A 112,115-nucleotide genomic window follows, 5' to 3' on the forward strand; every position below is an offset into this window, starting at 1 on the left:
GGACGACGAACGGCACGACGAACGAGTACCGGAGGGATGTGCGAGAGGCGGACCGATGACGTGTCCGCCGGTCGCGGTTGCCTGGCATCTGATTCCTCGTACGACAGCGAAAATCCGATGGCGGTCAGGGGTGGCGCGTGGTGCCCGACATCCCCCCTGTGCGCCGACTTGACACGCCGTCGGCAAATGTCAGCGGCCGTGGGGAACCGTATCAGGCCCCATGCCTGACCGTCAGCATCCGCTTGACCGCAACCAATCGCTCATGGGCGCGAGTTGACGAAGATCACAAAAGGGCGAGCAGCTTGGGGGTGTACAAGGCGCTCGCCGTGCCGATACCGGCCACCGTGTCGAAGTAGATGGACGTCAGTTCCGGGTCCTGTCGCACGGCCCGCAACAGGGACAAGCGTTGCTCGTGGGGCTCCAGTCGGGCAACCCCCAGGGTCGCCTCGTACCCCGGAGTGAGAGCGGCGTCACGTTCCTCGGCGTACGCGCCGAGCGCCGCGTCGAGGGCCGCCGGGTCGCCGCCGAGACGGGGACCGGCGTGCTTCGCCAGGGATTCCGCTTGTTGAAACGCGTCAGTGATGCCGCGGGCGGTGATCGAGTCCTTGTGGTGGCCGGCGTCCCCGACCAGCGCCCAACCGGGCCCGGCCGCCTGCCGGAAGAAGTTCCGCTGGTCGCCCGTTCCGCGCAGTCGCTCCAGCGGCTCCCGGCCCGCGATCCGTTCGTACAGGGTGGGCGCGGTGGTGCGGACCTGCTCCAGGAACGACGAGCAGGCGTCGGAGCGGATCTCGTCGAAGCGGGCCTGCGGGAAGTAGGCGAGGACGAGGGTCGCGTCGTCGTTGGTGGCGACGGCCGCCACCCAGGCCCCGGTGCTCTCGTACAGCTCCAACGACGCCGGGACGTCCGTGTAGTAGGCGTAGTACGCGCAGGTCAGCCGCTCGTCCTCGACGGTGAACGGGGCCTTCGCGAGGTCGGCGACGGTGGAGCGCATGCCGTCGGCGCCGACGACCAGGTGGGCGCGTTCGCTGAAGGGCCGTCCGTCGTGTCTGCCCTCCACACCGACGACCCGGCCGGAGGCGTCGTGCAGCAGGCCGGTGATCACGCACTTCTCCCGGTACTCGACTCCGGCCGCGACCGCCGCCTCCACGAGGACCGGGTCGAGGACCCGGCGCCGTGGCGCGTACGCGGCGCGCTGTCCCTCCACACCGCGGGCGCAGCCCTCCAGCCGTACGTCCGCCACCTCGTAGCTCACCCGGTCGAGCGGTGGGCAGCCGGTGGCGCGGACGGCGTCGAGGAGGTCCCAGCGGGCGAGGGCGGCGACCCCTGGCTGGTGGATGAGGTGGGTGGACAGGGTGTCCGAGCCGAAGGCCCCCTTGTCGAGCAGGAGGACGCGGTGGCCGGCGCGGGCCAGCAGCATGGCGGTCGGGGCTCCGGCACAGCGCGCCCCTACCACGATGGCGTCGAACATGTGGGCCTCACTACATAGGTGAATGTCGGAAGGGGAGTGGACGGGCCGGCGGTGGGGGTGGGGCGCCGACGAGGGGTGCGGGGGCCGGCACGCCGGGTGCGGCCGGTCCCTCCGGGAACGCGAAACCCCCGAGAGACGCGTGCGGACGCCCCCAGGCCGCGTGTGGACGCCCCGGGGGAGGGGGCGGTGCGCGGTGGGTGGGGGGACCGGGCGACTTCGGGGGTCATGGGTGACGGATCGGAGAGTCGGGTGGGGTCGGGGCCGGGGGACGAGCCGGCCCCAGGGGTGGGTGGACGGTCCGTGCGGTCGGGGACGGGAGACGGGAGGGAGGGCGGGAAGGGGAGCGTCCTTTTCATCGCTCCCCAAGGGAGTGGCGCGGTCGCTTCCAGTTCGGGTGAGGGTTCCGGGGAGGGCGGGGAGATGTCGGAGGGGTCGGGGAAGGGTCAGCGGGGGCGGGTGAGTTCGGTGAGGAGGGCTCGGCGGTCGATCTTGCCGTTGGGGTTGAGCGGCAGTTCGTCGAGGACGGTGATCCGGCGCGGCAGCATATAAGGAGGGAGCCGGGAGCCGAGTCCGGCGAACAGCCGGTCGGGGGCGCAGCCGGTGCCGCTGACGGCGGCCTCCAGCTCCGGTTCGCCGTCGGCGGCCGGCACCGCGAGCACGACGGCCTCGCGCACTCCGTCCTGCTCCCGCAGCAGCGCCTCGATCTCACCGAGTTCGATGCGATGGCCGCGGATCTTCACCTGGTGGTCGGTGCGCCCGAGGTGGATCAGCTGCCCGTCCCGCAGGGTGACCCGGTCGCCGGTGCGGTACCAGTCGGCCTCGGTGACCTGGCCGGTGCCGGTGCCGGTGCCGGTGCCGGTGCCGGTGCTCGTGCCCGTGACCGTGCTTGCGCCGGTGCCGTCGTCGGCGGGGACGAAACGGCCCGCGTCGTTCGCCGGGTCGAGGTAGCCGGGGAAGCGCTGCGGGCCGCGTATGCACAGCTCCCCGGTGTCGGCGGGCTCGCCGTCCTCGTCCAGGAGCAGGAAGTCCAGGGTGGGGAAGCAACGGCCGATCGGCGCCGTGCCGTTCGGGGTCTCGGGCCAGTCGGCGAGGTTCGCGGGGAAGCGGTAGCCGGTGCAGGAGATGGTCAGCTCCGTCGGCCCGTACAGCACGTCCAGCTCGCTGTTCGGGGCGGCCTCCCGCCACTCGCGGGCCGCGGCCAGGGACAGCGGCTCTCCTCCGAAGACCGTCCACCGCAGGGTGGGCATGCTGCCCGGCTTCAGGGTGCCGAGGCGGGAGGCGAAGGTGATGAGCGAGGGCACCGAGAACCAGTGCGTCAGCCGCAGGGCGTTGACGGTCTTCACCGGTGACAGCAGCTGACTGCGGGCCGGCACCACCAGGGTCGCCCCGCCCGCCCAGGCCACGAACAGATCGTGCACCGAGGCGTCGAAGGTCAGCTCGAACGTCTGTGACATCCGGCTGCCGGGTCCGACACCGTAACGGGACGCAACGTGACTGAGGTTGGCGGAGATGTTCCGGTGGGTGATCGGCACGCCCTTCGGCGCCCCGGTCGAACCGGAGGTGAAGATGATGTACGCCAGATCGTCCGGGCCCACGCGGGGCCACTCCCCGTCCGGGCGGGGCTCCGCGGCGATCTCCGCCAGCCCCGGCTCGTCCAGGACGAGCCGCGGCACCCCGGGATCCGCGCCCTCGGTGTCCGTGAGGACCAGGTCCAGCTCCGCCGCCCGGACGATCCCGGCGGTGCGGCCCGCCGGGTGCTCCGGGTTGAGGGTGACGACGGTGGCCCCCGCCCGCAGTATCGCGAGATACCCGGCGTACGCGGCGACCGACCGGCTCGCCAGCAGTCCGATCCGCCGGGGCCGCTCACCCTCCGCCGCCGTGAGCAGCCGGGCGGCGATCCCCTCGGCGAGCCGCCGCAGTTCGGCGTAGGTCAGCCGCCGGTCCTCGACCTCCAGCGCGACCTCGTCCGCGAACTCCTCGGCGGAGCGGGCGAACCAGCCGTACAGGGTCCGCGGGCCGGTGCTCTGCCCGGGCGCAACCGGGCCGCCGGGTCTGTTCGGGTCGGGCGTGCCGACCCCGGGACGGGCGCTCATCGGGCCGCGGCCTCCAACTCGCGGGTCCACTCGCGCAGTTCGCCGACCGTGCGCAGGCGGCCGAACTCCTCCGGGTCGACCTCCTGGCCGGACCGCCTGGTCAGCTCCACCACGATGCGGAGCCGGGCGAGCGAGTCGATGCCGATCTCGGTGAGGGTGGAGCCGTCGTCGAAGCCGGTGCGGGCGTGCTCCCGCAGGAGCCAGGACGACAGATCGCTCTCCAGGTCCCCGCCGCCGCGGGCGCTCTCATCGGGCCAGTACCGCTTGGTCTGCCACGGGTAGTGGGGGAGGGGGACGAAGCGGGCGCCCTTCCTGAACTCCTTGAACTCCGTCTCCCAGTCCACCTCCTCGCCCGCGCGGTAGCGGTCGGCGACCTCGCGGGTGGCGTGCGCGGTGTGTGCGCCCGGCGCCCCGGTGAGCGCGGCCACGAGCTCCGCGTGCGTGGCGCCGGACACCGCCATCCGGTGCTCGTGGTGGCGGCGGCGCAGCGCGGCGCTGAAGCAGATGTCCCGCACCGGGTACCCGGCGCCCGCTCCTCCGGTGTCGAGGTACTCCGCGTACGACCGGGCCAGCGCGTCCAGTGCGGCGGGCGTCCTGGCGGAGAGCGGGAGCACATAGGTGGTGATCGACAGCACCGCCTTGAGCCTCTCCTTGAAGGTCTCCTTGGCGGGCTCGGCCTGGCGCAGGACGACATGGGCGTTGAGCGCGGAGGAACCCTGACCGGATATGCCCATGACAGCCGGACGCCCGTGGTCGCCCAGGGGACGCGTCGCGCGGGGTATCTCCAGCGGCAGTTGGTCCCAGGCGACCGCGGGGTTGGGGGTCTCCACATGGAGGCTGGCCGGGATCTCGCCGTGCTCCAGGCAGAGCACCGCCTTGATCAGCCCGGCCAGTCCGCCCGCCGCCTCCGCGTGACCGATGTTCGACTTCACCGAGCCGACGAGCAGAGGCCGCTCCGCCGGGCGCCCCTCGCCCAGCACCGTGCCGAGCGCGGTCAGCTCCAGCGGGTCGAACACGGGGGAGCCGGAGCCGTGCGCCTCGACGTAGTCGACGTCGGCGGGATCGATCCCGGCGTCCTCGTACGCCCAGCGCAGCACGTCGAGCTGGCCGGTGAGGGAGGGGTTGAGCACCGAGTCGCTGGTGCCGCCGTCGTTGCCGACGGCGCTGCCCTGGATGACGGCGCGGATCCGGTCCCCGTCGGCGACCGCGTCGGCGAGGGGCTTCAGTACGACGACGGCCACGGCGTCGCTGGGGGCGTGCCCGTCGGCGCTCGCGTCACCGAACCTGCTGCGCCCGTCGGCGGACATGCCCCCGGCCGCGGTCATCACCTGACCCTCGTCGGGGCGGAGTTTGAGGTTCACACCGGCGACCACGGCGAGCGGGATCTCCTTGGCGCGCAGGCTCTGCACGGCGCTGTGCACGGCGGTGAGCGAGGACGAGCACGCCGTGTCCACGACCATGCTGGGGCCGCGGAAATCGAAGAAGTGGGAGAGCCGGGCCGGCAGCAGCGAGCGGAAGTTGTGCAGCTGGGCGGCGGTCGCCCCGTCGGGGCCGAGCCGCAGGGCGCGCTCCAGGTAGTCGGCGCGGGTATTGCCCACGAAGACGCCGGTACGGCTGCCCGCCAGGGCGTCCGGCCGCTGGCCCGCGTCCTCCAGCGCCTCCCAGGTGGTCATCAGCAACAGGCGCTGCTGCGGGTCGAGTTCCACCGCCTCGGTGGCGGACAGTCCGAAGAACTCGGCGTCGAACTCCGCCGCCTCCACATATCCGGCCCGCCTGCTGGCCAGCTTGCCGGGGCCCGGCCGGGGATCGTGCAGGGCGTCCACGTCGTAACGTTCCGGTGGGGTCTCGCTGGTGGCGTCCACGCCGTCGCGCAGCAGCTTCCACAGTTCGTCGGTCCCGGCGGCCCCCGGGAGTCGGCAGGCCATGCCGATCACTGCCACGGACCGTGCGTCCACGTCCGACTTCTTCAACGGACCTCTCCTTCGCAGTTGCGTCGATGTGCCTGTGTGATGGCGCGCTCGACCTCCACGTGGCCCCGGGGGCGCCGAGTCCGGCGGATGGTGAGCATGTTTCAGGTTCACGAGTCTGAAGTGGCCACCCGGACGTCCTCGTACCGGGTCCCCCGTGGATCAGCGGGGCAGGCGCCCTCACTCAGGCCTGTCGACGACAGGCCCCGGAACCTGTCGTCGACAGGTCCCTAACCGGAACGGTGGCCGACCGTCCCGGATGCTGTACTGCGGCGCTGTGCGCTCAGTGGATCTTGGCGCGAAAACGCCTTGGGTGGAAGGGTGTTCCAGCCCACATGTGAGACCGGGGGTCCGCAGCCCGAACCGCACTTGCCCCACCGCTCGACACCCTCTCGTTCAGCCGGAAGCGCACGCACGACCGTCGAAAACCGGACCATCGCACGATTGTCGTACGCAAAATCGTTTCCGCTTGATTGTCGTTCAAGGTTTGGCGGGAAGTGATCGCCGAAGGTTGAAACTCGGAGAAATTTGGGCAGGTTCCCGGGTTGGCCGGCAGGGCGGGGCCCGTGAGGCAGGGGGTCCGTCAGGGCCGTCCGTGGCACTGTCCATCAGGTCAGCCTAGAGGGACCGCCGTTGTCTGTGAGGCAACCGGGACATAAATTAACGGCCGTGGTGAACCGTGGAGTCCTGGATTCTGCTTTCATCTGCGGTATGGATCCCCTGACCTCCGACCAGGCACTCCGTGCGGGTGAACAGCGCAGGCTACGGCTGCAGGTGCTCGGCCTCAACAGCGTGGAAGCGGAAGCCACCTTCGACCGGGTGGCCCGGCTCGCCGCGAGCTTCACCCGCTCACCCCTGGCCATGGTGAACTTCATCAACGACGAGCGGCAGATGTTCCGCGGCATGTACGTCCCGACCTCGTCCCCCGGCGAGAAGGTCGGCCCGGACAGCCCGGCCATCCCCTTCGACCTGAGCGAACTGTCCCGTGAGGCGCCCGGCGACTACGGCTTCTGCCCCCATGTGGTCGCCCAGGGGTCCCAGCTCGCCCTGGACGACGTCTTCGACTACCCCAGGTTCAAGGGCAACCCCCTCGTCAACGACCTGGGCGTCCGCTCGTACCTGGGCACCCCCCTGCGCGACAACACCGGCATGGTCCTCGGCACGCTCTGTGTCGCCGACTTCGAGCCCCGCCAGTGGGACCGCCGGATACGAGAGGCCATGCAGGAGCTCTCCGAGACCCTGCTCGCCGACTTCAAGCTGCGCGACAGCCTGCTCGCCCAGCAGCAGGAGCTGTTCGCGGTGTTCGACGGCGCCCCCTTCCCCATCATGCTCACCGAGGGGCCCAACCACCTGCTGCGCTACGCCAACGGCAAGCAGGGCCAGGCCTTCGGCATGGTCCCGCAGTTCAGTCCGGGCCGGCTCGCCCTGCCGCACCTGGACGCCGTCGGCGTCTTCAACGCCATGGACGACGCCTTCCACAGCGGCCGCGCGGCCACCCTCTCCCGCGCGCACCTCGGCACGTACGACTACCCGCAGCCCCAGGAGTTCGACTTCCTGTGCACCCCCGTGCGCACCTCGCCCGGCGCGCCCATCAGCGGTGTGCTGACGGTCGCCATGAACGTGACCGGGCAGGCCTTCGCCGGCCCCGAGCAGCAGGCCTTCGCCGCCAATGTGCAGGAGCGCTTCGAGCAGCTCGGCGCGGGCGCGTTCCCGGGGCAGCGGCCGTAGACCACCGGCCGGGCTCAGCTCGGTGGCCGGACACCCGTCGACGGACCGGGCGCGTGGTGAGACGTACATCACATGACCCGGTCCGGTCAGCGGCGAAAAAATCCGGCAGCTGTATGGGCCACATACGGGCAATCTCGGCCAAGTTCCACAACCCCGGAATCCGACCACCTGACGGGAGACGTCCGACATCCCGCGCATTCCGTGTTCGTGCCGTGTGGCTTGTGAGTGACCTGTCACCGCACGGTCCGAGGACCTTCAGAAGGCCGCTCGCCGGGCCGCCCCACCGCCGCACGGTCAGCGCGGGCTCTGCCGCATCTCCCTCGGGCTCACCCCGTAACGCCGCCGGAAGGCCGTGCTGAGGGCGCTCGCGGAGGAGAAACCGGCGGAATAGGCCAGGTCCGTGATCGACTGGTGCTCGCACTCCGCGCACAGCAACCGGTCCCGCACCAGCCGCAGCCGCTCCTCGCGGATCAGCTCACGGGGCGTGGTGCCCGCCTGCTGCAACGCGAGCTGTATCTGCCGCAGCGACCAGCCGAGGGCACGCGCCACCGTCGTCCCCGTGAGCCCCGGGTCGGCCACGTGGTCGCGCACATAGCGGCGGACCATCGCCTCCACCTCGCCCAACTGCCCCGGCACATCGGGGCGGTCGTCCCCGGCGGCCAGCATGCACACCAGCTCCACAACCCGGTCGGAGACGGCGTCGAACTCGGGGTCGGTCAGCTGCTCCCGCTCCTCGTGCAGGGCGGTCAGCATCCCGCCCACGATCCGCCCGAGCCCTCGGGTCAGGTCCAGCCCGGCCGACACCGGCGCCCGGCACCCCAGCCGGCCGTTCACCTCACGGGCGGGAACGGTGAGGATGAACGCGTCGACGGCGTCGCTCTGCAGACACTGGAAAGGCGACGCGAAGGAGACCAGCGCCCCGGTGCCCGGCGTCAGCCGCGCCTCCTCGCCGTCCTGCCGCAGCACGATCTCCCCGCCCAGCGGCAGCAGCAGCCGGTAGTCCTCGTCCGGGTCCTGGCGCACCTGGTGCGGGGTCCGGCTGTACTCGATCCGGTCCGAGCGGTACTTGACCAGTTGGTAGGTGTCCGTGCGCTGCCGGACCGTCCGCCCGCGGAAGTTCTCCGCGCGGGCGTAGCGGAAGCCCATCCGGGACTGGTACTCGCCGATGTGCTCGGTCCAGAAGTCGGCCCGCTCCCGCGGCTGAAGCTCCTCGGTGTTCAGCGCGTCGACGGCATAGCTTCCCCCGGGCAACGCCACTCCTCCCGTTCATCGATCCCGACGGCTTCCTTGCGGTCTCATACGATTCCTGACCGTGAAAGCTTCAACTGGTGCATGATCAAAGATGATTCGGAGTCCGATCCGGCCGTGGGGGCACCCTAGCGCGGCAAGCGATTGCCGTGCCGTGCGGTCGGTCGATCATGCGGAAGGGAAGGTCACAGGCCCCTTCACACCCCTTGCGCCACTCATGCGCCCTGTGACAACTTCCCTGCGCGCCACGGGAAGACACGCCGGGGCCGCATCACTAACGTCGGGCGCTCCGTCAACCCACGTTCACCGTCCGGGACCTGAGGATGTTCCGGGACTTGAGGACGTAAGGACTCGTGGACTTTCATGACCGATCAGATACCGCAGGCGGTGACCTGGGGCCTGGCCGCGGCCCTGCTCGCCACCGCCGTGCTGCTGCTGCGCCAGCACGGGATCACCGCGCGGCAGCGCAGACGGAACGCCGACCTGGTCCGCGAGGTCCGGGCGCGTGAGGAGGAGCTGCGCCATCTGGTCTCGGTCCGGCTGCCCGCGCTCGCCGACCACCCCGGCCAGGACGTCCCCGGCATCGGACCGCGCGACTCCCGGATCGCCGCCACCGAGTACGGCAAACATCTGGAGCGGGTCCTCGCCCTCTTCTCCGTCGCCGTCGACCACGCCCGCTCCCGCGCCGACCGCTCCGCCAAGGCCGCCCTCCAGGCGTCGATGCGCTCCCTCCAGGCCCTTGCCAACGAACAGCAGATCTCCATCGCCGAGATGCAGGACCGGCACGACGACCCCGACGTCCTGCGCGACCTGCTGGAGATCGACCACACCAACGCCCAGTTCGGCCGCCGTGCCCAGGCCATCGCCGTCCTGTGCGGATCCTGGCCGGGCCGCCAGCGCGCCACCGCCCCGCTGATCGACGTCGTCCGCGGCGCCACCTCCCGCATCCGCGACTACCGGCGGATCCGGGTCAACGGTCAGGTCGACATCGCGGTCGAGAGCCGCGCCGTGGAACCCGTCGTCCTCGCCCTCGCCGAACTGCTCGACAACGCCGCCCGCCACTCGCAGCCCGACACCACCGTCGAGGTCACCGTGCAGACCGTGCACAACGGCGCCTGCGTCATCGTCGACGACGCCGGCGTCGGCATGGACGCCCAGGCCGTCGAGAGCGCCGGCCGGCTGCTCGACGGAGCCCGGGCCGTGGACGTCACCCGCCTCGGCGACCCGCCCCGGTTCGGCTTCGCCGTCATCGGGGTGCTCGCCCGGCGCTACGGGTTCAGCGTCTCCGTGGACACCCGCTCCCCCTACGGCGGCGTCCGCGCCGTGGCACTCCTGCCCGCCGCGCTGCTCACCCACCTGGAACCCGCCGCGCCCGAGGCCCCGGCCCGCCCGGCGCCCGCCCCCGAGGACACCCCCCGCCCGGCGGTCACCGAGGGCACCACCGAGGGCGGCCTCCCCAAACGCCGCCGCCGTACCCCACGACGGCAGGTGGCCCCCGTGCCGGAGCCCTTCGACACCGAGGAGCCGCCCGGCCGGTCACCCGAGGAGAACGCCCGCATCATGGGGGCCTTCGCCCGCGGCACCCGCTTCGGCCGGGCCGCCGGGCGCATCCTCGACGACGACATCATCGCCCCCGAGCCCTCCACCCCCCACGACAACGAAGGGACCCCCCGCGCATGAGCGAGCCCGTGACCAACGAGCTGGGCTGGATGCTCGACGACGTGCTGAAGGTGCCCGAGGCACGGAACGCGATCCTGCTCTCCGCCGACGGCATGCTCCGCGCCCACTCCGCCGGCATCGACCGCGACGACGCCGAACGCCTCGCCGCGGGCCTCTCCGGTCTCCAGTCGATCAGCCGCAGCACCGCCGAGTTCTGCGGCCCGTCCACCAGCCCCTGGCGGCAGACCCTGATCGAGTTCGGGCACGGCTACGTCTTCCTCGTCGCGGCCGGCGAGGGCGCCTACCTCGCCGTCTCCACCGGCGTCGAGGTGGACATGGAGGCCGTCACCTACCGCATGCACAAACTCGTCGACCGGCTCGGCAAGGAGCTGTCCACCCCGGCCAGGCCCGCCACGGGCAGCCGGACATGACGCCCCGCCCCCGGCCCGGCGGGCGCCTGGTGCGGTCGTACGTCGTCACCGACGGCCGTGCCCGCCCCACCCGCAACACCCTGGATCTGATCACCCTGCTGACCGCCGCCGACGACCCGCCGCCGACCGGGCTGACCCCGGAGAAGCGCCGGATGATGGAGCTGTGCCGGCACGGCGCGCTCTCCCTGGGCGAGGTCGCCGGGCACCTCGGGCTTCCCGTCAGCGTCACCAAGGTGCTGGTCGCCGACCTCATGGACAGCGGCCACATCGCCACCCGCACGCCGTCCCCCGGGTTCCACAACCCCTTCGAGCAGGGGGAACGCCCCTCGGCCGTCCGGCGGTTCGACGTCGGCATCCTCCAGGAGGTCCTCGATGGGCTTCGCGCCCGCCTCTGACGACGTGTATCTGCGGCCGACCGTGCGGCGCGCGCTCAAGGTGCTCGTCGTCGGACACTTCGCGGTCGGCAAGACCACGTTCGTCGGCACGCTCTCCGAGATACGGCCGCTGCGCACCGAGGAGGTCCTGACGCAGGCCGGCGCCCTCGTCGACGACCTCGCCGGGACCCGCGACAAGACCACCACCACGGTCGCGCTGGACTTCGGCCGCCTCACCCTCAACCCGTCCCTGGTCCTCTACCTGTTCGGCACTCCGGGCCAGCAGCGCTTCACCCGGCTCTGGGAGGACATGACCCGCGGCGCCCTCGGCGCGCTGGTCCTCGCCGACACCCGCCGGCTGTCCCACTCCTTCGACGTGATGGGCACCCTGGAGGACCTGGGCCTGCCGTACGCCGTCGCCGTCAACGACTTCGACGGCGCCCCCGTGCACGACCTGGCCGAGGTGCGCGAGGCCCTCGACCTGCTGCCCGAGACCCCGCTCGTCCGCTGCGACGCCCGCGATCCGGACTCCTCCACCCGGGCGCTGATCGCGCTCGTCGCGTACCTGCTGAGCCGCGACGCCGAACTGGAGCACGCGTGACCCCCGAGAAGCCGTCCGGCCCGCCCCCGGGCTGCCCGGCCCACGAACCCCTCTACGGGCCCGACTTCGCCGCCGACCCGGCCGCCGCCTACCGGCGGCTGCGCGCACACGGCCCCACCGCACCCGTCGAACTCGCCCCCGGAGTCCGGGCGACCCTCGTCACCTCGTACGACGCCGCCCTGCACGTGCTGCGCAGCACCGAGACCTTCTCCAAGGACCCGCGCCGCTGGAACGACCTCGCCGACGGCACCGTCCCCAGGGACAGCCCCGTCGTCCCGATGATGATGTACCGGCCCAACGCCCTGTTCACCGACGGTGAGGAGCACCGGCGGCTGCGGGGTGCCATCACCGACAGCCTGGCCCGCGTGGAGCCGCACGCCCTGCGCGGTTACGTCGAGAGCAGCGCCGACACCCTCATCGACCGGTTCGCGCCCAGCGGCAAGGCCGATCTGCTCGGCGAGTACGCGCAGGTCGTCCCCCTGCTCGTCTTCAACCACCTCTTCGGCTGTCCCGCCGACCACGGGCTGAGGCTGGTCGAGGGCATGTCCGGGATCTTCGACGGGGTGGACGCCGAGCGGGCCGACGAACTGCTCACCACCACCCTGTTCGACCTGGTCCACCTCAAGCGGCGCACACCCGGCCCCGATGTCACCTCCTGGCTGCTGGCGCACCCGGCGGCGCTCACCGACGAGGAGATGGTGCACAGCCTCGTCGTGCTCATGGGCGGCGGAACCGAGCCGCAGCAGAACCTGATCGCGGGCGCCCTGCGGCTGCTGCTCTCCGACGACCATTTCGCGGGCGAACTGTCCGGCGGCAGCCTGCCCGTCGAGGACGCGCTCGACGAAGTGCTGTGGACGGACCCCCCGATGGCCAACTACGCGGTGCACTACCCGGTCCGGGACGTCGTGTACGAGGGCGCGGTGCTGCGGGCCGGGGACCCCGTGGTGGTCTCGCTCGCCGCCGCGAACACGGACCCCGCGCTGACGGGTGACCGGCGGGCCGGCAACCGGGCCCACCTGGCGTGGAGCGCCGGCCCGCACAACTGTCCCGCGCAGAGCGAGGCCCGGCTGATCGCCTCGGTCGCGGTGGAGAAGCTCCTCGACCGCTTGCCGGACCTCGAACTCGCGGTGCGCCCGGATCAGTTGGCGTGGCGCCCGGGTCCGTTCCACCGGGCGCTCACGGCCCTGCCGGTCACGTTCCCGCCGGCCCCTTTGGCGACGCGGGCAGCCCCCGCGCGCACCGTCCCGCCGGTGCCGCCCGCCCCGCCCGGCCCACCCGGCCCGCCTACGGCGGGTGGGACCGGGTGGGCGCGGTTGTTGTCCTGGTGGCGGGGGGAATAGGCGGCGCCTCACAGCTCGGGGATGCGGGGTGCGTTGGCGGCTGCGGGTCCGTTGTGGTTCCTCGCGCAGTTCCCCGCGCCCCTGGAGGGACGGGCCTGCGGCCCGCCCTCCAGCTGAAAGGCACGGGCGCAGCCCGGTCGCTTTTCAGGGGCGCGGGGAACTGCGCGGCCAGCCCCCACTCACCCGCAGTCGCCCACGCACCCCCACCCGCCCCCACGAACCGCGTCCGGCCCTCACCCCGCCCGTACAGGCAACCGCCGATGCCCGTTGGAGATGAACGACTCCACGTACCCCAATGCGTCCTCCTCCGCCCCCAACCGCAGCGCGGGGAACCTCTCGAACAGCGCCGGCAGCGCGATGCGCGCCTCCATCCGCCCCAGCGGAGCGCCCACGCAGAAGTGCACCCCGTGCCCGAACGCGAGGTGCTCCTTGTCGACGCGGGTGACGTCGAAGACGCCCGCGTCCTTCCCGTGCCGTTCGGGGTCGCGTCCGGCGGCGGCGTACGCCGCGAGGATCGCCTCGCCCTTGCCGATCACGACCCCCTCCGGCCCGCCGAACGCGGCGAGGTCCAGGTCCTCCACCGCGTACCGCAGCGGCAGGCTCGCCACCGGCGCCTCGTACCGCAGGGTCTCCTCCACCACGTCGTCCCAGGTCGCCCGGCCCGCACGGACATGCGCGAGCTGCTCGGGGTGGGTGAGCAGGGAGTGCACGGCCTGGTCGAGGAGGTTCACCGTGGTCTCATGGCCGGCGCTGATCATCAGCACCAGCGTGTCCAGCAGTTCCTGCTCGCTGAGCCGCGCGTCGTCCTCGTCGCGGGCCGCGATCAGCCCGGTCGTCAGGTCGTCGCCGGGCGTGGCACGCTTCGCGGCGACGAGTTCGCCGAGGACGCCGTAGAGCCGCTCGTAGGCCGCGGTCATCTCACCGGGGTCGGCGGCCGTGTCGAAGAGGCGGTCCACCAGCTCCCGCAGCTCCGGCGCCCGTTCCTCGGGCAGCCCGAACAGTTCGCTGATCACCCGGATCGGCAGGGGGTAGCAGAACTCCTCCCGCAGGTCGACGCTCCCGCCACCGCGCAGGCCGTCCTCGACGTGGTCGAGGAGTTCCTCGGTGATCTTCTCGATGCGGGGCCGCATCGCGGCCGTCCGGCGCGCGGTGAACGCCTTGGCGACCAGGGTCCGCAGCCGTTTGTGGTCGCCGCCGTACGCGGTGAACATGTTCTGCACGGCGACCCAGGTGAACAGCGGCCACTCCGGGGTGATCTCACCGGCCGCGAACCGCGGCCAGTGGCGTCGCGCGTCCTTCGACACGCGGGGATCGGTGAGCAGCCGCTTGAGCAGCTCGGGGCTGCTGACCGCCCACGCCTCGACGGCGGGCGGCCCCGGGAGCACCACACGGGTCGCCGGACCGTGCGCGCGGATCCGGTCGGCCTCGCCGTGGATGTCACGGCCGGACGAGTCGATCACTAACGGACTGGGGTTGCCCATCGGGCCCTCCTGCGGTCGGGAACACTGCCACGGCGCACCGTGGAAACCCGGTCACGCTACGGCTCCGCGGCGTCGCGGGGCGAGTTCACGGGTGGCGCGCTGCGCACGCGGGCAACTTCCCTGCGCGTTCCCGCAAGTCGGGTGCGGGAGCGGCTCCTAGGATCGGGCCACCCCTCCCCATGAAGAGCCGGTGAGTGCCATGACTGTCAGCTGGGCCCCGCGCTGGATGTGCTCGTACAGCCCCGAGGTGCGTACGGTGCCCGCCGGGCGCTGGTGGAACGCGGTCCGGGTGCCGGTCGCCCTCGGCGTACCGGCGCTGACGGCCCTCGGGGACGCCACGGGAGCCGTCATCGAGGACGTCTTCGGCGGGATCATGTACTGGCTGGTGCCGCCCGGCGACGGGGCCGACTGGCGGCTGGCGGGCGTCCAGGTCCTCGGAGCGGGCTGCCATGTGGCCATCCCGCCCCTGCGCCGCGCCTCGGGCCCCGGCCTCTACTGGCGGGTGCCGCTCTGCCACGACCGCTACTGGACCGACACGGCCCGTCTGAGTGCGGCCCTGACCTCGGCAGCGAAGTTCCCCGCGCCCCTGTAGGGGGCGCGGGGTCGTCGTACCGCGCGTGTTACGCCTCGGCGGGCTGCTCCCGCTGGTGCGGCTTCGCGGCCCGGTCGCGGGCGCGGTTCTTGCGGGTGCGCCGGGGTTCCTGGTCCGGCAGCCACCCGAAGGCGAGCGTGCTGCCGACGGCGCCCATCAGCAGGCCGACGACGAACCCGCCGATGTTGGACGTGAGCCAGGTGCCCAGGGAGAGCAGGATCCCGAGGATGGAGTAGAACAGGCGCTGGGACGGGTTGAAAACGATCAGCAGCCCGCACACGATCATCAGCGAGGGCAGCAGATAACCCGCCAGACCCTGCATTCCGATCTTCAGGATGACGGGGAGCGGTGCCTTCATGGTCACCAGGATCTCCGCGCCGCCCAGGAACAGCAGCAGCCCGCCCGCGAAGGGCCGGCGTCCTCTCCACTCCCGGAACTCGTTCACTTCGGGCAGCCCTCGCTCTGGAATCGCATGTGCAGGTCGGGCAGCTTGAAGACGGCCGCGGTGGCGGCGTAGTTGTGCTGGTACAGGTCGGTGATGGTGACCGAGTCGGCCTGCTGGCCGTAGACACCGGGAGGACCCTGTTGTCCGACCTTGTCGAACGTGCTGGAGTCGCGGCCGATCTCGATGTTGTTGAACGAGGCGTCGCCGCTGATGTCGTCGGAGTCGATCGCCAGGTTCTTCACGCTCACCGGCGTGGACTTGTCGCCCGCGGTGAGGACGAGCTGGATGCCGCCGAGGTCGACGCTCTGGCACAGGTTGGTCAGCTTGCCGCTCTTGACGACCGAGGTCACGACGAGCACCTGGCCGCCGGTGTCGCCCTCGTTGGGGCTGTTCTCGATCATGTGGTCCAGCGCGCCGAACTGGGCGAAGCCCTCACCTTCGAGCTTGTCGGCGGTGACGACGAACGGCATGCCGGAGATGGCGAACTGGACACCCAGGGCGCCCTGCGCGGTGAGGATCATCAGACCGGCGGCGACCGCGGTGGCCGGCACCGCCATCACGGCGGCGCGCTTGAGGCGGACCCGCCCGCGTCTGCCGGATGCTTCGGACCCCTCGGGTCTTTCGTGGGTGGACGCCGTGGCGTCCGAGGACGAGGCCATGTGTGCTCCCTGGACCTTTAAGTCAATGCAGATGGGGCTTCGACGGCACGTTGTCCTGGCGCGGACAGCGGTTGCGGCGCACGCCTGAGCACACCTCCCGAGGGTGCAAGGGCTTACTTGCTACGCCGCAGTAGCCAATCCGGAAGTTACCGGTGGTTACATTCAAGGGTCAAGGTGCTTGTGGCAAAAGGATGTTGGTTGTGCCGCACCTGTGAAAGGTGAACATCTCTCACCTTTGGTTTTGTCCTTCCCCGATCCTCCGCACCCCATGTCGGGTGGCGTCTTCTGGCATCCAACTTCCTTACGACGCCTTGACGTTGACTCTCGCTCAGGTCTACAACTCTCCCGGGTTTCCCCCAACGGATCCGTGGCGCCGGATCCGACGCGCAGCGCCCGTCACCGTCCCGAGCCCCCGTCGCCGACGGGGTGCGGGTGACACATGGAAAGCGCTGCGCGGCCCGACGCGGTATCACCCCTCGCCGGTGCCGGGCACGGTCGCCTTCCCCCTCCACTGGGCCGTGCCCGATTCCCGGACCCGTCGCTGTCGATCCGTCACGTACGGAGAAGGCGTGTCACGGATCGGCAGCGACCGAACGGCGCCGAGCGGCATCGCCGCGTTCCCCCGCGCGAACGGTGTCACCCGCGCCCACCCACCCGCAGTTCTCATCTTCCTGAGAAGAGGCACTCCCCATGCGTACGCGATCCCTCCTCGCCCTCGTCGGAAGCACCGCCGCCCTGATGGTCGCGGCCGTCAGCCCCGCCTCCGCCGCCGACACCGTGCTGACCACCGGCGGTCTCGCCGGTGACGCCGTCGCGGTCGGCGACGTCCTCAACGCCACCCTCGCCTCCGGCACGGCCGCCACGTTCCGCTCCAGCGCCACCGGCACGAGCGGCATCTCCTGTTCCCAGTCGGCCTTCAACGCCACCGTCACCGACAACCCGGCGGCGCCCGGCACGGCCACCGAGTCCGTCACCGCGCACACCTTCGGCGGCTGCACCAGCAACGTCTTCGGTGTGACCGGCGTCAACGGCATCACGGTCAACAACCTGCCCTACACGACGACCGTGACCTCGGACGGTGTCGTCACCGTCAGCCCGCAGGACGGCTCGGTCATCCAGACCACCGTCGTCCTGCGCACCCTGCTGGGCACCATCAACTGCGTGTACCAGGCGCCCAGCATCAGCGGCACGGCCAGCAACGACGACAACAGCATCAACTTCACCGCCCAGCCGTTCACCCGGACCTCGGGCTCCTCGCTGTGCTTCAGCACCGGCTACTTCACCGCGAAGTACTCGCCCGTCACCGACGGCGACCAGGGCGGTGCCACGGTCTTCGTCAACTGACGCCGGCCCGCGCGGCACCGTCAGCGGCGCCTGCGTCCGCGGAGGAAGAGGGCGGCGCCCGCGGCGAGCACCATCGCCGCGGCGCCCCCCGCCACCAGCGGAACGGAGGTGCCGCTGTCGTCGGTCGTGGAGGCCACGGGGCTGCCGGGGACCTCCGCCCCGCCACCGGCCGCGGCCTCCCCGGACGCCGAGGACGGCTCGCGGGAGGGGGTGGGCGTCGCTGTCGGTGTCGGGGAGGGCTTCTCCGCCTTCGGCTTCCTGCTCGGAGCGGACTCCCCGGAGGCGTCCGGCGTCCGCTCCGCCCGCTTCCCCCCGGCGTCCGGGCCGGCCTTCGCGGCCGCCGGGAACACCACGTCCGAGCAGGAGTAGTACGTGTCCACCGTGCTCGTGTTCTGCCAGATCGTGTACAGCACATGGTGGCCGGAGCGGTCGGTCGGCAGCTTCGCCGAGAAGCGGTACGAGCCGTCCCGCAGCGGCGGGTCGGTGACCGAGGCGAACGGCCGCTCGGGCAGGTCGGCCCAGGTGAGCGGCTTCTTCGGGTCGTATCCCGGCTTCGTCAGGAACAGCTTGAACGTCCCGGTGTGCGGAATCGTCGACCGGTACGTCAGATTCAGCGTGCCACCGGGGGCGAGGCGCGTCGAGGGCCAGTCGGCGCGCGCCAGGTCCAGCCCCCGGTAGGCCGCGAGCCCGCCGCTGCACAGCTTTCCGTCGGGGACGACCTGCCGGTCCCGGCCGTTCACCCCGGCGATCCGCAGGTTGTCCCACGCGGTGAAGGGCGCCCCGTTCGCGGCGATCGCCGCCCGGCACGCTGCCGAGTTCTCCCGTCCGCCGCCCTCGGGCGAGCAGGCCGACACCCGGCTCACCGGATCGGTCGGCGCGCCGTGCGCGGACGCGGGGGCGACGGCCGCCGCCGTCACCAGCAGGGGGGCCGCCACGAGCAGCACGGCGCCACGGAGACCGGCGGCGCGCAGGGCGGGGGAGCCGGCGGTGCGGAGGCCGACGACACGCGGGCCGGTGCCGAGGCGGCCGTCGGTGCGCCGGCCGGCGGTGCGGTGGGCGGACAAGCGGTACATCCGGAACGTCCGATCCATGGGGTGCGGGGCGAGTGGTCCACCGAGTCGTACGGGACCCGGGGAGACCGCGTTCAACGGAACCCGGCCCGGCGGGAGTGAGCGGCGTTCAACGGAACCCGGCCCGGCGGGAGTGAGCGGCGTCCGACGGAACCCGGCCCGGCGGGAGTGAGCGGCGTCCGACGGAACCCGGCCCGGCCGTGGCGACCCGCGTTCCACGGGACCCCACCCTGTTCGACCGGTCGGATCCAGCCATCCGCAGGGCCCCCTAAATCGCCTCGGCAAACCCGGCGAAGCGGCATATCCAGCCCGACTGCCCTACGGGATAGGGGAGTTCCTCAGGGGGGTCGAGGGTTTTCCCCGTATCCCCATGACCAGCGCTTTGCCTACTGTGCTGCCACAGCTGAACCACAGGTAACCCCTGGTGAACAGCTTGCGCCTGGCCGGCCTCCGCGCCACACCCCCTTTCTGGACCCCCCGCCGCTTCGACGAAGAAGCGACACACTGCCGCTCCTCCCCTGACATGAGCAGGCCACGAAAGGCGAAGCCCTTGCGTACCTCCACCTCACGCACCACCGGACGGAAGCTCATATCCGTCGCCGCGGTCTCCGTCGCCCTGGTGGCCGGAATGACCACCTCGGTCGCCGTCGCCCAGGCCCCCTCCGCCAAGGCCGACCCCGCCCCGGCCCTCGCCGGTGCCACCGAGGCCGCCCCCGGCACCGTCGCCGAGCGCCTGATCGTCGGCTACAAGTCCGGTGCGGCCGAGGCCACCTCGAACAAGGCCGCCTCCGCCGACGCCGAGGCCAAGGGCAAGGAAGCCGGCGAGAACCTCGACTTCCAGCGCCGCCTCGGCACGGGCGCCGCCCTCGTCGACCTGGGTGAGGACCTCACCCGGACGGACGTCGCCGACGTCATCGCCGAGTACCGGTCCGACCCGCAGGTCGCCTATGTCGTCCCCGACCGCCTGAACAAGCCCAAGGCGGACCCGAACGACACCGAGTACAGCAAGCAGTGGGACCTCTTCGAGTCCACGGCGGGCATGCGCGTGCCGGGCGCCTGGGACGTCACCACCGGCACCGGTGTGACCGTCGCCGTCATCGACACCGGCTACGTCGCCCACTCCGACCTCGCCGCGAACATCGTCGGCGGCTATGACTTCATCGCCGACACCGCGGTCTCCGTCGACGGCGACGGCCGCGACAGCAACCCGGCCGACCCGGGCGACTGGTACAACGCCAACGAGTGCGGTTCCGGCATTCCCGCCAGCACCTCCTCGTGGCACGGCACGCACGTCGCGGGCACCATCGCCGCCGCCACCAACAACGGCAAGGGCATCGCCGGCATCGCGTACGGCGCGAAGATCTCCCCGATCCGCGTCCTCGGCAAGTGCGGTGGCTACGACTCGGACATCATCGACGCCATCACCTGGGCCTCCGGCGGCACCGTCTCCGGCGTCCCGGCCAACACCAACGTCGCCAAGGTCATCAACATGAGCCTCGGTGGCGACGGCGCCTGCACCACGGCGACCCAGAGTGCCATCACCGCCGCCGTGAACCGCGGTACGACCGTCGTCGTGGCCGCCGGCAACGAGAACGACAACGTGGCGAACCACTCGCCCGGCAACTGCAACAACGTCATCTCGGTCGCGGCGACCAACCGCTCGGGCGCCAAGGCCTCGTACTCCAACTACGGCTCCCTCGTGGACATCTCGGCGCCCGGCGGCCAGACCAGCACCGGCACCGCCAACGGCATCCTGTCCACGCTGAACGCGGGCACGAAGACGCCCACCTCGGAGTCGTACGCCTACTACCAGGGCACCAGCATGGCCACCCCGCACATCGCGGGCCTCGCCGCGCTGCTGAAGTCGGCGAACTCCTCGCTGACCCCGGCCCAGGTCGAGTCCGCGATCAAGGCCAACGCCCGCGCTCTGCCCGGCTCCTGCTCCGGCGGCTGCGGCGCGGGTCTGGCCGACGCGGCCAAGACGGTGCAGGCGGTGTCCGGCGGCTCCGGCGGGGGCTCCACGGGGGGCACCACCTTCACCAACACCACCGCCGTCTCCATTCCGGACAACGGCTCGGCGATCGAGTCCTCGATCTCCGTCACCGGGCGCAGCGGCAACGCGCCCGCCACCCTCCAGGTCGGTGTGGACATCACCCACACCTACCGCGGTGACCTGGTCCTCGACCTGGTGGCCCCGGACGGTTCGACCTACCGTCTGAAGGCCTCCAGCTCCTCGGACTCCGCCGACAACGTGAACACCACCTACACGGTGAACGCGTCCAACGAGGTCGCCAACGGCACCTGGAAGCTGCGTGTCCAGGACGTCGCGTCCGCGGACACCGGCCGGCTGAACAGCTGGAAGCTGACCTTCTGACGTCAGCCCCACTGACCGCCACCCCCCACTGCCGGCGGCCGAGCGATGCGAGCGGGCATCGGTCGGCCGCCGGCCCTTTTCCGGCGTGCCGTCAGCGGGCCGTTAGCGTAGGCGCATGTCGACGAAGAAGACCGAGAAGTCCGACGGGACCCAACCGGAGCAGGCCGAGGGGATCCCGTCGCAGAGGTCCGACGGGACCTGGTCGGAGAGGACCGGGGAGAGCCCGGCGCCGGTCGCGGCGGTGTGCCCCGGCTGCGGCGGGTCCGGCCCTTCGGCGCGCACGGTCGCCGAGACCTGCGCCGACCCGGAGTCCCGGGCCTCGGGACTGACCGACCGGCTGGCGCGTTCCCCGGGGGTACCGTCCCGCTTCGACACCGTCCTGCACTTCATCGAGGGCATGATCCTCGTCGCCATGGGCGCCTATCTCGCCCGCAGCGGCCTCCAGAACGACAAGCCCGTCCACACGATCGCCGGTTCCCTGCTCGCCGTCGCGTTGTTCGTCGGCACCCTCGCCGTGGTCCGGGGCGAACTGCGCGAGCGGAAGGCCGTCATGCGGGGCGAGTCCCGCGCCGAACTCCTCTGGCGGCCCGCCCACCACTGCTCCGCCTGCGGCGCCGTGTTCTACCCGTCGGGCACCCCGTGGCAGGGCGCCCTGACCCCCGAGCAGTTCCAGAAGTACGTGTGGACCGAGGCCGGCTACGGCCGGCAGCTCGACAAGAAGGTCAAGGACGTCGCCCTGCCGCCCGCGGCGCCCACCGGCCCCGGAGGGACCCCCGACCGTGTCTGACGCCCCCCTGATCCACGGCACCGACCCGGCCTCCTTCGCGCACGCCGTCCTCGCCGAACGCCATCCCGCCCTCATCCGCAAGGTCCTCGACGCCACCCCCTACGGCCCCGAGCAGCGCCACGCCCTCACGACCCTGCTGCACGACGCCACCGAGGGCCTCCTCGCACCCCCGGACGACGACCCCTGGTGGGACACCTGGGACGTACGTCGCCACGCCGGCCGGTCCTGGTTCGACCTGCCCTTCCTCGTCGCCGAGAGCTGCTTCTACCGCCGACTCCTGCACGCCGTCGGCTTCTTCGGCCCCGGCCCCTGGCAGGGCGTCGACCCGTTCCGCCCCTTCAAGCTCGCCGAGCTCGACACCCCCGAGGCGACGGCCGAACTCACCGCCGCCGACGCCCTCGCCGAACGGCCCCCGCGCGAGCGGCTGCCCGCCCTGCTGCACGGCTCGCTCTGGGGCAACCGGGCCGACCTCGGCTTCCGCATCCAGACCGCCGGGTCCACGGCGGACTCCCGGCTGCTCGTGGACGACGGCGAGGAACTGCTGTCCCTGCTGTCCAGCGGCGGAACGCTCTGCCTGGTCGCCGACAACGCGGGCCGCGAACTGATCCCCGACCTCCTCCTCGTCGACGACCTCCTCACCCGGGGCCGCGTCGAGCGCGCCCTGCTGCATCTCAAGCCGTACCCGTACTTCGTCTCGGACGCCACCACCGCCGACGCCCTCGACGCCGTACGCCACCTCGTCGCCGCCAAGAACGCCGCCGGGCGACGGCTGTGGTCCGCCCTCGCCGACGGCCGTCTCGTGCTGCGGGCCCACCCCTTCTCCTGCGCCCCGCTGCCGTACGCGGACATGCCGGACGACCTGCGCGAGGAGTTCGCCTCCGCCGACCTCACCCTCCTCAAGGGCGACCTCAACTACCGGCGCCTGGTGGGCGACCGGCTCTGGCCGCCGACCACGTCCTTCGCCTCGGTCACCGCGTACTTCCCCGGTCCGGTGGCCGCCCTGCGCACCCTCAAGTCCGATGTGATCGTGGGCCTGGACGCCTCCACCGAGGCCGCGCTGGTGGCCGCGGAGGGGCAGCGGTGGCGCACCGGCGGGGCACACGCGGTGATCCAGGTGAACGCCGGTACGAACTGAGAAGTCCGGGCGCCGGCGACGAAAGCGCCCGGATTCACGCGATGGTGTGATCATGTTCCGCCGCCCGGATGCCGGTCGGGGGCCACGGGTAGGGCCCGGCCATGACGCAGCCGTTCCAACTCCCGCACTTCTATCTGCCGTACCCCGCGCGGCTGAACCCCCACCTCGACGAGGCCCGTGCCCACACCAGCGCGTGGGCGCGGGAGATGGGCATGCTGGAGGGCTCCGGCGTGTGGGAACAGGCGGACCTCGACGCGCACGACTACGGGTTGCTGTGCGCGTACACGCACCCCGACTGCGACGGCCCGGCACTCTCGCTCATCACCGACTGGTACGTGTGGGTGTTCTTCTTCGACGACCACTTCCTGGAACTCTTCAAGCGCTCCCAGGACCGCCCCGGCGGCAAGGCCCACCTCGACCGGCTCCCGCTGTTCATGCCGCTGGACCTGGCCACCCCCGTCCCCGAGCCGCGGAACCCGGTGGAGGCCGGGCTCGCCGACCTCTGGGCGCGCACGGTGCCGGCGATGTCGATGGACTGGCGCCGCCGCTTCGCCGTGGCGACCGAGCATCTGCTCAACGAGTCGCTGTGGGAGCTGTCCAACATCAACGAGGGGCGGATCGCCAACCCCGTCGAGTACATCGAGATGCGCCGGAAGGTCGGCGGCGCCCCCTGGTCCGCCGGTCTCGTCGAGTACGCGACCGCGGAGGTCCCCGCGGCGGTCGCCGAGTCGCGGCCCCTGCGGGTCCTGATGGAGACGTTCTCGGACGCCGTCCACCTGCGCAACGACCTGTTCTCCTACCAGCGGGAGGTCGAGGACGAGGGGGAGAACAGCAACGGCGTGCTCGTCCTGGAGACGTTCTTCGGCTGCGACACACAACAGGCCGCCGAGACCGTCAACGACATCCTCACCTCACGGCTGCACCAGTTCGAGGACACCGCGCTCACCGAGGTCCCCGCGCTGGCCCTGGAGAAGGGGCTCACCCCGCCCGAGGTCGCCGCCGTCGCCGCGTACACCAAGGGCCTCCAGGACTGGCAGGCCGGCGGCCACGAGTGGCACATGCGGTCCAGCCGCTACATGAACGACGGGGCGACCTCCTCGCGCGGCCCGCTCGACCTCGGCGGCGCGCTCCTCTCCGGCCCGTCCCTGGTCACCGGGGCGGGGTTCGGCACGTCCGCCGCCGACGTGGGCGCGCTGGTCGCCTCCGCCGCCGCCGAACGGCTGCGCACCCGCGCGCATCTGCCGTACCAGAAGGTCGGACCGTCCCTGATCCCCGACTTCCACATGCCCTTCCAGGTGGAGCTGTGCCCGCACCTGGACGCCGCCCGCCCGCGTCTCACCGCCTGGTCGCACGCGATGGGCATCCTCGGCGAGGGCGTCTGGGACGAGGAGCGGCTCGCCGCCGCCGACCTGCCCCTGTGCGCGGCCGGCCTCGACCCGGACGCCACCCCCGAGGAACTGGACCTCAGCTCGCAGTGGCTGGCCTGGGGCACCTACGGGGACGACTACTACCCCCTGGTCTTCGGCCACCGCCGTGACGTGGCCGCCGCGCGCCTCACGACCGCTCGGCTCTCCGACTGCATGCCCGTCGAGGGGGAGGCGGTCCCCGTCCCGGTGAACGGGATGGAACGGGGCCTGATCGACCTGTGGGCGCGGACCACCGCGGAGATGACCCCCGACGAGCGGCGCACCCTGAAGGCGTCCGTCGACAAGATGACCGAGAGCTGGGTGTGGGAGGTGTTCAACCAGCTCCAGAACCGGGTCCCCGACCCGGTCGACTACCTGGAGATGCGGCGCGCCACCTTCGGCTCCGACCTCACCCTGAGCCTGTGCCGGATGGGCCACGGCCCGCAGATCCCGCCCGAGGTCTACCGCAGCGGCCCCGTCCGCTCCCTGGAGAACGCGGCCATCGACTACGCGTGCCTCATCAACGACGTGTTCTCGTACCAGAAGGAGATCGAGTACGAGGGCGAGGTCCACAACGCGATCCTCGTCGTGCAGAACTTCTTCGGCTGCGACTACCCGGCCGCGCTGGGCGTGGTCCACGACCTGATGACCCAGCGCATGCGGCAGTTCGAGCATGTCGTCGCCCATGAACTCCCCGTCGTGTACGACGACTTCGAGCTGTCGCGTCCGGCGCGCGACATCATGGACGGCTATGTGGACGACCTGCGGAACTGGCTCGCCGGCATCCTGAACTGGCACCGGCAGGTCGACCGCTACAAGCCCGCCTTCCTGGCCCGCCGCGCCCACGGCTTCGTCCCCGGCCGGGCGCCGGCCCTGCCGTTCACCCCCGCCCGGGTCGGCTGACCCCCGCACGGCTCACACCGGCAGGTGTGCCGCCCGGGCCGCGTGGTCGACCGCGGCCCGGGCCAGCCCGCGCACGAACGGGTGCGGGCGGCTGCCGTCGCCCGAGAGTTCGGGCTGGAAGAGGGTGGCCAGGAAGAAGGGGTGACCCGGCAGTTCGACGATCCTGACCTGGCCGTCCTCGTCGTGCCCGGAGAAGCGCAGCCCGTGCGCCCGCAGGGTGTCGAGGTGAGCGGAGGGGCCGTACCGGCAGGAGTACCGCTCGACGGTCCGCTCGGCGCCCAGCACCGACTGCGCGAGCGAACCGGGTTCGACGCGTACGGCTGCCTCATGTCCGGCCAGGGAGCAGGCGAGCGGCTCGATCAGGAAGTCCTCGGCGTCCGGGTCGTTCTCGGCGTGCGCGACCCCGGTGAGTCCGCACACCGTGCGCGCGTACTCCAGCAGCGCGTGCTGGAAGCCGCCGCAGGTGCCGAGGAACGGGATGCCCTCCTCACGGGCCGTACGGATCGCGGACAGCACCCCCGCCTCGCTGCGGTAGGGGCTGCCGGGCACCACCCACACCGCGTCGAAGCCGCGCACGGCCGCCGAGTCCGCCGCGGCGTCCTCGGAGTGGATCCAGTACGCGTCCACGACGAGCCGGTCCCGCTCCGCGAGGGAGTCGAGGATCCGCGGGATCCGGATGTGGGACACCACGTCGGGGGAGCGGTCGCCGACCAGGGCGAGCCGGGCGGAACGGGAAGCGGAGGGGGCGGCCTGCGCCGGGCTGTTCGTCATGTCCGTCATCCTCGGCGCGGGCCCGTGTTCACGTCCAACGATGATTTCCACACCCTCGATAAGCAAAGCTGATGCTGCTCGGCCGCATCACGGGCGCGTCGCGGGATCATGGCGGCCATGGATCCGCATCTGCTCCGCACCTACGTCACCGTGGCGCGCCTCGCCTCGTTCTCCGAGGCCGCGCGGGAGCTGGGCTACACCCAGTCCGCGGTGTCCCAGCACATCGCCGCGCTGGAACAGGACCTCGGCGCCCCCCTGCTGACCCGGCGTCCGGTCCGGCCCACGGCCGCCGGGGAGCGGCTCCTCGAACACGCCGGGCCGCTGCTGCTGCGGCTCGACGCGGCCCGCGCCGACGTGGTCCGGATGGCGTCCGCGCCCGAGCACGGGCTGACCCTCGCCGTGACCCCGACCGCCCTCGGCCCCCGGACCGTCGCCGCGCTGCCCGCCGCCGGCGTGACCCTGCGGGCACTCGCCCGCGCCGACATCCCGGCGGCGGTCGCCACCGGCGCCGCCGACCTCGGCCTGGTCGACGGGCTCGCCGCGCCCAGCGACCCGCTGCGGCTGCCCGACGTGGCGCCGCTGACCACGTGCGGCGTCGCCGAGGAACCCGTCTGCGTCCTCCTCCCGGCGGCCCACCCCCTCGCCCGGCGCCCCGGACTGCGCCTCGCCGACCTCGTCGACGCCCGCTGGCTGGACGCGCCCGGCGCGGGCCTGCCCCTGGACCGCCTCCACACCGCGGGCGGCGCGGGAGGCGTCCGCACCGCCCTGCGCTACGAGGGCACCGACCTGCGGACGCTCACGACCCTCGCCGCCGCCGGGCACGGCCTGACGGTCCTGCCCCGTAGCTTCACGACCGACGTACCGGGCGCGGTCGCCGTCCCCCTCGTCGCGCCCCGCCTGGTGCACCGCACGGAACTGATCCACGGCGGAGCCCTGCGCGGCCCGGCGGCGGCCCTGGCCCACGAATTGACGGAGCAGCACAGGGAGTGAGGGCGGGGCGAGCGGGCGGGGCGAGGGATGATCCGAGGGCGGCGTGGGCGGCGTGGGCGGCGTGGGCGGCGTGGGCGGTGAGGGCGGCGTGGGCGGCGTGGGCGGTGAGGGGTGGTGACCGGGGTGAGGGGTGGTGCCTATGGGGGGCGCGGTGACCGGCGTGAACGGCGCTGATGGGGGTGAACGGCGCTGATGGGGTGTCAGTCTCACTCTTTCGTGGCTCGTCGCGCCGTCGTGCGCCGGGTAGATGTCCGCCCGACCCGAACCGCGGACCGGAGGCGCGCACCATGGAGCAGACCGCGTTGAGCCCCAAGGCCAGGCCCGGCGAGGGGCCCGGCGGCGAGGTACCCGATCAGCTGCCCGACCGGGCGCCCGACGAGGACCGGCCGTCCGGCCCGGCCCGGCGACCGCACGCCGCGCCCCGCCGCGCGCGGCAGCGGGTGGTCACCCTGGTGTTCGTCCTGGTCACCTGTGTGGTCCTGGTCCTGTCGGGCGTCGGACTCGGCGCGCTGGCCCTCACGGCGACCGGTGTGGGCACCCTCGCGGAGGCCCGGCGGGCCCCGGCCGCCGCCCCGCGCCCCGACAGTGGCTGGGTGCTGCCGACCACCCCGGTACCGGCGTTGGCCGCGGCCCCCGGCCCGGGCCCGGCGCCGGCCCTCGGCGGTTCGGCCATGGGCGGTCCGGCCCGCGCCCCCGCGACCCTCGGTATCGAGGCCGTCGACGCCACCGGGGGCGCAGGCGCGCTCGTCGTCGGCGTGCACGTGCCCGGCCCCGGCTACGGCGCGGGCCTGGTCCGAGGTGATGTCGTCCTCGCCGTCGGGGACACCCGCACGGGGTCGGCGGCCGACCTCGCGCGGGCGATCGCCGCCGCGCGCCCCGGCACCCCGGCGAAACTCCTGGTACGCCACGCCAACGGCACCCGCCGCTACCTGGTCGCCGTACCGGGGGTGGCCATCTGAGCCCCGCCGACCGCTCCTCGGCCCCGTACCGGAAGATGGTCACACCGGCCCCGACGGACGGCGACGCGCCTCCTGCGGCCCTACGCCCCTACGGCCCCTACGGTCCTACGACGCCACCCGGAAGTGGCTCGTCAGGCGGCCCTCGTCGTCCAGCACATGGAACGCCAGTCCGGGCGGCGCCTCCCGGTCCGCGGCCTGGTCGCCCTCCCAGGGCAGCCGGAGTGTCCACGTCACCCCCGGCCCGACGACCAGCGGCCGCCCCGCGAAGGTGGTCGCGGCGGGCGTGTGGGCGTGCCCGGTGATGATCCCCGCGATCTCGGTCCGGCGCTCCAGCAGCCGGGCCAGCGCGCTGGGGCGGCCCAGCCGGTAGGCGTCCGGCAGGGGATGGTGCAGCGCCACCGGCGGATGGTGGAAGGCGAGCAGCGCCGGCCGGTCCCCGTCGAGGTCGTCGAGGGTCTCCTCGATCCAGGCGTACGTCAGCGGCTCCAGCTCGCCCTCGTCCCGCCCCGGCACGCTGGAGTCGCACATCAGCACCGCCGCGTCGTCGAAGAGACGCACGCTGTTGATGGGCCCGTCGGCGGCCGGCTCGCCGAGCAGCGCCTTGCGGTAGGGCGCCCGGCTGTCGTGGTTGCCCGGGCAGGTGAGCACCGGGAACGGGGCGTCCCCGCCGCGCAGCCCCAGCAGCCGCGCCGCCTCCTCGTACTCGGCCTCCGTGCCGTGGTCGGCGATGTCCCCGGTCACCAGCAGCGCGTCCACCCGGCCCGGCAGGCCCCACAGCAGGTCCCGCACACGCTCGGCCCGCCGGGTGGCCCGGTCCGTCCCGTCCAGATGCAGATCACTGATGTGTGCGAGTACGAGCATCGTCGGACGCCTCCCTTGGGCCCACTGCCTTAATGGAACAGGGGAATCTAAGCATTAGCCCTAACGGATGAGCAATCGGCAACCATTAACAGGTCGCCGGGACATCGGCCTCGCCGCGCTGTGGGAGCTCCACGAGATCGGCTCTCCGGCGGCGTGCTGCTGCTTCTCGGCGCCCGCCTCGCCCTGGAGAGCTGACGGAGAGCCCGGCACCGGGCGCGCCGGAGCGCACGCGCGCCGACACCTGCGGCAATGGGGTCGCGTGGGGTGCCGCGGACGGGCAGGATGCTGCCCGTAGGGCGTGCCGCGCCCTGCCCCAGGGAACTCCGAGCACACGGAGGCATGGATGACCGGCACGTCTGGCCACGGATCCGCGCCACTGACCGCCGACGACCCGCCCGGCCCCCTGACGCCCTTCACCGCCGACGACTACCGCGCCCGGATGCGGCGAGCCGCCCGTGCCGCGGCCGACGCGGGCCTCGACGGGCTGCTGGTGGCGCCCGGCCCCGACCTGGTGTGGCTCACGGGGTACCGGCCGCCGGAGACCGAGCGGCTCACCCTGCTGGTGCTGAGGGACGGCGAGGACCCGGTGCTGGTGGTGCCCGCCCTGGAGGCCCCGGACGCCGAGGAGGCCCCCGGCGGCCCCGCGCTGGACCTGCGCGACTGGACCGACGGCAAGGACCCCTACGACACGGCCGTCCCCCTCCTCGGGCCGCGCGGCCGTTTCGGCGTCAGCGACAACACCTGGGCACTGCACCTGCTCGGCCTGCAGGGGCGGCTGCCCGACACGGCGTACGTCGGGCTGTCCGAGGCCCTGCCGATGCTGCGGGCCGTCAAGGACGCGGCGGAGCTGGAGCGGATGGCGGCGGCGGGCGAGGCCGCCGACCGGGCATACGAGGAGATCCGGCGGGTGCCGTTCGCCGGGCGCCGGGAGACCGAGGTCGCCGCCGATCTCGCCGACCTGCTGCGGCGGTTCGGGCACTCCCAGGTCGACTTCACGATCGTCGCCTCCGGGCCGAACGGCGCCAACCCGCACCACGAGGCCGGCGACCGCGTCATCACCGACGGCGACATGGTCGTCCTCGACTTCGGCGGACTCAAGGACGGCTACGGCTCCGACACCTCCCGCACCGTCCACGTCGGCGAACCCGACGCCGAGGAACGCGAGGTGCACGACGTCGTACGCGCCGCCCAGGAGGCCGGGTTCCGCGCGGTGAGGCCCGGCGTCCCCTGCCAGGAGGTCGACCGGGCGGCCCGCGCCGTCATCGCCGACGCCGGGTACGGCGACCGCTTCATCCACCGCACCGGGCACGGCATCGGCGTCACCACCCACGAGCCGCCGTACATGGTCGAGGGCGAGGAACGCCCCCTCGTGCCAGGCATGTGCTTCTCCGTCGAACCCGGCGTCTACCTGCCGGGCCGCTTCGGGGTGCGGATCGAGGACATCGTGACCGTCACCGAGGACGGCGGGCGGCGCCTGAACACCACCCCGCGTGACATGGCGATAGTGCACTGACCCCTCGAAGGAGCCCCGAACCCCCCTCCCCTCCGGACGACAACGGCGCGACCATGACCCAGGCACCGACACCCACCGCGGACACCGTCCGCCGACTGGTCCGTTCCCTGATGAAGAACGGCGAGGGGAGGGCCGGCGGCGCGGGCGGCGACGGCCCCGACGTACGGCCCGTCACCGAGGAGGACGGGCCGTGGACCTGGTGGGTCGGCACCCGCCATGTGCTGCGCCTCGCCCCCGACCGGCACGCCGTCGTACGGCAGCGGCGCGAACTGCGGCTGCGCGACCTGGTCCGGCCGCACGTCGGCGTCGCCGTCCCGGTGAGCGTCGCGCACGGCGAATGGTCCGGCGGCCTCACCTACACGCTCGACACGCGTGTCCCCGGCACCGCCGCCCCCGTGCACGACGTGTCCGCCGTGGGCGAGGACGACCTCGCCGGGCTCCTCACCGGCCTGCGCGAGGTGCCGCAGCGGCAGGCGGAGGCGCTCGGGGTGCCCCGGCTGCCGCCGCGCTCCCTGGAGGGCCTGCGGACGGCGGCGGGACGGGCGGCCAAGCAGCTCGCCGGAGCGGACGAGTTCGACCCGGCGCGGCTGGGGCAGCTCACCGCGCCCAACGCCGCGCAGCTCACCGCTCCCGCGGCCGTGCTCGTCCACCACGCGCTGACCGGCGAACACCTGCTGGTCGGCGCCGACGGGCGGGTGCGGGGGGTGGTGGACTGGAGCGACGCGGCGGTCGGAGACCCCGCCGAGGACATCGCGCGCCTCGCGACGGCGGTCGGCGCGCCCGCGGCGGTCCGCGCGGCGACCCTCGCGGGGTACGGGGCGCGGCCCTGTCTGCGGGGGCTCTGGCTGGCCCGCTGCGACACGGTCGTCGCTCTCGCGGCGGCCGCGCCGCTCCCCGCGCTGCGGGAGCGGCTGCGGCGGGCGTGGGAGCCGATCCTGCTGGAGCGGGTGACCGATCTGCGGGGGGAGGACTGAGGCCCGTATGTGGGGGCTTGCTGCCTGGCGCGTCGGGGGCGCCCAGCAGCTCGTGGGTGGGCGTGATACGGCGACTGCGGCTGGTCCGTGGTCGCTCGCGCAGTTCCCCGCGCCCCCGGAGGGACGGGCCTGCGGCCCGCCCGCCCGCGGCCGCCCCCGCGGCAGCGTCACGGCACGGTCAGTACCACGCAGGACTCGGCCGGCAGGGTCAGTAGGCCGTCGGGGCCCGGGGGGTCCACCGGGGTCCATGCGGCCAGGACCCGGGTCTCCGCCGTGCCCAGGGGGATGGCCGCAGGCTCCTTGCCCAGGTTGAGGGCCACCCGGACGTCGCCGCGGCGGAAGCCGAACCAGCGGGCGTCCTCGTCGTAAGCGACCTTGACGTCGGACAGGTCCGGGTCGGAGAGGTCGGCGTGGGTGCGGCGCAGGGCGATCAGGTCGCGGTACCAGGCCAGCATCCGCGCGTGGGGCTCGGCCGACGGCTCGGACCAGTCCAGGCACGAGCGGTCACGCGTCGCCGGGTCCTGCGGGTCCGGCACGTCCTCCTCCGCCCACCCGTGCTCGGCGAACTCCCGCCGCCGCCCCCGCCGCACCGCCTCCGCCAGCTCCGGATCCGTGTGGTCGGTGAAGAACTGCCAGGGCGTGCCCGCCGCCCACTCCTCGCCCATGAACAGCATCGGCGTGAACGGCCCCGTGAGTACCAGGGCCGCCGCGCACGCCAGCAGACCGGGGGAGAGCGTCGCCGACAGCCGGTCGCCCTGGGCCCGGTTGCCGACCTGGTCGTGGGTCTGGGTGTAGCCGAGCAGCCGGTGCGCGGAGACCCGCGTACGGTCCAGGGGACGGCCGTGGGACCGGCCGCGGAACGACGAGTACGTGCCGTCGTGGAAGTACCCGCCGGTGAGGGTCTTCGCCAGTCCGGCGAGCCCCGCCCGCGCGAAGTCCGCGTAGTAGCCCTGCGCTTCGCCGGTCAGGGTCGTGTGCAGCGTGTGGTGGAAGTCGTCGTTCCACTGCGCGTGCAGCCCGATGCCGCCCTCCGCGCGCGGGGTGACCAGCCGCGGGTCGTTGAGATCCGACTCGGCGATCAGGAACAACGGCCGCCCCACCTCGGCGCCGAGCGCGTCCACGGCCGTCGACAGCTCCTCCAGGAAGTGGCACGCGCGCGTGTCGCGCAACGCGTGCACCGCGTCCAGGCGCAGCCCGTCGAGCCGGTAGTCCCGCAGCCACGCCAGCGCGCTGCCGAGGAAGTACGCCCGCACCTCGTCCGAGCCGGGCGCGTCCAGGTTGACCGCGGCACCCCAGGGCGTGTGGTGCCGCTCGGTGAAGTACGGGCCGAAGACGGGCAGGTAATTGCCGGACGGGCCCAGATGGTTGTGGACCACGTCGAGCACCACCCCGAGGCCCAGGTCGTGCGCCGCGTCCACGAACCGCTTGAGGGCCTCGGGGCCGCCGTACGGCTCGTGCACGGCCCACAGCGACACCCCCTCGTACCCCCAGCCGTGCGTTCCCGGGAACGGGCACAGCGGCATCAACTCGACGTGGGTGACGCCCAGTTCCGCGAGATGCCCGAGCCGCTCGGCGGCCGCGTCCAGCGTGCCCTCGGGCGTGTACGTGCCCACGTGCAGCTCGTACAGCACCGCGCCCGGCAGTCCGCACCCCTCCCACGGCACCCGCCACGCGTACCGCCCGTGGTCGACGACCGCGCTCAGCCCGTCCGGGCCGTCCGGCTGACGGCGCGAGCGCGGGTCGGGCCGGACCGGCCCGTCGTCGACGGCGAACCCGTAGCGCGTGCCGTCCGTCGCCTCCGCGTCGGCCGTCCACCAGCCCGGGCGCTCGGGATCGCGCTCCATCGCGTGCGTGGCGCCCTCGCGGTGGAGCGTCATCCGGTCGGCTTGCGGTGCCCACACCTCGAACTGCACGGAACGGTTCTCCCTCGGCTGCCGGTCGTGATGGTCGGGGGACGGTCAGGAGTCGTCATGGAGCCTTCCCGTCCATCGTGCGGCAAACGAGATCAAGGCGCCCTCGGATCGGCGCGTTTGCCGCGCGCGTCGCACTCTCGTGCGCCATGTCCGAGGATCGTCACCGTTTACCGGTTTTCTGGACACCCCGGCTTCACTGACCGACAATCACACGCGTGACGTCGTCTTTCGAGTTCAACACCTACCCCGCGCGGCTGTCGGACGCCGAGCGCGACCACGCGCTGAGGGTGCTCCGTGACGGCGTCGCCCTCGGCCGCCTCTCCCACGACACGTTCATCCGGCGCATGGAACTGGCCCTCACCGCCCGTCGCTCCGACGAGCTGGCCGCGCTCACCGCCGACCTGCCCGTCGAGAGCCGCTGGTCCCGGCTGGTCCTCGGCACCGTAGGGGCGGTCTCCGGCTTCGGGGTGAAGCTCCGCCGGGCCTGGCAGGCCGAACGGCTGCCCAAGCTCCAGCTTCCGCACCCGGCGAGCGGCCACGCCCTGCGCATCGGCCGCGACCCCGCCAACGGGCTCCGGCTCAGCCACGAGACGGTCTCCCGGGTGCACGCCGAGCTGACCCGGCAGGGCGGCATGTGGATCCTGCGCGACCTCGGCTCCACCAACGGCACCACCGTCAACGGACGTCGGGTCATCGGCGCGGCCGTCGTCCGCGACGGCGACCAGGTCGGTTTCGGCCGCATGTCCTTCCGCCTCTCCTCCGAGTGACCCCGCCGACCGAGCCACCGCAAAGCTCTGGCCTGGGATTTACACAGCGAGTTTCCGAACGTGCCTCGTGTTCCGGGGTGTTGACGTACGTTCTCGGCCATGACTGACTGTGCGTACACCATGCACACCAGGTGAACCGACGGCGTCGCACTCTGGGGAGGTGTGCCCTGCCGCCACTTCTCCGCTACCCGACCGTGGACGAGCTGTCCGCCCGCGCCGCGACCCTCGTCACCCGACATCCGCACCGCGCCCGACTGCGCCGCGTGGGCACCTCACGGGCGGGCACACCGATGTGGCTGCTGTCCGTCGGCCGCGGCACCCGCCAGGCCCTCGTCGTCGCCGGCCCCCACCCCAACGAACCCGTCGGCGGCGCCACGGTCCTGCGGATCGCCGAACGCGCCCTGGCCGACCCCCGGTTCACCGAGGACGTCGACACCACCTGGAACCTGCTGCTCTGCCTCGACCCCGACGGCTCCCGACGCAACGAGGACTGGCTGTCCGGCCCCTACACGCTCGGCCACTACTTCCGGCACTTCTTCCGCCCCGGCTTCCTGGAGCAGCCCGAGTGGCTGCCCGAGGGGGCGGCCGCCGCCGCCCTGCCGGAGACCCGCGCCCTGCTCGCCCTCCAGGACGAGCTGCGCCCCTTCTTCCAGTGCTCCCTGCACGGCGTCGACGTCGGCGGCGGCTTCGTCGAACTCACCCGCGACCTGCCCGGCCTCGCCGAGCGGGTCGCCCGGATCGCCGGCCGCCTCGCCGTGCCCCGCGAGCTGAGCCCGTACGACACCCTGTACTGGCCGCGTCTCGGCCCCGCCGTCTACCGCATCCCGCCCCCGCGCCGCGGCGACCTGGCCGCCGCGATCACCGAGGCCGCCGTCGAGTCCACCTGGTACCACCCGCACCGCTACGGCACCCTCACCGCCGTCGTCGAGGCCCCCATGTGGGGCGTGGCCGCCGTGGAGGACGGCTCGCCCTCACCCGACGCCCACGCGGTCCTGCGCACCGTCAGCCGGGCGCTGCGCCGCGACACCCGGCTCCTGGAGGGCATCCTCGCCCGCGTCCGCCCCTCGGTGAGCCGCGGTCCGGACGCCGCCCGGCTCCTCGCCCCCGTCGACGACTACGTACTGGTAGGACCCGGCCTCGCCGACGCCTGGGACCCCGACGTCCACGACGGCACCGCCCGCCCGCTGCCCCCACTCGACACCGCCCGGCTCACCACCCTCGCCATCTCCGGCCGCCGGGTCACCCTGCGCACCGCCGGGCTGCTGCACCAACTGGTGACCCGCGCCGGACACGACCCGGCGGGCGCGCTGCCCGAGCTGAACCGGCTCCTCGACGAGTGGTGCGCCGACTACCGCGACCGCTACGGGGCGCGCTGGATCCCGGTGGCCCGCCAGACGGAGTACCAGACCCGTGTCGTCCTCGCCGCGTTCGAGCTGGCCGCCCGCCGGGCGCGTGGCGCGCCCGCCTGCGGTGAACCGCACGCCGAGTCCCGTTCGGGTGAGCCGGAATGGAGTTCCGAGCCCGCCGTGCCGATGCACCGGGAATGACGCACACCATCCTCCACACCGTCCGCGGCGGCCTGCTCGCGGCCCTCGCCCTGCTCACCCTCGGCGCCGCCGCGCCCGCCGAGGCCGCCCTCCCGGGCAACTGGCTCTACGTCACCGTCACCCGCGGCGACGCCCGCTCCGGCGACACCCGCGGCACCCTGCTGCTGTGCGACCCGCCGCAGGGCCACGCCCGCGCCGCCAGGGCCTGCGCGGAACTGGCCCGGGCGGGCGGCGACGTCGGCCGCATCCCCCCGAAGAACGGCATGTGCGTCCAGGTCTACGCCCCCGTCCGGGTCACCGCGCGCGGCGTGTGGGACGGCCGGCCCGTCGCGTACGGGCACACCTTCGCGAACAGCTGCTTGATGGCGGCCCGCACGGGCTCGGTGTTCGCCCTGTCGAACTGACCGCACCGCGCGGGGCGCTCAGGGCCCGCCTTCCTCCCGGGCGTGGGAGGCCGCCGCCAGCACCGTCCGCATCTGGTGCTCCACCTGGTCCCGCACCGGCACCCACCGCGCGCGGAACCGGTCGGCGAACGAGTCGCTCCACTCGCCGACGAGCCGCTCCAGCAGCGGCGCCCCCGGATCCCCGGCGTCCACCAGCACCCGCCGCAGCATCGCCGCCGCCCGCAGCGGCAGCCGGCGTCCGAAGGCGTCCACACTGCCCACGTACGCCCGCGACACATCGGGCGGCGGCCCCGCCACCCAGTCGCGGGCCAGCCCCGGTACCAGCGCCAGCGCCCACCGGGCGGCCCGCAGCAGCGGCCCCTCGGGGCCCGGCAGCCGGGGCAGCGCCTCGTCGAGGATCCGCTCCACCTCGCCCGCCTCGTCGAGCAGCCGCCGGGAAAGCTGCCGCAGCGCCGCCGTCGGGGCCGGGTGCGGGGCGGTGTCGTCCACCAGGTCGCTCGCCCACATCGGCACCTCGACGATCGCGGTGAGCCCGCCGTACCGGTGGGCGTGGTACCAGGTGCTGTGCCGAGCGTCGTCCGGCAGGCTCGGGAACGCCGCGTGCCCGGGGCCCGGCATCACGAACACCCCGGGTCCCGAGGCGGGCCAGCCCGCCGCGTCGGAGGCGCTCGTCTCCACCGGTATGCCGAGCTCCGCCGCCGACTTGGCGAACGGCTCGGCCAGCCCCGGCACGTTCTTCGTCAACTGCACCCAGCTGCCGCCGAGATCCGTGCCGTGCAGGGTCACCTGGAGGTAGGGCCGCAGCTCGTCGAGCACCGTCAGCAGCGCCCGTGTCTCGGGCGGCAGCCGGTCCGGCGGCAGCACCGCGGGCGACCACTCGGGCTGCTCCGGCGCGGCCGGCCGGAAGAACCCCAGGTGGTAGTCGAGGAGGGTGCGCGGCGCCGGGGCCGTGTGCAGGCTCGCCCCGTCCGGGTCCGCGCACAGCACGAAGTGCCAGGAGACCCCGGTCCGCAACTCCCGGTCCCGCGCCACGCGCTCGGCGAGCGCCAGCACCGTCGAGCCGCCCGTCGGCTCGTTCGCGTGGGCGCCCGCGACGACGAGGACGGCACGTCTCGCATGGCCGACGGACAGCAGCCGCAGCGGCCGGCCGGCCCGCGAGAGGCCGATTCTCCTGAGGGCGCACAGGTGCGGCCGGCGAACCGTCAGCTCCCTCGCGCGCGACTCCAGCTCCGCCACCGTGGGATAACCGGGCTCCAACAGCAGACCCACCCCCGTCCAGTCCACCTGTCGACCTACCCGCGCCCAACCGGGTGGAGCGCGGGGATGCATGCAGTGTGCGTCGGCGCACGGGGCGGATCCCAGGGGCGTCCGGAGGCATTCACGGAGACCGGCGCGGATCGCGCCGCTACTCTGCGCCGACCCGCTCCAGCAGCGCCACCGGCAGCCCCTCGAACAGTTCCGTCACCGGTACCTCACCGGTGAACTCCCGTCCCCCGCCGAGCACGTCGGCCCACCGCCCGGCGGGCAGGGCCAGCCGGGTGCCCGCCCAGCAGCCGGCCCCGGCGAGCCGCAGCGACAGCCGGGTGACCGCCGTGACCACCGCGCCGGACCGCGCGAACGCCACGCAGTGCCCGGCCGCCGGTCCGGCCGCCGTGAGCGGCGTGTACGTCGCCGCGGCACCGAACACCTCCGGCCGCCGCTGCCGCAGCCGCAGCGCGGCCACGGTGATCCGGTGCTTGTCCGAGTCCCCGTCCCGAGGGGCGAACGGCGCCCGGTTGTCGGGGTCCACCAGCGCCCGGTACTCGCCCTCCGTGCCCTGGTAGACGTCCGGCACCCCCGGCATGGTCAGGTGCACCAGGGCCGCACCGAGGGCGTTCGCGCGGATGTACGGCTCCAGTTCGGCGCGCAGCCGCCCGGTGACCTCCGTGTCCGCCGCCGGGCCCCGCGCCACGAACTCGGCCACCGCCCGCTCGTACGCCGGGTTCTGCTCGGTCCACGAGGTGTGCAGCCCCGCCTCCCGCACATGCTTGAGCAGCGCCCCCTCCAGGCGCTCCGCGTCGGCGGGTCCGAGCCCGAACGCGGTCTGCCACGCGGCCCACGCCAGCTGCGCGTCCGGCACCCCGGCCCCGCCCCGCGTCGCCTCCGCCAGCGCGTCGGCCCACCGCTCGGGGCATTCGCCGAGTACCGCGATTGCCGACCGGACATCGGCGCTGCGCTTGGTGTCGTGCGTCGACAGCACCGTCCCGGTCACCGGCCAGTCCCGCTGCACGCGCGCGCAGTAGGCGTGGAAGTCCTCCGGGGAGACCGCGGGGCTCCCCGGGTTCCCGCCCACCTCGTTCGCGGACAGCAGTGGCACATGACGGTAGAACGCCGTGTCCTCCACCGACTTGGCCCGCAGTGCCGACGAGGTCTGCGCGAACCGCGTCCGGAACTCCACCTGCTCCGGCCCGTCCCCGAACCGCCCCAGCACCAGATCGCGTACCACGTCGACCGCCCTCGCCTCCTCGGGCACCGCGAACGCCGTACGCGCCTCGGCGGCGGCCTCCTCGGTGACGACCAGGGAGGCGTCCTCGCAGGCGTACGGCCGATAGACCTCCATCCGTACGAGCAGCTCGCACAGCGCGGTGCGCAGCGCCCACGGCGCGCGGTCGCGCAGCGCCAGCTCCTGGGAGCGCTCGCACAGCCCGTGCGCCACCCGGGTGAGCCGGTCCACCTCCGCCGCCAGTTCGTGCGTGAGCACCTCGTACGCGGCCCGCCGCGCGGTCGCCGCCCAGTCGCCGCCCCGGTCGGGCTCGGCGGCCGTGAACCGCCGGTACCGGTCCAGCAGCTCGCCCGCCCCCGCCGGGTCGGTGAACAGCCCGTCGACGTGGCGCAGCGCGTCGTACCCGGTGGTCCCGGCGACCGGCCAGGCCGCCGGCAGGGCCTCACCGTCGCCAAGGATCTTCTCGACGACGGTCCACCGGCCGCCGGTGGCCTCGTGCAGCCGCCGCAGATAGGCGTCGGGGTCGGCGAGCCCATCGGGGTGATCGACCCGCAGCCCGTCGACGACGCCGTCGTGCAGCAGCTCCAGGATCTTCGCGTGGGTCGCGTCGAACACCTCCGGCTCCTCCACACGCACCCCGATCAGCTCCGAGATGCTGAAGAACCGCCGGTAGTTCAGCTCCGTACGGGCCAGCCGCCACCACACCGGCCGGTACCACTGGGCGTCCAGCAGCCGCGGCAGCGGTAGCTTCTCGGTGCCCTCCCGCAGCGGGAAGACATGGTCGTAGTAGCGCAGCTCCTGCCCGTCGACGACGAACTGGTCGATCTCCTCGCCCAGCGGCCCCCCGAGCACCGGCAGCAGCACCTGCCCGCCCCGCGCCTCCCAGTCGATGTCGAACCACCGCGCGTACGGCGACCCCGGGCCCTCCCGCAGCACCTCCCACAGCGGCCGGTTGTGCCGGGGCGCCATCGCCATGTGGTTCGGCACGATGTCCACCACCAGCCCCAGCCCGTGCTCCCGGGCGACCCGCGCCAGCTCCCGCAGCCCCGCCTCACCCCCCAGCTCCCCGCGCACCCGCCCGTGATCGACCACGTCGTACCCGTGCGCCGACCCCGGTACCGCCTCCAGCACCGGGGACAGATGCAGGTGCGACACGCCGAGCGAGGCGACGTACGGCACGGCGTCCGCCGCGGCGGCGAACGGGAACGCGGGCTGGAGCTGGAGCCGGTATGTGGCGGAAGGCGCGACAGACGTCATAGGGACCTACGTACCCGCCCCTGGCGGATCGGAGCACCCTGACACGCGAGGAGACGGGGTTTTCCCGCGTCTAGGGCCTGTCGTTTGGTTCGCGCCTGGGCCGCGGGGCTTGGCACGCACATCTGCCGCTTTGTCGTCGGTTGCCAACTCCCCCACGCTCGAACAACCTCGCGCGGGCGGACCCCCGTCGCGTTGAGGCCCTCCTCCGCCCTGCGGCTGCACGCACCAAGCCCGCTCACCGGCAGCAGCCTCAAGGCACCGCAGCCCGAAATCGGCATGATCCAAACGACAGGCCCTACGCCGGCCGGCGCAGCACCGCGAGGCTCCGGTCCACCAGCGTCACCCGCTCCCCGGCATCCACCTTCGGGCCGTCGTCGGGAACCGCGTCGTCCCGCCCCGTGTCCACGACCACCTGCCACTGCCGCCCGTGGTTCACGGGCACCACGAACTCCAGCGGCTCGGCCGACGCGTTCACCATCAGCAGGAACGAGTCGTCGGTGATCCGCTCCCCGCGCGCGCCCGGCTCGGAGATCGCGTTGCCGTTGAGGAACACGGTCAGCGCCCCCGCCCTGGCCGAGTCCCAGTCCCGCTGGGTCATCTCCCGGCCCTCCGGGGTGAACCAGGCGATGTCCGACAGCTCGTCGTGCGTGCCCTCCACGGGCCGCCCGTGGAAGAACCGCCGCCGCCGGAAGACGGGGTGGTCCTTGCGCAGCCAGACCATCGCGCGCGTGAAGGCCGGAAGATCGGCGAAGGCGTCGGCGCTCCCGCCGTCACCCTCGCCTTCACCACCGCCGTCCTCACCGGCGCTGTCGCCTTCACCGGCGCCGGCGGACGGCCAGGGCACCCAGGACAGCTCGTTGTCCTGGCAGTACGCGTTGTTGTTGCCCCGCTGCGTGCGGCCGAACTCGTCGCCGTGGCTGAGCATCGGCACACCCTGCGACAGCATCAGCGTGGCGATGAAGTTCCGCATCTGCCGGACCCGCAGCGCGAGCACCTCGGGATCGTCGGTCTCGCCCTCGGCGCCGCAGTTCCACGACCGGTTGTGGCTCTCGCCGTCCCGGTTGTCCTCGCCGTTCGCGTCGTTGTGCTTCTCGTTGTAGGAGACCAGGTCCCGCATCGTGAAGCCGTCGTGGCAGGTCACGAAGTTGATGGAGGCCAGCGGACGCCGCCCGTCGTCCTGGTACAGATCGGACGAACCGGTCAGCCGCGACGCGAACTCGGCGAGGGTGCGCGGCTCACCGCGCCACAGGTCCCGCACGGTGTCCCGGTACTTGCCGTTCCACTCGGTCCACAGCGGCGGGAAGTTGCCCACCTGGTAGCCGCCCTCGCCCACGTCCCAGGGCTCCGCGATCAGCTTCACCTGGGAGACCACCGGGTCCTGCTGGACCAGGTCGAAGAACGACGACAGCCGGTCCACCTCGTGGAACTGCCGGGCCAGCGTGGCGGCCAGGTCGAAGCGGAACCCGTCCACATGCATCTCGGTGACCCAGTACCGCAGCGAGTCCATGATCAGCTGGAGGACGTGCGGGGACCGCATCAGCAGCGAGTTCCCGGTCCCCGTCGTGTCCATGTAGTAGCGGGGGTCGTCCGTCAGCCGGTAGTACGACGGATTGTCGAGGCCCCGGAACGACAGCGTCGGGCCCAGGTGGTTGCCCTCGGCCGTGTGGTTGTAGACCACGTCGAGGATCACCTCGATCCCCGCCTCGTGCAGCGCCCGCACCGCCGACTTGAACTCCAGCACCTGCTGCCCCCGGTCGCCCCAGGAGGCGTACGCGTTGTGCGGGGCGAAGAAGCCGATCGTGTTGTAGCCCCAGTAGTTGTTGAGGCCCATGTCGACCAGCCGGTGGTCGTTCACGAACTGGTGGACCGGCATCATCTCCAACGCCGTCACACCCAGCTCGGTCAGGTGCTCGATGACCGCCGGGTGGGCGAGCGCCGCGTACGTACCCCGCAGCTCCTCGGGGAGCCCCGGGTGCCGCATGGTCAGACCCTTGACGTGCGCCTCGTAGATCACCGTGTGGTGGTACTCGGTGCGCGGCCGCCGGTCGTCGCCCCAGTCGAAGTAGGGGTTGACCACGACCGACGTCATCATGTGCGGGGCGGAGTCCAGGTCGTTGCGCCTCTCGGGCGCCCCGAAGTGGTAGCCGTACACCTCCTCCCCCCAGCCGATGGAGCCGCTGATCGCACGCGCGTACGGGTCGAGGAGCAGCTTCGCGGAGTTGCAGCGCAGCCCCCGCTCCGGTGCGTACGGGCCGTGCACACGGAACCCGTACCGCTGCCCGGGCATCACGCCCGGCAGATACGCGTGCCGCACGAACGCGTCCGTCTCGCGCAGTTCCACCGCCGTCTCGGAGCCGTCGTCGTGCAGCAGACACAGCTCGACTCGGTCCGCGGCCTCCGAGAAGACCGCGAAGTTGGTGCCGGCGCCGTCGTATGTGGCACCGAGCGGATACGCCTGTCCAGGCCAGACCTGCATGGATACGACTCTTCCCGTTGTCGCGCGCCGCCGGGGCGACTGTCGAAGGGAGTCTCCCCCAAAGTGGGGAACCATCGACGGCATATGTCTTTCTTGCCGCGGCGCCGTCCGTCACCCCTCCTCGGGGCGAGAATCTGAATCGGCCCGCTCCCGGCCCGCCCGGGAAACGGAACCGTCGTACGACACGCGGTGGTTGAGAAACGACCTGTCCATCCGGCTGCACCGCCCCCCGCTCCCGGAGTACCCTTCCTTGATCGTTGAGTAGGGGTGAGCTCGGGGGAGCGGAAGGCGGTGCGTGGGTGGGCTCGGGAGGGCTGGAGCTGCCTCCTGGTGACACGGGCGACACGGGTCACGAGGGGAACTCCACAGATGTCCCGCCCGGCGCGGTGTCCCTGGCACGGCCGATGGAGACGGGATCCATCGGCCCGGAACTGGACTGGAACGCCGACGCCTGGCTCGAGGTGCGTACGCGCGCCCAGCGGGCCGGCCGCGCCTACATCTGGCTGAACCTCGTCGAACAGCGGCTGCGCGCCGTCGTGGCCGCCGTGCTGCGCCCCGTCTACGAGCCGGTGCACGGCGACGACTGGGTGGTGGCCGCCGCGGGTCCCGCCGGACAGGAGTGGGTGCAGCGCGCCGTCGCGGTGCGCGAGGTCAGCCGCCGCAAGGGCTATCTGCTCGACCCGGCCGACGACAACGTCCTCAGTTTCCTCACGCTGCCCCAGCTGCGCGAGCTGATGGTCCAGCACTGGCCCTGCTTCGAGCCGTACGTCGACGAGCGGCGCGACGTGGAACTGGCCCTCGACGAACTGGAGGTCACCCGCAACGTCGTCTCCCGCAACCGGGCCCTGTCCGAGGCCGTCCTCGCCCAGGCCGAGCGGGCCTCGGCGAAGCTGCTGGAGATCCTCGGCGCGGGCAGCGACGTCCCCTCGGCCCGCCGACTGCCCGTCGACGCGGTGGAGGACCTGGTCGGCGACCGGTACGCGGACGTCGTCGCCGTCCACCCCGACCGGGTGCGGCTGCTGCGGCAGTTCCCCGCCGAGGACCTCTTCGGCGGCGCCCGTCGCCTCGACGCCATCGGCATAGGGCTCAATCTGCTGGTGCAGAACTTCTCCGGGCGGCGGCTGGTCCGGCTCGCCGAGTCCGGCTGCCGCGTCCGGCTGCTGTTCCTCAACCCGGCCTCCAGCGCGGTCAAGCGCCGGGAGCGGGAACTCGGTATAAAGCGGGGCGAACTCAGCCGGGCCGTCGAGATGAACATCCTGCACATGCGCCGGGTCCGTTCCCGGCTGCGCGACCCCGGGGCCTTCGAGATCCAGGTCTTCGACGAGACCCCCCGCTTCACCGCCTACCTCGTGGACGGCGACGGCTCGGACGGCATCGCCGTCGTCCAGACCTATCTGCGCCGCACCCGCGGCATGGAGGCGCCGGTGCTGGTGCTGCGCGGCGGCAACCGGGTGCTCAAGGCGGACGAGAACGGCGAAGTCGGGCTTTTCGATACGTATCGCGAGGAGTTCGAGGTGGCCTGGGCCGACTCGCGCCCGGTGTCATGAGTCACGCCACGCCCCGAACCGGCCCTTTACCGGCCCGCGCACCGGCCCCGGAGTGTCTGCCGCGCGGCGGTAAGCGGAACGCGGTCCTCGGATTGTCAGTGGCGCGTGCGATGGTGGTGACCACTGGGGGAAAGCACCACCAAGAAGGGGGGCCAGCATGGGTTGGCACCGGCAGCTGCTGATCGGCTTCGACCTGGAGACCACCGGGACGGACCCGCGCGAGGCGCGCATCGTCACCGGGGCGGTGATCGAGGTCAAGGACGGGGAGCCGGTCGGCCACCGGGAGTGGCTCGCCGACCCGGGCATGGAGATCCCGGAGGAGGCGGTGGCGGTGCACGGCATCACCAACGCCCGCGCGACGGCCGAGGGCAGACCCGCCGACCAGGTCGCCGGCGCCATCGCCGACGTCCTCGTCTCCTACTGGAAGACCGGCGTCCCGGTCGTGGCGTACAACGCGGCCTTCGACCTCACCCTGCTCTCCGCGGAGTTGCGCCGCCACGACCTGCCGTCCCTGCGGGACCGCCTGGGCGGCTCCGATCCCGCCCCCGTCATCGACCCGTACACCATCGACCGCTCCGTGGACCGCTACCGCCGGGGCAAGCGCAACCTCGAAGCGGTCTGCGCCGAGTACGGCGTCCCCCTGGACGCCGCGCACGACGCCTCCGCGGACGCCCTGGCCGCCGCCCGGCTCGCCCGGGCGATAGCCGGCCGCCACCCCAAGGTGGCCGCCCTCGGGCCCGCCGAGCTGCACCGCCGTCAGATCGAGTGGTACGCCGAATGGGCGGCCGACTTCCAGGACTTTCTCCGCCGCAAGGGCAACGCGGACGCGGTGGTGGACGCGACCTGGCCCCTGCGCGAGCCGGCGGACGAAACGGTCCGCTAGGACCTTCGTTCCGACGGACCGATCACGGACGCATCAAGCGGGGATCGGCGCATGGACGCCCACGGATCGACGCACGGACGCACCACGGACCGACCCACGGACCGACGCACGTACCGACCCACGGACCGACCCGGAAAGCGAGCAGCCGAATGATCTCTCTGCGCGAGACACATGACAGCGACGTGCCCCACTTCTGGGCGCACCAGTCCGACGCGGACGCGCAGTACGCCGCCGCCTTCACCGGCAAGTACCACTACGACCGGGCGGAGTTCGACGCCCACTGGGCGCGGATCCGCGCCGACGACGGCATCGTGCAGCGCACGGTCCTGGCCGACGGCGACGTGGTCGGCCAGATCGCGGTCTTCGGCCCGTCCGACGAACGCGAGGTCACCTACTGGATCGACCGCGCCCGCTGGGGCCGGGGCATCGCCACCGCCGCCCTGACCGCCCTCCTGGACCTCGTCCCGGACCGACCGCTGTACGCCCACGCGGCCGCCGACAACACCGGCTCGATCCGGGTCCTGGAGAAGTGCGGCTTCGCCGTCACCGGCCATGACCGGGGCTTCGCCCTGGCGAGAGCGGCCGAGATCGACGAAGTGACCCTCACCCTGACCTGACCTCACCTGGGTCCCGAGGTCAGAAGGGGTACCAGCGCACCGTCTCGTCCCCGTCCCGCAGGGAGGCGACGCGGCGTTCGAACTCCGCCAGCGCCTTGGGGTTGCTCGGCGCGTGCTGGGCCACCCAGGCGCAGCTCGCCGTCTCCCGGGCACCGCGCAGCACGGAGCAGCCCTCCCACGCGCGCACGTCCCAGCCGTAGGCGGCGGTGAAGGCGTCGTACTCCTCGGCCGGCAGCCCGTAGCGGTCGTGGGACAGCGCCATGACGACGAGGTCGTGCTCGCGCAGATCGCCGGAGAAGGTCTCCAGGTCGACCAGGAGCGGGCCGTCGGGCCCGACATGGACGTTGCGGGGCAGGGCGTCACCGTGGATGGGCCCCGGCGGCAGATGGGGGACGAGAGCGGCCGCGGCCGCCGCGAAGCCGTCGCGGCGCTCCCGCAGATACGCCGCGTCGGCCGGGTCGACGGCGTCGCCCGCGAGACGCAGCCAGCGCTCGACCCCGCCCAGCAGGTCCCGGCGCGGGAGGTCGACCTCGGGGGAGGGCAGTGCGTGGACCAACCGCAGCAGTTCGGCCAAATCGCGGGCACCCGCGGGCCGTACGGGGTCGGGCAGCCGGTGCCACACCGTCACCGGGTGTCCCTCCACGAGCAGCGCCTCGGCCTCGGCCGCCCGTACCGCCGGGACGCCCGCCCCGGCGAGCCAGGCCGCGATCCGCAGCTCCCGCCGGGCCCGGTCGAGGAGCTCGGCGTCGCGGCCCACCTTGACCACCAGGTCACCGGCGGCGAACACCGCGTTCTCGCCCAGCGCGAGCAGCCGCGCGTCCCCGGCCGCACCGGGCAGTACGCCCGACGCCACCAGTACGTCCCGTGCCCGTGCCTCGTCCATCCGTCACCTCCGTGTCCGGCCCCGCCGTGCGGCCGACGCTCCCCCGTGGGAGGTCGGGTTCACGCCATTGCCGGGTCAGTCTCGCATTCGCACAGGTCGGGGCGTGTGCGCGGTGCCTTGACGGCCTGTCATGCCCTCAGCACCATGACGGACATGACCGTGGCGACCGCGACGCCGAAGCGTCCGCGACCGGCGAAGCGGCGCACATCGGCGGCGGACCGGGAGCGGCGTCCTCTGGACCACGGCGCCTGGTTCCTGGTACTGCCGGCCCTGATCCCGGTTCTGGTGTTGAGCGTGGGGCCGCTGCTGTACGGGATCTCGCTGGCGTTCACCGACGCCCAGTCGGGCCGCACCGAACCCACCGAGTGGATCGGCACCCTGAACTTCCAGGACCTGCTGCACGACACGCTGTTCTGGGAGTCGTTCCGGATCGGGCTGGTGTGGGCGGTCGGGGTGACCGTGCCGCAGTTCCTGCTCGCGCTGGGCCTCGCCCTGTTGCTCAACGAGCGGTTACGTCTGCGCTGGCTGGCGCGGGCCCTCGCGATCGTCCCGTGGGCGATGCCCGAGGTGGTCGTCGGCGTCATGTGGCGGCTGGTCTACAACCCGGACGCGGGCATCCTCAACGAGACCCTCCGCGACCTGGGCCTCGGCGGCGGCCGCGACTGGTTGAGCGGACTGGCCACCGCGCTGCCCGCCGTCATCGTGGTCGGCGTCTGGGCGGGCATGCCCCAGACCACGGTCACCCTCCTGGCCGGGCTGCAGAACACACCGCGTGAACTCCACGAGGCCGCCGCGATGGACGGCGCGGGCGCCTGGCGCCGCTTCCACACGGTCACCTGGCCCGCCATCAGGCCCGTCGCCCTCGCGATCACCGCCCTCAATCTGATCTGGAACTTCAACTCCTTCGCCCTGGTGTACGTCCTCACCAGCGGCGGACCGGGCGGCCGTACCCGGTTGCCGATGCTCTTCGCCTACGAGGAGGCCTTCCGCTACGGGCAGTTCGGGTACGCGGCGGCGATGGGCTGTGCGATGGTCGCGCTGATCTCGATCGTCCTCGCGTTCCACCTGGTGGGCCGGTTGAGGCGGGGTGGTGAGGGGTGAGGACCGGTAGGGCGGCCCGCGCGGGCCAGTACACGGCGCTCGTCGCGTATCTCGTCTTCCTGGCGTTCCCCTTCCTCTGGCTGATCTCCACCGCCTTCAAGCCGGCCAGGGAGCTGGGCAGCCTCCATCCGACCTGGATGCCCGAGCACCCGACCCTCGGCAACTTCCGGCAGGCGTTCGACGAACAGCCGCTGGTGGAGGCCGCGCTCAACTCGCTGGTCGCGGCGCTCGGCGCGGCCGTCGTCGCCGTCGTGATCGCGACCCCGGCGGCGTACGTCATGGCCCGGCACCGCTCCACGCTGTCGCGGATGGCGACCGGCTGGGTGGTGGTCAGCCAGGCGTTCCCGTTCGTGCTGGTGATCATCCCGCTGTTCCTGGTGCTGAAGAACCTCCGGCTGATCAACTCCGTGCCCGGTCTGATCACGGTGTACGTGGTGTGGGCGCTGCCGTTCGCGGTGTGGATGCTCGTCGGCTACGTCAGGGCCGTGCCCGTCGAACTGGAGGAGGCGGCGGCGGTCGACGGGGCCGGCCGGCTGCGGACGCTGGTGTCGGTGACGGCGCCGCTGCTGGCGCCGGGCATCGTGGCGACGGCGCTGTTCGCGTTCATCACCGCTTGGAACGAGTTCTTCTTCGCGCTGGTGCTGCTCAAGACCCCTCAGAAGCAGACCCTGCCGGTCGTCCTCACCCATTTCATCGGCGCCGAGGGCGTCGCCGACCTCGGCCCGCTGGCCGCCGCCGCGTTCCTCGCGACGCTGCCCTCGCTGGTCGTGTTCGCGCTCATCCAGAGACGGATCACGGGCGGCATGCTCGCCGGGGCGGTGAAGAGCTGATGCGCGGCCTCCGATGGCTCACGGCGGTGCTGCTGCTGTGCCTGCTCGCCGCCGGCTGCACGGCGGACGGCGGCGACGGCTCTGACGACGGCCGGGTCACCCTCCGCTTCCAGTCCCTGGCGTGGCAGGAGGAGTCCGTCGCCGTCAACAAGGAGCTGGTGCGGGAGTGGAACGCCACGCATCCCGACGTCCGGGTCGAGTACGTGCAGGGCAGTTGGGACAGCGTCCACGACCAGCTGCTCACCTCCTTCGAGGGCGGTGAGGCCCCGGACATCATCCACGACGCCTCCGACGACCTCGCGGACTTCGCCCACGGCGGCTACCTGGCCGATCTGCGGGGGCTGCTGTCCGAGCGGCTCAGGGCGGACATCCCGCGGCACAGCTGGGAGACGACGACCTTCGGGGACGGGATCTACGGGGTGCCGTTCCTCCAGGAGCCCAGGGTCCTGATCGCCAACGCGACCCGGCTCCGGGAGTCCGGCGTCCGCGTGCCCACCCCCGAGGACCCGTGGAGCTGGGCGGAGTTCCGGGCGGTCGCCGAGGAGTTGAGCGGCGAGGGGAGGTACGGCGTCGCCTGGCCGCTGAAGGAGCCGGTGTCGGCCACGCTCAATCTGTCGCTGTCGGCGGGCGGACAGCTGTTCCACCGGGGCGCGGACGGCAAGGTCGAGGTCCGCTTCGAGAGGGCCGACGCGGTCGTGCCGAGGACCGTGCACGACGGGGTGAACACCGACCGGAGCGCGTCGGGCACTACGCTCGGCATGGGCGGCTCCGACACCCTGCCCGGCTTCTTCGGCGGTACGTACGCGATGGTGCCGCTCGGCTTCTCCTACCGCCAACAGATCGTCCAGCAGGCGCCCGAGGGCTTCGACTGGCAGGTGCTGCCCGCCCCGGCCGGGGCCGCCGGCCTCACCCAGGGCGTCAGTCCGCAGACCCTCTCCATCGCCGAGGACAGCCCCCACAAGGAGGAGGCCGCCGCCTTCGTGGACTTCCTCCTCCGGCCGCCGAACATGGTCCGCCTCGCCCTCGGCGACTGGATGCTGCCGACCGGCACCGAAGCCCTGAAGGACCCGGCCCTGCGCACCACCGAGCACGGCTGGGCGACCGGCACGGCCCTCGCCGCACACCTGCGCCCCGCCCCGGCCCAGTCGGTGCGCGGCTACCCGGAGTGGAAGGACAAGGTGGCCACGCCCGCCTTCCAGGAGTACTACAGCGGCGCCATCGGCCTCGACGAACTGCGCTCCCGCCTGGAGGAGGACGGAAACCTGGTCCTGGCCCGCTACCAGCGCTGAGCGCCGGAAATCAGATTGCACGAGACGTCTCGTCTCGCTTAGGGTCCTCGTATGACCTCCCACATCGCCACCTCCCACATCGCCATGTTCTCCATCGCCGCACACGGGCACGTGAACCCGAGCCTCGACGTCATCCGGGAGCTGGTCGCACGCGGCCACCGCGTCACGTACGCGATCCCGCCGGCGTTCGCCGAGAAGGTGGCCGCCACCGGCGCCGAACCCAAGCTGTGGCACTCGACGCTGCCCGGCCCCGACGACGACCCCTCGGCCTGGGGGAGTGAACTGCTCGACAACGTGGAGCCCTTCCTCGACGACGCGATCCAGGCCCTGCCGCAGCTCGCCGCGGCGTACGAGGGCGACGAACCCGACCTCGTGCTGCACGACATCACCGCCTACCCGGCACCCGTCCTCGCCCGCCGCTGGGGCGTCGAGTCGATCTCGCTCTCCCCGAACCTGGTCGCCTGGGACGGCTACGAGGAGGAGGTCGCCGAGCCGATGTGGGCCGAACCGAAGAGGACCGAGCGCGGCAAGGCGTACTACGCCCGCTTCCGGACCTGGCTGGAGGAGAACGGGATCACCGCGCACCCGGACCACTTCGTCGGCCGCCCCGCCCGCTCCCTCGTCCTCATCCCGAAGGCGCTCCAGCCGCACGCGGACCGGGTCGACGAGAGCCGCTACACCTTCGTCGGTGCCTGTCAGGGCGACCGCTCCGCGCAGGGCGACTGGCAGCGGCCCCCCGGTGCCGAGAAGGTGCTCCTCGTGTCGCTCGGGTCGGCCTTCACCAAGCAGCCCGACTTCTACCGCGAGTGCGTCCGGGCCTTCGGCGGCCTGCCGGGCTGGCACCTGGTGCTCCAGGTCGGACGCCATGTCGACCCGGCCGAACTGGGGGAGATCCCGGCCAATGTCGAGGTCCGGGACTGGGTGCCGCAACTGGCGGTGCTGGAGCAGGCCGACGCCTTCATCACCCACGCGGGCGCGGGCGGCAGCCAGGAGGGGCTCGCCACCGGCACGCCCATGGTCGCCGTACCGCAGGCCGTCGACCAGTTCGGCAACGCCGACATGCTCCAGGCCCTCGGTGTCGCCTGCCACCTCCCGATGGAGGAGGCGACGGCCGCGACCCTGCGTGAGGCGGTGCTCGCCCTCGTCGACGATCCCGAGGTGGCGCGCCGGCTCAAGGAGGTGGGGGAGGAGATGGCGCGGGAGGGCGGCACCCGGCGGGCCGCCGATCTCATCGAAGCCGCGCTCAACGCCCGGCCATAGTGAGACGATGCAGGAAAAAGCAGGACGGTTGCGTCTCCACCATGACGTCTCGGCGCAATTCAGGTAACGATCCGGTCGCTTCATAACGCTCGGGTAACGCCCGTCCTGTGGGGTGAGCGCACTGATCCTGTTGCCGAGTACGACCGTTACCCCGTCCGAAAGGTTGCACTGGGCACTTCTTGTACCTCGGGTGAACAGCTCCCAAGCTGAATGCGAACTCACTTCGAACGCCAGGAAGTTGACCCATGCGCCGAGACATACCCGACCTCGCAGAGGTGCGCCGCGTCACGCAGAAGAAGCGTGACGCCTGGTGGACCGTGCTCCTCGTCGACCCGGTCGCCACACCGCTCGTGCGGCTCACCGCGAAGTACACGAGGATCACGCCCAACCAGCTGACCTGGGGCGCCTTCCTGCTCGGTCTGGTGTCGGCGGCCTTCTTCGCGCTGGGCGACTGGCGGTGGCTGATCGCCGGCGCCGTCCTCTACCACCTGAGCTTCATCCTCGACTGCATGGACGGCAAGGTCGCCCGGCTCACCGGCCAGGGCTCCGTGTTCGGCGCCTGGCTCGACTTCGTCTTCGACCGCATCCGGGTGGCGGCGTGCGCGGTCGCCCTGATGGCCGGGCAGTACCACCGCACCGGCGACACCCTCTACATCTGGCTCGCCGCCGCCGTCATCGGCTGCGACGCGCTGCGCTACATCAACTCCCTGGAGACCTTCAAGGTCCGCCACACCATGCGCAAGCAGATCAAGGTGCGGCTCCGCGAGGCCCGCCGCGCCGAGAACGAGCGCGAGCTCGCCTTCATGGAGGACCTGCTCCGCGAGAACCCCGAGGCCGACATCGAGCAGGACCTGCGCACGGTGACCGCCGAGGCCGTCCAGAGCGCCCCGCAGGCCCAGGTCGTCGACCTCCACCAGGAGTTCCGCCGCCGCTTCCCCGCGTATCTGCGCGTCCGTTCCTTCCTGCTGCGTCACCGTGTCCGTCCCCATCTGATCAGCGGCATCGAGTTCCAGATGGGTGTCTTCATGATCGGCCCGCTGGTCGACTCGGTGCTGCCGGCGACCATCGTCTCGGGTGTGCTGCTCCTCGTCTTCGAACTGGCCATCATCTACAAACTGCTGCTGTCCACCAGGGACTTCGCCCGCACGATCGACTCTTTCGACCGCGAGACGGTCACCGAGACGATCACCAGGGCGGCCTGACGGTCGTACGGCACGGCACGGGGGCCGGGGTGCGCCACGCACCCCGGCCCCCGCGCACGGGACGGCCCGTCAGACCCGTACCGCGTCGTCCTTCCGGGACCCCGGGACCGGTCCCGGCTCCGGCGACTCGTCGTGGGTGAGGTCGGGCAGGCGGTGCAGCCACTTCGGCAGGTACCAGTTGCGTTCGCCGAGCAGGGCCATCACCGCCGGGAGCAGCACACCCCGGATGATGGTCGCGTCGATGAGCACGGCGGCCGCCAGGCCCACGCCCATCTGCTTCATGGACTGCATGGACAGCGTCCCGAAGATCGCGAAGACGGCGACCATGATGACGGCGGCACTGGTGACGACGCCCGCCGTGGTCACCACACCGTGCTGGATCGCGTCCTTCGTCGTACGGCCCCGCAACCGCGCCTCACGGATCCGCGAGACCACGAACACGTGGTAGTCCATCGACAGACCGAAAAGGATCACGAAGAGGAACAGCGGCAGCCAGGTGATGATGGCGCCCACGCCCTCCGCGCCCACCAGCGAGGCGCCCCAGCCGTGCTGGAAGACCGCGACGAGGATGCCGTACGCGGCGCCCACCGACAGCAGGTTCAGCACGATCGACGTCACGGCGACGGTCAGCGAGCGGAACGACAGCAGCATCAGACCGAAGGCGAAGACCACCACGAACGCGAAGACCGGAACGACCGCTCCCCCCAGCTCGTCGTTGAAGTCCTTCGAACCGGCGACCTGCCCGGTGATCGGTGCCTCGACGCCGTCCACCTTGCCGAGCGTCGCCGGGCGCACCTCGTCCCGCAGCTTGTCCAGGCTCTCGCCCGCCCTGTCGAGGTCGGAGCCGCCCACCAGCGGGACGTAGACGAAGGCGAGGTTCTGCGCGTCGTGCACCTTGATCTCGACCGGGCCGCGCGAGGCACCGGAGCTGATCGCCCGCTCCCGGAAGTCGGCCAGGGCCGCCTTCACGTCGGCGGAGTTGATGTCCTTCGCCTTGACGACCACCTCGGCCGGCTCGGAGCCGCCCGGGAACGCCTCGTTGAGCCGGTTGTACGTCTGCACGATGGGCAGCGAGTCGCCGAACTCCTTGTCCAGGGTGAGCTGCTCGGTCTTCATGCCGAGCGCGGGAGCCGCGATGGCGAGCAGCGCGCCGCCCGCGACGGCGACCGAGACGACCGGCCGGGCGAGCACGCCCTTCAGTACGGCCGTCCAGAACCGGCTCTCGCGGTTGACGCCGCCCCGGTTGCGGCGGAGCTTGCTCTGCGGGTGCAGGAAGGGGATCTTGCCCTTCTCGACGCGCTCGCCCAGCAGCGACAGCAGCGCGGGCAGGACGGTCACCGACCCGACCATGGCGACCGCCACGACCATCAGCGAGGCCAGGCCCATCGCCTCGAACTCGGCGAGACCGGTGAACAGCATGCCCGCCATCGCCACGCACACCGTGACACCGGAGACGATGATCGCGCGGCCGCTGGTGGCGGCGGCGATCCTGAGGGCGGTCTGCGCGTCCCGGCCGGCCTCGCGCTCCTCGCGCTCGCGCCGCAGATAGAACAGGCAGTAGTCGACACCGACGGCCAGACCCACCAGCAGCATCACCGAGTTGGCGGTGTCGCTCATCGGCATCGCATGGCTGACGATGGCCATCAGACCCATCGTCGCCATGATCGCGGTGAGGGCCAGGGCCACCGGCAGCAGCGCCGCCACGACCGCGCCGAAGGCGATCAGCAGAATGCCGAGGGCCACCGGTACGGCGGAGTACTCGGCCTTCTGGAAGTCGTCCCCGTACGCGTCGGAGAACGTCTTCATCATGCTGGCGCCGCCGATCTCCTCGATCCGCACCGACGCGTGCTCCTCCTGCACCCCCTCGACGGCCTTCAGCACCGGCTCGATGCGCTCACCGGCGGTCTCCGAGTCGCCCTTCACATCGAACTGCACGAGCGCGCTGCGCTCGTCCTTCGAGATCGTCCGGCTGTCGTACGGCGAGGTGACGCCGCTGGCCTCACCGGTGCCGTCGACGGCCTTGATCACCGCGGCCACGGCGGCCCGGAACTCCGCGTCCGTGGCCTTGAGCCCCTTGTCCTTCGCCTGGATCAGGACCGACTCGCTCGCCGGTTCCTCGATCCCCGCCTCCTCGATGATGTGGGCGGCCGTACTGGTCTCGCCCTTGAGCTGGTCGCTGTCCCGGACGTCGACCCGGCCCGCCGCCGAGCCGATCCCCATCGCCAGGACGACGAACAGCACCCAGATCCCCACGGCCGCCCATCGGTGCCGGGCGCTCCAGCCACCGGCCCGGGCGGCGATACCCCGCACCCGTACGTCTCCGTTCCCCATGACGGGCAAGCCCCCTCGTGAGCGGTGGCGACCCCCTGCCGCCACCTTCCGTCTCGAAGGTATGGGCCGGATAAAGCCATCTCGTCGTGCTGTCCGGTGAACCCGCGATCCGGCACCTCCACCCCTCGGACCCCGTCGCCTCCCCACCAGGGAGGACGGCGGCCCCTTACACCTATCCCGCGCCCTCGGGGCGCGGCCTCAGGGACGCACCTGCCCCGACCGGGCGTACGACCGGCCCCCACGTGCCTATCGTGAGCGCATGACGACGTACGCCGCGCTGTTGCGCGGAATCAACGTGGGGGGCAGCAGGAAGGTCCCGATGGGCGACCTCCGTACGCTGCTGTCGGGCCTCGGGTACGACGCGGTGGCCACCTACCTCCAGAGCGGCAACGCGGTCTTCGCCAGCGACCACGGCGACGAGGACTCCCTCGCCGCCGAGATCACCGCCGCCCTCGAGAAGCACTTCGGGTTCACCGTGGACGTCCTGGTGCGCGACCACGCCTACCTGGAGGCGGTACGGGCCGACTGCCCGTTCCCGGCCGCCGAACTGGAGGGCAAGCAACTGCACGTCACCTACTTCTCGGAGCAGGTGGCGGAGGAACGCTTCGCCGGACTCGACCGATCGGCCTTCCTGCCCGAGGAGTTCAGGCTCGGCGACCGGGCGCTCTACCTGTACGCCCCCGACGGCCTCGGCCGCTCCAAGCTGGCGGAGGCGCTCGCGAAGCCGCGCCTGGTGAAGGGCCTGATCGCCACCACCCGCAACTGGAACACCGTCGTGAAGATGGCCGAACTGACCTCGACCGGAGGCTGACCCATGCGCTACCTCGTCATCGGAGCCGGCGCGGTCGGCGGAGCCATAGGCGGGCGCCTGGCCGAGGCGGGCCACGAGGTCGTCCTCGTCGCCCGCGGCGCCCAGTACACGGCCCTGCGCGACCACGGCCTCCGCCTCAGGACCCCGGACGGCGACCGCACCCATCCCCTCCTCACCGTGGACGGCCCCGCCGCGCTCGGCGAACTCCGCCCCGACGACGTCCTCCTCCTCGCCGTGAAGACCCAGGACACCGAGGCGGCCCTCGCGACCTGGGGCCCCGCCCCGGTGGCCGGCGGCGGCACGGCCGCCGAGCGGCTCCCCCTGGTCTGCGCCCAGAACGGTGTGGAGAGCGCACGGCTCGCCCTCCGCCGCTTCCGGCGCGTGTACGGCGTCTGCGTATGGCTTCCCTCCACCTTCGTGGAGCCCGGCGTCGTGTCGGCGGCCGGCACCCCGCTCACCGGCATGCTCCACCTCGGCCGCCACCCCCACGGCACCGACGAGACGGCCCACCGCATCGCCGCCGACCTGGAGAAGTCCCGGTTCGAGGCGCCCGTCGTACCGGACGTCCAGCGCTGGCAGTACGCCAAACTGCTGGGCAACCTGGGCAACGCCCTCGAAGCGCTGACCGGCCCCGTCGACGGCGAGGAGGCCGGCGCGCTGCTCGCCCGGGTGCGCGCGGAGGGCGAGCGGGTGCTCGACGCCGCGGGGATCGCGTACGCGAGTGCCGAGGAGCAGCGGAGGGCCAGGGGCGACAAGATCACCCTGGTGCCGCTGGACGGCGTCCCGCGCGGCGGCGGCTCGTCCTGGCAGTCCCTCACCCGCGGCACCGGCACCATCGAGGCCGACCACCTCAACGGTGAGATCGTCCTGCTCGGCCGGCTGCACGGCGTACCGACCCCGCTGAACGAGCTGCTGCAACGCCTCGCGAACACCTTCGCCCACGAGCGCCGGCCCGCCGGCTCGATGCCGGTCGCGGAACTCGTGCGGCGGGCGGACGAGGCTGAGCGGGAGGCGGACGAGGCTGAGCGGGAGAAGGCGGGGGAGGAGGCGGCGCGGGCCGACGCGGGGGAGTAGGCGGCGGGCGGACGCGGGGAGCCGGTCGGCCGGGGGCAGGTCGTGTCGTCGACGGTGTCGCGTTTGTTCAAGAGCCGGGCGTGCGCCGTCCCTAGCGTGGGACGCATGAACAGCCACGACTCGTACCCGCACATGGTCGAATGCGCCGCCGAGGCGGCCCGTGTCGCACGGGGCGTCACGGCGGCGCAGCTCGCCCTCCCCACCCACTGCCCCGACTGGGACGTCCGCGCCCTGGTGAACCACTGGGTCCTCTACACCTCGCACGGCCTGGAACACCGCGCCCGGCGCACCCCGCTCCCCGAGGAACTGACGAAGCGCGACTTCGCCGCCGACCCGGACTGGGCCGACGCGTACGCCGCCCAGCTGGACCGGGCGGTCGCGGCCTGGGCCGACCCGGCGCTGTGGGAGGGCGACATCGACCTCGGCATGGGCCCGCTGCCGGCCGCCGACCTCGCCGGGATGATCATCAAGGAGATGGCCGTCCACGGCTGGGACGTCGCCACCGTCACCGGTCAGGAGTTCCACCTCTCCGAGGAGGCCGCCCGCTTCGTCCTCGGCGTCGTCGAGACCCACGGCGAGCTCTACCGGAAGTACGACGGCTTCGCGGCCCCGGTGCCCGTGCCGTCCGACGCCCCGACCTTCGACCGGGCGCTGGCGTCGAGCGGCCGTGACCCGAGGGGCGGCGCACCGGTCGACACCGGCCAGGGAACCGACGGAAAACCGATGGACGGCCCCACCGGGGACGACGTACTGTCGGCCTCCACGCCCTGAGACCGACGGAAGGAGGCGAGTGCCGTGCGTTCCACACCTGTCCCGCGCTCCCTTCCCCGCTGTCCCGGCGTGTTCGACGAGGTCTGACCGGGAGCGCTGCCAGCAGCTCGTATCCCGGAGGATCCCCTCATGACCGACACGGTCATCCGCGCGCTCACCGCGAGCGACGCCTCTCTCTTCGACGCACACCCCGACCCGCTGGGCGCCCGTGAGGGCCACCGGCGCACCCGGTTCCGCCCCGACTGGAAGCGCGTCGCCCTGCGCGACGGCGAGGTCGTCGCACGCGGCGCCTGGTGGGGCGGGCCCGACGACCCGGAGCCCGTCAACATCAACTGGTTCGACGTCGCCGAGGGCGAGGAGGAGGCCGGCGCCGAACTCCTGCGCTCCGCCCCCTGGCGGGTCGAACTGGAGATCAACCTGCCCGGCGGCTGGCGGGACGACCCCGCCCTGCGCAACGCGGCCGAGGCCCGCTTCGGCGCCGCCCGAGCCGCCGGGTACGCCCTCCTCGTGGAACGCTTCCTGTACCGCTGGACCCCGGAGCGGGGTCTGCCCGAGCGGCCCGGGCGCCTGCGGTTCAGCGCCGAGGCCGACGACGAGGTGTTCCGGGACGCGTTGCGCCGCATTCACTCCGTCACCCTGGACGCCCACGCTCTCAGGGCCATCGAGGAGGGCGGTCTCGACCGGGCCGCCCAGGAGGAGCTCGACTTCTTCCACTGGTGCCCCTCCCCGAGGGAGTGGTGGCAGGTCGCGCACACCCCCGACGGCGACCTCGCGGGCATCCACATCCCGGCACACAACCCCTCCGGCCCGACCATCGGCTTCATCGGGGTCCTCCCCGAACACCGCGGTCACGGCTACGCCTACGACCTCCTCGCCGAGTGCACGCACGTCCTCGTGGAGCAGGGCGCGGAGTTCGTCAGCGGAGCGACGGACCAGGGCAACTTCCCCATGGCCGCGAACTTCACGAAGGCCGGCTTCCCTGTGGTGAGCGAACGCATCAACTTCCACCCGGTGGACCCGTTGGACCCGGCGACCCAGGTGGACCCGACGACCTGAGCGAGGGCCGGTCGGCCGGTCGGCCGGGGGCGCGTCATTCTTCCGCCGCGTCCCCGGCCTCCCACCGCAGCAGATCGCCCGGCTGGCAGTCGAGCACCTCGCACAGCGCGGCGAGGGTGGCGAAGCGCACCGCCTTGGCGCGGCCGTTCTTGAGGACCGCCAGGTTGGCGGGGGTGATCCCCACGCGGTCGGCGAGTTCGCCCACGGACATCTTCCGCCTGGCCAGCATCACGTCGATGTCGACGGCGATCGGCATCAGATCACCTCGTCCAGCTCGGCCCGCATCAGCGTCGCCTCACCGTCGCGGGCGACGGCCTGGGCGAGCAGCATCCGCAGGACGAGCACGATCAGCGCGATGCCCAGGATGCCCACGCCGATCCCGCCCATGATGACGGTGACGCCCGGGTCCTCCCGCTGTCCCGGCGCGTTGACGGCCGTGACCGCGAACCAGACGAGAGCGGCCGACACGATCGCGCCGATCACACCGTCCACGTACCGGAAGGCGGCGTGGGAGAACACGGTCCCGCGGCGCACCATCGTCACCAGTCGCCACACGCAGAACAGGGCGACCTGGACCGACACCATGCCCAGGAGGGTGATCACGCGCAGCGCGGTCAGCGGCAGCGTCCCGTCCTCGGGGTCGGCGCCGCTCACCAGCACCCACAGCATCGACGCCTGCACGAACAAGGTGCCGGCGAACATCACCACGAGCACAGCGCGCAGCGCACGCACGGTCAGCTTTCCCATGGCCCACCCTCCCATCGAGTTGCGATGGGAATCTATCGAGTTTCGATAGGGCGGGCAAGTGTTGGACGCCGGACGGGACCTGGGGCGGTCGGTCAGGCCGCCGTGAGCTGCCCGGCGCCCAGCGCGGCGGTGTAGCGGCGCAGCAGCAGTTCGGCCAGCTCGGGGGCGGGGCCGAGCACCTCGGCGAGGATGTCGGCGCCGGCCTCTTGGGCACCGGCGGCGATACGGTCCGGCAGCCGGCCGGGCGCGATGACGTACGGCGCCACGGCCACCCGACGGCAGCCGAGCGCCCGCAGCTCCCGTACGGCGTCCGCCGTGCGGGGCAGCGACGCGGAGGCGAACGCGGGTCGCACGGCGCACCAACCGGTGTGCCGCCACTCCCGCGCGATTGCTGCGATCACCGCGATCGCCTCCGGGTCCGTGGACCCCGCCGAGGCCAGTACGACCCCGGTCGAGGGCTTGTCGGCGGGGCTCAGGCCCGCCTCGTACAGCCGGCGTTCGAGCCCGGCCGTCAGCAGCGGCGACGGGCCGAGCACCTCCGCCTGGCGGATCCGCAGCCGGGGCGGCGCGTCGCGCAGCACCGCCGGGATGTCCGCCTTGGCGTGGAACGCCCGGGTCAGGAGCAGCGGCAGTGCCACCACGTCCTCGACGCCCTCCGCCGCGAGTGACTCCAGCACCCCCTGCACCGAGGGGACGTTGAAGTCCAGGAAGCCCGTCTCCACGCGCAGCCCGGGACGCGTCGCCCGGACCCGCCGCACGAGGGCGTGCACGGTCGCGGCGTGCCGCGGGTCGCGGCTGCCATGGGCGACGACGAGCAGGACGGGACTGCGCATGGAACGGTGGTCCTCTCAGCTCTTCACGAGCAGACCGCGGCCGCGCAGGACCCGGCGCTCCAGGGGGCTGAAGATCAGCAGGTCGATGGCGATACCGACCAGCAGGATCAGGAAGATGGCGAGGAAGACGGTGGCCATGTCGATGTTGGTGCGGCCGTTCTCCAGCAGCTGGCCGAGTCCCACACCGAGATCGGGGTGGTGAGCGATGATCTCCGCCGCCATCAACGAGCGCCACGAGAACGCCCAGCCCTGCTTCAACCCCGCCAGGTAGCCGGGCAGCGCGGCCGGCATCACGATGTGCCAGGCGCCCTGCAGTCCGGTGGCGCCCATGGTGCGGCCCGCCCGCAGATACAGCGGCGGCACCTGGTCGATGCCGGAGACCAGCCCGTTGGCGATCGACGGGACCGCGCCGAGCAGGATCACCGCGTACATCATCTCGTCGCTCAGGCCCAGCCAGACCACGGCCGGCGGCACCCACGCCACCGACGGCAGGGACTGGAGACCGGAGAGGATCGGGCCGATCGCCGCCCGCACGAAGCGCACCCGGGCCACCAGGATGCCCAGCGGGGTGCCGATCGCCAGCGCGATCAGGAACCCGAACAGACCGCGCGAGACGCTCGTCCAGATGTAGCCGAGCAGCTTGCCCTCCAGCCACGCCTGCTCCGCCGCGTCCCACACGGCGGACGGCGAGGGCAGCGTGGCCGGGTCCGTGACGATCCCGAACGAGATCAGGCCCTGCCACACCGCGAGGACCAGCACGACCGCGACGACCGGCGGCACGATCTTGGTACGGAGGGTCTCGCCGAAGGAGGGCCGGCCGGTGCCGGTCGTCTCCAGCGCGTCGAGACCCGCCTCCACCGCGCCGAGCCGGTCCTTGTCGCCGGCCGGCGCCTCGAGGGTGTCCGTCGTCCTCGTCTCACTGCTGGCCATGACGGCGGATCTCCTCACGCAGAACATCGGTGATCTCCAAGGACAGCTCCGCCACCGGCGCGTCCTCGATACGGCGCGGCTGCGGGATGTCCACGCGCCACTCCCGGGCCACCCGGCCCGGACGCGAGGACAGCAGCACCACCCGCTGGGCGAGGCGCACCGCCTCACGGACGTTGTGCGTGACGAAGAGGACGGAGAGCCGCGTCTCCTCCCAGATCCGGGTCAGCTCGTCGTGCAGCACGTCCCGCGTGATGGCGTCGAGCGCCGCGAACGGCTCGTCCATCAGCAGCAGCTTGCTCTCCTGTCCGAGCGCCCGCGCCAGCGCCACCCGCTGACGCATACCGCCGGACAGCTCGTGCACCCGCTTGCCGTACGCGCCCTTCAGCCGGACGAGTTCGAGCAGGGCCTCGGCGCGCTCGCGCCGCTCGTTCTTCGGAACCCCCCGGAGCTTCAGGGCGAGTTCGATGTTCTTGCCCGCGGTCAGCCACGGGAACAGGGCGTGCTCCTGGAACATCAGGGCGGGACGCCCGTCGGTCGTGATGCTGCCCGCGGTCGGGGCGTCCAGCCCCGCGACCAGGTTGAGCAGCGTGGACTTGCCGCAACCCGAGGCCCCCAGGAGGGTGACGAACTCGCCCGGAGCGACATCGAGAGTGATGTCGTCGAGGACGAGCTGCTGCCCGGCGGGTCCGGCGAAGGACTTCGACACGTGCTCGATACGGGCGGCGTGCTCGACGGTCCCGACACCGTCGGCGGCCTTGGCGAGTGCGGTGGCCATGGTCGTCACCTCCTGGGAACTCAGCGGACTGCGGTTACTTGACGCCGAGGCCGGCGTCGTCGACCTCGGACTCGCCCTCGGCCTTCAGGACCTTGTTGAGGATCGACAGGTCGTAGATGCCGTCGAGCAGCGGGTCCTTCAGCAGACCGGCCTTGACCGCGTGCTCCGCCTCGGTGTTGAGGGTGGAGGCCAGCGGATCGTTGGTGAACTGGATCGACGTCCACGCCGGGTCGAGGACCTTGGCGTCCAGGGCCTTGCCCGAGTCCTCCTTCAGACGGGCGTTGGCGGCCGCCTTCGCCTTCTCCGTGTCGGAGTTGATGAAGGCGTTCGTCTTCACCGCGCCGCGCAGCACCGCCTCGACGACCTTCGGGTGCTCCTTCAGGAAGTCCTGCCGCACGATGATGTTCGTGATCACGAACTTCTTGTCCGGCCACAGGTCGGCCTCGTCCAGCAGCACCTTCGCGCCCTCGGCGACCAGCTTCGACGCGGTCGGCTCCGGCACCCACGCGCCGTCGATGGAGCCCGACTTGTAGGCGTCCGGGGTGATCTTGTTGTCGGTGCGGACGACGGAGACGTCGCCCTTGCCGCTCTCCGCGTCGACCTTCCAGCCCTGCTCGGCGATCCAGTTGAGGAACGCCACGTCCTGGGTGTTGCCGAGCTGCGGGGTCGCGATGTTCTTGCCCTTGACGTCCTTCAGGGACTTGATCTTGTCCGGGTTCACCACGAGCTTCACACCGCCGGAGGCCGAACCGCCGATGATGCGCAGGCCCTTGCCCGCGGACTTGGTGTAGCCGTTGATCGCCGGGGAGGGGCCGATCCAGCCGATGTCGATCGACTTCGAGTTCAGCGCCTCGATCTCGGACGGCCCGGCGTTGAAGGTCGCGTACTCGGCCTTGGTGGCGCCGAGCTCCTTCTGGAAGATGCCTTCCTGACGGCCGACCAGCGCGGTGGCGTGCGTCAGGTTGCCGAAGTAGCCGATCTTGACGGTGTCGAGACCCTCGATCTTCTTGGCCCCGGCGGCGACCTTGGCGGTGTCGTCGTCCTTGGCCTCGGAGCCGTAGCCGCAGGCGGCGAGGGTGAGCAGGGGAAGCGTTGCGATGACCGCGACGGAGCGCCGGAAGGCGGATGAGCGGATGGCAGGCACGGGAGGTGTTCCTCTCGGAGGCCCGGCGGTCACAACCTCTTCGGGTGTGGCCGGGGAATCAGGAAAAGGGTCTTCGTCGCAGCGGGGACGTCCGGTGGGGGGACGGGGCGCGCAAGCGGTGCGCGTACGTCAGCACACACATCGGGCGACCCCGCCCTGCCCGCTGCCGAGGGCGCCGGAGCCGACACGGCCGCCCTCCTTCGCGAACGTCGCGTAGTAGTCCACGGGGCTCATGTCAGAAGTCCCACCCGTCGTCCTCGGACTCGTCCTTGACGGGCTCCGGGGAGGCGAACGACTCGCCGACCATCCCGGCGGTCAGGGTCGTGCCGTCGGACGGGTCGATCAGGATGAACGAACCGGTGCGGCGGGAGTCGGCGTAGGAGTCGACGGGCAGCGCCTCCGCCGTCCGGACCTTCACCCGGCCGATGTCGTTGGCGACGAGCTGTCCCGGGTGCGGGTGCAGGGACAGGTCGTCGAGCGTGAGACGGGACGGGATGTCCTTGACGATCGCCTTCACCGTGCGGGTGCCGTGCTTGAGGAGCACCCGGTGGCCCACCGTCAGCGGCTGGTCGGCGACATGGCACACGGTCGCCTCGATGTCCTGCGTCGTCGCGGGCGCGTCCTTGCTCGGCACGATCAGGTCGCCGCGCGAGATGTCGATGTCGTCCTCCAGCAGGAGCGTCACCGACTGCGGGGTGTAGGCGACGTCGACCGGCTTGCCGAGCACGTCGATCCCCGCGACCTTCGTCGCACGGCCCGACGGCAGCACCGTCACCGGGTCACCGACCCGGAACGTACCGGCGGCGATCTGACCGGCGTAGCCCCGGTAGTCGGGATGCTCGGCGGTCTGCGGGCGGATCACGTACTGCACGGGCAGCCGGGCGTGGCAGTGCGCCAGGTCGTGGCTGACCGGCACGGTCTCCAGGTGCTCCAGCACCGTCGGGCCGCCGTACCAGTCCATGTGGGCGGACGGCTCCACCACGTTGTCGCCCACCAGCGCCGAGATCGGGATCGCGGTGACCTCGGGGACGCCCAGCTCGGTCGCGTACGCCGTGAACTCCTCGGCGATCGCGGCGAAGACCTTCTCCTCGTACGCGACGAGGTCCATCTTGTTGACGGCCAGCACCACGTGCGGGACGCGCAGCAGCGCGGCGATCGCGGCGTGCCGGCGGGTCTGCTCGACGACACCGTTGCGGGCGTCGACCAGGATCACCGTCAGCTCGGCGGTGGAGGCACCCGTCACCATGTTGCGGGTGTACTGCACATGGCCGGGCGTGTCGGCGAGGATGAACCGGCGCTTGGCCGTGGCGAAGTAGCGGTACGCCACGTCGATGGTGATGCCCTGCTCCCGCTCGGCCCGCAGACCGTCGGTGAGCAGCGCGAGGTCCGGGCCCTCCTGGCCGCGGTTCGCCGAGGCGCGCTCCACGGCCTCCAACTGGTCGGTGAGGACCGACTTGGAGTCGTGCAGCAGCCGGCCGACGAGGGTGGACTTGCCGTCGTCGACGGAGCCCGCGGTGGCGAACCTGAGGAGCGTGGTGGCGGAGAGTTCCGCGGTCGTCGTCATGCTTAGAAGTACCCCTCGCGCTTGCGGTCTTCCATCGCGGCCTCGGACAGCTTGTCGTCGGCGCGGGTGGCGCCCCGCTCGGTGAGCCGGGACGCGGCGATCTCGGTGATGACCTGCTCCAGCGTCACGGCGTCGGAGTCGACGGCACCGGTGCAGGACATGTCACCCACGGTCCGGTAGCGGATGAGCCGCTTCTCGACGGTCTCGCCCTCCTTCGGGCCGCCCCACTCGCCGGCGGTGAGCCACATGCCGGCCCGCTGGAACACGTCACGCTCGTGCGCGAAGTAGATCTCCGGCAGTTCGATGCCCTCGCGGGCGATGTACTGCCAGACGTCCAGCTCGGTCCAGTTGGACAGCGGGAAGACCCGGACGTGCTCGCCGGGCGCGTGCCGGCCGTTGTACAGCTGCCACAGCTCGGGGCGCTGACGACGCGGGTCCCACTGGGAGAACTCGTCGCGCAGCGAGAACACCCGCTCCTTGGCGCGGGCCTTCTCCTCGTCGCGCCGGCCGCCGCCGAAGACCGCGTCGAACTTCTCCGACTGGATCTTCTCGGTCAGCGGCACCGTCTGCAGCGGGTTGCGGGTGCCGTCGGGGCGCTCCTTGAGGACCCCGCGGTCGATGTAGTCCTGCACGGAGGCCACGTGCAGCCGCAGGTTGTGCTTCGCCACCGTGCGGTCCCGGTACTCGATGACCTCGGGGAAGTTGTGCCCGGTGTCCACGTGCAGCAGGGAGAAGGGGATCGCCGCCGGGGCGAACGCCTTCAACGCCAGGTGCAGCATGACGATGGAGTCCTTGCCGCCGGAGAAAAGGATCACCGGCCGCTCGAACTCGCCGGCCACCTCACGGAAGATGTGGACGGCCTCGGACTCCAGCGCGTCCAGGTGGGAGAGGGTGTACGGCGTGCCGGTGCCCTCGGACACGGTCGCGACGGTCGTCGTCATGCCAGACCCCTCTCGGTGAGCAGCTTGTGGACCAGCGCCGCGGACTCCTGGACCGTCTGGTCCTGCGACTCGATGCGCAGGTCCGGGTTCACGGGCGCCTCGTACGGGTCGTCGACCCCGGTCAGCCCGGAGATCTCGCCCGCCGCCTGCTTGGCGTACAGCCCCTTCACATCGCGTTCGGAGCACACTTCGACCGGAGTGGCCACATGCACCTCCACGTACGCGGCACCGCTCGCCGCGTGCCGCTCACGCACCGCCGCGCGGCTGTCGGCGTACGGCGCGATGACCGGGACCAGCACCTTGACGCCGTTGCGGGCGAGCAGGTCGGCGAGGAAGCCGATGCGCTGCACGTTGGTGTGCCGGTCGGCGCGGCTGAAGCCGAGTCCGGCGGTGAGGAACTCGCGGATCTCGTCGCCGTCGAGCACCTCGACGAGGTGGCCCTCCTCACGCAGCCGGTTCGCCAGCTCGTACGCGATGGTGGTCTTGCCGGCGCTCGGCAGACCCGTGAGCCAGACGGTGGCTCCGGTCGTCACTTGGTTCTCCTGGTTCGTCACGGGCACGGTCGCGGTCACAGGTGCAGCCCGCACTCGGTCTTGGCGCTGCCGGCCCAGCGGCCGGCGCGCGCGTCCTCGCCGGGGGCTACGCGGCGGGTGCAGGGGGCGCAGCCCACGGAGGCGTAGCCGTCCATGAGCAGCGGGTTGGTGAGCACCCCGTGCTCGGCGACGTAGGCGTCCACGTCGTCCTGCGTCCAGCGGGCGATCGGGGCGATCTTGACCTTGCCCCGCTTCTCGTCCCAGGCGACGACCGGGGTGTTCGCCCGGGTCGGGGACTCGTCGCGGCGCAGGCCCGTCGCCCATGCGTCGAAGCCGGCGAGGCCCTCTTCGAGCGGCTTGACCTTGCGCAGGAAGCAGCACAGGTCCGGGTCGCGGTCGTGGAGCTTCGGACCGTACTCGGCGTCCTGTTCGGCGACCGTCTGGCGCGGGGTGATCGTGAGGACGTTGACATCCATCACGGCCTCCACCGCGTCCCGGGTGCCGATGGTCTCCGGGAAGTGGTAGCCGGTGTCGAGGAACACCACGTCCACGCCGGGCCGGGCCCGGGAGGCGAGGTGCGCGACCACGGCGTCCTCCATGGAGGAGGTCACGCAGAACCGCTCGCCGAAGGTGTCCACGGCCCACTGGAGGATCTCCAGGGCCGAGGCGTCCTCCAGATCACGGCCGGCCTGCTCGGCGAGCGCCTTCAGTTCGGCGCGCCGGGCGTCCTCGGGGCCGGCCGGGCTGTCGTCGTCGCTCAGCGACGCGGATGTGTCGTCATCCGCCTGAACGGTCGTCATATGTGGTCCCCTCCGCTGTCGGCTCGCTGAAGCCCCCGGGCCAGCAGCCCGAGGAACTTCACCTGGAAGGCTCGATTGCAGGCCCCGCATTCCCACGCGCCGTGGCCCTCTTCGTTCGGGCGCAGGTCCTCGTCGCCGCAGTAGGGGCAGTAGAACGGGGCGGCTCGCTCGCTCATGACAGGGACTCCTCGCCGGCGCGGGCCACCCAGGTGGCGAACCGCTCGCCGTCCTCGCGCTCCTCCTCGAAGCGCCTGAGGACCCGCTCGACGTAGTCGGGCAGTTCCTCGGAGGTGACCTTCAGACCGCGCACCTTGCGGCCGAACCCGGCCTCCAGGCCGAGGGCGCCGCCCAGGTGCACCTGGAAGCCCTCGACCTGCTCGCCCCGCTCGTTGAGGACGAGCTGTCCCTTGAGACCGATGTCCGCCACCTGGATACGCGCGCAGGCGTTGGGGCAGCCGTTGATGTTGATGGTGAGCGGCTCGTCGAAGTCCGGGAGGCGGCGCTCCAGTTCGTCGATGAGGGAGGAGCCGCGGGCCTTGGTCTCGACGATCGCGAGCTTGCAGTACTCGATGCCGGTGCAGGCCATCGTGCCGCGCCGGAACGGCGACGGGTTCACCGTGAGGTCCAGCGCCTCCAGCCCCGCGACGAGCGAGTCGACCTGGTCCTCGGTGACGTCGAGCACGATCATCTTCTGCTCGACGGTGGTGCTGACCCGGCCCGAGCCGTGGGCCTCGGCGAGATCGGCGATCTTCGTCAGGGTGGTGCCGTCGACCCGGCCGACGCGCGGGGCGAACCCGACGTAGTAGCGGCCGTCCTTCTGCGGGTGCACACCGACGTGGTCGCGCCAGCGCTCCACGGGCTGGTCGGGGGCGGGCCCGTCGATCAGCTTCCGCTTGAGGTACTCGTCCTCCAGGACCTGGCGGAACTTCTCGGTGCCCCAGTCCGCGAGGAGGAACTTCAGGCGGGCGCGGGTGCGCAGCCGCCGGTAGCCGTAGTCACGGAAGATCGAGATGACGCCCTCGTACACGTCCGCGACCTCGTCCAGCGGCACCCACGCGCCGAGCCGCTGTCCGATCTTGGGGTTGGTGGACAGTCCGCCGCCGACCCACAGGTCGAACCCGGGGCCGTGCTCCGGGTGGCGGACGCCGACGAAGGCGATGTCGTTGATCTCGTGCGCCACGTCCAGCAGCGGCGAACCCGAGATCGCGGACTTGAACTTGCGGGGCAGGTTGGAGAACGCCTTGTTGCCGATGATCCGCCGCTGGATCTCCTCCATGGCCGGGGTGCCGTCGATGATCTCGTCGGCGGCGATACCCGCGACGGGCGAGCCGATGATCACACGCGGGGTGTCACCGCACGCCTCGGTCGTGGACAGCCCCACGGCCTCCAGCCGCTCCCAGATCTCGGGCACGTCCTCGACCCGGATCCAGTGGTACTGCACGTTCTGCCGGTCGGTGATGTCCGCGGTGCCCCGCGCGAACTCCTGCGAGATCTCACCGATCACCCGCAGCTGCCGCGTGGTGAGACGGCCGCCGTCGATGCGCACCCGCAGCATGAAGTACTTGTCGTCCAGCTCCTCCGGCTCCAGGATCGCGGTCTTGCCGCCGTCGATCCCGGGCTTGCGCTGGGTGTAGAGACCCCACCAGCGCATCCGGCCACGCAGGTCGTTCGGGTCGATCGAGTCGAAGCCGCGCTTGGAGTAGATCGTCTCAATGCGTGTCCGCACATTGAGACCGTCGTCGTCCTTCTTGAACTGCTCGTTGCCGTTGAGCGGGGTGAAATGTCCGGCGGCCCACTGTCCTTCGCCACGGTGACGGCTCACCTTACGGCGGGGCGTGGCGGAGTTCTCCGGGGTGGCGGCCATGGTTCTACGTCCTTCGGACAAGTCGGTAAGCGGCTCTGACCTGCGCGTACGCGCACATGCGGGCACACCGGCAGCGGTGTGCGGCGCCTGCGCGTCATTGCGCTGGCCGAAACAGAGGAGGGGGTGCGGCGCTGGTGCCCGGGGTCGTGGCGACCCCTCGCGGTCGGGGCGTCAGCTCACCGGACAGATGGCGCTGGACATGCGGCCGAGGTCGACGTGCCGCCGACTCACCAAGGCAATTCCAGTTCCAGACATGACGGAAGCGTGTCACGGCTCTTTAGACCGAGTCCACCTTCATCCACATGTCGGACAGGGATGTCTCGAATGGCGAGACGATGTGATGTGGGTCATGACGTCGACGGCAGTGCGCCCGGCCACGGCCCCGGCGCGGCCACGTCCGCCTCCTCCGTCACCTTGGTGTCGAACAGCCTGAATCCGCGCCGCTGGTAGTTCGCCATGGCGTGTTCGCCGTCCCGGCTGCACGTGTGCAGCCACACCCGCTTGGTCGGCGGCAGGTCCGGCCACCGCTCGGCGAGGTCCCAGGCCCGGGCCGTGCCGTACGACAGGAGGTGCCCGCCGATGCGCCGGCCGCGGAAGGCGGGGATCAGCCCGAAGTACACGATCTCCACGGCCCCGCCGTCCTGCGGCTCCAGCTCGACGTACCCCGCGGGCGTGCCCCGGTCGTATGCGACCCACGTCTCCACGCCGGGCCGCAGCAGGTGCTCCTGCCACCGGGCGTACGACCATGACAGCCGGTCGATCCACAGGATGTCGCCGCCGACGGACGCGTACAGGAAGCGGCTGAACTCCGGGGAGGGCACCTCGGCGCGGACGATACGGACCTCGTCGCCCTCGGGTGCGGCGGCGGGCAGGAGGTCGCCCGGGGACGTCTGCTCCAGGGACCAGGTGGTGAGGGTGCTGCGGCTGCTCATACGGCCAGGGAATCACGGGGGTCGGCCCGCGACCAAGGCCGGTCCCGCCCACCGGTCGGGAGGGGCCGGCCGCGCGCCTCAGGAGGCCGTCGACGGTGGGGCCGGGTCGGCCGGTGGAGCGGGGTCGGTGGTGGAGGGTGGGGCGGGCTCGGCGTGGGACGGTCCGGTACGGACGACGGCCTGGTCCCCTCGTGGACCGAACAGGTGCAGGATCTCCACAGGGTGCGAGTCCGCGGGGCCGAACCAGTGGGGCTCGGTGGTGTCGAACTCGGCCACCTCGCCGGGCCGCAGCGTGAAGTCCCGCTCCCCGAGGATGACCTGGAGCCGGCCGGCGAGGACGTAGAGCCATTCGTAGCCCTCGTGGGTGACCAGTTCCGGCGGGCGGGGTGCCAGCACCTGCTTGAAGACCTGCACGCGGCCCGGGTACTGCGTCAGCGGCACCAGGACGCTTCCGCGCCCCTTGCGAACGGGCCGGAGGTGCACCCGGGGGTCACCGCTGGCGGGCGCCGCCACCAGCTGGTCGAGGCTGACGCGATGGGCCTGCGCCAGCGGGATGAGCAGGTCCAGGGTCGGACGCCGCCTGCCCGACTCCACCCGGGACAGCGTGCTGACGGAGATTCCGGTCGTGGCCGCGAGTGCCTCCAGGGTGAGACCCCGGTCCCTGCGCAGCCCGCGCAGCCGGGGCCCGATGCCGTCGAGGATCTGCTCCAGCCGCGCGCCGCCGGATCCTGTGATGTCCATGACCCCAGTTTTGCAGTGTTCGCAAAAACCCTGGGCCGTGGCCGCCGCTCGGGCCGAGCCTTGGCGGGCCCTGTTCCCGGACCTGGAGGCGGCCCATGACCACGACGACCCACCCCGCTCCCCCCACCCTCAGCGCACGCGGACGCTGGACGGTCCTGGCCGTCTGCTGTCTGAGCATGTTCCTGGTCGGCCTCGACACCACCATCGTCAACGTCGGTCTGCCGGCCATCGGGCGTGGCCTGGACACCGACACCCGCGGTCTCGAATGGATCGTCGACGCCTACACTCTCGTCCTCGCCAGTCTCCTGATCTCCGCCGGCGCGCTGGCGGACCGCTTCGGACGCCGCCGGGTCTTCCAGAGCGGGCTGGCCGTGTTCGGCGCGGCCTCACTGCTCTGCGCGCTCGCCCCGTCGGCCGGTGTACTCGTCGCGGCCCGCGCCCTCCAGGGCGTCGGCGCCTCGATGCTCAGCCCCGTGGCGCTCGCGATCGTGGTGAACGCGATGCCGGACCCGAGGGAACGGGCGCAGGCGATCGGTGTCTGGGCCTCGGTGTTCGGGCTGAGCATGGCCGCCGGACCCCTGACGGGCGGCGTGCTGCTCGCGCACCTCGACTGGCGGGCCCTGTTCTGGATCAACGCGCCCGTCATCGCCGCCGCCCTGTTGCTCAGCGCCGCGTTCGTGCCGGAGTCCCGGGCCCCGCGGGCCCGCCGGCTCGACCTGCCCGGCCAGGTCCTGCTGACGGTGGTCCTCGCCGTCGTCGTCGGCGTCCTGATCGAAGGGCCGCGCATCGGCTGGACATCGCCCGCAGCGCTGGCGGGCTACGCGTGCGGCGCCGTGGCCGCGGCCGCTCTCGTGCGGGTCGAGTCCCGCCGACGTGAGCCGCTCATGGATCTGCGCCTCTTCGGGCGCCCGGTGTTCAGCGGTGCGGTCGTGGGCGCGGTCGCGGTCTTCGTCGCGCTGAGCACGACGCTGCTGCTGAACACCCTCTACCTGCAGCACACGCGGGAATGGACGGCGCTGGCCGCGGGCGTCGCGACCCTGCCCCTGGCCGTCGGGGCGACCGTCTGCGCCCCGTGGGCGGGCCGCATGGTCGGCCGCACGGGACCGCGGCCGCCGCTGCTGCTGGCCGGCGGGTTCATCACGGTCGGCGGACTCTGCCTGGTGCGGCTCACCCCGCACACGAGCGTGCTCCTGCTGCTGACCGCGTACGCGTTCGTCGGCATCGGGTTCGGCTTCGCCAACGCCCCGCTGACCAACACCGCGGTCAACGGACTGCCGGCCGCCCGTGCCGGTGTGGCGGGGGCGATCACCTCCACGGCACGGCAACTCGGCTCCGCGCTCGGTATCGCTCTCGCCGGCGGCCTGGTCACCGATGCCGGCCCGGCGGAACTCGCGCACGCGTCCCGGCCGGGCTGGATCCTGGTCGCCGCCTGCGGCGTACTGCTCCTCCTCGTGGCGCAGGTGTCACGGCCGAAGAAGGTGACCGAGGGGCCGGCCTCCCGTGCCGCTAGTCCAGGGCGCGTTCGACGTCGGACAGCTTCACCGCGTACAGCACCCGCTCGGGGACGGGAGCGGTGAGCGTCCACAGCTCGCCGGTCTCGGGGGAGTAGGAGAGGGGCCCGCCGTGCAGCCCCCAGCAGGCGTACGACTGGTGCTCCGAGGTGCCGTCCGTGCAGCTGGCGGCACGGGCCCGTTCCTCGTCCTGCCGCCACACCGTGCCGTGCCGCCCATGCTTGGCGGCGGCCTGGCTCACGTACCAGTCGCCGTCGTGGGAGAGGACGCCCCGGACATCGGTGGCCTTCGTCTCGTACGCCTCGTCGGCCTCGACCTCGCCCTGCCGCCCGGTGGTGCCGAGCAGCCCCGCCCGGTCGGAGACGGTGTCGAGGTCGTACCGCCACACACGCGCCGCCGTCCCGCTGCCCGTCGCGAACGACTCGTTCGCGACGACGCTCGGCGGCGTCGACGTCCGGTCGAGCGAGAGGGAGGTGAGACAAGGCACCCCGTCGTTGCCGCGTGCGTCGCAGGTGTCGCCCGAGGCCGGGCTGTAGGAGGCGACCGCGGGCAGCACATACCGGTAGTGGTGGGCGGAGAAGCCCCGGTCGACCTTGCCGATCGCGTCGCTGTCGGTGACGTCGGCGCGGAGGAAGCGGTCGAGGTCGAAGACGAAGAGGGAGTCGTCGCGGTATCCGCTGTTCTGCGGGTTCCGGGCGGTGACGATCAGCTTGTTCTCGTACCAGGCCATGCCGCCGAGCCGGGAACGCACCGCCTTCAGGCCCTTGCCGTCGGCCTGCGGCACGACGAGCAGCACCCAGCGGTACTTCAGGTCCGACGGGTCGCTCGCGTCGACGAAGGCGACCCGGGCGAGCCCCTCCTCGCCGGCGGTGGTGCCGGCGTGGGTCCAGCCGGACACGAGGACCTTGTTGTCGCGGGACGTGGTGACCGACTGGGGCCGCCACCGGTCGTCGACCGCGTCCGGGGCCTCCCAGCAGTAGGCCCGCGCGGCCGTCGGCGCGACCGGCAGGACGCCCTTCTCGGTGACGAAGCAGTCGCCCTCGTCCCGCATCGTGTGGTTGGCGCTGCGCAGCACCTCGTCGACGCCGACCCGGCCGCCCATCCCGGCGGTGAGGGTCTCCAGCGCGGTCCGGTCGGTGAGGTTCTCCGTGAGGCGGAGGTCGCGCAACTCGGCGGCCGAACCGACCGCCGACAGGCCGCCCGGCGTCTTCCCGCCCGCCGCCTGGGACGTGCTGATCAGAGTGGCCGCCGCCGTGAGCGCCAGCGCGGTCCCCGCGAGGGAAGCGCGCAGCGCGCGCCCCCTTCTGCGCCGTCGGTGCCTACCGCGATGCTTCATCACAACCTCCCGGTCGGCCAACTGCCTCCTGCGAGCGGAACCTTGACGGAGGGACAGGTGGGGTGGCCTGGAAGGGATGCTACGGCAGTGGGACACGTGTCACGCCGAGGACGCGGGAAATACAGGGAGATCCCTCACCTGGGGGCCATGATCCGTACATCGGGGGAGGGTTGCGGGAGGTTTGACACGGGCCGGGGTCGGCCGGGGTCAGGGGGCGGCGCGGGGGAAAGCGACATGCGAGGCGGGGCCGTCTTTCAGCACATGGTCCACCACCGCGTCGGCGTGCCGTCGGGCATCCGTGTGCTGTCGGGCATCGGGGAACTCGTCCATGAAACATGTGTCCGGCGGCAGGGCCGGCAGGTTTGTTTCGATCCATCGAGTTCGGGACAGCGCTCGGTCAGCGTGCGCAGAAGCCGGTTCGGCCGATGGGCTGTCAGCCGCCACAGCACGAGATGGTCGGACACTTTCGGCGCACGGGTGTAGCCGGCCACGACTCTAGGACTGTTCCCCGTGCCCCAACGGCCCTTCCGTCCAGGCCTGTCCGACTGACGCCGCCCCCCTGGCCCGCACCACCCCCGGTGCCACCGAATGCGGCAGCAGATCCAGGGGGCTGTCGGGAAGGATCACCTCGACGTCGGCTCGTTCCGTGAAGCGGTACGGGCGGTGGTCGAGGTAGGCGCCCAGGTAGCGGCGTACGCGGGACATCTCGGCGCGGACGGTGACCGTGCGGGCGGGGTCGCCGAACATGTCGTCGGCGAGGGCGGACGCGCTGCGGCCACCGCGGTGGAGGGCGAGGAGGTACAGCAACTCCGCGTGGCGGGGGCTCAGTTCACGGGTCCAGGAGCCAGCGGATCCGCAGACGGTGACGGTCCAGCGGCGCGGATGGGAGACGTCGAGGCCGATACGGGTGGCCGTCGTGGCGGGCGCGGGGTCCGCGGTGGGCCGTATCAGCCAGCCGGCGGAGAGCGGCTCGACCGTGCACAGCCCCAGCGCGGGCAGCCAACAGCGGCCCGGCGAGACGGACTTGGGCAGGGCGAGGCGGCCGGTGTACGGCATGCCCGTCACCGCCGCCGTCCAGCCGTCCCGGTCCACGGCGACCGCCGGGCCGCCGATCCGGGCCAGTACCGGGGCCGCCACCGCCCGCAGTTGTTCCAGCGAGGTGAGGTGCAGGTCGCGCAGCCGGGACTGGGCCAGCTTGGCGACCGCGTCGACCAGCGCCAGCGTCGCGGGGTGCAGGGTCTCCAGGGGGCCGCTGATGTCGACCGACCCGAGGAGCCTGCCGTCGCGCGGGTCGGTGATGGGCGCACCCGTACAGGTCCAGGAGTGCAGGGCCCGCACGAAGTGCTCGGAGGCGAACACCTGGACGGGGCGGCGGACCACCAGGGGCGTGCCCACCCCGTTCGTGCCGACGGTCTCCTCCCGCAGGTCCGCGCCGACCCCGAGGCCCTGCCCGTCGGCCTTGCGGAGCACCCCCGTACTGCCCTCCCGCCACAACACCCGGGCGTCCGCGTCCGCGACCAGCATGATGTGCTGCGCGGTGTCCGCCAGGGACAGCAACCCCTCGCGCAGCACCGGCAGTACATGCCGAAGGGGAGAGGTATGACGGCGGCGCTCCACCTCGTCATGGCTCAGCAGGTCGGCCCGGAAGTCGTGGTCGGGATCCATCCCGCTTTGCAGCATGCGGCTCCAGGACTCCCTGACCACCGGGCGGGGGGAGGGGTTCGGACGCCGTCCGGCGAGGGCGGAGGCACGGACCTCGCCGAGCACCCGTGCCGCCCGGGCGGCGTCCGTGGCGGTGAGCCGCGTGACTTCCATCGGCGAGTGCGGCACTCGTTCCTCCCGGCAGGGCCGCCTCCCCGCCCGGAAGGGCCGAGGGAGTCCGGGCCTGCGTGACCGGCGTTGACTACGGGGTCCATAGTCTGCCGTTCCTCGCCCACGGAGGGACTCACTCCGGCCACAGAGCGCCGACGAGTTGCAACCCCCTGCAACCCTGGCGGACGGCCGGGCACTGCTTGAAACTTGTTCAACGCCGCCCGGTGCGGCGCGTGTGCTCCGCTCGCAGGGGCCCGAACGCGGGGGTGGTGCCGTGTCGGCGCAGCACCACCTCCGCGCCACTCGAAAGGGGCCCCGCCCGGCGGGGCTCAGCCCACCGGCCGGGCCCGCTCCACCACCGAGGCCAGGTCCAGCGTGTGCGGCAGGGTGCCGAAGGCCGAGCCCCAGTCGCCGCCCAGACGGGACGCGCAGAACGCGTCCGCGACCGCCGGCGGCGCGTACTGGACCAACAGGGCGCCCTGGAGGACGAGGGCGAGGCGCTCCACGAGGCGGCGGGCACGCGCCTCCACGCCGTCGAGGTCGGCGAGTTCGGTCAGCAGGTTCTTGATCGCCCCGTCGAGCCGGTGGTCGGCACCACGGGCCCGGCCCACCTCACGCAAGTACGCGTCGAGCGCCCGGGGTTCCCGCTGCAGGGCGCGCAGCACGTCCAGCGCCTGGACGTTCCCGGCGCCCTCCCAGATCGAGTTGAGCGGCGACTCCCGCAGCAGTCGCGGCATGCCCGACTCCTCGACGTAGCCGTTGCCGCCGAGGCACTCCGCGGCCTCCGTCACCGTGGCCGTGCAGCGCTTGGTCACCCAGTACTTGGCGGCCGGCACCGCCAGCCGCAGCAGCGCGCGCTCGCCCTCGTCGCCGTCCGGTCCCTCCGCCGCGTCGTACGCCGCCGCCAGCCGCAGCGCCAGGGTCGTCGCCGCCTCCGACTCCAGCGCCAGGTCGGCGAGAACGTTCCGCATCAGCGGCTTGTCGATCAGCTTCCCGCCGAACGCCTCCCGGTACGCGCAGTGGTGAGCGGCCTGCGCCACCGCCTGCCGCATCAGTGAGGCGGCGCCCAGCGCGCAGTCCAGCCGGGTGACGGACACCATCTCGATGATCGTGCGCACGCCCCGGCCCTCGTCGCCGACCCGGCGCGCCCACGTCCCGTCGAACTCGACCTCGCTGGAGGCGTTCGACCGGTTGCCCAGCTTGTCCTTCAGCCGCTGGATGCGGAACACGTTGCGGGTGCCGTCCGCCAGCACTCGCGGCACCAAAAAACAGGTCAGGCCGCCCGGCGCCTGCGCCAGCACCAGGAAGCCGTCGGACATCGGCGCCGAGCAGAACCACTTGTGGCCCCGCAGTTCGTACGTCCCGTCCTCGGCCAGGGGCCGGGCCTCGGTCGTGTTGGCGCGTACGTCGCTTCCGCCCTGCTTCTCCGTCATGCCCATCCCGAAGAGCACGCCGGCCTTCCGGTCGGCGGGCCGCAGGTCCCAGTCGTAGATCGTGGACGTCAGCCGGGGCTCCCACTCGGCGGCCAGCGCCGGGTCCGTGCGCAGGGCCGGCACCGCCGCGTGCGTCATCGACAGGGGGCAGCCGTTGCCGGCCTCGACCTGGGTCCAGACGACGAAGCCGGCGGCGCGCCGGACGTGCCCGGAGGGGCGCGTCCAGGCGGCCGTCAGCCCCGCGGAGACGCCCTTGCCGAGCAGCCGGTGCCAGGAGGGGTGGAACTCGACCTCGTCGATCCGGTTGCCGTAGCGGTCGTGGGTGCGCAGCTTCGGCGGGTTCTCGTTGGCGAGCCTGCCCCACTCCTGGACCTGCTCCGACCCGGCCGTACGCCCGAGCCCCGACAGGTCACCGCGGGCCTCGTCGAGGACGTCCGGGGCCACATGCCGCTCGACGGCCTCCGTCAGGGCGCGGTCGGCGGCGTAGACGTCATAGCCCACCAGGGGCGGAACCTGATTGGTCACTTCGTGCGTGGCTGCCATGCCACGAAACCTACCCCCCGGTACGGCGACGGTCACCCGCATCCGGGGGAGGCTCCCCGAGGCCGCCCCCAAATCCCGGCTCAGACCGCCGGTGCCGTCAGTTCACCCGTGCCCAGTTCGTCGGTGCCGAGGAAGGACCCTCCGTACTGTTCCAGGGGCCAGCCCGGACGGTAGATCGTGTCGAGGTAGCGTTCGCCCAGGTCGGGGGCGATGGCGACCGCGGTGAGGTCGGGGGAGCCGTCCCGGTTCAGCCAGTCGACGGCGCCGCTGACCACCGTGCCGGTGGAGCCCCCGAAGAGGAAGCCGCGCCGCGCCAGGCGGTGGCAGGCCCGTACGGTGTCGGCCTCCTCCACCCGGACGACGTCGTCCACGCAGGACGCGTCGAGCAGCGGCGGAGCCACGCTCGTACCGAGGCCGGGGATCAGCCGGCGGCCCGGCGTCCCGCCGAACGCGACCGAGCCCACGCTGTCCACGGCCACGATCCGCACCCGGCGCCGCCGCTCCCAGAACCACTGGGCGCACCCCATCAGCGTTCCCGAGGTGCCGACCCCCACGAACAGCACGTCGAGCCGCGGGAACTGCCGGGCGATGGCGGGCGCGGTGGTGCGGTAGTGCGCCCGCCAGTTCGCCTGGTTGGTGTACTGGTCGAGCCACACGTACCGCTCGTCGGCGGCGCACAGCGCGCGGACGTAGGCGATCCGCGCGCCGAGGAAGCCGCCGATCGGGTCCGGCTCGGTGATGACGTCGACCCGGCTGCCGAGCGCCTCCATCAGCCCCTTGGTCGCCGGGTTGCAGCGGGCGTCGGTCACGCACAGGAACCGGTAGCCCCGGCTCGCCGCGATCATGCTGAGCGCCACGCCCAGGTTCCCGGACGAGGACTCGACGAGGGTCGAGCCCGGCCCGAGCCGTCCGTCCCGTTCGGCGGCCCGCACCATCTCGGTCGCGGCCTTGAGCTTGATCGAGCCGGCGAAGTTGAAGCCCTCGCACTTGAGGAAGAGCCTGTGGCCGACGACCGTGCGCAGGTCGACGTACAGCTCCTCCTCGTTGAAGTCCGTGGGAACGGATATGACTGGCACTGCGGCCCCCCTGGTGGTGCTTGTCGTACCGCTGCGTCGGCCGTCAGCCGTGCCGGCGCAGCTCGTGGAAGAAGTCGTCCACGATCCGCAGGCCGCCCGTCCGGGCGACCTCGGCGTGGACACGACCGCCGACCGCGAGGTCGAGGACCCCGAGGCCGAAGGGCGAGAAGATCACCGGACGGTCCGCCGGTACGGACGCGCGGCCGGTGAGCACGTCGTGGAGCGTTCCGTCGAGGAAGTCCCGGCCGCCGGTGAGCTGTTCGGTGAGGTGCGGTGAGGTGTTCGCCTTCAGACAGTGCTCGACGTCGTCGACGAAGTTCGCCGAGCCGAGCAGCACCTCGGGCGCCAGGTCCCGCAGCGACACGTGCAGCACCAGCGGGTGGTGGGCGAACCACTTGGGCTCGTGCACGTGCGGCTCGCCCGCGATCGTCGCGAACACGATCAGGTCGCTGGCCCGGATCACGTCCTCGGCGCTGTCGTACGTGACCACCCGCCCGCTCGCGCCGGACCGTTCCAAGTACCCCCGGAACCCGGCCGCACTGGTCGCGGACAGGTCGTGCACCCCCACCTCCTCGAAGGACCAGCCGGTCGCGGCGAGGAAGGTGTGGATGTAGCGGGCGATCAGGCCGGTGCCGACGAAGCCGACCCGGACCGGGCGGGGCGCCTCACGGGCCGTGCTCAGCCGGTCGGCCGCGAGCGCCGCCGACGCGGCCGTCCGGGTCGCGCTGATGACCGAGGCCTCCAGACAGGCGAACGGATAGCCGGTGGTGTGGTCGTTGAGGATGAGCACGGCGGAGGCGCGGGGCAGCCCGGCCGCCGTGTTCTCCGGGAAACTGGAGATCCACTTCAACCCGTCCACCTGGAACGTTCCCCCCAGCGAGGCGGGCAGCGCGATGATCCGCGAGGACGGGCGGTCCGGGAAGCGCAGGAAGTACGACGGCGGGTTGACCGTGTCGCCCGTGTCCCCGGCGCCGTGCAGCCGGTACACGGTCTCGACCAGGTCGACGATCTCCCGCTCCCGCCCCTGGAGCGCCTCCCGCACCTGGGCGCCGGAGATCACGGCAAAGCCCGGAGTCCCGGTCATACGAACCTCACCTCGTCCTTCGTGTCGTCATCGGAAAGCCGTACGGGGTCCGTGAACCCCACAAGCACCTCGCGTGGCCCCTCGTAGGGCTCGCGGCTGTGGGCGCAGCGGATGTTGTCGACGAGCAGCAGGTCACCGGCCCGCCACGGGGTGCGGACGGTGTGGGCCTCGTAGACCGCGTTGAGCGTCTCGACGACGTCCGCGCCGATCGGTTCGCCGTCGCCGTGGCGGGTGTCGAAGGGCAGGCCGTCGGGGCCGTAGAGGTCCATCAGGTACGCGCGCACCTCGGGGTCCATCGTCCATGCGTTGAGGAACGCGACCTGGTTGAACCAGCAGCGCCGACCGGTGACCGGGTGCCGCACCACGGCGGGGCGCCGCTGCCGCGTGCGCAGGGAGCCGTCGGGCTGCCAGGCCACGTCGACGCCGTTGGCGCGGCAGTACCGCTCGACGGCGGCCCGGTCGGCGGTGCCGAAGGCGTCCTCGACGGACGCGCCGATCTCGTCGTTGTAGGAGCGGGTCAGCAGCCAGCCGTCCCGCTCGAACCGTTCGGCGAGCCCGGCCGGCAGCGCGGCGAGCACGGCCTCCGCGTCGGCGAGGCCCGTCGCCCCGCCCCGGTCGGCGGGCCGGAGGCAGGCCAGGAGCAGCAGGCCCGGGAACTCCCGTGTGTAGCTCGACTCGTGGTGCATGCACATGGGCTGGTTCGGCGGCCAGGGGGTCGAGGAGTACACCCCGTCCGCGTGCGTCCGCCGGGGTGCGAACGTCTCCCGCTCGCCCAGCAGGGTGCCGCCGCCCAGCTGCCGGAACACGGCCTCGGCCTCGGCCGCGTCCCGCAGTCCGAGGCCCCGCACCAGGACCGCGCCGTGCTCGGCGACGACGGCCCGCAGGGCGTTCCGGTGCCCGGCCGCCCAGCGGGGCGCGGGCACGACGGGGGAGACCGGCAGCAGAGCGGGCCTGCCGGGGGAGAGGTCCACCTCCGGGAGCGGCTGCGGAACCGGCGGCGCCTCCGGGGCGGTGCGGCGGCGGTCCCGGGCGCCGCGGCGGCTCAGAAAGCTCATGACGACGCCCTTCCGTCGAGGTCGGCGGCGGCCCGTGCGGCCGTCCGTGTGTCGATCAGGGCGGCGAGGTCCGCGAGGACCGGGTGGTGGGCAACGTCCTTGAGGGACACCGCCCGGTCCAGGGCGACGGCGAGTTTCACCGCCGACAGGGAGGTGCCGCCCAGGTCGAAGAAGTGGTCGTCGCGGCCGATCCGGGCCCTCGGCACACCCAGCGCGCCGGCCCACGCGAGGGCCAGCCGCTCCTCGGTCGCCGTGACCGTCGCCACCGCGGGTCCGCCGTCCGTGGTGTCGACGCACTCGGCCAGTTCGGTGAGCGCCCGCCGGTCGGTCTTGCCGTTGGCGGTCAGCGGCAGGCTCGCCCGCCAGTGGAACGCCGACGGCACCATGTACGCCGGCAGCGAGGCCGCGAGTCGCTCCCGCAGCACCTCGCCCGGCAGCGGCCGGCCGGAGTGGAAGGCGACCAGCCGCGCGCCCCCGGCGACCACGACCGCGCCGTCACGTACCCCGTCGACCCGCAGCAGCGCGTTCTCCACCTCGCCGATCTCGATGCGGAAGCCCCGCACCTTGACCTGGGTGTCCCGGCGGCCGAGGAACTCCAGCTTGCCGTCGGGCCGCCACCGTCCGTGGTCGCCGCTGCGGTAGAGCCGCTCACCCGGCCGGTACGGGTCGGTGGTGAAGGCCCGCCGGGTGCGCTCGGGATCGTTGACATAGCCCCGCCCGACGCAGACCCCGGAGAGGACGATCTCACCCGGGGCGCCCAGCGGTACGAGGGAGAGGTGCTCGTCCACGACGTACACGCGGACGTTGCCGACCGGGCGGCCGAGCGGCACCCGGTCGCCCTCCGGTGCCCGGTGCATCACCTCGTGGTTGGTGTCGTCCGAGGTCTCGGTGAGTCCGTAGGCGTTGACCAGCGGAATCCCGGGCCCGGTGGCGAACCAGCGTTCGGCCAGCTCCTTCTTCAGCGCCTCCCCGGTGACGGACACCCGGCGCAGGTCCGGCAGCGGGCGCGGGCGCTGCTCCAGATGGGCGAGGACGGCTTCGAGGTACGACGGCACGACCTGGAGCACGTTCACCCGGCCGGCCGTGATCCGGTCGACGAACCGTTCGACGTCGAGGATCTCCTCCTGCTCCACCAGCAGGGTCCGCCCGCCGGCCAGAGGCCCGGCCAGTAGCTGCCACAGGGAGATGTCGAAGCACTGGGGCGCGGTCTGCGCGACGACGTCGCCCTCGCCGATCCCCAGGTCGTCGAGCTTGGCGTGGAGGTGGTTCACCAGCCCGGCGTGCTCGCACATCGCGCCCTTGGGCTCGCCCGTGGAGCCGGACGTGAAGTAGATGTACGCGAGCCGGTCCGGGGTGATCTCCATGCCGAGGTCGGAGTCGGGGTGCGCCTCGTCGTAGGCGTCCTCCACGAGCAGTTTCTGTGTGTCGGGAAGCGCGGCCAGGGCCGCGTCCAGGGTCGCGGTGCTGCCCCGCTCGGTGAGCACCAGCTCGCAGCGGGCCCGGGTGAGCGTCCGGGCGATGCGCTCGGCGGGGAAGTGCGGCTCGATGGGGAGGTAGACGCCCCCGGCCTTGAGGACGGCGAGGACGGCGGCCATCCAGTCGAGGTTCCGCTCGGTGACCACCGCGACCACTCCCTCACGGCCGAGTCCGCGCACCAGCAGGGCCCGACTGAGCTGGTTCGAGAGGGAGTTGAGCTCCCGGTACGTCCAACGCCGGTCGCCGTGGACGGCCGCGACGGCGTCGGGGTGCGCCACGACCCGCTGCTCGAACAGCTCGTGCGCCCGGCGGTCGGGCAGCTCGCGGTGCGGCCCGGCGAGGCCGTCGAGCTGGAGGCGGACCTCGTCGTCCGACAGCAGGCTCTGCCGCGCGTGTTCGGCGTACGGTTCCACCGCGAGCCCGGCGAGCGCGGTGACGTGGTAGCCGGCGATCCGGGCGGCGGCGCCCTCGTCCAGGACGTCGGTGCGGTACCGCAGCCGCAGCGCGGGCCCGTGCGCGCCCCGCACCGGCGCCACCCGCAGGACCACGTCCCCGTCGAGGTCGCCGTCCGCCCCGGTGGTGTCGAGCACGGTCTCGAACGGCGCCTCCTCCAGGCCGAGTTCGGCGCGCAGGGCGTCCACGGGGAAGCCGGCGTGGGCCGACAGCTCCGCGAGGACGCGCCGGGTGTGCCCCAGCAGGGACCGCCAGGTGTCACCGGGCGCGGTGCCGATCCGGCAGGGCAGCACCCGGCCGTCCACCGCCCAGCCGGTGGTGACCTCCCGCTCGCCGCAGAGCGCGCCGAGCACCTTCGCATGGGCGGCGAGCAGCGCCGCCGTACCGTCCGGGCCCGCCAGCATGCCCTCGGGCAACGGCACTTCGTACGCGGCGCTGCCCTTCACGGGATCGCCGCTCCACCTCGGGATCGCGGTCCGCCCCCCGGCGGTCAGCATCCCCTGCCAGAACGTCCGGGCGGTGTCGCCCGCCGTGTTCGACCGTTCCATGTGTCTCCCCCCGACTCATTTCACTGTTCGCGCGAGGCGTCCGTCCGGGAGCGCCCCGGGGTGTCCGGTGCCGCGTACCGCGCCGTCTCCGTCGCCGGATTCCCGCCCCACCGCGCGTACGGCGGCACCTCCTCGCCCTTCATCAGGAAGGAGTCGGGGGCGAGCACGGCCCCCTCGCCGAGCACCACGCCGTAGTGCACGAACGCCCCGACCTCGAGCGTGCAGCGCGCGCCGATCGTGACGTGGTCCGACTTGTACGTGCCGTCCTCCTGAGAGTGGGCCTGGATCTTGGTGCTCGCGGCCAGCGTGCAGTCGTCCCCGATGGTGGTCAGGGTCCGCTCCGTGATGTACGCCCCGTCGTCGAAGACCCGCCGGCCGATCCGTACCCCCATCAGCCGCCAGACGACGCTCTTGTACGGGGTGCCGTTGAGGACCTGGAGGTGCTTGTCCGGGAGCTTCCACAGCCGCTCCTGCCGCCAAAACACCGGGTCGTAGATGGAGCACAGCCGTGGCCGCAGCGGCCGGAACCCGGTCAGGCACCGCTCCACCAGCACGTAGTGGGCGACCGTGAACACCAGGCCGGCGAGCGGGGCGGCGGCGAGCGCGAGCAGCCCGGCGGCGCGGTGGTGCCCGTACAGGTCGTAGGCCGCGAAGCCGAGGACGGTGAGCGCGCACAGGTGCAGCCAGCGCAGGAGGACGAACAGGGCCATCGAGCGCAGGTTGCAGCGGTTCTTCGCGGCGAGCCTGCGGCGCAGTTCGTCGCCCTGCCGCAGATGGTCGAAGCGGCTGTCGCGCTCCACGGAGCGGGGGATCTCGAAGGGCGGCGAGCCGAGCAGCCCGACCCCTTCGCGGATCTCGCCGTCGAGCGGGACCAGCACTTTGGTCGCCAGCAGACAGTTCTCGCCGGTCCGGCCGCCGACCGGGTAGGCGATGGCGTTGCCGAGGAAGTTGTGCCCGCCGATCGACGTCCGGGAGACCCGGAACGACGTGGCGGAGTACTCGGCGTTCATCACCGACAGCCCGTCCGCGACCATGGTGCCGCTGCCGACCCGGGTGAGGAACGGCGTCTCGTGCTGGATCTCGGTGCCGAAGTTCGACCCGGTCTGCTCGACCCGCGACAGGTCGTACCCGAGCGCCTTGAGGTACGGGACGATGTAGGAGCTGTCGCCGCACAGCCAGGCGAAGAACTTCACATTGGTGAGGCGCGCGATCGCGCGGTGCACCGAGTAGTGGAAGCCGTACAGCGGGTACGTCCGGTCCGGCCGGACCAGCGGGCGCAGCAGCCGCGGCACCACGAGCACCGCGAAGGCGCCGGTGACGACACTGCCGAGGAACAGCGCGAGGGACAGCGCCACCGCCTCGGCGTAGAAACGGGCCGAGGTGAGGTGCAGCGCCCCAGGGTCGAGCAGGACCTCCAGCGAGGGCACAGCGGCGAGCAGCAGATGGGCGCCGCCGACGGTCAGCGGCACGTACAGCAGGAACATCTGGAGCAGCGTGGCGAGCCCGTATCCGGCGCGTCGCGCGGTGCCGCAGGGAGCGGGGCCGACCCGGATGTGGTCGACGTCCGTCCGGCGGGCGGGGGAGCCGTGGAAACTCTGCCCCGCGGGGACGGTCTCGCCGGCGCGCAGCGCGGAGGAGTGGCCGAGCTGGGAGCCGTCGCCCATGGCGGTGTCGATGTCGAGCACGGTGTGCTCGCCGACGAACACGTCCCGGCCGAGGGTCACCGGGCCGGTGCGGATCAGCCCGGCGCGGGCCCGGTAGCCCAGGAAGTGGCACTCCTTGCGGATCACGGTGCCCGCGCCGATGGTGAGCAGATCGGTGCAGACCGGGACGGTACGGCTGAGGATCGTGACACCGGGGCCGATCCGGGCGCCCAGGGCCCTCAGGTACAGCACGTACAGCGGGTTGCCCACGAGCAGGGACATCGGGCTGGTGTGCAGCAGCGCCTTGACGATCCAGAACCGCAGGTAGGCCGGGCCCCACACAGGGAACTCCACCGGTTTCCACCGCCCGATCAGCAGCCACTTCGCGACCACCGGCAGCAGGCACAGGGCGACGAGGCCGAGCCCGCCGAAGACCGCCGACCGCAGATGGACCTCGACGAGCCCGGAGCCGTCCGCCACCCACGCGTACCCCTGTACGGAGCCGAGGGCGGCCACCAGGCAGTACCCGGCGAAGACGAGCAGCTGGAGCGCCCCGCACAGCACGTACCGGGGTGTGCTGCCCGGCGCGGCTTTCTCGGGCGGCGGCGCGGGAGCGGTGGCGGGCGGCGCGGGGGCCTCGGTCAGCGCGGCCGCGAGGGAGCGGACGGTGGGGTGGCCGTAGACGTCCCGGATGGACACGGAGGGCAGACGCGGATGCTTCCTGACCCGGGCGCAGAAATGAGCCATCGTCAGCGAGTTGGCGCCGAGATCGTCGAAGAAGTGAGCTTCGGCGGGCACATGTTCGATATGGGTGACGTCGGCCAGAACATCGGCCAGAAGTCGCTCGACGGCGGTGTGACTTTCCGCCGCGTCCGGCTCGGCCGTCTCGACCGCATCCGGTTCTTCCACCACGTGTCGTGGTACTGGCAATGTCATTGAATTCTCCGCGACAGGTATTGCGAGGAAGGGCGCCCGGGGGTGAGCGGACGGCGCGCGGAATGACGGTGAGAAAGGGGACGGAATGCGGTGACGGGAGTGGCGGAATGGGAACAGGCGTGGAACAGGCTGGTCGAAGCCTGGAGAATCCCCCGGACTGTGCTGTGCCGCAGCCTGATCCGGGCCGGCCCAGCGGAATGCAATCCGGATTCTTTCGGCACATTACCGAACAGGTCAAGGGAGACCGGGTAATTGACGCTTTCCCGCCCCTTTTCCGATCTCTTCCGGCTTGTCGAACCCCGTCCGGCCGCGAGCTTCAGCGGGGAACTTTCCGAAAAGCGGGTACAAACACGCTCCTGCGTTCCACTTCCGTCGCCTCAATAATTCGGCCAGCACGTCCATGACAGAAAACGAGATACGGAATCACCTTTGGTTTCCGCTGTGTTTCCCTTCGGCATCTGCCTCGTGACGGGGCCGGAGGGAAGCGAGCGGCACACGCGGAACCGGCCGCGGCCCGCGGCGCCGGGAGGTGAGGTCGGCACGCCCAGACGGATACCTTTAGGGCGTGCAGCCAGCAAGTCAGTCACCCCCCCGACCCGAGAGCCCGCACGGGCGTCTCCATCGCGCGCGTGCCCTCTACCGGAACGTCTCCAAGCGCAGGACCGCCTGGCTGCTCCTCAAGGACACCGTCAACTCCTGCATCGAGTACCGCATCCTCGGCCTCGCCGCGGAGGCGGCGTTCTTCACCCTGCTCTCCGTGCCGCCGCTGCTGCTCAGCATGATCGGCCTCCTCGGCTACGTCGACGACTGGACCGGCGCCGACACCATCGCCAGCCTGGAGCTCAACCTGCTGGAGGCCTCCCGCACCGTCCTGTCGGACAGGGGCGTCCGCGAGATCGCCCAGCCCATCCTGGACGACGTGATGAAGGGCGGCCGCCCCGACGTCATCTCCATCGGCTTCCTGATCGCCCTGTGGTCCGGGTCCCGCGCGGTGAACGTCTTCATCGACACCATCACCGTGATGTACGGCCTCGACGGCGTCCGCGGCATCGTCAAGACCCGGCTGATGGCGTTCCTGCTGTTCATCGTGGCCCTGCTCATCGGCTCCGTCGCGCTGCCGCTGATGGTCGCCGGTCCCGACGCGGTGGTCCGGATCGTGCCGTGGTCGACCACCGTCGTCCAGGTCCTCTACTGGCCGGTCGTGATCGTCCTGTCGATCGTCTTCCTCACGACGCTCTACCACGTGTCGGTACCTGTGCGCTCCCCATGGGTGGAGGACGTGCCAGGCTCCCTGGTCGCCCTCGGCATGTGGGTCCTCGGCAGCTTCCTGCTGCGCATCTACCTCGCCGCCACGGTCGAGGGGGCCACGATCTACGGCTCCCTCGCGGCCGCCGTCGCCGTGCTGCTGTGGATCGGTGTGAGCGCCTTCGCGGTCCTGGTCGGCGCGGCCGTCAACGCCGCCATCGACCGGGTCTGGCCGGCCGCCGCCACGGCCGCGGCCCGCGCCGCCAACGAACGCCTGCGCGAGGAGCAGGCCGCCGAGTACGTGGCCCGTGCGGCCGCCGCCCGCTCCCACGACCCCGAGGACCCCGACATGCCCTCCGAGTTCCCGGAGCGCTGGTCCCGCTTCCTGCCCCCGGAGGACGTCACCTCGCGCCTGCGGTCACCCGCGAAGAAGGGCGACGAGCAGGGGGGATGAGCGGGAGGTTCCGGCCGGGCGGGCGCGTCCCGGCTGAGCCGGACAACCGCGCGACCGACCACCCACCCCGCGCGTCCCGCTGCCACCCGTGGGGCCGCCGCCCACCAGTCCGGGCCACCCGGTCGCCCGCTCCAGGTGCCCTCGGCAGCGGTCGTCCGGTCGCCCGCTCCAGGTGCCCTCGGCCGCGGCCTCCTGGGTGCACTCGGTGAACCCGCCCGGCTCCCGGTCCAGCACCTCGCAGACTCTGCCGGGCGTCCTCGCGTCGCGTTCGTCCAGCAGCGCCTCGAACGTCTCCACCAGCGCCCCCACCTCCCGGGCGGGCACGACGAACCCCGGCCAGGAGGTCGTCCTCGACCGGCTCCTCGACCTGCGCCCGCCTCACCGCGTGGCGGCTCGCCCTGGCCGCGGACCGTCTCCGCGACACCGACGACACCCTGGAGGCGATCGCCCGGCGGGTCGGCTAGGGCAGGGTCGACGGGGTGAGCCCGCAGCCCAGGAGCACCGCGGACGGGGGCGGGACCACCACCGGTCACAGACGTAGGCTTTTCCCGTGTACGCGGAACGGGCGTCTCGGCTGGGCGGGGCCGTCGTGTGGACGAACAGCCCCGGCGGCCCGGACGATCCCGGCCCGGGGCGGGTCCTCCCCGACGGCTGCATGGATCTCCTCTGGAACGACGGACGGCTGCTCGTCGCCGGCCCCGACACCCGCGCGCACACCGTCGAAGGCGCCACCGGCGGCTGGGCCGGGGTCCGGTTCCCGCCGGGTGCCGCGCCCGCCTTCCTGGGCGTGCCCGCGCATGAACTGCGCGACCGGCGTGTCGCGTTGGACGACCTGTGGCCGACCCCGCTCGTCCGTGGGCTCACCGCACGGGTGAACGCGGCCCGCGATCCCGCGAACGGCCTCGAAGAGGTGGTCCTGGAGCGGGCGGCCGAGAGCGAGCGGCCCGATCCGCTGCTGCGGCGGGTGGTCGCCGCACTGGAGGCCGGACGGCCGGTGTCGGCCACCGCCGACGAGCTCGGTGTGGGGGCGCGGCAGTTGCACCGCCGCTCCCTCGCCGCGTTCGGCTACGGACCCAAGACGCTGGCCCGCGTACTGCGCTTGCAGCGGGCGCTCGCGCTGGCCCGCGCCGGGGTCCCGTACGCCGAGACCGCGGCCCGCACCGGATACGCCGACCAGGCCCATCTGGCGCGGGACGTCAGGGAGTTGGCGGGACTGCCACTGGGCGAGCTGCTCGGCGGACGGTGACGGTCCCGCGCGGGTGCGCGCCCACGCCGGCCACCGGTCACCAGCCGCAGGCCGGGAACACCGCCGCCGCATCCGCTACCCGGCCGACGGCAGCGGTGCGAAGAGGTCGACGCCGTTGCCGTCCGGGTCCAGGACGACGGCGTACCGCTGGCCCCACACCGCGTTCCACGGCTTGAGCTCGCCCTGGTACCCGGCGGCGACCAGCTCCTCGTACACCGTGTCGACCTCGGCGGGACTGTCGCACAGCAGGGCCAGGCCGGCGCCGCCGCCCCTGCCCCGCCGCCACTCGGGGTGGAAGGACCGCACGGTCTCCTCGGTGTCGAGCATCAGCCGGAGCCCACCGGGCAGCGCGGCCTCCGCGTGCGGCTGCTCCTCGGAGCCCTCGGGGAAGTCGAAGCCGAGACGGCGGTAGAAGGTGACGGAGGCGGCCATGTCCGAAGCCACCATCCCGATCGCGTCGAGTCGTGGAGTCATACGGCCACCGTAGGCGTGCCGCGCACGGCCGGTCTTGAAGGAAACGGACACGGGGCGAGGGCCCGCCGGGAGGCTGTGGCGACCGATTGCCGACGTAGAGGGCAAGCGCTTTCGGACAACGGACTCTTTGCCCTTCCTGTGGAACAACTGTGCGGCAGGATGGGGGACATGTTCCGTACCGCGCGCACTCTGCTGCCCCTGGTGTTGCTGCCGCTGCTGCTCACGGGCTGCGGGAGCGAGAAGGTCGTCGCGGTGCCCCGCGCACTTCTCGCGCCGACCCCCGACCGGGCTCAACTCCACGCCCGCGCCGAGGCACTCGGTCTCGCTCCGGGACTGGTCTACGTCACCGAGTCCCCGGGATTCGAACTGGCCCGGCAGTCGGTCGGCGTGTACGGCGACGACGGCTTCTCCGCCGCCTACTGGTCCCGGCGGAACAGCGCCCAGCTCCTGCTCCTCGTCGACCGCGGCGCGATGACCGCCGAGAACTGTCCCGAGAAGCCTCTCGGTCAGGGCACCGGCACGGCGGTCGACTGCGTGCGCGACGGCGGCGCCTGGTACCGCACGTCTGCGGGACAGCACGAGTACGCCCTCCAGCGCGGTGACCACGTCGTCCGGATCAGCGCGGTCACGACCGCCGTGGACCGCGACGTGCTGCGGGCCGCCGCCCGCGCCGCCCACCGCCCCACCGACGCCGAACTGGCCTGCCTCCTCCCGCCCCCGCGTGACGGGACGCCCGTCGAACGCGGCGACCTGCCCCCGGTCGGCGACGGAGCACCCGGCAACGAGGTCGGCGCGTCAGGCTGATACGAGGACCCGGCCTTCCCCGGCGAGCCTGCGGGAGGCGTCGCCGGGACGACCGGGTTCACGGATCGAACGCGTGCGCTACTGCGGTGTACCGCCCGGCTGCGGGCCGAACGCCGTCATGAACTGGTCGCGGAACTTGTCCATGCGCCAGACCGGGGTGTCGGACGCGGGCTTGAGGCCGTCCGTCCAGCCCCAGTCGTCGATCTTCTCCAGTACCTTCGGGTCCTGCGCGACGACCGACACCGGCACGTCGTGGCTCGGATTGTCGCCGGTGACCGTCTTGTTGGGCTGGTGGTCGCCGAGGAAGATCAGGACCGTGTCCTTCGAGCCGTACTTGGCGACGAAGTCGACGATGCTGCTCACCGAGTACTGGATGGTCTTGCGGTACTCGTCACGGACGTCGAGGGGGTTCTTCCAGACCTCCTTGGGGTCCTTGCCCTCGGCCTTCTGCAGGCCGTGGTAGACCGACCCGTCGCCGATCTCCTCCTCCGGGATCGTCCGCGGGATGGGCGCCCACGGGTTGTGGCTGGAGGTCAGGATGATCTCCGCCATCATCGGCTTGCGGCCCTCCTTGCCGTACTCCAGCTCCCGGAACGCCTTCAGCGTGTACTGGTCCGGCATGGTCGACCAGCTGAACTTCGGCCCCTGGTAACCCAGCTGGTCCGAGTCGTAGATGTGGTCGAGACCGAAGAACTTGCCCTCCGGCCACGCCTTCTGGGTGCCCGGCACGATCCCGACGGTGCGCCAGGCGCCGGTGCGGCGGAACGCCTCGGTGAGGGTGAGCCGGTCGCCCGCGACAAGGTGGTTGTAGCGCGACTGGTTCTTGATCCACAGCCCGGACAGGAACGTGGAGTGGCCGAGCCAGCTGCCGGCGCCCGTGATGGGGGAGCGCAGCCAGCCGCTGCGCGACGCGTACCCGGCGTCCTTCAGTTCCTGCGTCTTCTGCGCGAGCGTCTCACTCAGCGGCTCACCCATCTGCGGGTTGTCGATAGCGGAGCGGCCGTAGCTCTCGATGAACGTGATCAGTACGTCCTTGCCGCGCAGCCCCGTCAGCAACTGGTCCGGCGGCACGTCGGCGAAGGCGTCGACGGCGGCCTGCTTCTCGAACGCCTCGCCCTCCTTCAGCCCGTCGCGCACCGACTCGATGCGGTTCTCCACGAGCGTGGCCGCGCTGTGCGAGGCCAGCGGTACGTCCGCGACCTCCAGGGTCAGCGTGGAGCAGGTGATCCAGACCGTGCCGAGGACGAGGAGCGTACGGCTCGCGGTGTGCCGGTCGCGTTCCATCAGCCGGCTGATCCGCCGGACGGCGAACGTCGCCAGGAACGGCAGGGCGATCACCAGCGCGATCACACCGATCGTCGCCGCCTGCGCCGCCGTGTTGCCGAGCGAGTCCTTCATGAACGACCGGGCGTTGTCCAGCAGGGGCCAGTCCAGCACCAGGTCGAACGGCCGGTCGAGGGTCCAGTACGACCCCATGTCCAGCACCTTGACGATCATCAGCAGGCCGAGCACCGCGCCGATGACCACCACGGCCGTACGCCGCGCCTTCGGCGGCAGCACCAGCAGCAGCGCCGCGCCGAGGATGCCCTCCGCGGGGATCCGCAGCAGCCGGCCCACCTCGAACTTCGTCATGTCGTTCGGCACGAGCAACGCGAACATGACGAACGCGATGGCCAGCCCGGTCCCCACCCGGTCGAGCACCCGCGCCCGCCGAGGGTGCCGCCCGCGCCAGCCCTGGCCGCCGACGGCCCCCTCGGCTCCGGCCGCCACCTCGGCCTTCGACTCCGGTTCGGTCTGCGCATCCGGTTCCGGCTTCGCGTCAGGTCGGGGTTCGGCATCCGGTTCGGGCTTCGCGTCAGGTCCGGGTTCGGCATCCGGTTCGGGCTCGGCCTTCAGTTCCGGCTCTGCCTCGGGTTCCGGCTCGGTCTTCGCCTCGGTCGCGGACTCGGTGGCCGTCTCGCCTTCCGGTTCGGCCTCCGCCTTCGCATCGGCGCCGGCCTCGGGCTCAGCTTCGGCCTCGGCGGTGTTCTCGGGGGCGGTGTCGTCGTCCGGTGCGGGTGCCGGGCCCGGAAGCTGCGAAGAGCGTGTGTGCGACAACCCGAAGGTCCTTCCCTGTGGAACATGCTGGAGCTCTGTGCTGGTGGACGGAGCGAGCCGAGGAGCGGGACCGCCTTCGCGCCCGTACGCCCATCACTATGCGTACGGTGCGACGACGCCCACCGTTCACCCGTGCTCAGGCCGCCGGCAACCCCTCCACGTGAACTCCGACACCTTCCCACCCCGGGGTCAGACCGAGCGCGGCGCCCCCGTGCTCGCCCGTTCCACCAGCAGCGTCGACAACTCCGTGCGGGTGCCCTCGGGTCGGTCGCCCTCCATCATCCCGGCGAGCAGCCGCAGTGCCGTCGAGGCCATCTCGGACAGTGGCTGGCGCACGGTGGTCAGGGCCGGGGTCGCCCAGCGGGCCTCCGGCAGATCGTCGAAACCCACCACGCTGATGTCGTCCGGGATCCGCAACCCCCGCTCGCCCAGCGCCTGGTAGGCCCCGAGCGCCATCCTGTCGGAGCAGACGAACACCGCGGTCGGCGGTTCGGGCAGGTCCAGCAGCTGGAGCATGCGGTGGTGCGCGGTGGTCTCCGTGAAGTTGCCGTAGCGGACGTACTCCGGCCGGTACGGGACGCCCGCGGCCATGAGCGCCGAGCGGTAGCCCGCCACGCGCGCGCTGCTGCACATCTTGCGCCGGTACCCGGCGATGACGGCGACCCGCTCGTGCCCCAGGGCCAGCAGATGCTCGGTGGCGGTCATCCCGCCCTGCCAGTTGGCGGCGCCCACCGACACCACGCCCGGCGGGGGTTCGAGCACCGGGTCGATCAGGACGAACGGAATGCGGTGCTGGGCGAGCCAGGAGTACTGGGCGGGGGACAGCTCGGCCAGGTTGAACAGCACCCCCGCCGAGCCCCGGGCGGTCAGCTTGTCGAACCAGCCGCCCTCCGGGCGCGCGCCCCGGGTCCGGCTGAGACCCGCCGAGACCACCACTTCGAGGCCCGCGTCGTGCGCCGCCTGCTCCACGCCGTGCAGCACCGCCCCCGACCAGGAACTCTCCAGCGAGTGCACCACCAGGTCGACCATGCGCGACGGCTTCGACGCCTCGAACCTGGGTCTGCGGACATAGCCGAGCCTGTCCAGCGCCTCGGTGACCCGGCGCCTGGTCTCGGGGGCCACGTCCTCCCGGCCGTTGACCACTTTCGAGGCCGTCGGCACGGACACCCCGGCTTCGCGCGCCACCACCGCCAGCGTCGGCCCGGCCGTCGCGCTCCCGCCACGCACCATCGCGACTCCACCTCTCAGGCCCCGTCCCGAGGGCCGGTGAAACATTCGATTCGAGTAGCAAGCGCTCTCTACCGTAAGGCCAACTCAACACGGCGGGAAGGAGAGGGAAGCAGAGGGCGGCCCCGTAGGGGCGGGCGCCGCCCAGGGCGGTTACTCCTTGGCTTCCGGCAGGTCCCAACGGGCCAGGTCACGCAGCCACGCCGCGGCCGAACTGTCCGACGGGGCCCGCCAGTCGCCGCGCGGCGACAGGGAGCCGCCCGCCAGGACCTTCGGCCCGTTCGGCATGGCCGAGCGCTTGAACTGGGCGAACGCGAAGAAACGCCGGCAGAAGTACTCCAGCCAGTGCCAGATCTCCGGCAGGTCGTACGCCACCCGCTCGCCCTCCGGGAACCCGGGTGGCCAGGCACCCGCCTCGGCGTCGCGCCAGGCGTGCCATGCCAGGAACCCGATCTTCGACGGCCGGTAGCCGTAGCGCAGCACATGGAACAGCGTGAAGTCGTGCAGCGCGTACGGGCCGATCTTGGACTCCGTGGACTGGAGTTCCTCGCCGGGCACCAGCTCCGGGCTGATCTCCGTGTCCAGGATCGCCGCCAGCGTCTCGTTGGTGTCCTCGTCGAACTGGCCGCTGCTGATGACCCAGCGGATCAGATGCTGGATCAGCGTCTTCGGCACACCGGAGTTGACGTTGTAGTGGCTCATCTGGTCGCCGACGCCGTACGTGCACCAGCCGAGCGCCAGCTCCGACAGGTCGCCGGTGCCGAGGACGATGCCGCCGCGCTGGTTGGCCAGCCGGAACAGATAGTCGGTGCGCAGCCCGGCCTGCACGTTCTCGAACGTGATGTCGTACACGGGCTCGCCCGACGAGAACGGGTGGCCCATCTCCTTCAGCATCAGCCGGGCCGTGGGCGTGATGTCCAGCTCCGCGGCGGTGACCCCGAGGGAACGCATCAGCTTGTGCGCGTTGCCCTTGGTGTGCTCGCCGGTCGCGAAACCGGGCAGCGTGAAGGCCAGGATGTCGCTGCGCGGGCGGCCCGCGCGGTCCATCGCCCGCGCGGCGACGATCAGCGCGTGCGTGGAGTCCAGACCGCCCGACACCCCGATCACGATCTTCGGGCCGCCGATCGACGCCATGCGCTGCTGGAGGCCCGCGACCTGGATGTTGTACGCCTCGTAGCAGTCCTGGGCGAGCCGGGCGGGGTCCGACGGCACGAACGGGAACCGCTCGACCCGGCGCCGCAGCCCGAGGTCGGTGGTCGGCGGGTCGAGCCGGAACACCACCTCGCGGAACGCGCCGGTGCGCCCGGACAGCGCCCGGCGGTTGTCGTCGAACGTGCCCATCCGGTGCCGGGACTGCCGCAGCTGGTCGAGGTCGACGTCGGCCACCGCGTACTGGTCGCCCGCGGGGAACCGGTCGGTCTCGGCCAGCAGGGTGCCGCTCTCGTAGATCATGGTCTGGCCGTCCCAGGACAGGTCGGTGGTCGACTCGCCCTGCCCGGCCGCCGCGTACACGTACGCGGCGAGGCAGCGGGCCGACGCCGAACGGCACAGCAGCCGCCGGTCCTCGGCCCGGCCGACCGTGATGGGGCTGCCCGACAGGTTGACCAGGACGGTCGCGCCGGCCAGCGCGGCCTCCGCGCTCGGCGGCACCGGCACCCACATGTCCTCGCACACCTCGGCGTGCACCACCAGACCGGGGACGTCCTCGGCCGCGAACAGCAGGTCGGGGCCGAACGGCACCTCCGCGCCGGCGACCCGGATCGTCCCGCCGCGCTCGTCGTCACCCGCGGCGATCTGGCGCTTCTCGTAGAACTCGCGGTAGTTCGGCAGGTACGACTTGGGCGCGATGCCGAGGATCCGCCCACGGTGCACGACCACCGCGCAGTTGTAGATCCGGTGCCGGTGCCGCAGCGGGGCGCCGAGGACGAGCACGGGCAGCAGGTCCGCCGACCCGGCGACCACCGTCCGCAGCGCCGCCTCGACGTCGTCGAGCAACGCGTCCTGGAGCAGGAGGTCCTCGATGGAGTAGCCCGACAGGCACAGTTCGGGGAAGACGGCGACGGCGACGCCGTCCTCCGCGCAGCGGCGGGCCTGCCGCAGTACCGCTTCCGCGTTGGCGGGCGGGTCGGCGATCGTCGCGTGACCGGTGCAGGCGGCGACGCGCGCGAAGCCGTGCTGATAGAGCGACCAGAAGTTCACCGGTTTCCTCCGTGGACACCCCGGTGTTCGGCCGGGGAGGACGTGCGCTCCTGCGGAGCAGGGTGGGGAGCCGGAACGCCGTCGAGGCGATCGGGCGTCTTCGCCGCCGGGCCGATGGCGACCTCCAGCAGATGGATGATCTCCGAGTTGAGGGACCGCCGATCGGTCCGGGCTCGCTCCACAAGACGTTCGTGGAGGTCAGCGGGCAGGCGGAGAGAGATCCGCTTCTCAGGATCCATGCTGGAATGATGCCACGGTGGCATCGCGACGGCGTTCCGGGGATGCCGGCGGAGGGCGCACTCGGTGAGTCGGGCTCGGTCGCGTCGAGGACCGCGTTCAGTCGGCCGGAGCCCAGCTCGTCGGTGAGGGCGTCCGGGACGGGAGTCGGAACGGGCGCCGCGGCCACCTCGGCTGCGATGCCCTCCTGTACGCCGAATAGCCGTCAAGGATCCCCCAGGACCGGAATACCGCGGGGGGATGTGGTGCTCTGATGTGAACGGCGGTTCACGGGCGAGCGGGTGTGAGGAGCTGGTGAGCGTATGACGACGGACCGGCCGGACCCCGTGGTCCGCACACCGTACGGAGACGTCCGCGGCAGGTACGCCTACGGGGAGGGGTACGAGGACGGGATCGCGGTCTTCCGCGGCATCCCGTACGCGGCCCCGCCCTTCGGCCCCCGCCGGTTCCGCCCGCCCGTGCCGCCCGAGCCCTGGGACGGTGTCCGCGACGCGGGCGCCTTCGGGCCGACCCCGCCGAAACCGGCCTACTCGGAGGCCTTCGCCCGCTATCTGACCGACCCCGTCGTCGCGGGCGACGACTGCCTCAACCTCAACGTGTGGACGCCGGAGCCGGGCCCCGGGGCCCGGCTCCCCGTCCTGGTCTGGATCCACGGCGGCGCCCTGACCAGGGGCTCGTCGATGATCCCGGTGTACGACGGCAGCGCCTTCGCCCGTGACGGCGTGGTCCTCGTCTCCCTCAACTACCGCCTCGGTGTCGAGGGATACGGTCTCTTCCCGGACGCCCCGCCCAACGCCGGACTGCGCGACCAGCTCGCCGCGCTGGAGTGGGTCCGGGACTCGATCACGGAGTTCGGCGGTGACCCCGACCGGGTGACCGTCTTCGGCCAGTCGGCCGGCGCCATCAGCATCGGCGCCCTGCTCGTGGCCCCCCGCGCGCGGGGCCTCTTCCACCGGGCCGTGCTGCAGAGCGGGCCGCCCGAGGCCTTGGACCGGGACAAGGTGCGCCGCATGGTGCGCCGGATGGCCGCCCGGCTGAAGGTGCCGGCCACGGCCGCGGCCTTCGCCGACGTGGACCGTTCAGCGCTCGCCGAGGCCCAGGCGGAGGTCGGCCGTCTCAGCAGCCCGGTCCTGGGCGGCCCCGCCTTCGGCATCGTCGTCGACGGCGAGCTGGTGCCGCGCGACCCCCTGAAGGCCCTCGTCGAGGACGGTGCCGCCCACGACATCGGCCTCCTCCTGGGGTGGACCCGCGACGAGCACCGCCTCTGGCTGGTCCCCGGCGGTCTCCACGAGCGCCTCGACCGGCTCGGCACGGTTGCCCTGGCCGGTGCCCGCGCCCGCTGCCACTGCGGCCCCGAGGTCCTCCGCCGCTACCGCGAACTCCACCCCGACCTGGGCCCCGCCGACCTGGCCGGCCGGCTCGTCACCGACCACCTCCTCCGCGTCCCCCTGCACCGCGTGGCGGACGCGCGCCCCGTCCACGCGCCGACCCACGTCTACGAGTTCGCCTGGCCGTCGAACCTGCCCGACCTCGGCGCCTGCCACGCCCTGGAGCTCGGCTTCGTCTTCGACACCGGCGACACCGCCGCCTCCGCGAAACTCGCCGGCGAGGACACCCCCCGCGCCCTGGCCACCATCCTGCACGACGCGTGGGTCCGCTTCGCGACGCACGGCGACCCCGGCTGGACGCCCTGGGACGCCACCCACCCCGTGCGGGTCTTCGACGACCCGGACGACCGACGCATCGCCCTCGGCCCCTACGACCGCGAGCTGGCCCTCTGGGCGGAGGACGCGCAACGCCCCCGCAGAACCCAGACCACGGGAACGTTCACGGCCTCCGGCGGAGCCCCGTTCCCGGCGGCCCTCCGCCGCTTCCGCCGGGCGCCTTGAACCGGCCGGGGGAGTCGCCGGGGAGCGACTCTCGGGAGGACGAGCTTCCGAGGGGCGAGCCTCCGGAGAGTGAGTCACCAGTGAGGCGGTGGTGCGGCCAAGGCGCAGTGAGGCGGCGACCTTGCGGCGCCGCCGGGCGCTTGGGCGGCGGGCCTTTGCCTGCGGCGCCCGGCCAATGGTTGTTGACCGGCGCGGCCGCCGGGTCGGCCGGTATATCTTGGGCCCCGCTGAAGAGGGGCCGGGCCGCCCCGGGTGGGCCTGTGCCGACGGGATGAGGGGCACCGGATGTCTGACGGATGGCAGTGGGACAGCAGCCTCTTCCGGGGCAGCGCGGCCCACTACGAGCGGGGGCGGCTGCCCTACGCGCCCGGCTTCGCCGAAGCCCTGGCCGAGGCCCTCGGCCTGGACGGCACCGGCCGTCTCCTCGACGTCGGCTGCGGCCCCGGCGTCGTGCTGCTCCCGATGGCCCGGTACGTCGCCGAGGCGGTCGGCGTCGACCCGGACGCGGACATGCTGGCCGAGGCGGAGCGGCAGGCCGGGCGCCGGGGCGTGACCAACGCCCGCTGGGTGGCCGCCCGCGCCGAGGACCTGCCCGCAGGGCTGGGGGAGTTCCGGGTGGTGGTGTTCGCCCAGTCGTTCCACTGGACGGAGCGCGACCGCGTCGCCGCCACCGTGCGGGAGATGCTGGCGCCTGGCGGCGTGTTCGTCCACCTGAGCGAGCTGAAGGACCCGCCCACGGCACCGCCGCCGCCCCCGTCGGTCCCGCCTCCGTACGACCGGATCGCCGACCTCGTGCGCCGCCGCCTCGGGCCGGTGCGCCGCGCGGGACAGGGGCTCCTCGTCAACGGCACGCCCGGCCGCGAGGACCTTGTCCTGGAGCGGGCCGGCTTCTCCCACGTCCGGCGTCTCGTCGTACCCGCCGGGCAGGTGGTCGACCGTACCGCTGACGACCTCGTGGCCTGGGCGTTCTCCCGCTCGGACTCCGCGCCCCACCTCTTCGGCGACGAGCTGGCCGGATTCGAACGGGAGCTGCGGGCGCTGCTGCGCGAGGCGTCCCCCGACGGCCGTTTCGCGGAGCGACTCCCCGCCACCGAGATCATGATCTGGGGCCCGTCCCGCCGCGACTGAGGGCGGGGCGGACGCGTCCGCTTCGGGCGGGGTCGGTCAGCCGGGCAGGGTGCCGCGTACGACGCTCGTGCCGGAATGGGCCGGGTTTCCGTTGTCCTGCTGCGCCGACACGTCGATCAGGGGGTAGCGGCCGAGGTCGATCCGTGCGGGGAGCGGCAGTGTGGCGGTGCCGTCCGGGCCGAGAACACCCATCGCGACGAGCCGCGTGTGGGTCCGGTCCATGAGCCACACCTCGTAGTAGCCGTCCGTGCGGGGCAGGCCGGTGACGGTCACCGTGACCTCGCGTTCGGCCTCGGGCCCGTGGACCAGGCGTGCCGTCCCGGCCGCGCGGGGGACGGCCAGCGGGGCGAGGCGGCTCGCCGGGCTCGCCTCGGCCGTCGGCGGACCGTCGTCGAGCCGCCAGGCGGTGACGGCACTGCCCAGCAGCGCCCCCACGACGAGGCTCGTGGCGGCGATCAGCAGGGCGGGGCGACGCAGCCACGCACGACCGCGGCCGAGACCGCCAGTGCCACCACGGCCGCGTTCGTCGCGACCGCCGGGTCCGGGACGACCGTCGGGACCGCCGAGTTCGCCGGGTCCGCCCCGGACCGTCGGGCTGTCGTCGTTCTCCGTCGGCCGCTGCGGGGCCGAGTCCCCGTCCAGCTGCGCCGCGATCGAGTGCCACACCGTGTCGGGCGGCGCGGTCAGGAAGTCGTCGGTCGACACGTCTCGGGCGGCCCGGACCACGCGCCGCAGCTGGTCGAGTTCCCCGCGGCACCGCGGACACCGGGCCAGATGGTCCCGTTGGCGTGGGGTGGAGCGGGCGTCGGCCCCGAGGGCGAGGTCGGTCAGCTCGTCCGCGTCCAGGTGCTGCGCCATGCTCCACCTCCCGTCGTACGGGCGGCCGGAGCGGCGAGGGCGGCCGGACGGGGGAGCCGGGACCGCGGGCCGCTCCGCTCGGCGCCGACGGTTGCCCCGCCGACGACCGTCTCCTCGTAGGCGACCGCTCCCCCGCTGTCGGCCGTCTCCCCGGCGTCGACCGTCCCCCCGCTTACGGCCTTCTCCACGCCTACGGCCTTCTCCACGCCTACGGCCTTCTCCACGCCTACGGCCTTCTCGCCGCTGTCGGCCGTCATCCCGACCTCGACCGTCTCCTCGACGTCGGCTGCTTCACCGTCCTCGGCTGCCCCCTCGCCGTCGGCTCTCCTCCCGTCGCTGGCCGGGGCAGCGGCCGGCCGCTGTTCGGTCAGGGTCTCCTCCGCGTCGGACATGGACAGCAGCGTAGGCGTGAGAGGGACGCCCGGCGCTGGACTCATCCGGTGGGGGTGACCGGGATCGCCGTCACCACCAAGTTCCGCTGGTAGCCGCCTCCTTCCGCGTCGAACGGAGGCGCACAGGTGATCATCGTGAGGACCGGTCGGCCCGTCCTGGTGAACGCCGAGGCGGGCAGCCGGTCCTTGTCCACGCGGGCGCGGGTGACGACCCGGTAGGTGACCGGCGGCGCGGCAGCCCGCCGTACGGTCACCTCGTCGCCCGCGCGGACGTCGAAGAGGGCGGCGAAGGCACCGAGGTCGCCCGTGCGGGAATCCACGTGTCCCACCATGACGGCGGAACCGGAGGATTCCCCCGGCGCGGGGCCGAAGCGGTACCAGCCGACCTTCTCCGGGTCCTCGGGGATGTCGGCGCTGCCGTCCGGGGCGACCCCACGGGGTTCGATGGCGGCGCGGAGACCGACGCGCTCGATGTCGAGCCGTCTGGGGACGGCGGCGGAGGAGGAGGGGCTCGTCGACGGCGTCGTCGTCGTCGGCGTGCCGGTGTCCTCCGCCCGGACGGGCGGGGCCGCGGGGGGCGACGCGGCCGTCCGGGCGTCGAAGTCCGCGGTCGGCGGCAGGCTCTCGCGGGACGGCGCCAGTGCCAGCACCGTGGCTCCGGACACCGCCAGCAGCACTGTCACCGCTGTCCGCGGTCGCTGCCGGAGCCACGGGGCCGGCCCGGTGTCAGGCACGGCCGCGGGACACCGCACGGCGGGCGGTGAGCGCGCCGGCGAGGCCGAGGAGGCCGAACCCGGCGGCGTACGCCGGCCACGCGTCGGGGTCGTTGGTGGCGCCGGCGTTCACACCCGAGGGCGCGGAGTGCATGCCGGTCAGGGTCTGCACCTTCAGGGCGAGGTTCTTGTCCTGGGCGCTGCCCCAGGCGTAGACGATGTTGGCGGTGCCCTCCTTGAGGTTGAGGTCGGCGGGACCGATGGCGACGTCGTCCGTGCCGGCGAGCACGACGTCCGCCGAGACCGTGCCGGCGTCCACGGTCGCGGTGTCCTCCTTCGGGTTGACGAGGCCCTTGAAGACCGGTGTGCCGCCCGCCCGGACGTCGACCGCCGGAGCCGCCGCGACATGACGGACCGTCAACCGGGCCTTCCCTGCGGCCACATCGGAGGTGCTGTTCACGTAGGCGTCCAACTGGGGCGCGCCGGCGGCGTTCAGGTGGGCCACGACGGTCGCGTTGGCTCCGGCGGGAACCTCGACCGTCTTCTGGATCGCGGGCTCGCCCTTCGGGTCCGCGCCGGCCTTGAACACCTTCAGGTCGTACGAGCCGGCGGGAAGGGGCTGCGGGTCGGTGAGCGTGCCCGGTTTGAAGTCGGGAATCAGTTCGTCGCCGTTGGCGTACACGTCGACGTCGAGGCCGGGTACGGCGTGGAAGACGGAGACCATGGCCTGGTCGTCGTCGGCGGCGGTCGCGGTGGCGGCGCCGCCCAGGGCGAGCGCGCACAGGCCGAGAGAAGCCGCCGCGGCGACAGGGGTGCGGGAGATCATGACTGGCTGTCCCTTCGAACCGCCCACTCCCTGTGAGTGAGTGCACGAGGTCTTCGGCGCGCGCCTCGACGGAGGATGCAGATCCTTTCGCGGTTTCCATGAGCCCCCGTTTCGATGCGCTATCGCTGCACGTTGCGAGGGCGCATCGTTTCGACGGACGGTCGTCGTGTCGTAGTCCTTCGAACTCGGAGCTCATGATGGCCACTGCCCGGCCCGACACGTACCTGAGCGCCGACGCGGAGCGCACGCGTCCGCGCGACCCCGGCCCCGACCGGGTGCCCGGCCCGCTCCCGCCGTACGAGGAGACCGGCGACGACACCGAACTCGCCCGGCGGTTCCACGCCGGGGACGAGGAGGCGGTCGCCCTCGCGTACCGGCGGTGGGGCTCCCTCGTGTACACCCTCGCGCGGCGCTCCCTGAGCGATCCGCGGGACGCCGAGGACGTCACCCAGCAGGTCTTCCTCGCCGCCTGGCGGGGACGCGCACGGTACCGGCCGGAGCGTGGAGCCCTGGGCGGATGGCTCGTCGGCATCACACGCCACGCGATCGCGGACGCGCACGCGGCGCGAGCCCGCCGTGCCGACATCGAGGGCATGTCCGCGGCGCGGCAGGAGGAGGCCGTACGGCACTGGGGTGTCGACGAGAGCCAGGTCGCCGTCGACCGGGTCCTCGTCCTGCAGAAGCTCCAGCACCTGACGCCCGTGCAACGGCGACTGCTGGGCATGGCCGTCTACGGCGACATGACCCAGACCGAGATCGCCGAGCAGACGGGACTGCCCCTGGGCACGGTGAAGAGTCATATCCGCCGGGCCCTGCACTCACTGCGGCGCGTGATGGAACCGTCGGCCTGATTCCGGCCGGAGGGTTGGGCGGCCCGAGCGGGCGGCCGGGGTGAGGACCGCTGCCGCCCCCAGGGCGTCGGGGCTCGCATCCGTACACCTGTCGGACGGGGAATACCTCTCATGCCCCGAGCCCCCGGGGCATCGGCTACGGCGCTGGAGGCACAGGATGGACGCTCACGAGGAACCCGGCGTGGTCGGGGCCGGCGTGACGACCGGGGTGCTCGCGCGCAGGCTCGGCATCTCTCCCACGACCCTGCGCTCGTGGGACCGCCGCTACGGGTTGGGACCGGCGACCAGGGTCGAGGGCCGGCACCGGCGCTGGACGGCCGAGGACGTCGCGATGGTGCGGGAGATGTGCCGACTGACGGCCGAGGGCCTTCCCCCGGCGGAGGCGGCCCGTACCGCCAAGGCCCAGGCCGCCCGGACCGGCGGCCCCGCGGCCCCCGCCCCCGCCGCCGACACTCCGCCCGCAGGCCCGCCGCCCCGGCCCCTGGCACCGGTCGGGGAGCCGTGGCTCCCGAAGGACGCGACGCCCGTGGCCGCGGCCCCCGAGCACCCGGCGGCCCCCGTGGGGGCGGCTGACACGCCGTCCGTGGAGGACTCGCGCCGACGGGGCCGAGGGCTGGCCCGGGCGTCGGTCCGCATGGACGCCGAGGCCGTGCAGGAACAGATCACGGCGGCGGTGGAGTCGTACGGCCTGATGGCCGCGTGGGAGGAGGTCCTGATCCCGACGCTGCGGTACGTGGGGCGCAGATGGGAGTCGTCCGAGGACCGGTACGTGGAAGTGGAGCACCTCCTGTCCTGGCACATCTCCGTGGCCTTGCGCCACGCCTACGCGCGCGCCGCGGCCCGGAACAGAGCCGCCGACTCGCGCCCCGTCCTGCTGGCGTGCCTGCCGGGTGAACAGCACACGCTCCCGCTGGAGGCGCTCACCGCCGTACTGGCGGAGCGCGGCCGGCGCGTCCTGATGCTGGGCGGCTCGGTGCCGGTCGAGGCACTGGAGGCCACCGTGCGGCGGGTCGCCCCGGCCGCCGTGGCCCTGTGGTCGCAGTCCCGGAGCACCGCGGACCTCCCCCTCGCCCGGCACCTCGCCGCGATCCGCTGGGGCATCCACGGCGCCCGCACCCGCAGCCACGTCCTGCTGTGCGGCCCGGGATGGGGCCTGCGCGCGGACCCCGACCTCGTGCGCCCCTTCGGACTGACCGACGCCGTCCGGATCATGACGTCGGTCGGCCGCCCCGGCGATGACGCGTCGACGGCGGGCCAGCGGCAGGTGCAGGAGTCCGTGTGATCTGCGCCGGAGTCCGGGCGGGCATCGGCACGCACACTCGGCACGCACACTCGGCACGCGCATCCGGAGACGCTCCCGGTGCGGAAGAAAGGGTGCGATACGTCCCCGCATGAGGCCGAAGCCCACCACGAACGACCGGACGGCGGCATCTGGGAGCACCCGCACCTGTGGCCGTTCCTGATCGCGCTCGGCGCTGCTGTTCGCCGCGTTCTTCCTCGTCCGCATGATCACCCCGTGAGCCGACCGTCGAGCGGAACACCGTCCGGCCCGGACGGTTGTCTCAGCGCGGCCTTGTGGAGACTCCCCGCTCTGCCGCCCAGGTGCGCAGCGCGGCTTCGGCTTCCTCGCGGGAGACGGGGCCGTGGTCGCTGGGGACACACGACCACCTCTCCCGTCCGTCGGTGCGGCCCCGTGCGGCCCATCACCCGAATGTTCCGCGCGGGACCGGTCCACGGATGCGTCCGCCCCGCGCACTGGGCCGGACGGGTCGGGTCAGTCCCCCGCGGCCTCGGGCGAGGTGGTCGCGCGGAGTTCGCTGGGCGGCATGCCGTAGGCGGTGCGGAAGGCGCGGGTGAAGTCGGCGGGGCGGGGGAAGCCCCAGCGGGCGGCGATGGAGTGGATGGGCTCGGTGCGCAACGCCGGGTCGGCGAGGTCGCGGTGGGCGCGCTCCAGCCGCTGGTCGCGGACGTACGCGGCGACACCGACACCCTCGGCGCGGAAGAGGGCGTACAGACGGCTGCGGGAGAGATGGTGGGCGGCGGCGATCGCGGCGGGGGTCAGTTCCGGGTCCGCGAGATGTCGGCGGACGAACGCCTTGATCCGCAGCATCAGCGTGCGGTCGTAGGCCTCCGCCGGCATCAGCGGATCGGCGTCCAGCGTGTGGGCGAAGGCGGCGGTGACCAGGTCGGCGACGACGGTGCCCAACCGGGCGGCGTCCTGCGGCTGGTACGGGCCGGTGTCCGCGGTCAGGTTCACCAGGAACTGCGACAGCAGCGCGCCGACCCCCTCACGGCCCGATATCGGCCGCCCCACCGCCTGATCGGCCCGGCTCGCGGGCAGCGCCACCAGCGCCCGGGGGATCTCCACGCCGACGATGGTCACCGGGTCGGAGCCGGTGAAGACGTCCCACGACCGCGACGAACTGTTGACGTGGATGTCGTTGAGCCGGTACGTGACCTCCTGTCTGCCCCAGGTGGCCGTGCCCTCTCCGCCCAGCAGCAGGGACAGGTGGTAGACCTCGGGGTCGGACTGGCGGACGAGCTTCGGCGTCCGGCGGAAGACCAGCGAATCGAACGTCGCCGGCCACACCATCACGTCACCCAGCCCGATCAGCCGCTGGTGCACGCGGTAGTCCGCCGCACGGTCACTGGACAGGTCCAGCGGAGCATGCGTGCGGCCCATGCGTTCCGTCCACGCGTCGAACCGGTCACCCGGAGGCAGATCCAGGGAGCGGAACACCGACTCTGGCAACATCGCCGCAGTCAATCACAGGACCCCGAACCGGCGGAGCGGACCCTCAGCCGCGGGCGTACGCCGAACCGCGCGCGTCGGCGCAGGCGGTGAGGAGCGGCTGGAAGAACCCCGTCTCACCGGGCGTCCGCCAGCGGACGTCCTCGAAGCCGGCGTCGGACACCAGGCCGGCCAGCCGGTCGGACCGCAGCGCCCAGTACGTGGTCCGGCGGACCTCGACGCGCCATTCTTTGTCCGCGGGGAGGAGTTGGAAGTGCTCCAGGTCGTACCGCTCCCCGTCGTCGTGCCAGTGCCACAGCTGGAAGGTGATCGTCCGCTGTCCGCCGCCCTCCGGCAGATGCACCTGCGGAGGCGTCGACGAGGGCCGCTCCCGCAGGAGTTCGTCGTAGGGGCGTGTGCTGAGCAGCAGGCGGCCGCCCGGGCGCAGCACGCGCCGCATCTCCGTCAGGGCGGTACGGACGTCCGGCTCGGTCAGGAGATGGGGCAGGGAGTTGTCCGCGCAGACCACCGCGTCGAACCGGGCGTCGGCGAACGGCAGGCGCCGCATGTCAGCGGTGGCGGTGACCAGCGGCACCGACCGCCGGGCGCCCTCACGGGCGGCGCGGGCGGCGGCGCGGGCACTGAGATCGGTCCCGACGACACGATGCCCGCGCAGCGCCAGCCCGACGGCCTGGGTGCCGATGCCGCACGAGCAGTCCAGCACCACCGCCCGCTCCCGCCCCAACAGGCCGTCCAGCGCCTCCCCCTGGCGGCGGACGCTCGCCTCCCAGTCCGCGTAGATCAGGTGGTAGTCGTCGGCCAGTCCGTCGTAGAAGCGCGCCACCGAGGTCTTGGACATGCACCGAGGTTAGGCCGTGTCACCCGCGGGGTCAGCGTCCGCGACCGCCGCTCAGGTAAGCCGCAGCCGCTCCTCCAGCCAGCGCACGCCCGCCGCGGGGAAGGAGACGGTGAACTCCGCGGAGTTCGGCGTCTGCTGATTGAGGCCGATCTACCGATTCAGGCCGGCGGCGTCAGCTCAGTACCTCGGCGATCGCCGAGATCGCCCCCGGTCCCACCCGGCAGCATCCCCCGATCAGCCGGGCCCCGCCGGTGCGCCAGCCCTCGACCTCCGCCGCGGTGAACCGGGACCGGCCGGTCCACTCCCGTGCGGACGCGTCCCAGGCCTCGCCGCTGTTCGGGTAGACCACCACCGGCTTGCCGGTGACCCGGGCCGCCGTCGCCACCGCCGCGTCGACGTCCTCCGGGGCGCAGCAGTTCACGCCCACCGCGACGACCTCCTCGGCGTCGGCGGCCAGGGCGAACGCCTCCTCCAGCGGCTGCCCGGCCCGCGTCCGCTCCCCGGCCACGGTGTACGACAGCCACGCCGGGACCCCGAGCCCGCGCACCGCCCGCAGCAGCGCCTCGGCCTCGTCGGTGTCGGGCACCGTCTCCAGGGCGAGGACGTCGGGCGCGGCGGCGGCCAGCACCTCCAGCCGAGGCCGGTGGAACCGCTCCAGCTCGGCGACGCTCAGCCCGTACCGCCCCCGGTACTCGGAGCCGTCCGCGAGCATCGCCCCGTACGGGCCGACCGAGGCAGCCACCCACAGGGGGCGCCCGACGCCCTTCGCCCGCGCCAGCCGGGTCGCATCGCGGGCCAACTCCACGCTGAGACCGAGGAGTTCGGTGGCGCGCGCGGAGTCGAGGCCGCGCTTGGCGAAGCCCTCGAAGGTGGCCTGGTAGCTGGAGGTGATCGCCACGTCGGCGCCCGCCTCGAAGTAGGCGAGGTGGGCCTCGGTGATCGCCTCCGGCCGCTCGGCGAGCAGCCGGGCCGACCACAGGTCGTCGCTCAGGTCGTGCCCGGCCGATTCCAGCTGGTTGGACATGCCGCCGTCGAGGACGAGCGCGCCGGCGGCGAGCGCCTCGCCGAGGGCGGGGGCGGGGGCGGGGGAGGGGGAGGGGGCGGAGGAGGGGGAGGGACTCCCCGGGGCGTTGCTGGTCATACGACGACGGTAATCGAGCCGCGACCGTGCTCCCGAACCGAATGTGTCCACCTTATGAACAGATTGACCACCATGTGGAACGCCGGGATACGATCACGGCCCTCCCCGTCCCACCCCTCCCCATCCCCATCCCCATCCCCAGGGAACCGCATGAGCACCACGAGCACCCCCGAGGCCGCAGAGCCCGAACCGTCCGCGACCGCCGGACGTGAAGCGGACGACTCCGCCGCCGCCCGGCCCGCCGACCCCGGTGCCGCCCCGGTCGCCGCCCCGGCGCCCGCCGGCCGTAAGTTCGGTCTCGCCGCTGCCACCGCACTCGTGATGGGCAACATCATCGGCGGCGGCATCTTCACGCTCCCCGCCGCCGTCGCCCCGTACGGCACGGTGAGCCTGGTCGCGTTCGTCGTCCTCTCCGTGGCGGCCGTGCTGCTGGCTCTGCTGTTCGGGAAGCTGGCCAGGCGCAGCCCGGTCACCGGCGGTCTCTACGTCTACCCGCGCGACGCCTTCGGCCCCTTCGCGGGCTTCCTGTCGGCGTGGTCGTACTGGACGATGTGCTGGGTCAGCATCGCGGCCCTCGCCGTCGGTGTCGTCGGCTACGTCGACGTGCTGATACCCCTGGGCGACGGCAAGGCCGTCCTCGCGGTGGTGGCCCTTGCCGCGCTGTGGCTGCCGGCCGCCGCGAACTTCGCGGGCACCCGCTACGTCGGCGCGGTGCAGGTCGTCTCGACCGTCCTGAAGTTCGTGCCGCTGCTGCTGGTCGCCACGATCGGTCTGTTCTTCATCGACGCCGACAACTACGGCCCGTTCAACGCCTCCGGGGAGAGCGTCCCCGGCGCTATCGCCGCCTCCGCCGCGCTGCTCCTCTACAGCTTCCTCGGCGTCGAGTCGGCCGCCGTGAGCGCCGGCGAGGTCCGCGACCCCGAGCGCACCGTGGGACGCGCGAGCGTCCTCGGCACCGTCGCCTCCGCGGTGGTCTACATCCTCGGTACGGTCGCCGTCTTCGGTCTCGTCCCGCACAAGGAACTCGTCGAGTCGGGCGCCCCGTTCGCGGACGCCGTGGACTCGATCGCGGGCGGCGGCTGGGGCGGCACCGTGATCGCGCTGGTCGCCGTCGCCTCGATCGTCGGCTGCCTCAACGGCTGGATCCTGCTGAGCGCGCAGATGCCGTACGCCGCCGCCCGCGACGGTCTCTTCCCGAAGCCGTTCGCCCGGCTCGGCAAGGGCGGGGTGCCCGGCTTCGGCGTCCTCGCCACCGCGGTGCTCGGCACGATCCTCATCGTCGTGAACTACGCGGACGACCCGGACACCGCGTTCCGCGTGCTCGTCCTCATCACCACGTTCACCGGCTGCGTCCCGTACCTGCTGTCGGCCGCCGCCCAGCTGTACTGGCTGGCCCGCGGCACCCGCGAGCGCGTGCGCCCCGCCGGTCTGGTCCGCGACCTGATCGTCGCCGGCCTCTCCTTCGCCTTCTCCTTCTGGCTGATCGCCGGCGCCGGCTACGCGGCCGTCTACCAGGGCGCTCTGTTCCTCTTCGCGGGCATCCCGGTCTACGTGTGGCTGCGAGGACGCCAGGAGACGCCCCAGGACGCGGACACCACCCCCTAGGTTCGGGCGGCCCCGTTCCGCGCACTCCACTCCTCTTGGAGCACGCTGAACACCAGGGAGTCCCGCCAGCCGTCCCGGATCCACGCGGTGTGGCGCAGGTGGCCCTCATAGGTCATGCCGAGCTTGTTCAGCACGCGGGACGAGCCGGTGTTCCGCGGGTCGCAGGTGGCGTGGATCCGGTGCAGGCCCAACTCGGCGAATCCATAGGCGAGAAGTCGGCGACCGATCCGCGTGCCGATGCCCTTGCCCCATACCCGCGGATGCACGACGTAGGAGATCTCGCCCTGGCCGTGCTCGCGGCTGCGGACATGCAACTCGCCCATCCCCACGACGTCGTCACCCAGGCGCGCCACATGGGCGAACCTGAGCTGGGGCGTACTCGACCAGGCCGCGGCCGCCGACGTCACGAAGGCCCGTGTCTCTTCCTCCGTGTTGGGGCCCCAGGACTGGAAACGGCACGCCTCCGGCAGGCGGGCCCACGCGTGGACGGCCTGCCAGTCCTGCGGCGTGATCCTCGTCAGGGTCACCGAATGCTCACTCATGGGCCGATCCTGCCAACTGCGCGCGCGGAGAACACTTCTTCGCTCCCGGACAAGCGTCATCCGTACGGAACGCCAACTTCAGCCGCGAGGGGCCTGTTCGCGGAGTGAGACATGAGTTCTCAGGCGAAGGCATTCGGTTTCGGCATGCCGTGGGGGAGGCGCTGTACGCCTTGCGCGCGTTGAGGACAAGGTCGTGTCCGCACAGTCCCGTCGTCCGCCCGGAGGGTGTGCCAGGCGTTGCGGGGCAAACGGGATTTTGCGGACATGGCCCAGGGTCTGTCCGACGGGTCAGGCCCTGGCGCCTGTCCAACAGGGCTTCGGGCTTGCGCTTTCCGTTGCGGCAACTTCTACGGTCATGTGTGTGGCCGGAGAGACCGGCCCGGCGAGGGAGGCACCGGCAATGGCCTGGTCGATCGCGGAAGTGGCGCGGATGTCCAAGGTGACATCGCGGACGCTACGGCATTACGACGAGATCGGCCTGCTGCCGCCCGCATGGATCGGGAGCAACGGGCACCGCTACTACGAGGAGGCCGATCTGCTGCGGTTGCAGCAGATCCTGCTGATGCGGGAGCTGGACCTGGGGCTGCGCGAGATCCAGGAGGTCCTGGACAGCCGGCTCGACCAGGTGGCCGTGCTCCGTGAGCACCACCAACGGCTGCTCGCGGAGCGGGACCGGCTGGAGACGCTGGCCCGTACGGTCGGCCGCACCATCGCTGAACTGGAAGAAGGTAAGGGCAAGGGTCACATGACGAAGATCAACAAGCCGGAGAACCTGTTCGAGGGGTTCCAGGCCCCCTCCGAGGCCGAGGCCGAGGTACGGGAGCGGTGGCCGCAGGCGTGGGAGCAGTCCCGGCAGGCTGTCGAGGCGATGACTCCCGAGGACACGGAGCGCTGGCAGCGTGAGGTGACGGCGCAGATGATCCGTATGGCGGAGTTCATGGTGGCCGGCACGCCGGTGTCCGACCCTGCGGTACAGGCCGAAGTGGACGCCAACTACCAGGGCATCTGCCGGTTCTGGACCCCGACCGCGGCCGCGTACAAGGGAGTGGGCCAGACCTATGTCGACGACCCGCAGATGCGGGCCAACTTCGACAAGATCGCCGACGGTCTCGCCGTCTACCAGCGCGATGCGATGACCGTGTACGCCGATACCCGGCTGAGCTGACCGCACGCGCCTGAGGGCTGTTCGGGCGGTCGTGATCGCAGCCGGAGGCGAATGGCTGCGACGGTCACGGTGCCGTGGAAGATGTATGCCCTCTGGTCGAATCGGGCGGCGACGGCGCGGAAGCCCTTGAGGGCGTTGATCGCTCCTCATTGAACTTGCCGTACGAAGCCGCCTGTTCGTCGGTCAGGAACTCCACTGGCATGAGCGTGAAGCTATCGGCGCCCGACGTTGATAAGGGATCTTCCGCCGCACATCGCCGCCGGTCCTGCCGTCTGTGCCGGGCGCCATGATCACCGGCTTAGCGTTAACCGCTGTACCGATGTTCCCCGAGGCCGGGGTACAGCCAGGCTCTGCGGGTCTGCTGAAGCGGTTCGTGGCCGAGCGGAGCCAGATCGTGGAGACCACCGTGCTGGTGGGGGACCTGCGGGAGAAGGCACGACGGCGCGGCTGCACGCCGAGTACTTCGGGGGCACCGCCCCACCAGCACGGTCATGGACGTCGCCGACCTGGCGCTGCCGGACCAACTCGTGGAGATCGGCGCGCTCGTAGGACTCGACGTGCAGCCGTAGGCCCTTACCCCGTCGCCGCGTGGCGGCCGCCTCCCCGACGGCGGTTCCTGCCGCGGCGCCTGCTCATCGGTACGGCGAGGGCGCAGAGAAGACCGACGGCCAGGGCGTACGGCCACCAGCCGAGGCCGCCGTCGGCCGAGGCGCTCGTGTTCAGGGTGTCGGGGCCCCGCGGGTCCGTCCCGGCGTCCGCCGCGGACCTGGTCTTCGGCGAGGCGGCCGCCTTCGCCGCCGTCAGGACGACGTCGTTGCCGTCGCCGCCCCGGTAGCTGATCCGGTAGGTGTTGTCGGCCAGCTTCACCTTCGCGCCCTCGCGCAGCCCCTTGAACGTACCGGTGACGCCGCCCTTGCCGGTGTGGTCGATCACGGTGACCTTCTCGCCGGGGCCGCCGACGGCGCCGAGGGCCGCGAAGTCCAGCTCGCCCGCCAGCCGTACCGCCCCGGACACCTTCAACGGCCGCTCGCGCAGCACCAGTCGGCCCCGCCCCGTCTGGGTGTAGCCGCCGGTCACCCGCAGGCCCGCCACTACCGCACCGGCGTTGGTTACGGAGCCCCGCACCGTGCCCTTGCCGGAGAGCGAGCGGTTCACCGTCAGCCCGGCCGTGCCCACGTCGAGCCTCGCGCCCGCCGTGGTGAGCCGGATCCCCTTGCTGCGCGCCAGGGTCGCCCCCGAGCGGAGGGCGAGCGTGCCCTTGGTGACGGTCGTCAGCCCGGTGTACGTCACCCCGCTGCCCGTCAGCGTCGTCGTCGCGGCGCCGGACTGGGTGAACGAGCCGCTGCCGCCGATCCTGGACAGCGACACCGGCTTGGTGACGTTGCGGACGACCAGCGTGCCGTCGTTGACGACCTTGTACAGGTCGCCCTTGGTGTAGAGCCCGCCGTCGCCGCCCCGCTTTCCGCTGCCCAGCCGCAGCACCGCGTTCTTCTGGATCGTCGTCGAGCCGTTGTAGTACTGGACGGCGGCGAAGGTGACGTCGTTGCCCTTGGTGCCCTTGATGACGATGTCCCCGGCGCCGGGCGCGGACAGGGTGTCGTGGAACACCCCGCCGCCGATGGGGGCGCCCAGGGTGACCGGACCGTTGTAGTCGAAGGTCAGCAGCGAACGGGAGCGGGCGGCGAGCAGGTTGATGTAGACCGTCTCGGCGGTGCCCGGCATGAAGATCTTGTTCGTGGTGCCGTCGCCCCACTGGACGTTCGCGCCCTTGATGTTGGTGCCGCGCTTGTTGACGTTCTTCCGCGCGGGCGTCCAGTTCAGGGCCGGGTCGCTGAGCGAGGGGTCGGTGTCCCCGCCTTGGTTCGACCAGCTGTACTGACCCGTGAGGATCACCTTGCTGCCGGGCCGGGACTGGACGTTGATGTCGCTGCCGTACTCGCGCTGGTAGAAGTCCATGCCCTGGGTGACGGTCTGCCCCAGGGGTGTGTCCACGGTCCAGGTGCCCTGGTTGAGGATCTTGCGTACGCCGGGCAGCGAGGTCGCGTACTCCGGCGCGCCCGCGTTGAGTTGTGTCCCGTTGTCGATGACACCGGTGAACGGGTGGGTGCCCGACAGGTCCCAGGTCGCCCACAGGAACCTCGGCTGACTGATCAGCCCCGAGCCGCTGATGGTGCCCAGGTTGTACTGGACGTCCTTCAGCACCAGCCGCAGGGTGCCGTCGACCCTGATGTTGTCCTGGTTGAGCCGGAACGCCGGGGTGTTGTACGGGAAGTGCCCGATCAGCCCGGTCCGGCCGCCGTTCCCGTACTGGAGGGTCGCGCCCCTCGCGACGGTCACGGCCGGCGGGTCCGGGTTCGTCACGGTGACGTACGGGTGGTTGCCGCCGAGCGTCTTGACGACCTGCCGCTGCCGGGACTTCGGCAGGGTGAACTCGCTGTCCCTGGTGAGGATCAGGGTCCCGGTGCCCCGCACGGTCAGCGTCCCGGTGCCGCTGAACGTGCCGTCGTAGGTCGTCTTCCCGGGCGGCACGGTCACGACCGTGTCGCCGTCGAGCCGGACGTCCCGGCCCGCCAGCACGTCGGCGGTCGCGTCACGGGGGGCGGCGTTCGCGGTCGGGGCACCGAGCATCAGGGCGGTGACCGCCAGGGCTCCGGCGGCCGCCGCTGTCTTGTGGATATGGCTGCGCACACCTTCGGAGACGGCCGGGACGCCATCCGATAACAGAAATCCGCGCCCGCCCCGCGAACAGAGCGCCGGCGAACGATGGAAATCGCTTTCCCTCATCTCGTCGGACCCGTTGACCTCCCGAGGGCGCGCCTTTACCTTTTCGCCATTCGGGGTGACTGATCTTGTGCGATGTGCCGAACGATTCTGTTCCTTCTTGTGCCACCTCGCCCGCTCCGACGACCCCCACGCGCCCCCCACAACCCCCACGACCCCCACGGCCCCCCACACAGAACCTTCAGAGAGGCAGACCGCATGAGCCGCGACAACGCCTTGCCCCTAACCCCTGACCGCAGGCTGCTGTTGAAGGGCGCCATGGCCGCG

General features: G+C 72.3%; 97 protein-coding genes and 2 pseudogenes (2 of these 99 running past the window's edge). 43 read left to right on the plus strand and 56 right to left on the minus strand.

All coding sequences use genetic code 11. The annotated features are described in order from the left end of the window. The 4 genes from ACZ4Z3_RS19695 to ACZ4Z3_RS19710 form a co-directional block, all read right to left on the minus strand. Positions 1-16, minus strand: the 5' portion of a protein-coding gene (locus ACZ4Z3_RS19695; protein WP_468502179.1) for a sensor histidine kinase. The gene continues 2,711 nt to the left of window position 1, outside the view; only the first 16 of its 2,727 coding nucleotides appear in the window; it begins with the start codon at positions 14-16; the stop codon falls past the left edge of the window. A gap of 267 nt (positions 17-283) precedes the next feature. Then, a complete protein-coding gene (locus ACZ4Z3_RS19700; RefSeq protein ID WP_468502180.1) occupies positions 284-1,468 on the minus strand; it encodes an FAD-dependent oxidoreductase in 1,185 nt (394 codons plus the stop codon). A gap of 443 nt (positions 1,469-1,911) precedes the next feature. Then, positions 1,912-3,561, minus strand: a complete 1,650-nt coding sequence (locus tag ACZ4Z3_RS19705) for an amino acid adenylation domain-containing protein (RefSeq protein ID WP_468502181.1) — start codon at positions 3,559-3,561, stop codon at positions 1,912-1,914. Then, complete coding sequence (locus ACZ4Z3_RS19710) at positions 3,558-5,531, minus strand: beta-ketoacyl synthase N-terminal-like domain-containing protein (RefSeq protein WP_468502182.1); 1,974 nt, start codon at positions 5,529-5,531, stop codon at positions 3,558-3,560. Before ACZ4Z3_RS19710 ends, ACZ4Z3_RS19705 begins: the two co-directional genes overlap by 4 nt. 708 nt (positions 5,532-6,239) lie before the next feature. Between ACZ4Z3_RS19710 and ACZ4Z3_RS19715 the strand changes: the two genes are divergently transcribed. After that, positions 6,240-7,256 carry a GAF domain-containing protein gene (locus ACZ4Z3_RS19715; RefSeq protein WP_468502183.1) on the plus strand — a complete coding sequence of 339 codons (1,017 nt, stop codon included), beginning with the start codon at positions 6,240-6,242 and terminating at the stop codon, positions 7,254-7,256. Between the two features lie 294 nt (positions 7,257-7,550). Here ACZ4Z3_RS19715 and ACZ4Z3_RS19720 read toward each other — a convergent pair whose 3' ends face one another. Beyond that, positions 7,551-8,513: a helix-turn-helix domain-containing protein gene (locus tag ACZ4Z3_RS19720; protein ID WP_468502184.1), complete on the minus strand. Its 963-nt coding sequence runs from the start codon at positions 8,511-8,513 to the stop codon at positions 7,551-7,553. 354 nt (positions 8,514-8,867) lie between these two features. Here ACZ4Z3_RS19720 and ACZ4Z3_RS19725 point away from each other — a divergent pair, with 354 nt between their 5' ends. From ACZ4Z3_RS19725 to ACZ4Z3_RS19745, 5 genes are read left to right on the plus strand one after another with little or no spacing between them, the layout of a single operon-like run. After that, on the plus strand, positions 8,868-10,184 hold the full coding sequence (locus tag ACZ4Z3_RS19725; protein WP_468502185.1) for an ATP-binding protein: 1,317 nt from the start codon (positions 8,868-8,870) through the stop codon (positions 10,182-10,184). Next, entirely contained in the window at positions 10,181-10,594 is a 414-nt protein-coding gene (locus ACZ4Z3_RS19730; RefSeq protein ID WP_468502186.1) for a roadblock/LC7 domain-containing protein, read from the plus strand. The genes ACZ4Z3_RS19725 and ACZ4Z3_RS19730 overlap by 4 nt, the downstream gene beginning before the upstream one ends. Next, positions 10,591-10,989, plus strand: coding sequence for a DUF742 domain-containing protein (locus tag ACZ4Z3_RS19735; protein WP_468502187.1), 399 nt, complete (start codon positions 10,591-10,593; stop codon positions 10,987-10,989). The genes ACZ4Z3_RS19730 and ACZ4Z3_RS19735 overlap by 4 nt, the downstream gene beginning before the upstream one ends. Next, positions 10,967-11,569 (plus strand): GTP-binding protein, encoded by a 603-nt coding sequence (locus ACZ4Z3_RS19740; protein WP_468502188.1) that lies wholly within the window; start codon positions 10,967-10,969, stop codon positions 11,567-11,569. Before ACZ4Z3_RS19735 ends, ACZ4Z3_RS19740 begins: the two co-directional genes overlap by 23 nt. Next, positions 11,566-12,909: a cytochrome P450 gene (locus ACZ4Z3_RS19745; RefSeq protein WP_468502189.1), complete on the plus strand. Its 1,344-nt coding sequence runs from the start codon at positions 11,566-11,568 to the stop codon at positions 12,907-12,909. The genes ACZ4Z3_RS19740 and ACZ4Z3_RS19745 overlap by 4 nt, the downstream gene beginning before the upstream one ends. Positions 12,910-13,142: 233 nt before the next feature. Here the strand turns inward: ACZ4Z3_RS19745 and ACZ4Z3_RS19750 are convergent, their stop codons facing one another. After that, on the minus strand, positions 13,143-14,390 hold the full coding sequence (locus ACZ4Z3_RS19750) for a cytochrome P450 family protein (protein ID WP_468502190.1): 1,248 nt from the start codon (positions 14,388-14,390) through the stop codon (positions 13,143-13,145). A gap of 199 nt (positions 14,391-14,589) precedes the next feature. Between ACZ4Z3_RS19750 and ACZ4Z3_RS19755 the strand changes: the two genes are divergently transcribed. Then, positions 14,590-14,982 carry a hypothetical protein gene (locus tag ACZ4Z3_RS19755; protein ID WP_468502191.1) on the plus strand — a complete coding sequence of 131 codons (393 nt, stop codon included), beginning with the start codon at positions 14,590-14,592 and terminating at the stop codon, positions 14,980-14,982. Positions 14,983-15,010: 28 nt separating this feature from the next. Here the strand turns inward: ACZ4Z3_RS19755 and ACZ4Z3_RS19760 are convergent, their stop codons facing one another. Together ACZ4Z3_RS19760 and ACZ4Z3_RS19765 are read right to left on the minus strand one after the other, a co-directional pair. After that, on the minus strand, positions 15,011-15,427 hold the full coding sequence (locus ACZ4Z3_RS19760) for a DUF6114 domain-containing protein (protein WP_468502192.1): 417 nt from the start codon (positions 15,425-15,427) through the stop codon (positions 15,011-15,013). Further along, entirely contained in the window at positions 15,424-16,086 is a 663-nt protein-coding gene (locus tag ACZ4Z3_RS19765; protein WP_468502193.1) for a DUF6230 family protein, read from the minus strand. Before ACZ4Z3_RS19765 ends, ACZ4Z3_RS19760 begins: the two co-directional genes overlap by 4 nt. Before the next feature lie 690 nt (positions 16,087-16,776). Between ACZ4Z3_RS19765 and ACZ4Z3_RS19770 the strand changes: the two genes are divergently transcribed. Then, entirely contained in the window at positions 16,777-17,430 is a 654-nt protein-coding gene (locus ACZ4Z3_RS19770) for a Tat pathway signal sequence domain protein (RefSeq protein WP_468502194.1), read from the plus strand. 20 nt (positions 17,431-17,450) lie between these two features. On the opposite strand, the gene ACZ4Z3_RS19775 is transcribed toward ACZ4Z3_RS19770, so the two are convergent. Continuing rightward, on the minus strand, positions 17,451-18,503 hold the full coding sequence (locus ACZ4Z3_RS19775) for a lytic polysaccharide monooxygenase (protein WP_468502195.1): 1,053 nt from the start codon (positions 18,501-18,503) through the stop codon (positions 17,451-17,453). 547 nt (positions 18,504-19,050) lie between these two features. Here ACZ4Z3_RS19775 and ACZ4Z3_RS19780 point away from each other — a divergent pair. The 4 genes from ACZ4Z3_RS19780 (at position 19,051) to cyc2 (ending at position 25,105) form a co-directional block, all read left to right on the plus strand. Next, the gene (locus ACZ4Z3_RS19780; RefSeq protein ID WP_468502196.1) at positions 19,051-20,874 is read left to right on the plus strand and encodes a S8 family peptidase; all 1,824 of its coding nucleotides are present in this window, start codon (positions 19,051-19,053) and stop codon (positions 20,872-20,874) included. A gap of 115 nt (positions 20,875-20,989) precedes the next feature. Further along, positions 20,990-21,661, plus strand: a complete 672-nt coding sequence (locus ACZ4Z3_RS19785; protein ID WP_468502197.1) for a hypothetical protein — start codon at positions 20,990-20,992, stop codon at positions 21,659-21,661. Next, on the plus strand, positions 21,654-22,796 hold the full coding sequence (locus ACZ4Z3_RS19790) for a damage-control phosphatase ARMT1 family protein (RefSeq protein ID WP_468502198.1): 1,143 nt from the start codon (positions 21,654-21,656) through the stop codon (positions 22,794-22,796). The genes ACZ4Z3_RS19785 and ACZ4Z3_RS19790 overlap by 8 nt, the downstream gene beginning before the upstream one ends. Positions 22,797-22,897: 101 nt before the next feature. After that, positions 22,898-25,105: a germacradienol/geosmin synthase Cyc2 gene (gene cyc2 / locus ACZ4Z3_RS19795; RefSeq protein ID WP_468502199.1), complete on the plus strand. Its 2,208-nt coding sequence runs from the start codon at positions 22,898-22,900 to the stop codon at positions 25,103-25,105. 12 nt (positions 25,106-25,117) lie between these two features. Here the strand turns inward: cyc2 and ACZ4Z3_RS19800 are convergent, their stop codons facing one another. Continuing rightward, positions 25,118-25,876: a CTP synthase C-terminal region-related (seleno)protein gene (locus tag ACZ4Z3_RS19800; protein ID WP_468502200.1), complete on the minus strand. Its 759-nt coding sequence runs from the start codon at positions 25,874-25,876 to the stop codon at positions 25,118-25,120. A gap of 117 nt (positions 25,877-25,993) precedes the next feature. Here ACZ4Z3_RS19800 and ACZ4Z3_RS19805 point away from each other — a divergent pair, with 117 nt between their 5' ends. After that, entirely contained in the window at positions 25,994-26,866 is an 873-nt protein-coding gene (locus tag ACZ4Z3_RS19805; protein ID WP_468502201.1) for a LysR family transcriptional regulator, read from the plus strand. 287 nt (positions 26,867-27,153) lie between these two features. Next, on the plus strand, positions 27,154-27,825 hold the full coding sequence (locus ACZ4Z3_RS19810; protein WP_468502202.1) for a PDZ domain-containing protein: 672 nt from the start codon (positions 27,154-27,156) through the stop codon (positions 27,823-27,825). Positions 27,826-27,930: 105 nt separating this feature from the next. Here ACZ4Z3_RS19810 and ACZ4Z3_RS19815 read toward each other — a convergent pair whose 3' ends face one another. Then, positions 27,931-28,686 carry a phosphodiesterase gene (locus tag ACZ4Z3_RS19815; protein WP_468502203.1) on the minus strand — a complete coding sequence of 252 codons (756 nt, stop codon included), beginning with the start codon at positions 28,684-28,686 and terminating at the stop codon, positions 27,931-27,933. A 439-nt stretch (positions 28,687-29,125) separates the two neighbouring features. On the opposite strand from ACZ4Z3_RS19815, the gene ACZ4Z3_RS19820 reads away from it, so the two are divergent. Continuing rightward, a complete protein-coding gene (locus tag ACZ4Z3_RS19820; RefSeq protein WP_468502352.1) occupies positions 29,126-30,199 on the plus strand; it encodes a M24 family metallopeptidase in 1,074 nt (357 codons plus the stop codon). Between the two features lie 53 nt (positions 30,200-30,252). Continuing rightward, positions 30,253-31,173 (plus strand): aminoglycoside phosphotransferase family protein, encoded by a 921-nt coding sequence (locus tag ACZ4Z3_RS19825; protein WP_468502204.1) that lies wholly within the window; start codon positions 30,253-30,255, stop codon positions 31,171-31,173. 167 nt (positions 31,174-31,340) lie between these two features. On the opposite strand, the gene treZ is transcribed toward ACZ4Z3_RS19825, so the two are convergent. Continuing rightward, positions 31,341-33,086: a malto-oligosyltrehalose trehalohydrolase gene (treZ, locus tag ACZ4Z3_RS19830; RefSeq protein WP_468502205.1), complete on the minus strand. Its 1,746-nt coding sequence runs from the start codon at positions 33,084-33,086 to the stop codon at positions 31,341-31,343. Positions 33,087-33,301: 215 nt separating this feature from the next. Between treZ and ACZ4Z3_RS19835 the strand changes: the two genes are divergently transcribed. From ACZ4Z3_RS19835 to ACZ4Z3_RS19845, 3 genes are all read left to right on the plus strand, one after another. Then, positions 33,302-33,853 (plus strand): FHA domain-containing protein, encoded by a 552-nt coding sequence (locus ACZ4Z3_RS19835; RefSeq protein WP_468502206.1) that lies wholly within the window; start codon positions 33,302-33,304, stop codon positions 33,851-33,853. Positions 33,854-34,005: 152 nt separating this feature from the next. Continuing rightward, positions 34,006-35,400, plus strand: coding sequence for a M14 family zinc carboxypeptidase (locus ACZ4Z3_RS19840; protein WP_468502353.1), 1,395 nt, complete (start codon positions 34,006-34,008; stop codon positions 35,398-35,400). Further along, positions 35,397-35,804 (plus strand): SSI family serine proteinase inhibitor, encoded by a 408-nt coding sequence (locus ACZ4Z3_RS19845; RefSeq protein ID WP_468502207.1) that lies wholly within the window; start codon positions 35,397-35,399, stop codon positions 35,802-35,804. The genes ACZ4Z3_RS19840 and ACZ4Z3_RS19845 overlap by 4 nt, the downstream gene beginning before the upstream one ends. Before the next feature lie 18 nt (positions 35,805-35,822). Here the strand turns inward: ACZ4Z3_RS19845 and ACZ4Z3_RS19850 are convergent, their stop codons facing one another. The 3 genes from ACZ4Z3_RS19850 to glgX form a co-directional block, all read right to left on the minus strand. Continuing rightward, positions 35,823-37,073, minus strand: a complete 1,251-nt coding sequence (locus tag ACZ4Z3_RS19850) for a M14 family zinc carboxypeptidase (protein ID WP_468502354.1) — start codon at positions 37,071-37,073, stop codon at positions 35,823-35,825. Positions 37,074-37,209: 136 nt separating this feature from the next. Beyond that, positions 37,210-39,543 (minus strand): malto-oligosyltrehalose synthase, encoded by a 2,334-nt coding sequence (gene treY, locus ACZ4Z3_RS19855; RefSeq protein ID WP_468502208.1) that lies wholly within the window; start codon positions 39,541-39,543, stop codon positions 37,210-37,212. Between the two features lie 295 nt (positions 39,544-39,838). Continuing rightward, positions 39,839-42,019, minus strand: a complete 2,181-nt coding sequence (glgX, locus tag ACZ4Z3_RS19860) for a glycogen debranching protein GlgX (protein ID WP_468502209.1) — start codon at positions 42,017-42,019, stop codon at positions 39,839-39,841. Between the two features lie 299 nt (positions 42,020-42,318). Between glgX and ACZ4Z3_RS19865 the strand changes: the two genes are divergently transcribed. The 3 genes from ACZ4Z3_RS19865 (at position 42,319) to ACZ4Z3_RS19875 (ending at position 45,066) form a co-directional block, all read left to right on the plus strand. Beyond that, positions 42,319-43,566 (plus strand): SAV2148 family HEPN domain-containing protein, encoded by a 1,248-nt coding sequence (locus tag ACZ4Z3_RS19865; protein WP_468502210.1) that lies wholly within the window; start codon positions 42,319-42,321, stop codon positions 43,564-43,566. Between the two features lie 157 nt (positions 43,567-43,723). Then, positions 43,724-44,449, plus strand: coding sequence for an exonuclease domain-containing protein (locus tag ACZ4Z3_RS19870; RefSeq protein ID WP_468502211.1), 726 nt, complete (start codon positions 43,724-43,726; stop codon positions 44,447-44,449). Positions 44,450-44,598: 149 nt separating this feature from the next. Next, complete coding sequence (locus ACZ4Z3_RS19875) at positions 44,599-45,066, plus strand: GNAT family N-acetyltransferase (RefSeq protein ID WP_468502212.1); 468 nt, start codon at positions 44,599-44,601, stop codon at positions 45,064-45,066. Positions 45,067-45,085: 19 nt separating this feature from the next. On the opposite strand, the gene ACZ4Z3_RS19880 is transcribed toward ACZ4Z3_RS19875, so the two are convergent. Beyond that, positions 45,086-45,949, minus strand: coding sequence for a phosphotransferase enzyme family protein (locus ACZ4Z3_RS19880; protein WP_468502213.1), 864 nt, complete (start codon positions 45,947-45,949; stop codon positions 45,086-45,088). Positions 45,950-46,102: 153 nt separating this feature from the next. On the opposite strand from ACZ4Z3_RS19880, the gene ACZ4Z3_RS19885 reads away from it, so the two are divergent. The 5 genes from ACZ4Z3_RS19885 (at position 46,103) to ACZ4Z3_RS19905 (ending at position 51,631) form a co-directional block, all read left to right on the plus strand. After that, complete coding sequence (locus ACZ4Z3_RS19885; RefSeq protein ID WP_468502355.1) at positions 46,103-47,050, plus strand: carbohydrate ABC transporter permease; 948 nt, start codon at positions 46,103-46,105, stop codon at positions 47,048-47,050. Further along, positions 47,047-47,880: a carbohydrate ABC transporter permease gene (locus ACZ4Z3_RS19890; RefSeq protein ID WP_468502214.1), complete on the plus strand. Its 834-nt coding sequence runs from the start codon at positions 47,047-47,049 to the stop codon at positions 47,878-47,880. Before ACZ4Z3_RS19885 ends, ACZ4Z3_RS19890 begins: the two co-directional genes overlap by 4 nt. Continuing rightward, positions 47,880-49,169 carry an ABC transporter substrate-binding protein gene (locus tag ACZ4Z3_RS19895; RefSeq protein ID WP_468502215.1) on the plus strand — a complete coding sequence of 430 codons (1,290 nt, stop codon included), beginning with the start codon at positions 47,880-47,882 and terminating at the stop codon, positions 49,167-49,169. Before ACZ4Z3_RS19890 ends, ACZ4Z3_RS19895 begins: the two co-directional genes overlap by 1 nt. Before the next feature lie 51 nt (positions 49,170-49,220). Continuing rightward, positions 49,221-50,429 carry a macrolide-inactivating glycosyltransferase gene (mgt, locus tag ACZ4Z3_RS19900; protein ID WP_468502216.1) on the plus strand — a complete coding sequence of 403 codons (1,209 nt, stop codon included), beginning with the start codon at positions 49,221-49,223 and terminating at the stop codon, positions 50,427-50,429. 245 nt (positions 50,430-50,674) lie between these two features. Beyond that, on the plus strand, positions 50,675-51,631 hold the full coding sequence (locus ACZ4Z3_RS19905) for a CDP-alcohol phosphatidyltransferase family protein (RefSeq protein ID WP_468502217.1): 957 nt from the start codon (positions 50,675-50,677) through the stop codon (positions 51,629-51,631). A 69-nt stretch (positions 51,632-51,700) separates the two neighbouring features. Here the strand turns inward: ACZ4Z3_RS19905 and ACZ4Z3_RS19910 are convergent, their stop codons facing one another. Next, positions 51,701-53,962 (minus strand): MMPL family transporter, encoded by a 2,262-nt coding sequence (locus ACZ4Z3_RS19910; RefSeq protein ID WP_468502218.1) that lies wholly within the window; start codon positions 53,960-53,962, stop codon positions 51,701-51,703. Between the two features lie 259 nt (positions 53,963-54,221). Between ACZ4Z3_RS19910 and ACZ4Z3_RS19915 the strand changes: the two genes are divergently transcribed. The 4 genes from ACZ4Z3_RS19915 to ACZ4Z3_RS19930 all read left to right on the plus strand — a co-directional run bounded on the left by ACZ4Z3_RS19915 (position 54,222) and on the right by ACZ4Z3_RS19930 (position 57,674). Beyond that, on the plus strand, positions 54,222-54,773 hold the full coding sequence (locus ACZ4Z3_RS19915) for a DUF1697 domain-containing protein (RefSeq protein WP_468502219.1): 552 nt from the start codon (positions 54,222-54,224) through the stop codon (positions 54,771-54,773). 3 nt (positions 54,774-54,776) lie between these two features. Beyond that, positions 54,777-55,847, plus strand: a complete 1,071-nt coding sequence (locus ACZ4Z3_RS19920) for a ketopantoate reductase family protein (RefSeq protein WP_468502220.1) — start codon at positions 54,777-54,779, stop codon at positions 55,845-55,847. Positions 55,848-55,952: 105 nt separating this feature from the next. Then, the gene (locus ACZ4Z3_RS19925) at positions 55,953-56,618 is read left to right on the plus strand and encodes a TIGR03086 family metal-binding protein (RefSeq protein ID WP_468502221.1); all 666 of its coding nucleotides are present in this window, start codon (positions 55,953-55,955) and stop codon (positions 56,616-56,618) included. Positions 56,619-56,747: 129 nt separating this feature from the next. Further along, the gene (locus tag ACZ4Z3_RS19930) at positions 56,748-57,674 is read left to right on the plus strand and encodes a GNAT family N-acetyltransferase (RefSeq protein WP_468502222.1); all 927 of its coding nucleotides are present in this window, start codon (positions 56,748-56,750) and stop codon (positions 57,672-57,674) included. A 34-nt stretch (positions 57,675-57,708) separates the two neighbouring features. Here the strand turns inward: ACZ4Z3_RS19930 and ACZ4Z3_RS19935 are convergent, their stop codons facing one another. From ACZ4Z3_RS19935 to ACZ4Z3_RS20005, 15 genes are all read right to left on the minus strand, one after another. Next, a complete protein-coding gene (locus tag ACZ4Z3_RS19935; RefSeq protein ID WP_466796433.1) occupies positions 57,709-57,930 on the minus strand; it encodes a helix-turn-helix domain-containing protein in 222 nt (73 codons plus the stop codon). Continuing rightward, positions 57,930-58,421, minus strand: a complete 492-nt coding sequence (locus ACZ4Z3_RS19940) for a DUF2975 domain-containing protein (RefSeq protein ID WP_468502223.1) — start codon at positions 58,419-58,421, stop codon at positions 57,930-57,932. Before ACZ4Z3_RS19940 ends, ACZ4Z3_RS19935 begins: the two co-directional genes overlap by 1 nt. Before the next feature lie 92 nt (positions 58,422-58,513). Next, the gene (locus ACZ4Z3_RS19945) at positions 58,514-59,254 is read right to left on the minus strand and encodes a sirohydrochlorin chelatase (protein ID WP_468502224.1); all 741 of its coding nucleotides are present in this window, start codon (positions 59,252-59,254) and stop codon (positions 58,514-58,516) included. A gap of 15 nt (positions 59,255-59,269) precedes the next feature. Further along, the gene (locus ACZ4Z3_RS19950) at positions 59,270-60,184 is read right to left on the minus strand and encodes an ABC transporter permease (protein ID WP_468502225.1); all 915 of its coding nucleotides are present in this window, start codon (positions 60,182-60,184) and stop codon (positions 59,270-59,272) included. Then, positions 60,171-60,959: an ABC transporter ATP-binding protein gene (locus ACZ4Z3_RS19955; RefSeq protein ID WP_468502226.1), complete on the minus strand. Its 789-nt coding sequence runs from the start codon at positions 60,957-60,959 to the stop codon at positions 60,171-60,173. The genes ACZ4Z3_RS19950 and ACZ4Z3_RS19955 overlap by 14 nt, the downstream gene beginning before the upstream one ends. A 34-nt stretch (positions 60,960-60,993) precedes the next feature. After that, positions 60,994-62,103: an aliphatic sulfonate ABC transporter substrate-binding protein gene (locus ACZ4Z3_RS19960; protein WP_468502227.1), complete on the minus strand. Its 1,110-nt coding sequence runs from the start codon at positions 62,101-62,103 to the stop codon at positions 60,994-60,996. A 235-nt stretch (positions 62,104-62,338) separates the two neighbouring features. Next, complete coding sequence (locus ACZ4Z3_RS19965; RefSeq protein ID WP_468502228.1) at positions 62,339-63,667, minus strand: sulfate adenylyltransferase subunit 1; 1,329 nt, start codon at positions 63,665-63,667, stop codon at positions 62,339-62,341. Positions 63,668-63,669: 2 nt separating this feature from the next. Beyond that, on the minus strand, positions 63,670-64,608 hold the full coding sequence (gene cysD / locus ACZ4Z3_RS19970) for a sulfate adenylyltransferase subunit CysD (protein ID WP_468502229.1): 939 nt from the start codon (positions 64,606-64,608) through the stop codon (positions 63,670-63,672). After that, positions 64,605-65,141 carry an adenylyl-sulfate kinase gene (cysC, locus tag ACZ4Z3_RS19975; RefSeq protein WP_468502230.1) on the minus strand — a complete coding sequence of 179 codons (537 nt, stop codon included), beginning with the start codon at positions 65,139-65,141 and terminating at the stop codon, positions 64,605-64,607. The genes cysD and cysC overlap by 4 nt, the downstream gene beginning before the upstream one ends. A 35-nt stretch (positions 65,142-65,176) precedes the next feature. Further along, positions 65,177-65,941, minus strand: a complete 765-nt coding sequence (locus tag ACZ4Z3_RS19980; RefSeq protein ID WP_468502231.1) for a phosphoadenylyl-sulfate reductase — start codon at positions 65,939-65,941, stop codon at positions 65,177-65,179. Further along, the gene (locus ACZ4Z3_RS19985; protein WP_055521679.1) at positions 65,938-66,117 is read right to left on the minus strand and encodes a hypothetical protein; all 180 of its coding nucleotides are present in this window, start codon (positions 66,115-66,117) and stop codon (positions 65,938-65,940) included. Before ACZ4Z3_RS19985 ends, ACZ4Z3_RS19980 begins: the two co-directional genes overlap by 4 nt. Continuing rightward, positions 66,114-67,805 (minus strand): nitrite/sulfite reductase, encoded by a 1,692-nt coding sequence (locus ACZ4Z3_RS19990; RefSeq protein WP_468502232.1) that lies wholly within the window; start codon positions 67,803-67,805, stop codon positions 66,114-66,116. Before ACZ4Z3_RS19990 ends, ACZ4Z3_RS19985 begins: the two co-directional genes overlap by 4 nt. A 171-nt stretch (positions 67,806-67,976) precedes the next feature. Continuing rightward, positions 67,977-68,060 (minus strand): putative leader peptide, encoded by an 84-nt coding sequence (locus ACZ4Z3_RS19995; RefSeq protein ID WP_309474722.1) that lies wholly within the window; start codon positions 68,058-68,060, stop codon positions 67,977-67,979. A 92-nt stretch (positions 68,061-68,152) separates the two neighbouring features. Next, complete coding sequence (locus ACZ4Z3_RS20000) at positions 68,153-68,737, minus strand: GNAT family N-acetyltransferase (RefSeq protein WP_468502233.1); 585 nt, start codon at positions 68,735-68,737, stop codon at positions 68,153-68,155. Between the two features lie 78 nt (positions 68,738-68,815). Next, positions 68,816-69,478: a helix-turn-helix domain-containing protein gene (locus ACZ4Z3_RS20005; protein WP_468502234.1), complete on the minus strand. Its 663-nt coding sequence runs from the start codon at positions 69,476-69,478 to the stop codon at positions 68,816-68,818. A gap of 95 nt (positions 69,479-69,573) precedes the next feature. Here ACZ4Z3_RS20005 and ACZ4Z3_RS20010 point away from each other — a divergent pair, with 95 nt between their 5' ends. Then, a complete protein-coding gene (locus ACZ4Z3_RS20010; RefSeq protein WP_468502235.1) occupies positions 69,574-71,055 on the plus strand; it encodes an MFS transporter in 1,482 nt (493 codons plus the stop codon). Here ACZ4Z3_RS20010 and ACZ4Z3_RS20015 read toward each other — a convergent pair. The 8 genes from ACZ4Z3_RS20015 to ACZ4Z3_RS20050 form a co-directional block, all read right to left on the minus strand. Next, on the minus strand, positions 70,985-72,325 hold the full coding sequence (locus ACZ4Z3_RS20015; RefSeq protein ID WP_468502236.1) for a hypothetical protein: 1,341 nt from the start codon (positions 72,323-72,325) through the stop codon (positions 70,985-70,987). The two genes, ACZ4Z3_RS20010 and ACZ4Z3_RS20015, sit on opposite strands and share 71 nt — an antisense overlap. Before the next feature lie 495 nt (positions 72,326-72,820). After that, positions 72,821-74,140 (minus strand): helix-turn-helix domain-containing protein, encoded by a 1,320-nt coding sequence (locus tag ACZ4Z3_RS20020; protein WP_468502237.1) that lies wholly within the window; start codon positions 74,138-74,140, stop codon positions 72,821-72,823. Between the two features lie 326 nt (positions 74,141-74,466). Next, on the minus strand, positions 74,467-76,113 hold the full coding sequence (locus tag ACZ4Z3_RS20025) for an acyl-CoA dehydrogenase family protein (protein ID WP_468502238.1): 1,647 nt from the start codon (positions 76,111-76,113) through the stop codon (positions 74,467-74,469). A gap of 80 nt (positions 76,114-76,193) precedes the next feature. Beyond that, positions 76,194-77,189, minus strand: coding sequence for a 2,3-diaminopropionate biosynthesis protein SbnA (gene sbnA / locus ACZ4Z3_RS20030; protein WP_468502239.1), 996 nt, complete (start codon positions 77,187-77,189; stop codon positions 76,194-76,196). A 43-nt stretch (positions 77,190-77,232) separates the two neighbouring features. Then, the gene (sbnB, locus tag ACZ4Z3_RS20035; protein ID WP_468502240.1) at positions 77,233-78,273 is read right to left on the minus strand and encodes a 2,3-diaminopropionate biosynthesis protein SbnB; all 1,041 of its coding nucleotides are present in this window, start codon (positions 78,271-78,273) and stop codon (positions 77,233-77,235) included. Then, entirely contained in the window at positions 78,270-79,328 is a 1,059-nt protein-coding gene (locus ACZ4Z3_RS20040) for a TauD/TfdA family dioxygenase (protein ID WP_468502241.1), read from the minus strand. Before ACZ4Z3_RS20040 ends, sbnB begins: the two co-directional genes overlap by 4 nt. Continuing rightward, positions 79,325-81,805 (minus strand): non-ribosomal peptide synthetase, encoded by a 2,481-nt coding sequence (locus ACZ4Z3_RS20045; RefSeq protein ID WP_468502242.1) that lies wholly within the window; start codon positions 81,803-81,805, stop codon positions 79,325-79,327. The genes ACZ4Z3_RS20040 and ACZ4Z3_RS20045 overlap by 4 nt, the downstream gene beginning before the upstream one ends. Positions 81,806-81,825: 20 nt before the next feature. Beyond that, positions 81,826-84,255, minus strand: coding sequence for a Pls/PosA family non-ribosomal peptide synthetase (locus ACZ4Z3_RS20050; RefSeq protein WP_468502356.1), 2,430 nt, complete (start codon positions 84,253-84,255; stop codon positions 81,826-81,828). Here ACZ4Z3_RS20050 and ACZ4Z3_RS20055 point away from each other — a divergent pair. Together ACZ4Z3_RS20055 and ACZ4Z3_RS20060 are read left to right on the plus strand one after the other, a co-directional pair. Next, a complete protein-coding gene (locus ACZ4Z3_RS20055) occupies positions 84,163-84,387 on the plus strand; it encodes a hypothetical protein (protein WP_468502368.1) in 225 nt (74 codons plus the stop codon). The two genes, ACZ4Z3_RS20050 and ACZ4Z3_RS20055, sit on opposite strands and share 93 nt — an antisense overlap. A 562-nt stretch (positions 84,388-84,949) precedes the next feature. Beyond that, positions 84,950-86,083, plus strand: a complete 1,134-nt coding sequence (locus ACZ4Z3_RS20060) for a YihY/virulence factor BrkB family protein (protein ID WP_468502243.1) — start codon at positions 84,950-84,952, stop codon at positions 86,081-86,083. Here the strand turns inward: ACZ4Z3_RS20060 and ACZ4Z3_RS20065 are convergent. Continuing rightward, positions 86,048-86,407: a hypothetical protein gene (locus tag ACZ4Z3_RS20065; RefSeq protein ID WP_468502244.1), complete on the minus strand. Its 360-nt coding sequence runs from the start codon at positions 86,405-86,407 to the stop codon at positions 86,048-86,050. The two genes, ACZ4Z3_RS20060 and ACZ4Z3_RS20065, sit on opposite strands and share 36 nt — an antisense overlap. Positions 86,408-86,633: 226 nt before the next feature. On the opposite strand from ACZ4Z3_RS20065, the gene ACZ4Z3_RS20070 reads away from it, so the two are divergent. Beyond that, entirely contained in the window at positions 86,634-87,329 is a 696-nt protein-coding gene (locus ACZ4Z3_RS20070; RefSeq protein ID WP_468502245.1) for a helix-turn-helix domain-containing protein, read from the plus strand. Positions 87,330-87,404: 75 nt separating this feature from the next. Here the strand turns inward: ACZ4Z3_RS20070 and ACZ4Z3_RS20075 are convergent, their stop codons facing one another. Continuing rightward, entirely contained in the window at positions 87,405-87,803 is a 399-nt protein-coding gene (locus ACZ4Z3_RS20075) for a VOC family protein (protein ID WP_468502246.1), read from the minus strand. Positions 87,804-87,971: 168 nt separating this feature from the next. On the opposite strand from ACZ4Z3_RS20075, the gene ACZ4Z3_RS20080 reads away from it, so the two are divergent. Then, positions 87,972-88,607 (plus strand): hypothetical protein, encoded by a 636-nt coding sequence (locus ACZ4Z3_RS20080; RefSeq protein ID WP_468502247.1) that lies wholly within the window; start codon positions 87,972-87,974, stop codon positions 88,605-88,607. 78 nt (positions 88,608-88,685) lie between these two features. Here ACZ4Z3_RS20080 and ACZ4Z3_RS20085 read toward each other — a convergent pair whose 3' ends face one another. The 4 genes and pseudogenes from ACZ4Z3_RS20085 to ACZ4Z3_RS20100 all read right to left on the minus strand — a co-directional run. Continuing rightward, positions 88,686-90,704: a sulfatase gene (locus ACZ4Z3_RS20085; protein WP_468502248.1), complete on the minus strand. Its 2,019-nt coding sequence runs from the start codon at positions 90,702-90,704 to the stop codon at positions 88,686-88,688. A 189-nt stretch (positions 90,705-90,893) separates the two neighbouring features. Continuing rightward, complete coding sequence (locus tag ACZ4Z3_RS20090) at positions 90,894-91,934, minus strand: LacI family DNA-binding transcriptional regulator (RefSeq protein WP_468502249.1); 1,041 nt, start codon at positions 91,932-91,934, stop codon at positions 90,894-90,896. Between the two features lie 150 nt (positions 91,935-92,084). Next, positions 92,085-94,130, minus strand: a complete 2,046-nt coding sequence (locus ACZ4Z3_RS20095; protein WP_468502250.1) for an NAD(+) synthase — start codon at positions 94,128-94,130, stop codon at positions 92,085-92,087. Between the two features lie 110 nt (positions 94,131-94,240). After that, positions 94,241-94,369, minus strand: a pseudogene (locus tag ACZ4Z3_RS20100) (Arc family DNA-binding protein); the annotation flags it as partial. Positions 94,370-94,669: 300 nt separating this feature from the next. Here ACZ4Z3_RS20100 and ACZ4Z3_RS20105 point away from each other — a divergent pair. Both ACZ4Z3_RS20105 and ACZ4Z3_RS20110 read left to right on the plus strand, forming a co-directional pair. Next, on the plus strand, positions 94,670-96,256 hold the full coding sequence (locus tag ACZ4Z3_RS20105) for a carboxylesterase/lipase family protein (protein WP_468502251.1): 1,587 nt from the start codon (positions 94,670-94,672) through the stop codon (positions 96,254-96,256). Positions 96,257-96,541: 285 nt separating this feature from the next. Next, positions 96,542-97,384, plus strand: coding sequence for a class I SAM-dependent methyltransferase (locus ACZ4Z3_RS20110; protein ID WP_468502252.1), 843 nt, complete (start codon positions 96,542-96,544; stop codon positions 97,382-97,384). A 36-nt stretch (positions 97,385-97,420) separates the two neighbouring features. Here the strand turns inward: ACZ4Z3_RS20110 and ACZ4Z3_RS20115 are convergent, their stop codons facing one another. From ACZ4Z3_RS20115 to ACZ4Z3_RS20130, 4 genes are read right to left on the minus strand one after another with little or no spacing between them, the layout of a single operon-like run. Then, on the minus strand, positions 97,421-98,242 hold the full coding sequence (locus tag ACZ4Z3_RS20115) for an anti-sigma factor (RefSeq protein WP_468502253.1): 822 nt from the start codon (positions 98,240-98,242) through the stop codon (positions 97,421-97,423). Beyond that, positions 98,212-98,634, minus strand: a complete 423-nt coding sequence (locus ACZ4Z3_RS20120) for a hypothetical protein (protein ID WP_468502254.1) — start codon at positions 98,632-98,634, stop codon at positions 98,212-98,214. The genes ACZ4Z3_RS20115 and ACZ4Z3_RS20120 overlap by 31 nt, the downstream gene beginning before the upstream one ends. Positions 98,635-98,675: 41 nt before the next feature. Next, on the minus strand, positions 98,676-99,317 hold the full coding sequence (locus ACZ4Z3_RS20125) for a class F sortase (RefSeq protein WP_468502255.1): 642 nt from the start codon (positions 99,315-99,317) through the stop codon (positions 98,676-98,678). A 43-nt stretch (positions 99,318-99,360) separates the two neighbouring features. Further along, the gene (locus ACZ4Z3_RS20130) at positions 99,361-100,173 is read right to left on the minus strand and encodes a DUF4397 domain-containing protein (protein ID WP_468502256.1); all 813 of its coding nucleotides are present in this window, start codon (positions 100,171-100,173) and stop codon (positions 99,361-99,363) included. A gap of 194 nt (positions 100,174-100,367) precedes the next feature. On the opposite strand from ACZ4Z3_RS20130, the gene ACZ4Z3_RS20135 reads away from it, so the two are divergent. Next, a complete protein-coding gene (locus ACZ4Z3_RS20135) occupies positions 100,368-101,024 on the plus strand; it encodes an RNA polymerase sigma factor (protein ID WP_468502257.1) in 657 nt (218 codons plus the stop codon). A gap of 157 nt (positions 101,025-101,181) precedes the next feature. After that, positions 101,182-102,306: a MerR family transcriptional regulator gene (locus tag ACZ4Z3_RS20140; RefSeq protein ID WP_468502258.1), complete on the plus strand. Its 1,125-nt coding sequence runs from the start codon at positions 101,182-101,184 to the stop codon at positions 102,304-102,306. Between the two features lie 492 nt (positions 102,307-102,798). Here the strand turns inward: ACZ4Z3_RS20140 and ACZ4Z3_RS20145 are convergent, their stop codons facing one another. The 3 genes from ACZ4Z3_RS20145 to mmuM all read right to left on the minus strand — a co-directional run bounded on the left by ACZ4Z3_RS20145 (position 102,799) and on the right by mmuM (position 105,755). Next, positions 102,799-103,779: a helix-turn-helix domain-containing protein gene (locus tag ACZ4Z3_RS20145; protein WP_468502259.1), complete on the minus strand. Its 981-nt coding sequence runs from the start codon at positions 103,777-103,779 to the stop codon at positions 102,799-102,801. A gap of 43 nt (positions 103,780-103,822) precedes the next feature. Further along, positions 103,823-104,614 carry a class I SAM-dependent methyltransferase gene (locus tag ACZ4Z3_RS20150; RefSeq protein ID WP_468502260.1) on the minus strand — a complete coding sequence of 264 codons (792 nt, stop codon included), beginning with the start codon at positions 104,612-104,614 and terminating at the stop codon, positions 103,823-103,825. Positions 104,615-104,786: 172 nt separating this feature from the next. Further along, on the minus strand, positions 104,787-105,755 hold the full coding sequence (gene mmuM, locus ACZ4Z3_RS20155; protein ID WP_468502261.1) for a homocysteine S-methyltransferase: 969 nt from the start codon (positions 105,753-105,755) through the stop codon (positions 104,787-104,789). Between the two features lie 150 nt (positions 105,756-105,905). Between mmuM and ACZ4Z3_RS20160 the strand changes: the two genes are divergently transcribed. Then, on the plus strand, positions 105,906-107,360 hold the full coding sequence (locus ACZ4Z3_RS20160) for an amino acid permease (protein ID WP_468502262.1): 1,455 nt from the start codon (positions 105,906-105,908) through the stop codon (positions 107,358-107,360). On the opposite strand, the gene ACZ4Z3_RS20165 is transcribed toward ACZ4Z3_RS20160, so the two are convergent. Further along, positions 107,357-107,902 (minus strand): GNAT family N-acetyltransferase, encoded by a 546-nt coding sequence (locus ACZ4Z3_RS20165; RefSeq protein ID WP_468502263.1) that lies wholly within the window; start codon positions 107,900-107,902, stop codon positions 107,357-107,359. The two genes, ACZ4Z3_RS20160 and ACZ4Z3_RS20165, sit on opposite strands and share 4 nt — an antisense overlap. 400 nt (positions 107,903-108,302) lie before the next feature. On the opposite strand from ACZ4Z3_RS20165, the gene ACZ4Z3_RS20170 reads away from it, so the two are divergent. Beyond that, positions 108,303-109,067: a MerR family transcriptional regulator gene (locus tag ACZ4Z3_RS20170; protein ID WP_468502357.1), complete on the plus strand. Its 765-nt coding sequence runs from the start codon at positions 108,303-108,305 to the stop codon at positions 109,065-109,067. Between the two features lie 35 nt (positions 109,068-109,102). On the opposite strand, the pseudogene ACZ4Z3_RS20175 reads toward ACZ4Z3_RS20170, so the two are convergent. Both ACZ4Z3_RS20175 and ACZ4Z3_RS20180 read right to left on the minus strand, forming a co-directional pair. Beyond that, positions 109,103-109,207: pseudogene (locus tag ACZ4Z3_RS20175) on the minus strand (IS5/IS1182 family transposase); the annotation flags it as partial. Between the two features lie 433 nt (positions 109,208-109,640). Beyond that, on the minus strand, positions 109,641-111,755 hold the full coding sequence (locus ACZ4Z3_RS20180) for an autotransporter (RefSeq protein WP_468502264.1): 2,115 nt from the start codon (positions 111,753-111,755) through the stop codon (positions 109,641-109,643). Between the two features lie 291 nt (positions 111,756-112,046). Here ACZ4Z3_RS20180 and ACZ4Z3_RS20185 point away from each other — a divergent pair, with 291 nt between their 5' ends. Next, positions 112,047-112,115: the start of a family 43 glycosylhydrolase gene (locus ACZ4Z3_RS20185; protein ID WP_468502265.1), read on the plus strand. The gene runs 1,050 nt beyond the window's last position; only the first 69 of its 1,119 coding nucleotides appear in the window; its start codon is at positions 112,047-112,049; its stop codon lies beyond the right edge, outside the window.

Source organism: Streptomyces sp. NPDC030296, assembly GCF_055572815.1.

What these genes read in the sequence shown, in the direction of transcription:
- ACZ4Z3_RS19700 (WP_468502180.1), bottom strand. Translation starts at nt 1,468, where the DNA reads ATGTTCGACGCCATCGTGGTAGGGGCGCGCTGTGCCGGAGCCCCGACC.
- ACZ4Z3_RS19705 (WP_468502181.1), bottom strand. Translation starts at nt 3,561, where the DNA reads ATGAGCGCCCGTCCCGGGGTCGGCACGCCCGACCCGAACAGACCCGGC.
- ACZ4Z3_RS19715 (WP_468502183.1), top strand. Translation starts at nt 6,240, where the DNA reads ATGGATCCCCTGACCTCCGACCAGGCACTCCGTGCGGGTGAACAGCGC.
- ACZ4Z3_RS19725 (WP_468502185.1), top strand. Translation starts at nt 8,868, where the DNA reads ATGACCGATCAGATACCGCAGGCGGTGACCTGGGGCCTGGCCGCGGCC.
- ACZ4Z3_RS19730 (WP_468502186.1), top strand. Translation starts at nt 10,181, where the DNA reads ATGAGCGAGCCCGTGACCAACGAGCTGGGCTGGATGCTCGACGACGTG.
- ACZ4Z3_RS19735 (WP_468502187.1), top strand. Translation starts at nt 10,591, where the DNA reads ATGACGCCCCGCCCCCGGCCCGGCGGGCGCCTGGTGCGGTCGTACGTC.
- ACZ4Z3_RS19740 (WP_468502188.1), top strand. Translation starts at nt 10,967, where the DNA reads ATGGGCTTCGCGCCCGCCTCTGACGACGTGTATCTGCGGCCGACCGTG.
- ACZ4Z3_RS19750 (WP_468502190.1), bottom strand. Translation starts at nt 14,390, where the DNA reads ATGGGCAACCCCAGTCCGTTAGTGATCGACTCGTCCGGCCGTGACATC.
- ACZ4Z3_RS19755 (WP_468502191.1), top strand. Translation starts at nt 14,590, where the DNA reads ATGACTGTCAGCTGGGCCCCGCGCTGGATGTGCTCGTACAGCCCCGAG.
- ACZ4Z3_RS19765 (WP_468502193.1), bottom strand. Translation starts at nt 16,086, where the DNA reads ATGGCCTCGTCCTCGGACGCCACGGCGTCCACCCACGAAAGACCCGAG.
- ACZ4Z3_RS19770 (WP_468502194.1), top strand. Translation starts at nt 16,777, where the DNA reads ATGCGTACGCGATCCCTCCTCGCCCTCGTCGGAAGCACCGCCGCCCTG.
- ACZ4Z3_RS19775 (WP_468502195.1), bottom strand. Translation starts at nt 18,503, where the DNA reads ATGTACCGCTTGTCCGCCCACCGCACCGCCGGCCGGCGCACCGACGGC.
- ACZ4Z3_RS19785 (WP_468502197.1), top strand. Translation starts at nt 20,990, where the DNA reads ATGTCGACGAAGAAGACCGAGAAGTCCGACGGGACCCAACCGGAGCAG.
- cyc2 (WP_468502199.1), top strand. Translation starts at nt 22,898, where the DNA reads ATGACGCAGCCGTTCCAACTCCCGCACTTCTATCTGCCGTACCCCGCG.
- ACZ4Z3_RS19800 (WP_468502200.1), bottom strand. Translation starts at nt 25,876, where the DNA reads ATGACGAACAGCCCGGCGCAGGCCGCCCCCTCCGCTTCCCGTTCCGCC.
- ACZ4Z3_RS19805 (WP_468502201.1), top strand. Translation starts at nt 25,994, where the DNA reads ATGGATCCGCATCTGCTCCGCACCTACGTCACCGTGGCGCGCCTCGCC.
- ACZ4Z3_RS19810 (WP_468502202.1), top strand. Translation starts at nt 27,154, where the DNA reads ATGGAGCAGACCGCGTTGAGCCCCAAGGCCAGGCCCGGCGAGGGGCCC.
- ACZ4Z3_RS19815 (WP_468502203.1), bottom strand. Translation starts at nt 28,686, where the DNA reads ATGCTCGTACTCGCACACATCAGTGATCTGCATCTGGACGGGACGGAC.
- ACZ4Z3_RS19820 (WP_468502352.1), top strand. Translation starts at nt 29,126, where the DNA reads ATGCGGCGAGCCGCCCGTGCCGCGGCCGACGCGGGCCTCGACGGGCTG.
- ACZ4Z3_RS19825 (WP_468502204.1), top strand. Translation starts at nt 30,253, where the DNA reads ATGACCCAGGCACCGACACCCACCGCGGACACCGTCCGCCGACTGGTC.
- ACZ4Z3_RS19845 (WP_468502207.1), top strand. Translation starts at nt 35,397, where the DNA reads ATGACGCACACCATCCTCCACACCGTCCGCGGCGGCCTGCTCGCGGCC.
- treY (WP_468502208.1), bottom strand. Translation starts at nt 39,543, where the DNA reads ATGACGTCTGTCGCGCCTTCCGCCACATACCGGCTCCAGCTCCAGCCC.
- glgX (WP_468502209.1), bottom strand. Translation starts at nt 42,019, where the DNA reads ATGCAGGTCTGGCCTGGACAGGCGTATCCGCTCGGTGCCACATACGAC.
- ACZ4Z3_RS19870 (WP_468502211.1), top strand. Translation starts at nt 43,724, where the DNA reads ATGGGTTGGCACCGGCAGCTGCTGATCGGCTTCGACCTGGAGACCACC.
- ACZ4Z3_RS19875 (WP_468502212.1), top strand. Translation starts at nt 44,599, where the DNA reads ATGATCTCTCTGCGCGAGACACATGACAGCGACGTGCCCCACTTCTGG.
- ACZ4Z3_RS19880 (WP_468502213.1), bottom strand. Translation starts at nt 45,949, where the DNA reads ATGGACGAGGCACGGGCACGGGACGTACTGGTGGCGTCGGGCGTACTG.
- ACZ4Z3_RS19885 (WP_468502355.1), top strand. Translation starts at nt 46,103, where the DNA reads ATGACCGTGGCGACCGCGACGCCGAAGCGTCCGCGACCGGCGAAGCGG.
- ACZ4Z3_RS19895 (WP_468502215.1), top strand. Translation starts at nt 47,880, where the DNA reads ATGCGCGGCCTCCGATGGCTCACGGCGGTGCTGCTGCTGTGCCTGCTC.
- mgt (WP_468502216.1), top strand. Translation starts at nt 49,221, where the DNA reads ATGACCTCCCACATCGCCACCTCCCACATCGCCATGTTCTCCATCGCC.
- ACZ4Z3_RS19905 (WP_468502217.1), top strand. Translation starts at nt 50,675, where the DNA reads ATGCGCCGAGACATACCCGACCTCGCAGAGGTGCGCCGCGTCACGCAG.
- ACZ4Z3_RS19910 (WP_468502218.1), bottom strand. Translation starts at nt 53,962, where the DNA reads ATGGGGAACGGAGACGTACGGGTGCGGGGTATCGCCGCCCGGGCCGGT.
- ACZ4Z3_RS19915 (WP_468502219.1), top strand. Translation starts at nt 54,222, where the DNA reads ATGACGACGTACGCCGCGCTGTTGCGCGGAATCAACGTGGGGGGCAGC.
- ACZ4Z3_RS19920 (WP_468502220.1), top strand. Translation starts at nt 54,777, where the DNA reads ATGCGCTACCTCGTCATCGGAGCCGGCGCGGTCGGCGGAGCCATAGGC.
- ACZ4Z3_RS19925 (WP_468502221.1), top strand. Translation starts at nt 55,953, where the DNA reads ATGAACAGCCACGACTCGTACCCGCACATGGTCGAATGCGCCGCCGAG.
- ACZ4Z3_RS19930 (WP_468502222.1), top strand. Translation starts at nt 56,748, where the DNA reads ATGACCGACACGGTCATCCGCGCGCTCACCGCGAGCGACGCCTCTCTC.
- ACZ4Z3_RS19935 (WP_466796433.1), bottom strand. Translation starts at nt 57,930, where the DNA reads ATGCCGATCGCCGTCGACATCGACGTGATGCTGGCCAGGCGGAAGATG.
- ACZ4Z3_RS19940 (WP_468502223.1), bottom strand. Translation starts at nt 58,421, where the DNA reads ATGGGAAAGCTGACCGTGCGTGCGCTGCGCGCTGTGCTCGTGGTGATG.
- ACZ4Z3_RS19945 (WP_468502224.1), bottom strand. Translation starts at nt 59,254, where the DNA reads ATGCGCAGTCCCGTCCTGCTCGTCGTCGCCCATGGCAGCCGCGACCCG.
- ACZ4Z3_RS19950 (WP_468502225.1), bottom strand. Translation starts at nt 60,184, where the DNA reads ATGGCCAGCAGTGAGACGAGGACGACGGACACCCTCGAGGCGCCGGCC.
- ACZ4Z3_RS19955 (WP_468502226.1), bottom strand. Translation starts at nt 60,959, where the DNA reads ATGGCCACCGCACTCGCCAAGGCCGCCGACGGTGTCGGGACCGTCGAG.
- ACZ4Z3_RS19965 (WP_468502228.1), bottom strand. Translation starts at nt 63,667, where the DNA reads ATGACGACGACCGCGGAACTCTCCGCCACCACGCTCCTCAGGTTCGCC.
- cysD (WP_468502229.1), bottom strand. Translation starts at nt 64,608, where the DNA reads ATGACGACGACCGTCGCGACCGTGTCCGAGGGCACCGGCACGCCGTAC.
- ACZ4Z3_RS19980 (WP_468502231.1), bottom strand. Translation starts at nt 65,941, where the DNA reads ATGACGACCGTTCAGGCGGATGACGACACATCCGCGTCGCTGAGCGAC.
- ACZ4Z3_RS19985 (WP_055521679.1), bottom strand. Translation starts at nt 66,117, where the DNA reads ATGAGCGAGCGAGCCGCCCCGTTCTACTGCCCCTACTGCGGCGACGAG.
- ACZ4Z3_RS19990 (WP_468502232.1), bottom strand. Translation starts at nt 67,805, where the DNA reads ATGGCCGCCACCCCGGAGAACTCCGCCACGCCCCGCCGTAAGGTGAGC.
- ACZ4Z3_RS19995 (WP_309474722.1), bottom strand. Translation starts at nt 68,060, where the DNA reads ATGTCTGGAACTGGAATTGCCTTGGTGAGTCGGCGGCACGTCGACCTC.
- ACZ4Z3_RS20000 (WP_468502233.1), bottom strand. Translation starts at nt 68,737, where the DNA reads ATGAGCAGCCGCAGCACCCTCACCACCTGGTCCCTGGAGCAGACGTCC.
- ACZ4Z3_RS20005 (WP_468502234.1), bottom strand. Translation starts at nt 69,478, where the DNA reads ATGGACATCACAGGATCCGGCGGCGCGCGGCTGGAGCAGATCCTCGAC.
- ACZ4Z3_RS20010 (WP_468502235.1), top strand. Translation starts at nt 69,574, where the DNA reads ATGACCACGACGACCCACCCCGCTCCCCCCACCCTCAGCGCACGCGGA.
- ACZ4Z3_RS20015 (WP_468502236.1), bottom strand. Translation starts at nt 72,325, where the DNA reads ATGAAGCATCGCGGTAGGCACCGACGGCGCAGAAGGGGGCGCGCGCTG.
- ACZ4Z3_RS20020 (WP_468502237.1), bottom strand. Translation starts at nt 74,140, where the DNA reads ATGGAAGTCACGCGGCTCACCGCCACGGACGCCGCCCGGGCGGCACGG.
- ACZ4Z3_RS20025 (WP_468502238.1), bottom strand. Translation starts at nt 76,113, where the DNA reads ATGGCAGCCACGCACGAAGTGACCAATCAGGTTCCGCCCCTGGTGGGC.
- sbnB (WP_468502240.1), bottom strand. Translation starts at nt 78,273, where the DNA reads ATGACCGGGACTCCGGGCTTTGCCGTGATCTCCGGCGCCCAGGTGCGG.
- ACZ4Z3_RS20040 (WP_468502241.1), bottom strand. Translation starts at nt 79,328, where the DNA reads ATGAGCTTTCTGAGCCGCCGCGGCGCCCGGGACCGCCGCCGCACCGCC.
- ACZ4Z3_RS20045 (WP_468502242.1), bottom strand. Translation starts at nt 81,805, where the DNA reads ATGGAACGGTCGAACACGGCGGGCGACACCGCCCGGACGTTCTGGCAG.
- ACZ4Z3_RS20055 (WP_468502368.1), top strand. Translation starts at nt 84,163, where the DNA reads ATGCTTCCTGACCCGGGCGCAGAAATGAGCCATCGTCAGCGAGTTGGC.
- ACZ4Z3_RS20075 (WP_468502246.1), bottom strand. Translation starts at nt 87,803, where the DNA reads ATGACTCCACGACTCGACGCGATCGGGATGGTGGCTTCGGACATGGCC.
- ACZ4Z3_RS20080 (WP_468502247.1), top strand. Translation starts at nt 87,972, where the DNA reads ATGTTCCGTACCGCGCGCACTCTGCTGCCCCTGGTGTTGCTGCCGCTG.
- ACZ4Z3_RS20090 (WP_468502249.1), bottom strand. Translation starts at nt 91,934, where the DNA reads ATGGTGCGTGGCGGGAGCGCGACGGCCGGGCCGACGCTGGCGGTGGTG.
- ACZ4Z3_RS20105 (WP_468502251.1), top strand. Translation starts at nt 94,670, where the DNA reads ATGACGACGGACCGGCCGGACCCCGTGGTCCGCACACCGTACGGAGAC.
- ACZ4Z3_RS20110 (WP_468502252.1), top strand. Translation starts at nt 96,542, where the DNA reads ATGTCTGACGGATGGCAGTGGGACAGCAGCCTCTTCCGGGGCAGCGCG.
- ACZ4Z3_RS20115 (WP_468502253.1), bottom strand. Translation starts at nt 98,242, where the DNA reads ATGGCGCAGCACCTGGACGCGGACGAGCTGACCGACCTCGCCCTCGGG.
- ACZ4Z3_RS20120 (WP_468502254.1), bottom strand. Translation starts at nt 98,634, where the DNA reads ATGTCCGACGCGGAGGAGACCCTGACCGAACAGCGGCCGGCCGCTGCC.
- ACZ4Z3_RS20130 (WP_468502256.1), bottom strand. Translation starts at nt 100,173, where the DNA reads ATGATCTCCCGCACCCCTGTCGCCGCGGCGGCTTCTCTCGGCCTGTGC.
- ACZ4Z3_RS20135 (WP_468502257.1), top strand. Translation starts at nt 100,368, where the DNA reads ATGATGGCCACTGCCCGGCCCGACACGTACCTGAGCGCCGACGCGGAG.
- ACZ4Z3_RS20140 (WP_468502258.1), top strand. Translation starts at nt 101,182, where the DNA reads ATGGACGCTCACGAGGAACCCGGCGTGGTCGGGGCCGGCGTGACGACC.
- ACZ4Z3_RS20145 (WP_468502259.1), bottom strand. Translation starts at nt 103,779, where the DNA reads ATGTTGCCAGAGTCGGTGTTCCGCTCCCTGGATCTGCCTCCGGGTGAC.
- ACZ4Z3_RS20150 (WP_468502260.1), bottom strand. Translation starts at nt 104,614, where the DNA reads ATGTCCAAGACCTCGGTGGCGCGCTTCTACGACGGACTGGCCGACGAC.
- mmuM (WP_468502261.1), bottom strand. Translation starts at nt 105,755, where the DNA reads ATGACCAGCAACGCCCCGGGGAGTCCCTCCCCCTCCTCCGCCCCCTCC.
- ACZ4Z3_RS20160 (WP_468502262.1), top strand. Translation starts at nt 105,906, where the DNA reads ATGAGCACCACGAGCACCCCCGAGGCCGCAGAGCCCGAACCGTCCGCG.
- ACZ4Z3_RS20165 (WP_468502263.1), bottom strand. Translation starts at nt 107,902, where the DNA reads ATGAGTGAGCATTCGGTGACCCTGACGAGGATCACGCCGCAGGACTGG.
- ACZ4Z3_RS20170 (WP_468502357.1), top strand. Translation starts at nt 108,303, where the DNA reads ATGGCCTGGTCGATCGCGGAAGTGGCGCGGATGTCCAAGGTGACATCG.